The following is a 114884-nucleotide window of genomic DNA, read 5'->3' on the forward strand; positions in this document are numbered from 1 at the left end:
CGGACGACTCCCGTGGGCCGTCCGCGCGGCCGGTCACCAGTGGGCGACGAACATATTCGCAGCGGTTCCGGACGGCCGGGAACGCGCTGGCCGGTATATGTGTGAGACCCGGCGAGTTACGGGTGTAGATGACCAGCATCGATCCATCCAGACGGAAGCTGTTACGGGTCGCGGGCGTGGCTATCGCCGGCGGTGCGATCGCCGGCTGTTCGGCCGCACCGGGCGAGTCGTCGGACTCGGGCGGTGACGGCGGATCGGACGGCGGTGACGGGAGTTCCGACGGCGGGACGCCGGAACCCACGCAGTCCGGCGGCGGCAGTTCGAGCGGGGAGTGGACCGAGACGAGCACGGTCGAGATGACCGACGAGCTCGGGTTCGAGCCCAAGCAGATCCAGGTCGAGGCCGGGACGACGGTCACCTTCGAGAACGTCGGCAGCATCGGCCACACCGTCACGGCCTACGAGGACGAGATCCCGGACGGCGCGACGTACTTCGCGTCCGGCGAGTTCGACTCCCAGCAGGCCGCCTCGGAGGGCTACAGCAGCGAGCAGGCGGGGAACGTCCCCGCCGGCGAGTCCTACGAAGTCACGCTCGAGACGACCGGGACGTACGAGTACTACTGCATCCCCCACGAGATGAACGGGATGGTCGGCTCAATCAAGGTGGTCTAACTATGAGTGACGACAACACCGATGCGGACCGGTTCGTCGAAGAGCACGAGCGACAGATCAACGACCTGCTGCAGGAAGTCGAGGATCCGGCGGAAGCCGCGTCCGACGAGGAGGGGTTCTCGATGCAACTCGGTGGGCTCGAACTCGGTCGGCGCGACTTCGTGAAGGCTGGTGCCGCGACCGGTCTCGCGAGTGCCGCCGGTGCGCTCGCGGGCTGTCAGACGGCGCTGCCGGACAGCGCGACGCCGAGCGACAGCGGCGGGAGCGGCTCGCAGGGCTCGTCGGCCAGCCACAGTCACGTCGTCGCCCCGGGCGAGAAAGACGAGTACTACGGCTTCTGGTCCGGCGGGCACTCCGGGGAGATCCGCGTCATCGGCATCCCGTCGATGCGCGAACTCCAGCGCATCCCCGTGTTCAACACGGAGTGCGCCCGCGGGTACGGCTACGACGACCAGTCGACGGAGATGCTTGAGAACGAGGGCGGCGGCTACACCTGGGGCGACAACCACCACCCGAACCTCTCCGAGACGGACGGCGACTACGACGGCGAGTACCTCTACGTCAACGACAAGGCCAACGGTCGCATCGCGCGAGTCAACCTCAAGTACTTCGAGACGGACGCCATCGTGGACGTCCCGAACGTGCAGTCGGTCCACGGCTGTACAGTGCTTTCGCCGGACACGAAGTACGTCCTCGGGAACGGCGAGTTCCGGACGCCGCTGCCCAACGACGGCCGCCACGTCAACGACCCCGACAAGTACACCGCGCTGTTCTCGGCGGTCGACCCCGAGTCGATGGAGACGGTCTGGCAGGTGAAAGTCGACGGCAACCTCGACATCGTCGACACCGGCAAGGAGGGCCGCTGGGCCATCGCCTCCTGTTACAACAGCGAGGAGGCGGTCGAGATCCAGGGGATGACCCGCGACGACCGCGACTACGCGAAGGTCTTCGACATCCCGGCCATCGAGGACGCTGTCGAGAACGGCGAGTACGAGGAGGTCAACGGCGTCCCCATCGTCGACGGCACGCGCGAGAGCGACCTGAACCAGGGCGACGATCCGCTCGTGCGCTACGTCTCGACCCCGAAATCGCCCCACTGCGTCGAGGTCGGCCCCGACGGCAAGTACGCCTTCATCGCGGGCAAGCTCTCGCCGACGGTGACGATGCTCGACCTCGACAAGATCGGCGAGGTGGACGACCCGACGGACGCCGTCGCCGGCCGACCGAAGGTCGGTCTCGGGCCGCTGCACACCACCTTCGACGGCAACGGCCACGCGTACACGAGTCTGTTCATCGACTCGCAGGTCGCCAAGTGGGACATCGAGGAGGCGGCGAACGCTGAACTGGGCTCGTCGGACCCGGTCATCGAGAAACAGGACGTCCACTACAACCCCGGGCACATCCAGGCGCTGGAAGCGATGACGACGGACCCGGACGGCGAGTGGCTCGTCTCGCTGAACAAACTCTCGAAGGACCGGTTCCTCCCAGTGGGGCCGATCCACCCCGACAACGACCAGCTCATCCACATCGGCGACGGCGAGAAGGAGATGGAACTGGTCGCGGACCACCCGGCGTACCCCGAGCCCCACGACTGCATCTTCGCCCACAAGGACAAGATCGACCCCGCGACGACGTGGGACAAGGCCGACTACGAGGGCGAGAAGCCCTACATCGCCGAGGAGGACTCGGGCGTCGAGCGCACGGGCGAGCAGTCTGTCCACGTCAAGGCGTCCTCGAAGCGCTCGGAGTACGGCATGTTCGACTTCACCGTCAAGGAGGGCGACGAGGTCCGCCTGACGATGACCAACGTCGAAGGGGTCCGCGACATCATCCACGGCGTCGCCATCCCCGAACACGACGTGAACCTCGCCATCGCCCCGCAGGACACCCGCGAGGTGACGTTCGCGGCGGACGACCCCGGCGTCTACTGGATCTACTGCACGTACTTCTGCAGCGCGCTGCATCTGGAGATGCGCTCGCGGATGATCGTCGAACCGCGCGACTGACCGAGCGGCCCCGTCCAGCGACCCCCGAGCCGCGCGGGTTTCACCGCTCCGCGGCTTCTCGCGACAGGCGAATCGCACGCTGACCGCCCCCGACACGCCGAAGCCGACCCCCAGCATCGCGGTGACATCAATGCAATACGACCCACCTGACCTCGGCGAGTTCACGCAGCTCCGACGCGCCCTGCCGGTCGCAGCGGCGGCGCTGTTGCTCGTCGCCCCGATCCTGCCCATGTGGCACATCGTCGTCGACGCCGTGCAGTACCCGGACACGACGCTCCGACTGCATCTGCACGCCTACCCGTTCATCGGCGGCGACTACGAGGAGATGGCCTCGCTGAATCACTACATTGGGTTCTACTACCCGGACCCGGTGTTCTGGCAGCCCAACTACGAGCCCCACCCGAACGCGATCAAGGTGCCCGAGTGGTCGCTCGGACCGTTCGCGTTCGCGGCGCTCGCCCTCGCCGGCCTGTTCGTCGCGCTCGCCCCCGACGGCGACCGACTCAGGCGGGGACTCAAATACCAGTTCGTCGGCTCGGTCACCGTGCTGACGGTGATGCTGGCCGACATCCAGTTCCGCCTCTACCAGGCCGGCCACACGCTCGACCCCGACGCGCCGGTGATGGGCGTCGACGGGTTCACCCCACCGCTGTGGGGGAAATACGAGGTCGCCAACATCACCAGCTACTCCCGGATCGGTATCGGCGCGTACGTCACCGGCGTCGCCATCGGACTGCTCGCCGTGGCGTTCTACTACCGCGACTCGTCGGCGACGCTCGGCGACCTGCCCGACCGCGTCGGCGGCCGCATCGAGGACGCTCGCGAGTGGTTCGACGAGCACACCGTCGGCGACGACGAGTGGACTGAGGACCGCGAGTTGCACGAGGGCGACGACGACGGCGAGGGCGTCCGAGCCAGCGGCTCTGACCCCGACGCCCCGTCGAGATCCGACCGCAGCGGAGGTGACTGACCCTTGCGACGACCGTCCGTGGACGGCGTCTTCGCCGCGGTCGCCGCGGCGCTACTCGTCGCGTCCGTCGGAACGGTCGTCGCGGTACCGACGAGCGTGAGCCCGACCGGCGACGACGTCACGTTCGACGCAGGGGTCCCCGACTCGTTCCAGTTCGAAGCGACCGACGAGTCGGGCATCGCCACCGTCGACGGCGAGGACTACGCGTCGCTCGACGCTGCGGTCGACGCCGCCGACCCCGGCGAGACCGTCGCGCTCCGCGGGCGGTTCGACCCCGAGAGCGCCGTCGTCGTCGAGACGCCGAACGTGACGATCGAGCGCGCCGACGACGCCACCGCCGCCCGCCCGGTCGTCGACGGACCGGGGGAGGGCGACGTGCTCGTGCTCAACGCGACCGGCGTCACGGTCGACGGGCTGTGGGTCCGCAACTCGGGTTACGAGACCGAATCCAACGACGCCGCGGTCCGGGTCGCCGGCGAGGGCGTCTCGGTTCGCGACAGTCGAGTGACCGACGCCACGTTCGGGATCTGGGTCGACAGCGCCGCCGACGTGCGACTCGTCGGTAACACGGTCGTCGGTCGCGAGGAGGTCTACCCACGCACCGACCGCGGGAACGGCATCCAGCTCTACGAGGCGGTGGACGCCTACGTCGCCGACAACCGGATCACGGGCGCTCGCGACGGCATCTACTACTCGTGGGCTGAGGGCGTCGAGGCGCGCAACAACACGCTGTGGGACCTCCGGTACGGCGTCCACTACATGTATTCGAACGACTGCACGCTGGCGAACAACACCGCAGTCGACAACGACGCCGGGTACGCGCTGATGCTCTCGGAGGGGCTGTCGATCCTGAACAACACCGCGGTGAACAACACCGGACAGAGCGGTCACGGCATCATGGTCAAGGGCATCGACCACTCCGCGATCCGCGGGAACCACGTCGTCGGTAACGGCAACGGGCTGTTCGTGTACAACTCGCTGGACAACGAGATATCCCGGAACCTGGTCGCCGGCAACGACGTCGGCGTCCACGTCTCCGCGGGGAGCGTCCGCTCGGACGTCCACCACAACACGTTCGCGCGGAACCGGTTGCAGGTCCTCGCGGACGTCGGCCAGCAGGTCGTCTGGAACGAGTCGGTCGGCAACTACTGGGCGGGCGCCGGCGCCCACGACGTGAACGACGACGGCGTCAGCGAGACGCGATACCGGCCCGCGGGGATGGTCGAGCACCTGACCCGTGAACACCCGAAGGCGAACGTCTTCACGGGCAGTCCCGCGTTCGAGGTGGTCAGACTCGCCGAACGAACGCTCCCCGTGGTCGAGGCGCCCGGCGTCGTCGACCACAGACCGCTCGTCGACCCGCCCCACGACTGGAGAGAGTACTATGATCGAAGTCACTGACGTCACGAAACGGTACGGCGACGTCGCCGCGGTAGACGGCGTCTCGCTGTCCGTCCCCGACGGCGCATCGCTCGGAGTAGTCGGCACGAACGGCGCGGGCAAGACCACGCTGTTCCGCCTGCTCGTCGGCCACGAATCGCCCGATTCCGGTGCTGTGCGCGTCGCGGGCGTCGACCCCACCGCGGGCACCCGCGTCCGCGAGCGGGTCGGCTACTTGCCCGAACACGCCGGCTTCCAGCCCGCGCTGACCGGCACGGAAGTCCTCGGCTACTACGCCGACATGCGCGGCGTCGACGCCCCGCGGATCGACGGGCTGCTGGCCGTCGTCGGGCTCGAAGACGCCGCCGACCGCACGGTCGGCGGTTACTCGAACGGGATGAACCGCCGGCTCGGACTCGCGACCGCGCTGCTGGGCGACCCCGACGTGCTGCTACTCGACGAACCGACCGCAGGGCTCGACCCCAACGGCGTCGACGCGTTCAACCGCGTCGTCGAGCGAGTGCGCGAAGCGCGCGACGTGACCGTCGTCCTCTCCACGCACAACCTCGGCGAAGTCGAGGCGCTGTGCGACCGTGTCGCCGTGCTCGAAGCCGGCCAACTGCGGACGTTCGGTCCGGTCGACGAGGTGGTCCGCGCGGCCGGCGGCGAAGTCACGATCACCGTGCGATACGCCGACGGCGAGGAGGTGGCGGCCGCCACGGAGGCGATCCGGTCGGCGGCTCCCGACGCGACGCTGACCGTAGGGGCGACCGAAGTCGAACTCTCGGTCGATAGCGACAGTGTCACCGACGCGCTCGGCGCGGTCGTCGAAACCGACCCCGAGTCGGTGAGCGTCGACGAACCCGACCTGGAGACCGCGGTCCGCGAGTCCGTCGCCGGGGGTGAGTCGGCGTGAGCGAACCGGACTCGGAACCCGCCAACGGGACCCAGAACCCGGAACGAACGGACGGACGGAGCGAAGCCCGTCCGGACGGCGGCGCCACCGCCCACGCGGCGCCGACGGCCGCGGAGAGGCTCTCCGCCGACACAGCCCGCCAGGCCCTCGGCGTCGCCCGGCGAGAGTACCGCGTCCTCTCGCGCGCTCGGTGGACCGACGGGCTGGCGCTCCTGTTCGGCGCCTTCTCGCTGGCGGTCGTCGGGCTGACGGGCACTGCAACGGGCCCGACCAGCGTCGGCGCGTTGCTCGTGAGCCTGGCCGAACTGTCGGTCTACCTGATTCCGCTGGCCGCGCTCGCGCTCGGCTACGGGACGGTCGTCGGCGCTGACGAGCGGGGGACGCTGGAACTGTTACTGGCAGTCCCGCTCGGCCGCTCCGCGCTGCTGGCCGGGAAGTTCCTCGGCCGCGCGGCGGCGTTCGCGGTCGGGACGACGGTCGGGCTCGGCGTCGGTGGGATCGTCGTCGCGCTTCGCTTCGGGCCTGCGGTGCTCCCCGCCTACCTGCACTACACGCTGACCGCGGTGAGCGTCGGTGTGGCCTTCCTCTCTCTCGGCGTGTGCATCTCGGCCGCGGCGTCGGAGAAGGCCCGCGCGCTCGGCGGTGCCCTGCTCGCGTGGGTCCTGTTCGTCCTCGTCTACGACCTGGCGGCGCTGGGCGTCGTCGTCGCCCTCGACCCGCCGGGCTGGGTCCTGACCGCGCTCGCCGTCGCCAATCCCGCCGACGTGCTCAGACTGGTCGTCCTCTCGCTGGTGCCGACCGCCGGAGGCGGCGTCGGCGCCGCGCTCGCCACGACGACGGTTTCGACGCTCGCGCTGCTCGCGTCGCTTGCCCTCTGGGTCGTCGTCCCGCTCGCGGTCGGCGGCCGACTGCTGGGGCGGCGCGCCTGAGAATTCGTTCTGGTTCGCGTGCGATCGGGACGGCGCCGGAACAGCGGGGAAACGGACGTGTTGTCGGAATGGGATCAGATCCAATCTCCCGGCGCGTCTTCCCGGAGTTTCGCCTGCGGCGTCGATTCGAAACGGCCGACCGGTGCCACCGGAAGGGATTATCCCGCTCGCCCACCGAGAAGCGATATGCAGTGGTGCGACCAACCGACGATATCGTCCGAGAGCGACGACGTGAGGGCCTGGAGGCGAAGCCCGATGGGGAATGCGGCGTGACCCGCGACTCACTCCCGGTCGAGCACCTCTCGCCACTCGCCGCGCTCGTCGACGAGGTGCTCGTGGAGTTCGGCTACGAAATGGCGGCCGCCACCGACGCCATCGACGACGCTGTCCCCGGTTACGGTGGCCTCTTCGACCCCGGGACCACATCGACCGAGTTGCGTCGCGCACTCGAAGACCTGTTGGAGTCGGAACTCGCCCGGCCACCCGTCCCCGAACCGGCGAGCGACGCGTTCGTCCTCTACGTCGACGGCAGTTCACGCGGTAACCCCGGTCCCGCAGGTGCAGGCGCCGTTATCATGGACGCGACGGAGGAGCGACTCGCCCGTCTCGGCCGACCGGTCGGCTCCCGGACGGGGAACAACACCGCGGAGTACGTCGCCCTCCGGCTCGGACTGTCCGAACTGTTGGCTCGCTACGAGCCGCGCAGGCTGGAAGTGCGCATCGACTCGATGACGGTCATCCGAGACGTCTGGGGCGGCGACGAACCGACGGAACCGGGCGTCGAGACGTACAGCGAAGCCGTCAGGGCGGCGCTGTCGGACGTCCCGGAACACGACTACACGCATCTGGCCGACAGCGACCCGAACCCCGCCGACGCACTGGCGACAGTCGGCGCCGATATCGCCGCCCTGGGACCTGGCTAGTAGGATTTCGCCGCTCCGATTCGAAATCCGGACCTAACCGACGCTGGCCGACAGTTATCATGGAGGAGATAATTTCGGAGAGACCGGCGAGAACGGGGTTCTATGCCCGCACGGGCGGGGGACGTTCGTCGGTCAGGTCCGCGTCGTCGGTGAACTCCTTGACGATCTTCTCCTCGGCGCGGTGGAGCGTCTCGCTGCAGGTCGACTTGGCGATGTCGGCCTCGTCGGCGAGTTCCGTCAGCGTGCACTCGCGGGGCGTGTCGTAGTACCCCTCTTCGACCGCCGTCTGGACGAGTCGGTGCTGTTTCGGCGTCAGCAGCTGCTCGGTCTCCATTTCCTGGCGGACGGCGAGCACCTCGAAGTCGATGCCGAACTGCCGGAGCTGGTCGCCGAGCGTCGAGAGGCGGTCCCGCGGCGCCGTGACCTCCCACGTGACCGAGCCGTCGACGACGGTGAAGGGCAACTCCAGCGGCGTGCCGGCGTTGCGGACCGGCAAGAGGAGCACCGGATTGGACGTCTCGAACTGCACCAGCGCCGTCTCGTCGGTCCGCTGGAGGAAGTCCGTGTTCGTCACGGCGTCGTATTTGTCCATCTCGAGGACGACCTCCTCGACGGCGTCGGCGGTTATCTCCGTCAGCGCGACGCCGCCCTCCTCTTTCGGGAAGACGGTCAGGATCTCGAACTGTGCGTCCGGATGGTTCCGAGAGAGGTCGCCGATCCAGACCGAGTCCGGCACCGTGATCTCCAGTTTGGCCCGCGGCATAGCTAGTTCTACGAGCGCCGAGGGCTATCAGTGTTCCCGAACATGTTCGCATCTATCCGATTCGTCGGCTTCGAGAGCCGAACGATTTCGGCTCAACGGGCGGGCAACGGCGCTCGCGGTTTCGCGAGCCCGCAATTCGAAGGGTGATCCGGCCTACCGCGTCATGGTCGCCCACTGCTCGCGGGGGATCCGGTGTTCGAGCGCCTCGCCCGCCCACAATCGATCGACGTCGTCCAGCACGGCAGCAGTGAGCGGTGGGCGGATTTCGGACCCCCCGACGTGGGGCGTCACGAGGACGTTGTCCAGCGACCGGAGTTCGTGGTCGGCCGGGAGCGGCTCCTGATGATAGACGTCGAGCGCCGCGGAGATGCGGCCGGTGCGCAGTTCTTCGAGGAGCGGTTCCTCCTCGATCAGTTCCGCCCGGGCGGTGTTGACCAGCAGCGCGCCGTCGGGGATCTGCGACAGCCGCTCGGCGTCGATCATCCCGATCGTCTCCTCCGTTCGCGCCGCGTGGAGCGAGACGACGTCCGAGTCGAGCGCGTCGTCCAGGTCCGCCAGCGAGGCGAACGGCCACGCCGACAGGTCCTCGGGGTCGACGTAGGGGTCGTAGACCGACACCGACGGCTCGAACGCGGCGAAGTGGTCGAGCAGTTTCCGACCGATCGTGCCGAGCCCGACGAGACCGACGTCGGCGTCGTGCAGCGTTCGGATGTTCGTGTCCGAGGCGTCCCACGCGCCCTCGTCCATCGCCCGGTCGAGCTCCGGGACGGCGCGCAACTGGGCGAGCAGCAGCGTCAGCGCGTGCTCGGCGGTGTGGTCGGCCATCACGTCGTTGGCGCTGACGACGGGGATCTCCGCGTCGTACACCGCTTCGGAGACGAGCGACGCGACGCTCCCGCCGGTGTGTGCGACGAGCGCGAGGTCGTCGGCCGCCGATAGCACGTCGGCGGTGACTCGCGGACTCCCCCAGCCCGTCACGAGCGCGTCGACGCCGCCGATGCGCTCGCGGAGCTCGGCCTCCGAGAAGTCGTCCGACTTCGGGTTCCACTCGACGGTACCCATCGATTCCAACCGCTCACGCAGGGCGGATGGGAAGAAAGACTCCCGCATCTCCCCAGCTGGCATGGTGACGAGAACGTTCATACCGCGGGGTCCGGCACGTGGGCCCATAAAAGGGGGTCACCGGCGTCGCGACCGTCACCGGTCGGCCGGCTGAAATTCCCGGTCGACGGCGTCGTTGAGCAGTTCCCAGTAGCGGAGCAGGGTCGCCGCGTGCCCCTCGTCGGGACCCGCACGGCGAACGGTCGCCTTGTAGGCCTCGTGGACGACTGCGATCGTCGGGAGCGCGGTGTTGTTCTCTCGCCCCACCTCCCGGGCGTAGCCGAGGTCCTTGTGCCAGATTGCGAGTCCGCCCAGTCCCTCGATGTCCTGTTCGAACTCGCGGTCGAGGTACTGCTCCCAGACGTCCATGCCGAAGAAGTCCCGGAGGTGGGCCGGGTCGACGCCGTTGTCGCGCGTGAACTCGACGATTTCCGCGTCGAGGGCGTTCCGCCCCGCGTAGCGCATCTGGAGCGCGAGCTTGAGAACCGTCGCCGAACCGGCCTCGCCGACGTGAAGGTGGTCGTCGCTGAGAGTCTCGATCAGTGCCCTGGCGGACTCGTAGCTCTCGTCGGTCCCCCCGACCATCATGTGCGCGCCGTCTCGCGGGGCCGCACGGGTGATCGGCGCCTCGACGAACGACGCGCCGCGTTCGTCGCACCACCGCTCGCAGTCCCGCGAGGTGTCGGGGCGGGTCGTCGTCACGTCCACCACGGTCTGCCCGTCGGCGAGCACCGTCAGTACCCCGTCGTCGCTGTTCATCACCGCCTCGACTTCCGGCGTTCCGGGGAGCGCGAGGACGACGAACTCCGACCGGTGCGTCGCGTCCGCCGGACTCTCGGCGGGCGTCGCGCCCAGATCTTCCGCGGCGCCGGTCTGCGCCGGGTCCACGTCGTACGCGACGACGCCGTACTCGGTATCGGCGAGCCGGTCGAGGAACGTCTTCCCGATGTAGCCGACGCCGATCAATCCGACAGTGGGCATGTCACACTTCTCGCCCGGTGTGCGTATAAACGTTCGAGGCGGCGACGGGTCGTCCGGCTGCGTGGCCGCTACCGGCTATCTCGACCGTCCGGCTGCTGCGCGTCGACGGTCGCGACGGCGCCGAGGTTCACGATGTCGCTACCACCTTTTTCTCGTCGCCCTTCCTCGCGCAGCCGTGCGGCTGCGCTGCGGCGAGGGCTCCTCGAAAAACGTGGGCGAAAAAGGCCGGACGACTCGGTCGTGGTCCGAGAGAGCAAAGCTCTCTCGTCATCACGAAAGAGCGCGAAGCGCTCTTTCGAACGACTTTGCTCCCTCGCGTCCGGTGTCCACGGGAGTGAGCATCGCGAACGACCGGCGGGCTCGCCAGAGCGAAGCTCTGACCGTGAACCGCACCGCAGGCGCGCGGGCGCCCTCACTAGGAACCCTGCGCGTCGATGGTCGCGACGGCGCCGAGGTTCACGATGTCCTTGACCTCGTCGTCGCGCTGGAGCACGTGGACGGGTTCGTCCATGCCGGCTAGCATCGGGCCGACCGCGTCCGCGCCGCCGAGGCGCTGGAGGAGCTTGTAGACGATGTTCCCCGCTTCGAGGTTCGGCAGGACGAGCACGTTCGCCGGTTCGTCGATCTCGGCGAACTCGTAGTCGCCGACGAGCAGGTCCTCGACGACGGCCGTGTCGGCCTGCATCTCCCCGTCGACCGGGAAGTCGACGTTCGGGTTCTCACGGAGTAGCTCGGCCGCGCGGCGGGGCTTGCGAGTCCCCTCGTTGTCGACGCTCCCGAAGTCCGAGTACGACAGCAGCGCTGCGCGCGGTTCGACGTCGAACCGCCGGGCGACTCCGGCCGCGTGGCGGGTCACCTCCGCGAGCGTCTCGTCGTCGGGGTCCTGATTGACCGTCGCGTCGGCGACGAAGACGACCCGGTTCTTGAACGCGAGCATGTATACGCCGGCCGCGTGGTCGACGCCCTCCTCGGTGCCGATGACTTCCAGCGGCGGCCGCAGTGCGGAGGGGTAGTGGTGAGTCAACCCAGTCAGCATCGCGTCGGCGTCGCCGCGCTCGACCATCACCGACGCGAAGTAATCGCCGTCGCGGACGGTCTCCTCGGCCTCCTTGCGGGTGAGTCCTTTGCGCTGGCGGAGCTCGTAGAGGCGGTCGACGTACTCCTCGTAGTCGCCCCCGGCCGGGTCGACGACTTCGGGGTCGAACTCCAGCCCGAGCCCGTCGATCTTCCGGTCGATGGTCGTCCGGTTGCCGATCAGGACCGGCTCGGCGATCCCCTCCTCGTCGAGCTGGTAGGCGGCCCGGATGATCTTCTCGTTGGTCCCCTCGGCGAGAGCCAGCCGCTTCGGATCGGTCTGGGCCTTGTTGAGGACGATCCGCATCATCTCGCGGGACTTGCCGAGCCGGGCTTCGAGCCGTTCGACGTAGACGTCCGGGTCGAGTTCGTCGCGGGCGGCGCCGCTCTCCATCGCCGCCTCCGCGACGGCCGGCGCCACCTCGAAGAGGACGCGCGTGTCCAGCGGCTTCGGGATGATGTACTCCGGCCCGAACTGCAGCGGCTGGTCGCCGTACGCCTTGCGGACCGCGTCGGGCACGTCGCGCTTGGCCAGGTCCGCCAGCGCCTCGGCCGCCGCGACCTTCATCGCCTCGTTGATCTCCGTCGCACGCACGTCCAGCGCCCCGCGGAACAGGAACGGGAAGCCGAGCACGTTGTTGACCTGGTTGGGGTTGTCCGAGCGCCCGGTCGCCATGATGACCGTGTCGTCGCGGGCCGCCCTCGCCTCCTCGTAGCCGATCTCGGGATTCGGGTTCGCCATCGCGAAGATGATCGGGTCCGCCGCCATCGACCGAACCATCTCCTGGTCGACGATGCCACCCGCCGAGAGGCCGACGAGCATGTCCGCGCCCTCCATCGCGTGGGCCAGACCGCCTTCGGGCACGTCGCGAGCGAACTCGCGGTTGTACTCGTTGAGGTCACCTGCTTCCGCCCGCTCTGTCGTCAGGACCCCGTCGATGTCGACCATCGTGACGTTCTCGCGGCGGACGCCCAGCGAGAGGTAGAACCGCGCCGTCGCGATCGCCGCAGCGCCCGCGCCGGCGAAGGTGACTTCCAGATCGTCGAGGTCCTTCCCGCTGATCTCGACGGCGTTCAGCAGGGCGGCGCCGCTGATGATGGCGGTGCCGTGCTGGTCGTCGTGGAAGACCGGGATGTCCATCCGCTCGCGGAGGCGCTCCTCGATGACGAAGCACTTCGGCGCCGCGATGTCCTCCAGGTTGATCCCGCCGAACGTCGACTCCATCCCCGCGACGGCGTCGGCGAACTCCGCGGGGTCTGTGTGGTCGACCTCGATGTCGAACACGTCGATATCGGCGAAGCGCTTGAAGAGGACTCCCTTCCCTTCCATGACCGGCTTCGAGGCCTGCGGGCCGATGTCGCCCAGCCCGAGCACCGCGCTCCCGTCGGAGATAACGCCGACGAGGTTCCCCTTCGCCGTGTACTGGTAGGCGTTCTCGGGGTCCTCGTCGATAGCGCGACAGGGACCGGCCACCCCCGGCGAGTACGCGAGGCTCAGGTCGCGCTGCGTGCTCGTCGACTTCGTCGTCCGTATCTCGATCTTCCCGGGTGGGTCCTCCCGGTGATACTCCAGCGAGTCCTCTTCTAGCGTCATAGTCCGTGTACACGGGGGGCGCGGTAAAGATGTGGGATATATGGTCTGAATACTGTATAAGGCCGCCAGTGCGGGACAACTGCGTCATAGACCGGCGGCGTAAACCGGCGCCGTGGAACGGCGACGTAAACTGGCACCATGGAACAGCGGCGTAAACCGGCAGCGTGTCGCGACCGGCCGACGGTCTGGTTGCTCTCTCAGTCGAAGAGCCCGTCGAAGGTCCGATAGGAGAGATACGACAGGTCGCGGGCCGAGAGGTAGTCGGCTTCCTCGGGCCAGGTGAGACACTCCCGGTAGGTCGCCCAGTCGTCGAGCCAGGGGTAGTCCGACCCCAGTAGCAGTCGCTCCGGGCCGAACCACTCCAGCAGCGGCCTGACGTACTCGGCGACGTTCTCGTAGGGCCACGACTCCCCGGACGTCCGCGGTATCGAACTCACCTTCACGTACGCGTTGTCGCGCTCGGCCAGCGTCTCGAAGTCGGTCCACGGCGAGTCGCTCGGGGACGTCTCGGCGTCGGGAAATCCGAGGTGTTCCACGACGAACGGGACGTCGGGATGTCGGTCGGCCAGCGCGGCCAGCGCTGAGAGCTGGTCGGGCTTGGCGAGGACGAACGCCGCGGCGTCCCGGGCGGCTAGTTCGTCGTACAGCGGGTCGAGGTCCGCCGCGGCGAACCAGTCGGCGGTCGGGTCGAGGTCGCCCGGTGTCGGACCGTACTCGAAGCAGGCGTGGAACCGCAGGCCGAGCATCCGCTCGTGGCCGGTGGCGCGCCGGACGTTCTCGCGGAGGGCGGTCGCGTCGGCGTCGTACTCAGCCACCCCGACGCCCCAGAGCCGATCCGGGTGCGCTTCGACGGCGCGGAGCGTGTACTCGTTGGCTCGCTCGTCCCGGCCGTAGATCGACGTCGGCAGCAGCACGCCTTCGTCGACGGCCGCCTCGTCCATGTCGGCTACCAGCGTCTCGTGCGGATAGGGACCGGACCACTCCGGTGGCAGGTCGGCGCTGTACCACGGGAGGTCGTCCGTGTCGTGGCCCCAGGCGTGCGTGTGAGTGTCGACGAGTCGCATTATCGTCCGTGCGCGACTGTCGGCAATAAGAGTACTCCCGACCGAGCCCGCGGCCGCTCGCGGCGCGGTCCATCCCAGAATTTCACAGCGGAGGTCCGAACGAAGAGACGGCCGTCAGGCGTCGCCGTAGCGGACGCTCGAACGGAGCGGGTCCCGGAGCGCCCACGAGTCGGACTCGGGGTCGATCCGGTGGGGTTCGGCGCCGCGGTCGGCCAGGATTCCGGCGTGGTACAGCATCGCCTTCAACTGGAAGACGGTCGGGGAGTGGTAGACGTTCCCGTCTCCGAGTTCGTCGACTTGCAGGTCACCGTCCCCGTCGAGCACTCGACTGCGGGCGTCGTCGGTCCCGCGGAGGAACAGTTCGACGGTGAACGTGGGATGGTCGACGTGCAACCACTCGACCAAGTCGACGAGCGCGGGATCGGTGATCCCGTCGTCGTGCATCGTCTGCAGTTCCTCGACGAGGAGCTGCGTCGCGGGATACGACCACATGACTCGGCGCGCCATCGCACCCCACTGGGGCGCCAGGTCACGGAACCGCTTCGGCGACCCGCGCCACGTCGCGAACTCCTCCAGCGCGGCGTCGACCGACCCGTGACGGTCGAGCGCGAAGCGGACCACTTCCTCGCCGAGCGGGGTGAGATCCGGCCGGTTCGGCGCTTCGTTCACGAGGCCGAGAAATGCCGCGCCCGCCCGAGCGCTGTCGACGGCGCCGACGACGCGATCGGCGAGCACGCGCTCCGTCTCGTCTGGGTGATACAGCGCGAGCGGGAACGCGAGGTAGTTCTTCGGGTGGTTCAGCCCGAAGGACTTGTCCGCGACGCCCTGTGCCGTCGCCTGGAACCGGATCGCGGTCGCCTCGTCGGACGTCCGATTCCCCACGACCCGGGGGACCTCCACCGGGCTGACCGTCCCCTCGGCGTCGACGCCGAGGACGCCCACGTTGAGTTCGCGTGCGAGCGCCCGGGAGGACTGTGAGACGGCCTCGACCGGGGCCGCGACGTAGGCGGCGTTCGCCTCGTGGAGTCGGTCGTACGCCTGGACGACGCCGCGCTCGACGTCCACGCCTCCCGTTTCCCTGTACCCTTTCGCCTCGACCGCGACGAGCGGGGGCTGGTCACCGAACCGCTCGACCGCGAGGAACTCCGCGTCGAGCGACCGGACGCCGACCAGATCCGGATACCCCGATCCGACCCGGACGTGGTTGAACGGCGCGAGTCGCTCGCGAATCTCCGCGCGGATCTGCCGTCCCCGGAGCCATTCGTCCGTCGCGAACTGCGTGTCGGCGACCGCGTACGCGTTCGGCTCGTCGTCGTCGGGGAACAGACGCCGCTTGGTGTGCGCGAGCACCTGCGGTTCCGACAGCGACGCCGCGCTGGCCATGACAGGGGATACACGGCTCGCCACATGAAGTTTCGGAGAGCGACACGGAACAGCCGAGGACGTCTTCGCTATGGCTCGGCTACGCAATTGTGAGAAACGAAAACGACCGGCGGGAAGGGAACAGGAATGCTCCGTCAGGGATTCGAACTACGCCGAGACAGTCCTGCTCGGCCGCACTGCGACCTGCGCGGGCTGTGACTCGTCTACTTCGAATCCCTTCTTGCGCGTTTCACTCCCTCGCAAAACTCGGTCGCTGCAATGCTCCGTCAGGGATTCGAACCCTGGTCCTTGCCGTGAGAGGGCAAGATGATTGGCCGGACTACACCAACGGAGCGCACACGCCCTCTGAGCGTATTCAATCCTTGCGAGGAGACGGGTTTAACGGTTCCGCTTTGGCTCGCTTTCGTCACTCCGTCGCACGCTCATTCGTCGTCGAACGGAGAGCCCGCCGCCTCGGGTTCGTTGCCACTGAGGCTGATGATGTTCTCGCGGCCGACCCGCAGTTTGCTGATGTCGCCGTCGTCCTCCATCTCGGAGAGGAGCATGCTCACCTTCGACTTCGACCAGCCGGTCTCGTCGACGATCATCGCCTGTTTCATCCGCCCCTCGTTCGATTCGAGGATGTCGACGATGAGTTCCTGATCGGTCCGTTGAGCGGGTTCTGCACTCTCCCCACCCGCGTCCGTCTCGGGCGACTCCGGGGGTTCCGGCTCCGGGGGACTCTCGGTCGTCTGTGGACTCTCTGTCGCGGCACCGGAGGACTCGGAGTCGGCCGACCGGCTTCCGGCGAGCAGTGCGGGGACGTTGGAGTGCCAGACTGCGACGCCGCTGAGACCGAGGACAAGCAAGACGACGGCGGCCATGATCATCCCGCCGACGTCACCGGACGCCGGCGTCGCGAGGAGGGCGTGCAGTCGCTCGCCGGCGGTCGAGACGGACAGCCACGGGCCGCCCTCCGTGTTGCCTACGATCCCGACCCCGAGCGACTGCATACCCCCAACCGCGTCGGCGACCAACCACTGCTGCATCTATCGTAACATGCCGAGGTCGGTATAAAAACGCTGTGAATACCCGCGTTTCCGGCGCGCTGATCGCCGGAGGCGAACCGGACGGTTCAGGCGATTCCGACGGTGGGAACCGCGGTTTGCTGGAACACGCCAGCGATGTCGAGGAGGGCGATGAGCAGGGTCGTGGCGACGATGGACGCCGAGGGGGGATCGAAGTGCGTGTCGCCGTGCGCGTAGAAGACCCGCTGGGCGAGTTCGCCGAACAGGCCGCCGACGATGCCGAAGACGCCCCCGACCAGAATCGCGACGGTCGGGCCCACGTTCGGGAGCGCGAGCGCGGCGATACCGGCCGGCAGCGCCATGTGGTGGGTGACCGGGAACCGCTCGACGCCCGCGGCGAGGAACAGCATGCCCGTCGCGGTGATGCCGAACGCGAGGAAGTAGCTCCCGGTCGCGACGGCGAGGAAGCCGCCGAAGACGCCGACGACGAGGCCGAGGAGCGTGACCGTCGCCCACGCCGACTGGTAGGGGAGCCACGGCTCGACGACGTAGCGCCCGACGAGCGACTGGGCGCCCCCGCCGTCGCCGTCGGTCGCCATTCGGCGTTCGCCGTCGTCGTACGGCGTCATGTCGAGCACGTCCGCGCCCAGTCGACCCACGAGCGGGTAGCCGAAGACGGCCCGGTGGAGCAGCGCCGAGACGACGACGCTGGCGGCGACCGGGTCCCACGGGAGCGAGAGACGGAGCGACAGCTGGGCGATCCAGTACCCGAGGATGCCGAAGGCGCCGCCGACCGCGAGCGCCGCGGGGCGCGGGCCGAGCGGCGTCGACAGGTGTTTGGCCTCGTGGTAGGGGAAATCGGTGTCGAGGTGTCCCTTCCGACCGGCGAAGGCCGCGGCCGCCGCGGCGCCCGCGAAGGCCACGTGGGGACCGAACGCCGAACCGTAGCCGACGAGACCAGTCACGCCGGCCGCGCCGAGATCCGACGGCCCGGTCACCAGCGGCGTGCCGCCCGCACCGGTCGTGACCCGCGCGATCTCGCCGATCGTGACCGTCAGGCCCGCGAGCCCGTAGGCCGCGTAGCCGCCGACCGCCGCGCCGACGGCGCCTCCGGCGACGGCGACCAGCAACAGTTCGACCGCGAGCAGTCCGCCGTCAACTGCCATCGCCACCACCCCGCGACGTCGTCCGGTCGCGGTGGTCGGCGTCGTCGCTCCGACGTGTCATACGCGACGAGAGTCGGAGCCACAAGTTAGTACTGACGGATGGGCGCGGCCGACGGAGGCGGCCGTCGCTCCGCGTCGGGTCGGTACCGTGGAACGGTCGGCGTCTATCCGGAGAAACAGCGGGCGTCGGTGCCCGACTCAGTCCCGCATCGAGAGACCGAGCAGCGAGACGAGGCCGGCGCCGATCAGGGCGCCGAGCGTCGCGGGCGTGGCAGCCGAGGGCGCGACCAGCGCCGTCTGGTTCGATCCGCCGGTCGCGGTCGCGGTGCTCGATTCACTCGTCGGCGTCGCGGTCGGGGTCGCCGTGGAACCGTCGTCAGTCGGGGTGGCGGTCCCGGACGGCGCGTCGGTGGTCGTCTCGTCGCCCGACGTGCCGTCGCCGGCCGTCTCGTTGCCGCTCGTCCCGTTGTCGATCCTGTTGTACTCGATCGGCCGGACCCCTCCCTGCTCCAGGGTCACCGTCGCGGCGCTGTCGTCCTCGCCGACGACCTGCCCCTCGGTGACGTTGACGGTCCCGCCGTAGCGGTACATGTGTGACTCGTTGGTCTGCATGCCCGTCCGGAGCCGGTAGGCCCCGGTCGCCCGGACGCTCGGTTCCGAGTACCCCTCTTCGGTGCCCCACTCGTCGTAGCCCGTCGTGGAGTAGGGGACGGTCATCGTGAACGTCCCGTCGTCGCCGGTCTGGGCCTGCTGGCGGTAGACGAACGTGGTGTTCGTCGACGGGACCTCCATCTGTACGGCCGCGGTGACGTTCGCGTTCGCGGGCCCTTCGCCCTCGATGGTCGCGCCGGGCACGCGCTCGAAGGTCTTCACCCAGTTGCTCGACGAGGACTGGAGCGCGTTCGCGACTCCCGGGGTCCTGATCGAGGTCTGCAGCCCGCCGCGCGCGTCTTTCCGGAGTCCGAGCAGGTACTGCTGGGACTGCGTCGCGGTGGAGTTACTCCCGTCGACCATCCGGTAGTGCTCCAGGGCCGGGACGCGCTCCTCCGGGAACTGCCCGACGCCGCCGATCTGTGAGGTCGGGTCGTTCTCGACGTATTCGCGCGCCTCGTCCATCGTGTCGAACCGGATCGTCCCGTTACTCACGGGGACCTGGTTGCCCTGGATGCTCTCGATGTTCCAGTCCAGGACCACCGGGCTGGGTTCGACGGCGCTGCCGTGGAAGTTGTAGAGGCGGACGGCCGTCGAGTTGTAGTACGGCTGCTGGTGGCGCTGGAAGAAGCGGTACTGGAGTCGGCTCTGCTGGCCCGTCTCGTAGTAGAGCCGGTTGTAGTAGTTCCGCTCGGAGATGTTCCCGTCGTCGTAGAAGTTGAACGGCGCGAAGTACTTCCCGCCGAGCTGGAGCGCCTGCGCGCCCGGTCGCTGGTAGAACTGCGAGGTCTCGGTCATCTTCCAGTCGACGTTGACGAAGCGCGTCTCGGCGTCGTCCTCGCTGAGGTCGGTCATCACCTCGTTCGCGTGGGACTCGTTGCCCGACAGCAGGAAGTTCGCCGCCTGGTTGGCGCCCTGCTGGAACGGATTGGCGGTGGGCATCTGCTCGCCCATCACCGTGATCCAGTGCCCGTAGTCCCACCACGAGAGGGTGCCGTAGTGGCCCTCGGGGTAGTCGAAGTTCTCCGTCCGCTCGAAGGTGCCGTAGTAGGGGACGGCGTCCTCGTTGTTCGCGCCGCCGTAGGTCCCCTGGGCCGGCGCGTCCTCCTCCATCCAGCCGAGGGTCTGGTTCCAGGCCTGGGGCGCCTGGCCCGGTCCGTTCGGTGCGGACGTCATCTGCATGGCGAGCGGGAGCGGGTACACGAGCGGCGCGAACACGATGAGGACCACCGCGAGGATGGTCAACACCTGATACGTCTCGATGTCCGTGTCGGGCCTCGAGAGGCCGGAGATGTTCGCCAGCTGGCCGATGACCAGTCCGGTCAGCGAGGCGACGGCGACCGCGAAGTAGTAGTCGAACCGGCGCTGGGTCAGCGTGGCGAACAGCAGGAAGACCGTCCAGACGGCGACGAGCGTCAGCTCGGCGCGCGGGCGGTCGAAGAACTGCCGCCCGGCGATGTAGACGACGCCGAGCAGCGCGATGAGGACCGTGAATCGGTAGCGCGGGAACAGCCCGCTGAAGGGCATCGACTGCGCTTCGCCGATGGTCTGGGCGTTGTCGGAGACCGAGAGACCGACGACGCGGGTCGTCTGCGTGACGAAGAAGCTCCAGATCTCCGGGAGGAGCACCGCCGTCGCACCGGCGAGCAAGAGGAGGATACCGGCGACCGCGGCGGGGTACTGGACGTTCGGTAGCTCGCGGGTCTCCCACTCGCGGGCCAGCCAGGCGAGGAACGCACAGCCCGCGGCGACCGCGAAGGCGAGCATCGGCTGGACGAGGCTGTAACTCGTCGCGCCGATCCCGGCCTGTTCGATGACGGCGAGGCCCATGACGCCGGTCGTCGACAGCGTGATCACGCCGGCGATGGCGACGTGTTCGGGACTCTCGCCGTGGGCGTACTCCGAGCAGATCTCGACGAGGAAGAAGACGCCGAGGATACCGACGAGGAAGACGCCGGGCGCCCACGTCCACAGGTAGACGCCGATAGCGGCGCCGGCGACGATGGACCAGCCGACCGGGCGGCGCAGGGCGTCGACGTCGCGCGCCTGGAACAGCTCCCAGACGGGTTTCTCCTTCTCCGCGACGGAGACGGCGACCATCGTCGCGAGGACCGCGGTCGTCATGAACAGCGCCTCGGCGACGTGGTGGTCGTAGAATCCGACGGTCCCGCGCTGGGCGAACGTGCTCCCGGCGAACGCGAGCGTCGCGACCGCGACGACGCCGGCGAACCTCCCGGCCAGGCGCTTGGCCAGGAAGTAGGTGGGGACGGCGACCGCCGTGCCGAAGACGGCGGGCGCGAACAGGGCGACCAGCCGGACCGTGTGGTCGCTCGGGTTCCCGAGACCGACGACCAGGGCTGCGGTCGCGACCAGCTGGTCCATCACGGTCCCGAACTGGCTGGAGTGGGTCCCCGTGGGGAAGTTCGTCCAGGGGTCGAACGGACTCGTCTTCGGCCAGTTCTCGACCGTGTACTGGACCATCCGGTAGTGGTACCACGCGTCGTTCCCGCTGAAGTACACTGTCCCGTCTATCAGGAACTCTTTCCAATCGCGGACGCGACTCCACAGCATGAACCCGAGGAGGGCGACGATCGCCGGGATGTGGTAGTACTGCCCCACGGCGTCGGCGACGTCTCCGGGTTCTTCGATGTCTTCTATTCGGCCACGCCACTGACTCATTGGTCCGAACCAATCCCATCGCGCGCATAAGCCTTGTCATCTCCCGGTAAATCCGACCCCCGGGAGACGACGGATCCGCCTCAGGTCGGGCGATCGACAGCGGGATCCGGTTCGGCGGCGGTCGACCCAGAGCGGTCGGTGTCGTCCGCAGCGTACCCAACGCGAGGCGGCGTGCGGGACAGACGGAAAGCCTATCCCGGGTGCCCGTTCATGGGGGGACATGCGCGTCTCCGTCGTCCTCTGCGAGCACACGCTCGACCGCTACGACGCGGTCACCGAGGCCGCCCGGAGCGTCCTCGACCAGACCCACGAGGACGTCGAACTCGTCTTCGTCAGCGACGGGAACCGGGAGGTCCTCGACCGCTTCGAGGCCGACTTCGGCGACCGGGAGAACGTCGTCACGCACTGCAACGACGAGAACCGCGGCCTGCTCGTCAGCCGGAACAACGGCGCCGAAGTCGCCAACGGCGACGTGGTCGCGTTCATCGACGACGACGCCGTCGCCCATCCCGAGTGGATCGAGCGCCTCGTCGCCGCCTACGACGAGCACCACGCCATCGCCGCCGGCGGCCGGATGGACCCCATCTGGGTCGACGGCGAACCCCGCTTTCTCCCCGAGGAACACTGGTACCTGATCGGCGCTACGTACAAGGGATTCGGTGAGGGACGGGACACTCCCACGGAGGTCCGCAACACCAACGGCTCGAACATCTCCTTCCGCCGGGACGTGTTCCTCGATCTGGGCGGGTTCGACGACGAGATCGGGGGCCGCAAGGGCGACAAGAACCTTCAGGGCGGCGAGACGGAGCTGTGTGCCCGGATGCAGGCCGAGTACGGCCGCGGCGTCCGGTACGTCCCCGACGCCGAAGTCGGTCACAAGGTGTTCGCCTACCGCACGGAGCCGAAGTGGCTCCTCGACCGTGCGTTCTGGCAGGGCTACTCCAAGCGCGGCATGCAGCAGTTCGTCCCTGGCTCGGCCGAGGAGGAGGGCGACTTCCTCGGGAAGATCCTCGGTGAGTTCGTTCCGCAGCGGCTGTGGGGAATCGTCCGCGACCCCGACGCGACCGCCGCTAAACAGCTCGTCTGGCTCGTCCTCCTGACGGGCGTCGTCGGCCTGGGCTACCTCTACGGCATCGTCAAGTGGGGCTAAGCAGGCCGGCTCGGTCCCCGGCTCGCGTCGGAAGCAGCGCGTCGGTGCGGTCCCGGCAGGGTTAAGCGGCTGCCGGCGCCACGGCGCGGTAATGGCGGACCTGCCCGACGTGTGCGTCGTCACCCACCCGCTGGCTGCCGCCGGCGAGAACGCGACCCGGAGCCTGCTCGACGTCCTCTCGGCGGTCACCGGCGTCGCGCTCGTCACGGCGGATCTCCCCGCCGACTCCGAGATCCGCGACCGACACGAACTCGTCGAGCTCACCCGGAAGAGCGCCGGGGACTCGGTCCCCGTCGCCGCCGCTCGCTTCCTGCTGAACCAGCTCAGAATGTGCCGCGTCGTCGCCGGCAGGGACGAGGAGGTCGTCCTGTTCTACGGCGCCACCTCCTACCTGCTCCCGATCCTGTTCGCCCGGGCCATCGGCAAGACCGTCCTCGTCGAGCCGCGCGGCGACGTACCGCTCACGCTCCGCATCGCCTGGGAGGAGTCGCTACCGAGCCCGGTCGCGCGGACGCTCGCGGGACTCGTCCGCGCGCTCGAACGCGCGGGGTTCGCGGCCGCGCACGGCGTCGTCACCTACACGCCGGCGATGGCGAGCCAGCTCGATCTCGATCCGGACGCCCCCGACGTGTACCCGACGGGCGCGCGGTACGTCCGGACCGACGACTTCGACGTGCGGACGCCGCTCGAAGACCGCGAGCGCCGCGTCGGCTTCCTCGGCCGGCTGGACGAGGAGAAGAACGTCCGCGAACTCGCCGCGGTCGCGCGCGAGCTACCCGACGACGTGACGTTCACCTTCATCGGCGACGGCGGCCTGCGCGAGTGGCTGGAAGCGGAACTCGCCGCGGAGATCGAAGACGGACGGGTCGAGATGCGCGGCTGGGTCGACCACGGCGACGTGCCCGCCGAACTCGATCGGCTCCGTCTGGTCATCCTCCCCTCCGAACCCACGGAGGGGCTCCCGACCACGATCCTCGAAGCCCTCGCCTGCGGGACGCCGGTGTACGCAACGCCGGTCTCGGGCGTCCCAGACGTCGTCCGCGACGGCGAGACGGGGTTCCTGATGGAGAGTACGGAACCCGACGACATCCGGCGGGAACTCCTCTCGATCCTCGACCGCGAGGACCTTCCCGCAATCAGCGAGAACGGACGCGCGCTGATCGAGGACGAGTACAGCTTCGACGCTGCCACGCGCCGCTATCGCGACATCCTGCAGCGGGTTGGTCGACGGCGGCAACGGTAGACGACCGCGGGAGACGGAGGCAACGGTAGACGACCGCGGGAGGCGTCGGCGGCGGTGGACCCCTACTCGACTGAGCGACTCCCCGATGCGGCCACGTCGACGCCGGGGCTGTATCGGAAGACGGGCTCGCTCTCCGGCGTCGCGAAGCCGTTCGTCTCGAACACCCCGTTCTCGCCGACGTCGACGGCGGCCTCGTACAGCGGCCACGGTCGATGGCGAATCTGTGCGTATCGGAGTTCGCCCCCCGGCGTCTCCGTGTAGTACCGGTACCGTTCGGTCAGGAACTCGTCGAGCGAGCCCGGTTCGAAACGGAACCGGTCCCCGACCGGCCTGTATCGAGCGTCGAAGTCGCACGGCCGCGCGCCGGGGTGCCAGCGCTCGCTCTCGAAGGCGATCCGCGAACCGTCGGACCGCATCGACATGCTCGCGAAGTAGTACGGGAGGTGGTGAAACACCCGAGCGCCGGTCACGCCGAGGATCCCGTCGGCGTCGAGGCTGAAGAAGTAGACGCCGCGGTCGGCGGCCGGCGCGTCGTCGCGGGGGCCGGCGTCGCCGTCCGCGCGGGCGGCCGCCCCTTCGTGGGTGACGTAGGTCCGGAGGTTCAGTTCCGGAAGCCTGAACCCGGCCCACGCGGGCAGGCCGCGCGGACGGACGGCGACGTTGGTGAACGGGACGACGGAGAGCCACGCCCGCCCCTCGTAGGTGTCGACGGTGAGGGACTCGGGGAGGTGCGGGTCGACGACGGCGGGATCGACCGGCCAGTTCGCGAACAGGACGTGCCGCCAGCCCATGTCGATCGGGAGGTCGAGCAGCGAACGGAGAGACATCTGACACTCGTACCTACGGTCTGGTTGCCCATTACTTCGTGGACCCGTCGCTCACTCCATGTAGCCGAGTTCGGTCAGCCGGTCGGCGACCTCGTCGGACGGGCCTCCGGCGCGTGCTTCCTCGTGGTCGATTGGGTCCTGCGTTCCCACGTCGGGGTCGTCGACGAAGACGTCGAGCACCTCGCCGTCCACGTCGGTCGGCACGTCGACGCCGTGGTTCGCGAGGATCGTCGGCGCGATGTCGCGGATGTCGATCTCCGGGATCTCGCCGCGGTTCTCGAAGGCGGGGCCGTTCGCGACGAAGATGCCCGTCGGCGTGTTCTCGGCGGCCCAGCGGTCGGGCTTCGTCTGGATCTCGTCGCCGCCCATCCCGTCGTTGACGTGGACGCCCGGCCGCTGGTCGAGCACGACGTCCGGACCGATGTCGACGTACGGACCGTCGTAGACCTCTTCGGCGCGGTAGACGCCGGCGAACAGCGGTTCCCCGTTCTCGTCGGTGACGCCTTCCAGATCCGCGATGAGTCGCTCGCGCACCGACTCCACGTCGAAGCGCGGATTGATGTAGATCGGTCCCTGGCCGCTGGCGAGCGCCTTCGTCTCCGACGGGACGATGAGTTCCATCTTCCGCTCGCGCTTGGCGCCGGCGCTCTGGGGGACGAGCGCCTGGACGCTCTCGGGGACGGTCTTCGCGAGCACGTCCACGAGCCCGAACCGCTTGGCGACCCCGAGCGCGGTTTCGCGGGTGAGCCCCACTTTCTGGAAGTAGTCCTCGACTCCGCTCGCGCGGGTGAGGTAGCCGTTCTCCGCGAGCCACTCGTTGATGTAGAACTCGGTCGTGGTGGCGGCGGCGCCGTGGTCGGACATGATCACCAGATTCGTGTCCTCAAGCTCGGCGAGTTCGCCGAGCCAGTCGTCGACGAGTTGCCAGGCGCGCTTCGTCGGCTCGTCGTCCCAGAAGAAGTGGTGCAGGACGTTCAGGTAGAAGAGCGTGACGTGGGTGAACTCCAGGTCCTCCTCGACGAACAGGTCGCGGGCGACTTCGAGGCGGAGTTCGAGCAGGCGGAGGATCTCGTCGACCTCGGCGCCGCGCTCGTCGTTCGAGGACAGCAGCGGGTCCGGGTGGACCTGGTAGTCGTAGCGCTCGGCGAGTTCGGCTTCGAACTCGGGCGGGTGGGTGTAGCCGGTGTCGAGCGAGCGGTACTCGCCCTCGACTGCGTCCGGGCCCCCCGAGACGACGTAGCCGTCGATCTCGCGGGGCGGGTACATCGAGGGCATGTTGACGACGCCGGCGCGCTGGCCGTCGGCGTTGAGGTAGTCCCACAGCTCGGCGGTCTTGTAGTCGCTGCCGCTCATGATGTCGATGCGCTCGTCGGCGAGGTCGATGCGCTCCCACCAGAAGACGCTGTGTTTGCCGGGGTTCTTCCCCGACGCGTAGCACTTCCAGTTCGGGTAGGTCACCGGCGGGAGACAGCTCCGACTCGTCGCGTAGGTCCCGGACTCGCGGAGGGCGGCCAGGTTTGGGAGGAGCCCCTCGTCGATCCAGGGCTCGGTCAGGAGCCAACTGGCGCCGTCGAGGCCGACAACGAAGGTCCGCGTCATTGTCGAAAACCCCGCGAGGGCGCCGGAAATACGTTTCGCTCGTCCGAACGGTAGGCGCCGGTTACGGGGCCTGTCAGCGCCGGTTCCGCCGTGGTCACCCGTGGAACGGACGCGGTCGGCCGTCGGTCGACCGCTTCGCGATTCATCCCTCGTCGCCGCGGCGCGCGAGCACGTCGGCCATGTCGAGGTTCGCGGCAGGGAGCCACCCGAGCAGCGCGGGGAGGTAGACGCCGAGCGAGCGGTCGACGAGGATCACGACCGGCGCGAGTTCCGGGGTGACCCCGAGGCTGACGAACACGGCCGTCGCCGAGGCTTCCGCGACGCCGACGCCACCTGGGGTCAGGGGCAGGACGGTCACGCTGTAGGCGGTCACGAGGACGACCGGCAGGAGGACCGCCGGGGAGAACGAGCCGCCAAGCGCGGTGAGCACCAGCCAGACGCGCAGGGCGGGAAAGACCATCAGCGTCCCCGCCCAGCCCAGCGCGTAGGGGACGACGACCGATGGGCGGGTCGACAGCGCGCGGAAGACGCTCGCCGAGTCCGCGGTGAAGGAGGGGAGCGACCCGGCGACGCTTGCGAGTCTATCGCCGACGCGCGGGACGCGACCGAGGGCCCCCTCCAGCCGGCTCGCAAGCCGGCCGGCGACGTCCATGCGCCGGCCCGCGAGCAGGACCAGCGCCCCCGCGGCGAGGTAGACCCCCGTCGACAGGAGGATGACGAGGAGCCATCCGCTACCCAGGCGCGGGGCGAAGACGGCGAGGCCGGCCAGCGCCGTCAGCCCGTAGAGGGCGGCGTACAGCCCCGTGTTGAGGCCGGCGACGCTGACCGCCTCGGTCCAGTCCGCGTCGGTGTAGTACCGGAGGACCAGCGGCGCGACCGAGTGCCCCGAGGCCTTCGACGGGACGACGTGGTTGACGAACTTGATGACGAGGTCTATCCTGGCCGTCGTCCCGAGGCTCGTTCGCTCGCGGCCGTTGAGCAGCGCGTACCACATCGAGAAGCGCGACCCGAACTCCAGCGCCGTGACGGCCAGGACGCCGACGACGACGAGCGGGTCGAGTCCGAGGAGTTCCGCCGCCGTGGCGTCCCAGTCGACCTGCCGCGCCACGTACCAGAAGGCGCCGAGCGCGACCGCCCACTGGACGACGGTGATCGCGGTCTTCCGCCAGTTCCGGCGACCTGTTCCATCTCCCGCCCCGCTCACGGTCATTCACTCCCCGGTGGAGCGGTGTCCGTCGATTTCGAGGCGGTGGTGCCAGCCGGGGGCGATCCGACGCGAGCGGCGAGGTCGCCCGTCGTAACGAACTCGAACGGCTCGGCCAGTATCCGGCGGACGGCGCTGCGCATGTAGTCGCCGGTCCGGACGTACACCCGCCTGGGCACGCCCTCGACGGCGGGCAGGTCCACGAGTTCCCAGGGATGGACGTACAGCACCGGCGGGATACCGCTGCGCGCGAGCAGGCGCATCCCGAGGATCGTGTACCGGACGCCGAAAAACCGGATCCAGGTGCCCGTCAGCGGCAGTCGCAGGCCTGGCATCACCGAGACCGGGACCTCGGCGAAGCCCGCGGGCGCCGCGGGGTCGATCTCGGTCGCGGGCGATGGCAGTTCCGTCTCGTGTTCGCCTCCGTACCAGCCGGGGATCGACCGACAGGGGACGACGCTGGAGTCGTACTCGTACCCGCAGTCCGCGAGCGTCCCGAAGTGGTCCGGCCCAGTGTCGAACGAGGGCGCGCGGAAGCCGACGACCTCGCTGTCGGTCGCGGCTTCCAGGCGCGCTTTCGACGTTTCGATCTCTTCGCTGCGCTCGGACTCGGATATCTCCGAGAGGTGCCGGTGCGTCTGCGTGTGCGATCCGATCTCGTGACCGGCGTCGGCGATCCGCCGCAGCACTCGCGGATTCGCGTCCGCGATCTCACCGACGGTGAAGAACGTGCCTGTCGCGTCCGCCCGCTCGAAGGCGTCCAGCAGGCTCGTGACGCCGTCGAGGCCGACCGCCGGCAGGTCGGTCGTGCCGCGGGCGCCGCGGTAGGCCGGCAGGTGGGTGAAGTACTCGAAGTCGACGGAGAGTGCGGCCTGTGGGGATGACATCGACGGGTCGACCTGTCACCCGATACACGCCGGTCCTACTTGGTCGATGGGTTTTCGCGCGTCGGTCGGTCCGCGAGGCGGCCGCTCGGGCACCCGCGTCCGGTGGTCGTGGGGGCGGTCGAGGGCTGCTTGCGTCTGCCTCCGGCAGATACAAATTGCGCGCGTTTCTGGTCGGAGGTACACAGATGCCGCCGACCTCGCCAGCGTCACCGCTCGCCGTCCTCCCCGGGCTCAGCAACGAGGCGCTGACGCTGTTGTTCCTCGGGCTGGCCGTTCTGACGGCGCTGTGGGGCTTCGAGCGCTACCGGACCACGTTCTCGCGGTTCGAGTTCGGCCTCGCGGTCGCAGTCGCGCTGGGGCTGCTGACCGTCGCGTTCGCCCCCGGCCTCTACGGCACCATCGCCGGCCTGCTGAACCTCGAGAGCCGGTTCATCCTCATCCAGATCTTCGCGAACGTCTCGTTCCTCGTGTTGATCTTCTACCTCGTCTCGCGGCTCAACGCCAACAAGCGCGCCATCGGCGACCTCACCCGGAGCCTGACGGTCCAGCAGGCGAGCGCCGACGGCGGTTTCGACGAGCGGACGCTCTACGTCGTCATCCCCGCGTACAACGAGGCCGACACCATCGGAGACGTGCTCTCGGAACTGCCCGACCGGATCCACGACCACGTCGTCCACGCCGTCGTCGTCTCGGACGGGTCCGACGACGCGACCCGCCGGGCCGCCGAGCAGTACGAGGCTATGGTCGTCGAACACCCCATCAACCAGGGCCAGGGCGGCGCGCTCAAGACCGGGTTCGACATCGCGCGCCAGCACGGCGCCGACGTCGTCGTCACCATGGACGCCGACGGGCAACACCCGGTCGACCAGCTCAGCGAGCTCGTCCGACCGATCGTCGCGGACGAGGCCGACTACGTTCTGGGAACGCGCTATCGTGGCGAGGACAACTCCGGGAACTCCATCACGCGGCAGGGCGGCATCCGCACGTTCACGTGGCTCATCAACCGGCTGGCGAAGACCGACATCACCGACTGCACGAACGGCTTCCGCGCTATCCGCGGCTCGCACCTCGGCGACATGACGCTCACCGAGGAGCGCTTCTCGGCGCCGGAGCTCATCATCGAGGCGCGGAAAAAGGGGCTGCGCATCGTCGAGGTGCCGGTCACGATCCACGAGCGCGAGGCCGGCGAGACGAAGAAACCGAAGCTCGGCTACGCCGTCGGGCTCGCGCGGACCATTCTCGTCACCTGGATCCGGTAGGAGAGTACCCCGTCTGCGGCGGCGAATCAGCCGGCGTCCATGTACCCCAGATCCTGGAGCTGTTCTTCGAGTTTCTGGTCCACGTCGGCCCGCTCGACGTCGGCGCGGGTGTCGCCCTCTTCGAAGCTCACGTCGGCGTCGCGGGCGACGAACGTCTTCTCGTAGTCCCGCCAGGCAACGGTCGCGGTGTCGTGCCAGGGGGCGATCGTGACCGCGTACTCCGAGTCGGCTTCGAGCAGGTTCGTCCCGTGCCACGACGTGGGCGCGTCGACGCCGACCGATTCGACGAGCGTCGGCGGGATGTCGAGCAGGCTCATCGGGCCCTCGGCGTCGATCCCGTCGAAGAGGACAGGGACCTTCGTCTGGAAGTCGGCGACCGACCGCTTGTGGCCCTGGTGGAAGTAGAAGCCGTCCTCGCCGAACCCCTCGCCGTGGTCGGAGGTGAAGGCGAAGATCGGATCGCTGTCGATCTCGGCGAGCAGGTGCGCGACGTCGTCGTCGGCGCGGCGGACGGCGTCGCGGTACTTGCCCTCGATCGCGGCTTCCTCCTCGTCGGTGAGCTGCTCGGGCTTGAAGAAGGCCTTCTGGTCGAGTTCCTTCGACATGGCGTCGTCGCCGACGCCGTAGGGGCGGTGGGTCTCCATGAGGTGGACCCAGAGGAACCGCGGCGGCTCGGCGTCGTTGAACTCATCGATGGCCCGCTCGATCACCTCGCGGTCGCGGGGCCGGTTCTCGCTTTTCGCCTGCGGGGGGTAGATCTTGTAGTAGATCCACCGGAGGGCGTCGATGGAGCCGAGGTACTGCCGGAGCTTGCTCCCGCGGTTACCGGGCTCGACGAACGTCTCGAAGTCGTCGAAGCCCCTGTCGAAGCCGAAGCGAGCGTCGGTGTTGGGAGTCGGCGCGTACCCGAGACAGGTGTAGCCGGCCTCCGAGAGCACCTCCGCGATGGTGGGCGAGACCACCTCGGTGGTGATGGCACCGCGGTAGTTCGCCGAGAGGAGACTCGCCAAGCTGGGGCGGGTGTAGTGGCTGCCCGTGACACCGGTCTGGACCGGGAGATCCGAGAGGGACTCCAGCGCGTCCGCGTAGTCGCGCCGGACGGAGTCGGCGGTGACGAGAACGATGTCTTCCATTACCGGAGTATCCCCTGAAACGGGCAAGTATTTTCGGATCCGGATCCCCGTCGGTCGCGGGATCGCCGGATCAGGTCCCGACGAGCGTCAGCACCTTGGCGCGGATCTTCGTCGACAGGACCAGGATGATCGCGCCGTAGACGGCCGCGCCGAGGAACACGGCGGCGACCGTCGCGAAGACGTTCCGGGGGAGAAACGGGAGCGTCGACCGGACGACGGCCGCCATCGCGACGCTCGCGACGATCTCGTACCCGATCTCCACGAGGGGGACGTCGATCGCGCCGACCTCGCCCCGGAGTTCGTACCACGACACGGCCAGGTACACCGTCGTCGAGGCGAGCGTGGCGAAGGCTGCGCCGTACCAGCCGATCAGGTAGACGAGCAGGAAGTTCAGCGAGATGTTCGTCGCGAAGAAGGCCGCGTTGACGCGGAACGCGATCTCCGGGTAGTCGAGGCCGTTCAGCGTGTTGACGAACTGGCTGCCGAACGCGTGGACCGTCCGCGCGGCGATGAGGATGACGAGGACCGTCGCCCCGGCGGCGAACTCGCTGCTGTACACTTCGAGGATCCGGTCGCCGATGACCAGCGCGCCGAACGCGCCGGGGATCAGGAACACGCCCGCGAACAGGAGGCCGTCGCCGACCAGACTGCGGGCGCGGTCGTAGCGCTCGTCGGTCCCCAGGTCGCTCAGCTCCGGGAACAGCGTCGTGCCGATGGACTTGCTCGTCAGCGCGAGGAACGAGGCGAGCGTCCACGAGGCCTGATAGATCCCGACCTGACTGTCGCCGACGAACAGGCCGAGCACGAGGATGTCCATCCACGTCAGCGCCAGCCCCTGCAGGTTACCCAGCCACGAGTACTGCGCGTACCGGCGCAGGTCGTCGAAATCGCCCAGGTCGGGGATCGTCAGGTGCCGTCGCAACAGGACGAGTCCGATGAGGCCGAAGACGGTCAGCGAGGCGAGGTGGCCCGTGACCAGGCCGATAACCATCGCCCCGCCGAGTACGAACGCGAGCTGGCTCGCGAGTCGGAGGATCTGTTCGGCGGTTCCGAGCCAGCCCGACACCGCCACGCGTTTGCGGCCGACGAACCCGCTCTTGACGTGGTCGAACACCATGTTCGCGGCCAGCAGGAAGACGAGCAGGTGGGCGGCGTCGGCGTTCAGGTAGCTGTCGACGTACGACTCGAAGAGGAAGACGACGGCGCCGACGAGCAGGCCGTACCCGAGGGCGACGACGAGGCCGGCGCTGAAGTGACCGGTCACGTCCTCCGTCTCGGACATCCGCTTCGAGACGGCCGTCTTGATGCTGTTGCTGGGCAGCTTGAGCCAGAACAGCAGCGCGAGGACCTGGGAGTAGACACCGAGGCCCGCCGCGCCGAAGTAGCGGGCGGCGAGCAGCGTCGTCCCGAACCCCGCGAGCGACCGCGCTACCTGGGCGGCGAAGTGCAGTACGGCGGTTCGGTCGCGACGCATCGCTTTGGGTAGATTGCTGGCCGGCCAATAATAGGTGCGGTTCCTACCGCAGATAGCCGAGGTCGGCGAGCCGGTCCTCCACGTCGTCCTCGACGTCGCGACCGGCCGCGCTCCCGAGCCTGACGCCCTGGGGCTCCAGCGCGTCGAAGGCCTCCGCGACGACCCCGCCGTCGCTGTCGGCCCGTCGAACGGTCCGCTGGGCGTCCGGAACCCCGAGTTCGATCGCGTCGTCGCCGCGTCTCGCGTACTTCACGACGCCGTCCTCGGTCTCCCGGTAGACCGCCCGCCAGGGACCAAAGTACGGCTCGCGTTCGGGCTCCGGGAGCGAGAGTTCGTTTCCCGGTGGCTTGATGCGGAACGTCGAGCTGAGGACGTCGCCTTCCGGGACGAACGCGTCGGCCGGATCGTCGCCTTCGATGGTCGCGTCGACTACGTCGGGAAACCGCGTGAGCGACGCCGGTGCTTCGACGGTCCGTCCGCCGTCGCCTCCGGGCGACCTGACGAGCAGCGGGACGTGAGTGAGCACCTCGTCGATCCCCCAGCTGTGGTGGCGGAGCCGCACGTCCGTGTCGAGTTCCGTCCGCTCGCCGAACCCCTCGCCGTGGTCGCTCGTCACGACGACCGTCGTCTCGTCGAGGAGCCCGCGCTCGTCCATCGCTTCGACGAGTCGCTCGACGGCGGCGTCGGCCTGCCGAATCGTTCCGTCGTAGAGCGGTTCGAGCGCGGCGAGGTGGTCCCAGAACGCGTCGGTGAACGGCTCGGGAACCTCGTCGTCGTGGACCCGCTCGCGGGCGCGCTCGGCGGCGTCGTCGCTCCAGTTGTCGTACTCGGGGTCGGGCTCGAACGGCGTGTGCGAGTCCATGAGGTTGAGACAGGCAGCCCACGGACCGCTGCGCTCGTCGACCCACGAGAGGAACTCGTCGACGTACACGTCGCCGCCTTCGGACGTGGGGTCGTGCGAGCCGCCGCGCGATTCGAGTTTCTTGTAGACGCCGTTGAGCAGCGACCGGATCGGCTTGTCGTGGCCGAGCGCCTCCCTGGCGTACTCCTTCGGGGAGAGCCGGCCCTGCACGTCGAGCGGCGCGAGGGCGTCGTCGAACAGGCGGAACTTCGCCCGCTTCGGCCCGACGCAGGTGTCGAAGACGTCGGCCAGGTTCGAGGTCTGGGCGACGATGACGTTCGGCGTGAACAGCCCGGTCTCGTACCCGTGTTCCGCGGCGATCCGGTGCCAGACCGTCGTCTCCGGCCTGACGAACGACTTGTGCTCGGTGACGTCGTGTTCCTCGGTGTGATAACCCGTGAAGATGCTCGCGTGACTCGAGATGCTGTGGACGCTCGGCGCTCGGGCCTGTTCGAACGTGACCGCGTCGTCGGCGAACTCGGAGAGGAACGGCGTGGTCTCGTTGTCGTGGCCGTGGAGACTGCAGTTGCGCGCCCGGGCGCTGTCGAGAATCACGAGCAGTACGTTTGGCGGGTCCATCACTCGGAGAATGGGTTGACCGCAACGGAATTTATATTACGTGGTTCCTGGCCGGTCGGTTCTCCGTCGATCGGCGGGCGATAGTAGCGTCGATGGGCGGGCGATAGAAGGATAGAAGGTTAGTCGCGGCCCCGCGCCAGCTCCGCGTACACGTCGAGGTGCGTCTGGACCGCGTTGTCGAGCGACAGCGGCATCTCCTCCATCGTCTCGAGCCCGCGCTCGACCTGGGCCTGGTAGTACTCGGGGTCGCCGGTCAGTTCGCGGACGGTCTCCAGGACGGCCTCGGGCGTCCGGTCGGCCCAGACGTACGTCCCGCGGTCTTTGAACAGGTCGACGATGTGGCCCTGGGCGGTCGAGATCATCGGCGTGCCGCAGGCGATGGATTCGAGACCGACGTTGGAGGTCTTGTCGTTCCTGCGGGGCGCGACCGTCACGTCGGCCACGTTGTAGTACGCCGGCAGGTCCTTGTTGTCGACGAACCCCTCGAACTGCAGGTCGTCGCGGTCGCGGAAGACGTCGGCCATCTCGCCGTCGCCGGCGACGATGATGCGGATATCGTCCTCGTCGCGAGCGAGCCGCGCCATCTCGTCGACGAGCCCGGCGCCCTGCTCCTCGATGAGGGCGCCGACGTAGAGGACGACCGTTTCGTCCTCGTCGATGCCCCACTCGCGGCGTAGCTCCTGGACTCGGTCATCGTCGTACTGGTAGAACCGATCCGTGTCGATGGTGGCCGTGCAGACGGCCGTGTCGTAGCCGGAGTCGTCCCAGAGCTTGTTGTGTTCGAGGACCTTGATCTTCTTGTCGACGCGGAGCAGGCGGCCGAGATACCGGTGGAAGGCCGAGGGCTGTAGCCCGGGGCCGACCCCGCCGACGAGCGGGCCCCAGTAGACGAGGCGGACGAACAGCACCTGGTACATGTTGACCGGGACGTGGACGACGTCGGCGTCGGCGAACGCTCGCCGCGTCGTCGCGAGCGTGGAGAGGGGGTCGTCGAGGGAGATCGGGTGTACCGTCGCCGGCCCTCTGACGTTCTCGGGTTCGTTCGTCAGGACCACGACCTCGTGGTCCGACTGCCTCGCTACCGCTTCGATGATGTCGGCGGCCCGGGTCCGGGGACCGGTGCCCGAGAGACGATAGCAGAAGTAGCCGACCTTCATGCCAGAGTGGAGTCCTATCACGCTCAAAAGTGTTCTCATCGGGCGAGAGCGCACGCGACGGCGGATCGCGAGCCGTTCGGGGGCGGCGTGCGAGCGACGCACGACGGCACGCGAGCGATGCGCGGCAGCGATCCAGCCACAGCGGACGGATCCAAACGAATTTCTCTCTGGACCAAGAACCGCGGATCAATGACAGTCGTCGTGCTGGGCATCGACGCGCTGGACCCGGACCTCGTCGATCCGGACGCCCACCCGAACCTGACCCTCGCCACCCACCGCTCCATCGAGACCATCGAGAGCGTCGCGGGCGAGCCGAGCACGCACGAGCTCTGGCCGACGATAATCACCGGGCTCCGCCCCGAGGAACACGGCCTCACGCTCGACGACGACGGCGTCGCCTGGGGCAACCCGCTCCTCGAACTCGGCAGCACCGTCGCCGACTTCGTCCTGCCCGACGCCCTCCAGACCCGCATCGGCGCCTGGCTGCTGACCAACACCGGAGCCGACGCCTTCCGCACGCCGGCGACCTACTACGACGAGAACGGCATCGAGACCCTGTTCGACGGCCGCGAGGCGACGGCCATCGGCGTGCCCAACTACGTCGTCGACCCCGACAGCGAGGACCGCGAGCACAACCTCCGCCGGTCACTGGGCGACCTCTTCGAGCGGGACCCCGACGCGACCGGCGGCCACACCTCGGCCGACCCCTACGAGTTCTACGAGCAGTGCCTGGAGATGGCGATGGTCCGCATCGCCCGCGCCCGGCGGGGCCTCCGGGGCGGCCGTTACGAACTCGTCTTCGCCTACACGAGCGGGCTCGACCTGGTCGGCCACGTCACGTACGACCTGCCGGCCCTCCAGCGATCGGCCTACGACGAACTCGACGAGTTCGTCGGCGAGCTCCGCGACGACCTCGACGAGGGTGACGAACTCCTGCTCGTCAGCGACCACGGCCTGCAGGACGGCGTCCACACCGACGAGGCGATGGTGGCCGGCACCGACGAGGCGATGGTCGAGGCGATCGGCAGCGTCGTGGACGTGCGAGCGGCGATCGAGGCGGAACTGCGCGGTGGCGACCACCGAGGCGACCGCGAGGAAGGTACGTTCTCGGAGGCCGGCGCCGCGGAGGTCAAGGGACAGCTCGAAGATCTGGGGTACATGTAATGGCTCCGAACATCCTCTTCCTGGTTATCGACGCGCTGCGCATCGACCACTGCTCGACCTACGGTTACGAGCGCGAGACGACGCCGACGATGACGAGGCTGGCCGAGGAGGGGGTCCGCTACGACCACGCCTTCGCGCCGTCGATCTGGACGCCGACCGTCCACGGCGCGATCTTCACGGGCAAGTACCCCTCCCACACCGGCATCTACGGCAACTCGCTGGGGATCCCCGACGACCTGGAGACGCTGCCCGAGGCGCTCAAGCGGCAGGGCTACCGGACCTTCGCCGCCAGCGCCGGCGCGCACATCCGGAAGAGCCGCGGGTACGCCCGCGGCGTCGACGACTACGTCGAGACGCGCCGCATCGGTGCGGATCTGGACTTCGCACAGAAGGTCCTGGGCGACCGTTCGTTCGCCAAACAGGTCGGGTTCACGCTCACGCGGGGCCCCGACGACAAGACCCGCTACAAGTACGACCGCCTGGAGCGGTTCGTCGACGACGCCGCCGACGACGGCGACCCCTTCTTCGGGTTCATCAACGCCAAGACGGCCCATCAACCGTTCAACCCCCCGCGGCCGTACAAGCAGATGTTCACCGAAGGGCTTGAACGGCCGCGCTGGGAGTTCCTCGAACGCGCCATGGAGGCGCTCGGCAGACGGGCCCAGGACCTGCCCGGCCACGACATCGAGAAGCTCAGGCAGGTGTCCCACAGCGGCGGCGACGGCGTCTTCGCCGGCGAGGTCGAGATGAGCGAGGAGGAGTGGGCCGTCATCGAGGCGTGGTACGACGGCGCCGTCCGCTACCTCGACGACCTCGTCGGCGAGCTGATGGCGTTCCTGGAGTCGAAGGGCGTCTACGAGGACACGATGGTCGTCGTCACCTCGGACCACGGCGACAACTTCGGCGACCACGGCGGGCTCACGAGCCACATCTTCTCGCTGTACGACACGCTCCTGCACGTCCCGCTCGTGATCAAACCGCCGCGGTCCGGATCCGGATCTGGGTCCGTGGCTGGGGACAGCGCGGCCGGCGACGCCGCGCCCGCCGGGAAGCGTATCGACAACCAGGTGTCGCTGGTCGACCTGCACCCGACCTTCCTCGAAGCGGCCGGGGAGACGCCGCCCGACTACGACCTCACCGAGAGCCTGCTGGGCTTCGAGGACCGGCGTTACCACGACTACACGTTCGCCGAGTACGCGGGCTTCGACGGCCCCATCGAGCGGCTCCAGCGCAAGTACCCCGACTTCGACGCGACCCGCTTCGCCCGTCCGCTGCAGGCGGTCCGCGACGACGAGCACAAGCTCATCGTCACCGGCCCGCTGAACGGGGAGCACGACCGGGAACTGTACGCCTGGCGCGAGGACCCCGGCGAGGACCGCGACCTCCTCGGCGAGCGGACCGACGTCGCCGACGAGCTGCTGGGCGTCATGCGCGACACGCTCGAACCGCTGGACGACGCCGGCGAGTTCGAGGCGCCCGACGACGAGGAGCTCGAAGAACAGCTCAAAGACCTCGGCTACCTGTGATGTGGCCCGGCGTCACGCGGTTCTCGCTGGTCTGCCTGCGCTTCGACGACTACCACCAGGACGTCGACAACGAGACGTGGGTCGACGTGCTCTCGCGATACGACGACCGGGGCCTCCGCGGCGTCGTCGCCGTCTGCCCGAAGTTCGAGGGAGAGCGACTCAGCGCCGACGTGGTCGAGTTCCTGCACGAACTGGAGGCGAACGGCTGGGAACTCGCTCAGCACGGCTACGAGCACGAGGACGTCGGCGAGGGCCGCGGCGGCCCGCTCTACGACGACCGCAGCGAGTTCGCGGGCCTGGACTACGACGAGCAGAACAGGCGGATCGGCGCGGGACGTGACATCCTCGAATCCCACGGCATCGAGCCGACGACGTTCATCCCGCCGTGGCACGAGTACGACCGGACGACCGCCCGCGCGCTCGCGGCCAACGGCTTCGACTGCATCAACGAGGGCCGCTGGCCGGTCCCGCGCACGGTCGAGGGGGTCACCCTCGTTCCGACGCACGTCCCGGCGATAACGCCGTACATGGTCGGCGCCGGCGTCGTGACCATGGTCTCCCACCCGCAACTCGAGGACTACCCGATGAAGAACGCCGACGCCGTGGCGGGGTACGAAGACAGGATTCAGACGCCGTCAGAAGTCGTCGACTGGTGGAGAAACCGCTCGAAGACGGGTCGACTCGTCGACGCGGCGGAGCCGCTGTACTCGCTGTACTCGCACTGAGACGGCGACGACGCCGGCCGGCGCCGGCTCGGCTACCCGCTCACTCCACGTAGCCGAGCGCTTCGAGTTTCTCCTGTACGCCCTCGGCGGTGTCGTCGGCCTCGACGGGCGGCGCCTGCTCGAAGACGACCCACGGGACCTCGACGAGCGGGCGGACGTGGACGCGGTTGGGGTGGCCGTAGAGCTTCCAGTCGCGCCAGCGGCCGAACGTCTCGCCGTGGTCGGCGGTGACGACGACGGTCAGGTCGCGGTCGACCCACTCGCCGATCGTCGGGAGGATCGCCTCCCACGTCGCTTCGACGGACGCGTGGTAGCCGGCGATGGCCCGCTCCATGTCGACGTGACCCGAGGCCATCGCGACCTGCGGCGAGAGCTTGTCCTCGTCCTCGCGCCCGGGGTTGCGCCGCCACACGTCCACGTCGGGGAACGCGGGGATCCAGGTGTCGCCGACTTCGGCGACGTAGGGGGCGTGGGGCGGCAGGAGGTGCGCGACGACGGGGCGGTTGCCGTCGGCGAGGAAGTCGTCGGCGGCGTCGAGCACCGGTTCGGGCAGGACGTTGCCCAGTCGGTCGTTCCAGTGGTCCTCCCAGACGTGGTCGACCTCGGCGGCGCCGACGTCGAAGTTGGCGTAGTTGACGTTCCCGGTGGCGACGTAGCTGTCTTCGAGAACGCCGGAGCGCCCGCACTCTTCGAGCCAGTGGCCGGTGGCGCTGCCGGGGGAGCGACAGCGCTCGACCGGCCAGTGGGTCACCCGCTGGAGGGCGTCGTAGCGGCAGGCGTCGAGGACGACGAGCACGTCCCAGTCGGTATCGACGAGGCGGTCGTGCTGGTCGGGCCGCTTCGTCACCGACGATATCTGCTGGAGCGCCCACTTGCGCGCTCGATAGGCCAGCGGTTCCGCCGTCATGGCTCCGCGTTTTTCCGGCCCCTCGATAAACCGTTCGGTGTGCGACCGCCGTCGGCCCGGAGTCGCGACAGGTCCGCGAAGTGGAGCCGGCCGGAGTTCACGTCCGCTCGACGTGTTCCTCGTAGAGGTCGGCGAGCGCTTCGACCGTCCGCTCGGCCTGATACTCGGGCGCTCGCTCGACGGCGTTGCGGATGTACTCCTCGCGGCTGCGGTGGAACTGCTCGATGCCGCGGCGGACGCCCGACGGCGAGCGGTCGACGTAGATCGCGGTGTCGTCGCTGGCGTACTCGTTGATGCCGAGTTTGTCGGTGGCGACGACGGGCGTCCCGCAGGCCAGCGCCTCGACGATGGTGTTCGGGCCGTGTTCGTCGACGGAGGGCATCACGTAGCAGTCGGCCTGCTGGTAGTATCTGGGGAGCTCCGAGCGGGAGACGAACCCCTCGACGTCGACCCGATTGGCGAGTCCGGCGTTGGTGATGCGGTCGCGTTGGGCGTCGCCGGTCCCGACGACGGTCGCGTGGAAGTCGATGTCGTTGGGGATCTGCGAGAGCGCGTCGAGGAAGATATCGTACCCCTTGTACTCGGAGAGGTCGCCGAGATACAGCAGGTGAGTGGGCCGGTCCGGGTCGCGGTCTTCCGGGCGAGCGCGGCGGCCGGGCTGGAACGCCGATGAGACGCCCGGGGGGATCGTCTCGACGGTCCGCGCGCCCAGTTTCCGGACGTTGTCGGCGTGGTAGCGACTGAGCGCGACGACGGTCGGGTCCTTGGCGAGCGTGAGGAGGCCCCGCCGGAGGCGGTAGCGCAGCCGGTCTTTCCGGCCGGCAGCCCCGTCCTGGGTCCAGCGGTCGCCTTCGCGGCCGGGGAAGTACCCCTGCACGTCGGGCCCGAGGACGGGCGACCGCCTCGACATCGCGAGCGCGACGGGGTAGGCGACGGTGTCGAGCGTGAGCACGTGAACGATATCGGGGTCGGCCCGCCAGAGGTCGCGGAGGGCCCGCGGTGCGTTGAGGGCGAACTCAGCGGTATTGAGCGGCGATCCCCAGAGGTCGGTCGCGTCGCCGAGGGCGCCGTGGGGCGGCGAGGAGAGCGTCTCGTCGGCGTTGCTCGCCGTCAGCGCGACGACCTCGAAGTCGAAGGGAGGGTCGTCCATGTCCCGGAGCGTGTGGACCCAGTCGTGGAAGCGCCCGAACCGCCCGTCGACCGCGCCATTATAATACGTCGTCAGGTACGCGACCTTCACGCGGCCACCTATCCCGCCGGTGGTATTAGTAGTTGACCGCTCGCGGCCGGCGCGAGAACAGTGTCGGGCCGGCTCGACCCGGTGGGTCCGCTCGGTCAGGCGTCGTCCGGGTACGCCTCGCGGGTCTCGTGCTCCCAGATCAGGTCGAAGTAGCGCATGAGTCCCGCGACGAAGGCCCCGTTGTCGGTGATCGCAGCCTGGCGCATGTGGTTGGGCACGTCTTCCTCCTCGACGAGCAGGATGGCCGAGCCCGTCTCGTAGTCGAGGCTCGGGTCGGCGACGTTGCCGCGGAACGGGAGCTTCCCGGTCGAGAAGCGGATCTCGACGGAGGGGTAGTCGGTCCGGATGCGCTCGACGATCCCGCGCTGGATCGCCGGTTCGTCGCGCGGTTCGGTCGAGAGGAACTCGGGGACGAGCATCAGGATGGAGATCTCGACACCGCGGTCCAGCGCGTCGGCGAACGCCGGTTCGACGGAGTCGAAGTACTCGAAGCTCTTGGTGACGACGCAGACGCGCTCGTCGGCCTCGTGGTAGAGCCGGCGCGTCTCGCGCTCGCTCGGTTCGCCGACGTCGACGACGTGGAACAGCTCTTCGGTGGGGGTGATGTCCTCGCTGGCCTGCTCGTAGCGCGGTCGGAACTCCGCGAGGAAGTCCTCGCGGAAATCGTCGACGATGGCGGCGAACTGCTCGTAGTCCTGGCGGCTGTTCTCGACGGCGCGATCGAGGATCGTCTCCGGCGGCTTCGGCTGGTACTCCTTCGGCCGGCCGGGGATGATCTTGATGAACCCGCGGTCCGAGAGCGATTCGAGGACGCCGTATATCCGCGCTTTCGGGATGTCGGTCGCCTCGGCGAGGTTGGGCGCCGTCGTCGGACCGAGGGTCAGCAGCTCCCGAAGCGCCGTCGCCTCGTACTCGGTCAGCCCCAGCGTGTCGAACCACCCGGTGTCCTCGCCGCTCATGTCTCCCTCCTTGCGCCGCCGCCTCAAAAGGGCGCCGAAAGGTTATTAACCGATGGGCGTGTGGTTACTCACTAACTGAGTAACTATGGCCGAACTAAACCGCGCGGACGGCGACCACGTCGACGAGGGTGACGACGAGGCCGAGGTCGAACGATCGGAGACCGAACACCTCGAAAACGTCGAGGACGGCTGTGGTTGCACGGAGATCTGGGAGCACCTGAGCGACCAGCGCGCCGAGGACTGACCGGCCGTCGCGTCCGCGGGGGCGGCCCGCCACCGGCCAGCGCGAAAACCGCTGGACCACGTGCTCGGCGGGCCGAACGGGGAACCTTTTTCTCCGGCAACGTCGAAGCGGGGACGATGGTCGAGTACGACGACGTCTGCGTGCTGGTGCCCACGCTCAACGAGTCCGAGACGATCGGACCAGTCGTCGAGTCGTTCAGCGCAGAGGGGTTCGAGAACATCCTCGTGATCGACGGCGGCTCCACCGACGGCACCCAGTCGATCGCCGAGGAGAAGGGGGCGAGAGTCGTCCAGCAGCGCGGTTCCGAGGGGAAAGGCGAGGCGCTGCAGGAAGGCTTCGAGCTCACCGACGCGCCCGTCGTTCTGATGCTTGACGGCGACCAGACGTACCGCGCGGAAGACGCGCGGGCGATGCTGGAACCCATCTTCGAGGGGAGAGCCGACCACGTCATCGGCGATCGCTTCGCCGACATGGAGGCCGGCGCGATGACCCGGCTCAACCAGTTCGGCAACCGCGTCATCAACTGGGCGTTCAGCGTCATCCACGGGCGGGACTACCAGGACATCCTCAGCGGGTACCGGGCGCTCACTCGCGAGTCGATCGACCGCATCTCGCTGACGGAGGACCACTTCGGCATCGAGACGGAGATGGCCGTCGAGTGCGTCAAGCACAACGTCCGGACGGAAGTCGTTCCGATCCGGTACCTGGCCCGTCCGGACGAGTCCGAGACGAACCTCCGGCCGTTCCGCGACGGCGCCGACATCATCCTCACGCTGTACAAGATGGCGAAGACGAACAACCCGCTCTTCTACTTCGGGAGCGTCGGCGTCGTCAGCACCGTCGTCGGCCTCGTCCTCGGCGCCTACGTCGCCTACGAGTGGATCACCGTCCCCAAGACGTCGCACGAAGTGCTCGCGTTCCTCGGCGCGTCGGCGATCCTCTTCGGCGTGCAGTTGCTGATGTTCGGCGTCCTCTCGGACATGATCGTCACGGTCAACCGCGAGCAGACCCGGCAGCTCGAAGACCTCGCCCAGCGGCTGACCGACGACGGCGAACTCGGGACGGTCGGCGGTGTCACGAGCGGGAGTTCGACGCCGAAAAGCGAGACGACCGCGGCGGACGCCGAACGGAGTGGCGCATCAGGGGCAGGCCCGGAGCCGACCGACGCGTCCGGGACGGACCCGAAGTCGACGGACCGCTCCCGAACGGGAGAGCCCTCGCAGCCGGAACAGGGGTAGCCGGGCGGTCGCGGCCCGGGGTTTTCAGAAGGGGACGAGCCCGCGGAGCTGTCTGAGCAGGCTCGTCGAGGCCGCCTGGCGCTTGCGCTCGAAGACGGGATGCAGCGCGTTGAGCAGGTCCGCCTCGGAGTCGAACGACTCGCGGTCCGCCTCGGCGAGCGCCTCGCCGAACGACAGCTCGTTCCCGGCCGCGTCGTACGGGACCCTCGTGTCCCCGAACTGCGCTTCGAGTTCGTTCGCCGAGACGGGAAAGTCGACGTCCGCGTCCGCGACCCGCGCGTCGAGAGCCGCGATCCCGAACTCGACGACGTCCGGTTCCTCGTCCACGTCGTTCGACGGTGGCCGCACTCCCATTGGCGGCCACAACGGCGTCGGGAACCGAAAATCCTGTGCTTACCCGGACCGGTCTGCCGGTCACGGATTCGCTCTCCGAGTCGGCCAGCGTCGACCGAACCACGGGACGGCCGGGTTGAGACGCCACCAAGGATAACTTACCGGCCCACTTTGTGGCGGGTATGTTGCAGTCGCCGTCGACGTCGGTCTCTCGCTGGATTCTCGGGCTGCTTCCCTGGCAACAGATATTCCTCGTGGTCGCGGTCGTCGGGTCGCTGGCGGTGGCTCGATACCTCGCGCCCGGGGACCGCCGGTGGGGCGACCGCTTCCGGCGACGGTGGGTGCTCGGCGTCCCCTGGGGCACGCTTCTGACGGTTCTCTGCGTTCTGCTCGTCTACTGGGTCGTCCAGGGCGGGTGGGCCCACCCGCGAAATCCGATGGTCATCCCTTTCCGGTCGTGGTCGTACTTCTACCCGCTCGGGACGCTCGTGGCCGGGTTCGCGCACAACGGCGTCGGACACATCACCGGCAACCTGACGGGGACGCTCCTGTTCGCGCCGATCGTCGAGTACTACGTGGGCCACTACCCAGACGAGCGCGGCTCGGAGTCGTTCGCGACGCCGCTGTCCAACCCGTTCGTCCGCTTGCTGGCCGTCCCGGTCGGGTCGTTCTTCGCGGGGATCTTCACCGGGCTCTTCTCGATGGGACCGGTGATCGGCTTCTCCGGGGTCGTCTACGCCTACATCGGCTTCGCGATGGTCACTCGGCCGCTGCTCACGGTGCTCGTCCTCGTCGCCGAACGGGTCGTCGACCTGGTGTACGCCGGACTGCGGAACCCGATGGTCTCCCGGGAACCGCGGCCGGGGTTCATCTCGCCGTGGTGGGCGGACATCGCGATCCAGGGGCACGCGGTCGGCATCCTGCTGGGGGTCGTCGTCGGGATCGCGCTGCTCGCGCGCCGAGACGACTACCCGAACGCGCTGTACCTCTGGTTCGCCGCGCTGGTCCTCGGCATTCGCCAGTCGCTGTGGGCGATATTCACGCCGGTCGGCGCGAACAGGTACGTTCTCTTCCGGGCGGTCGGTGTGGGGATCGTCTTCCTGTTCGCCGCGCTGATCGCGACCGGCGTGTCCGCGTCGAACCGCTCGCTGCGGCCCCAGCTGAGCGAGTCCGGTTCGGGTCGACTGACCCGCGGCACGGCAGTTCGCGCCCTCGTCGTCGCGCTCGTCGTGCTCAGCGCCGTCGCGGTCCCGTTCGGACTGACGGCCATCTCCGGCGACCTCCCCGCGGACGCCGAGACCGTCGAGGTCCGTGATTACACCGTCACGTACGTCGAGGGCGTCCCCAACCAGTACGTCTCGCTGGTCAACGAGTTCCTCTTCGATGAGTCCCAGGCGATCCGGTCGAGCGGGATCGTCGTCTTCAGCGAGGAACGCCGGGTGTGGATCGAGGCCGTCTCGAAGGGGCAACTCGCACACAGCGGCGGCGCGACGGTCAGAGTGGGCGGACTCGGCTGGCGGCGAGCGGTGTACGCGAACAGACAGGGGTGGTCGCTCGTCGGCAACGGGTCGGCCTACAAGGTCGAACTCCGGGAGGAAGGCGAACAGGGCACACTCGCGTACACGACCGATCGGGTCCGCGCCGCCCCGACGATCGCGGGACGGAACGTCTCTATCGCACCCGGTCCGGATGGGTTCGAAGTCGTCGTCACCGAGAACCAGACCGTGCACGGGCGGGCGCCGATCCCGGTGCAGTCGAACGGAACGAGCGTCGGCGGCCTGACCGTCGAACGAAAGGGCAGGGACCTGTTCGCCGTCCACAACCGGACCAGAGTGCAGGTGGCACAGAAGGCGATTCCGCGCGCGCAGCAGAACTGATCGCGGACCGCAGACGCAACCGGTCGGCGGTCGAGCGCGACCCCCGGCGCTTCAGTCGTCCCAGGCGACCCTGAAGACTTCCACGTCGATCGTCTGGGAGGCCGAGTCGTGGAACTCGAACTGGTGGGGGAGGTCGAGTTCGGCGGCGAACGCGTGGGTGACAGTCCCGCCGTTGTCGGCCGCGAACGACTCCACGAAGTCCTGGCTGCCGGCGTTGTGGATCGAGTAGGAGACGTCGCTGATCTCGGCCGCGGTGGCGAGAAAACCGCGGTCGGCGTGTTCGTTCCCGGACTGGGCGCCGAACGGCGGGTTCATCACGACCGTCGTCGGGCCGTCGGGCGCGAGCGGGACGTTCGTCGCGTCCCCGCGGACCCACTCGACGTCGGCGGCGGCCGCGACCCGGCGCTCGTTGGCACGCGCGGTCGCGAGCGGATCGGGATCGAGGTCGAGGCCCACGACCGTTTCCGGCCCCCGGAGGACCGCCCCCAGCGCGAGCATCCCGGTCCCCGTCCCGAGGTCGACGACGATTCGGTCTTCGATGTCGCCCTGTAGGTCGGCGGTGTGGATCAGGTGCGCCGCGACGTCGGGCGGCGTCCTGTACTGTTCGAGGTCGACCCGCGGGTCCTCGAAGCCCGCAACGACCGCCAGCTGCTGGGCGAGCCGCGTCTTCGTGCTCATGATCCCCTCCGGCGTCGGCGTCCCCTCGCTGCCGTGACAGTCATCGCCTCCTAATTTCTCCCGCGTATCCAAAAACGTTGTTGAATGCCTAATAGTAATTTCCGCGGCGCAGCGCGCGCCGTTCCTTCCTCACCATTTATGTGTTCGGTCGTGTTTGCGACGAGTCATGAGTCTCTTCGTCCCGGTGGTGGGGGCCTTCGCGGTCGCGCTCGTGGCCTGGAGCGCCCTCCGGTACGCCAAGCGCGCCCACGACCACCTCGTCGACGCCCGGGAGAACTGCGAGGCGGCCTGGAGTAACGTGGAGGTGCTGCTCCAGCGGCGCCACGACGAGGTCGGGAACCTCGTGGAACTGGCGGGGGAGTATATGTCCATGGAGCGGGACGTGCTCGCGGGGATCGTCGAGGCCCGCGACAGCGCCATCGAGGCGAACTCCCCCGAGGAGGCGGCACTCGCGGAGGCGGAGATCCGCGATTCGATCCAGGAGTTCTACTCGATCGCCGACGAGTACCCCGAGCTGCGGACCGACGAGAAGTTCGAGGACGTCCGCGACGCCCTGCAAAACGTAGAGCAGCGCCTGGAGAACCGCCGCGAGTACTACAACGACGCCGTCAGACGGTACAACGCCCTGCTGGAGAAGGTGCCCGAGCGCTACGTGGCCGCTCGCCGCGGGTACGAGCCCCGCGAGCCCTTCGAGGCCACTGAGGCCGCCAGAGGCGAGTTCTCCGTCCGCGAGCGTCTCGAAGCCGAATAGATGGTCCTCGGGGTCGTCCTCTACGCGGGGCTCGTCATCGGATCCGGCTTGGGCGTCCTCTGGGGTATCGGCTCGCTCCTGATGGGGTTCGACCGCTACCGCGAGGGGTCCGTCATCCGGGATACGCCTATCTCCGCTCTCGATTCAGTCGCGGCCGGACCCGTCGCCGTTCGCGGGGAGATCGAACCCGTCGGCGATCCCGAGACGCGCATGTACGACTGCCCGGAGTGCGTCGCCTACGAACTGTCAGTCCGGGACTTCGGCAGTGGCGACTCGCGGACGCACGCCGACCGCACTCGGGTGATTCCCTTCGACATCGCGACCGAGGGCGGCTCGATCCGTGTCGACGACGACACGTTCGAGTTTCTCGTCTCCGACGAGCGCGAGTGGAAGCGCGAACGCGAGAGTTACGAGTCGCCCGAGGAGGACCTGTGGCGCTTCGAGCGGTCGTGGGATATCGACGAGCTTCGGACGGGCGACGAGCGGGTCTACGAGGCGACGTACCTCTGTCCCGGGGACGAGGTGTACGCCTACGGCACCGCGGAGATCGACGAGCGGCGGGTGGACGAGACGGACAAACCCCTGGCGCTCACCGACCGCGACGGCACCTTCTTCGTCTCGGACCGGGAACCGGACGCGCTGCTCCGTGAGCGTCGCTTCGCGCTGGCGAAGGAGGTGACAGTGGGCGTCGTGGCCGCGACCGTCTCGCTCACGGCCTTCCTCTGGCTCACCGGCATCGCACAGGTGTTCCTCGGCGCCTGAACGCGTCCGGGTTGGCAACCGGCGCAGATAGCCGCCAACGGACGGCTACTCGCCGGCCGCCGATCGGACCCGGCCGACCGCGCTGCGGCCGAGGAAGACGACGAGTCGCTTGCCGGTCTTGTAGAGGTACCACGCGAGAACGAGCGACGCGGCGATCACGGCCCAGGCCACCTGGTCGGACTGGGAGTCCCAGGGGCCGAGGAAGAACTCGACGACCGGGACGAGGACCAGCACCGCGACGAAGAAGGAGACCGCGAACCCGGCGAGGAAGGCGACGAACCGGCCCGTGTTCGCGGCGTCGTGCAGCAGGCTCTGCCAGAGGTAGTCGGCCTTGCTCTGCTCTCCGGGCGGTTCGTCCCCGCGTTCAGTGGCCTTTCCGTCGTCGCCTGCGGTCGAACCGCTCCCGGCCGACCCGCTCCCCGCCACCGCGCCCTCGACATCCGGCGGCCAGTCGGCGCCGTCGAGCGCCGCGCGGCAGTCGGCGCAGGGCGATTCGTCCGTCAGGTCGAGTTCGCGCACGGTGGGAACGTCCGTGAAGACGCAGCTCCTGTCGTCGCACTGGTCTGCGCCGAGGAGTCTTCCGGCCTGTTTGACAGCCTGCTTGCGGACGCGCGCTTCCGAGAGCGCAGCCTCCGTCTCGCCGTCGGCCAGTCGGGCAGTCGAAAACGCGGCGAATTCGCCCCCGAACTCGCCGACGCCGAAGACGTAGTTGCGCCGTCGCTCGAAGAGGTCGACGTCGGTCACGGCGAGGACGGGGGCGGTTCCGACGAACTCCCGGGCGCCCCGAGCGACGGCGCTCGCCCGGTACTGCTCCCGCGATTCGTCGTCGGCGTCGCTCCGGACGGCCGAAAGCGGGACCGACCCCGGCGCGGTGGTCGCGTCGAAGGCCAGGTGCTCGTCGACGGCGGCCGCCACCTCCGAGACGACCGCCTCGTCGACGTCGCCGACCGCGACGACAGAAAGCTCGGGTGAGTCGCCCGACCTCGCGGGGTGGCGGAGACGGACCCGGCAGTCGTCGGGCAACAGCGGCGAATCGCGGCCTTCGAGTTCCGCGCGGCACTCCTCGCACGGGTCGGGACCGATGCGGTCGAAGTCCGCGGGGTCGTCGGCAACTTCGAACAGGTACCCGTCGCTGCAGGCGCCCATCCCGACGAGGTAGCCGACGTGCTGGGAGGAGACGGTTCGCAGTCGATCGACGAACGACGATTCGCCCAGGCGCGCCGTCGAGACGATCCCGACCGAGCCGCGGCGCATCGCGAGCCCGAACGCCGGTTCGCCGCGGGGCTTCCCGATGTCGGCGTCGGTGACCGCGAGAACGGCGTCACGGCCGCTTTCGCGGCGCGCGTGCCGCGCGAGGTCGAGCCCGTGGTACAGGTCGTCGACCGTCTCGTCGAAATCGGACAGCGACACCCGTCCCGAGTGGATACGCGCGTCGACGGGGATCGTCTGCGTCGCTCCGTCGGCGACGGTTTCGAGCGTCTCACGGTCGACGTCGCCGACCCCGACGATCCACAGCGGCTCCCGGTCCGTCGTGTCACTCCCCCCGAACATCGCTTTCCAGCGAGTTTTCGGGGGCTGATAATAACGCTCCCGGTTCTCCCGACGGGAAGTGGCTTACCAGGTGTCGTGGAAGGTGTCGAACTCCAGGGCCTCCAGCGGTTCGTCGCCGACGGCGATGCGGTACTCCTGGGGGGTGAGCATCGGCTGTTTGAACTGCGGGCCGTCGTCGGTCGTGATTCGCGGACAGCCGGTGTTGACGTAGGCGTCGAGCCCGAAGTTGGTCAGACGGTCGGGCGTCACCTCGTCCATCGTGATGAGGTAGGCGTCGTCGTTGTCCTCGACGATCTCCTGGGCGGTCTCCCAGCGGCCCTGGCCGATCTTGGTGCAGAAGATGACGCCCCACTCGTCGGCGTCCATCGCGCGGTGGACGGCGCCGTAGCGCTGCTTCATGAACTTCTCTGTGTCGGCGACGGAGACGGCGTTGTTGACGGGGTCGGCGATGACGACGTGCTTGTCGGGGTGTTCCATCGCGAGGCCCAGCGGGTGGAACTTGCCGCCGCCGACGTACAGCATCTGGTCGGCGTCGACGTCCGCGCTGGCGTAGTTGCACCCGAGCACCTGCCCCTCGTGGGTGAGCCGCTCGTCGCCCTTGCGGGTGTGGACGGTGTAGCCGCGCTCTTCGAGCCACGAGCGCATCTCGTCGAACTTGTTCATGTGCTGGGCGGTCGTCACGAGTCCCACGTCCGGATCTTCGTCGGGGTCAGCGAGCTGTTCGTCGACCGCGCGCTCCATAATCGGGAAGACGTCGACGTTCGAGAAGAGGGGGACGTAGATGATCTTGTCCGACTCCTTCATCGGGCTGTGACCGAAGTGGACGAACACGTCCGTGCGACGCATGAGATAGGTGTCGAGGTCACAGGCGCCGTAGCAGGGCTGCCCGGATATCATGACGCTCACGCCGTCGGGCAGTTCCGAGCGGAGGTCGTCGGCGACGCGCGGGCCGCGGCGCTTGAGTCCTTCGGGGAACTGCAGGCCGACGGTCTCGGCGTCTCGCTCCTCGACGGCCTCGACGATGCGGTCGAGTTCGTAGTCCCACTCGCGGTCGTGACGGAGCGACATCCCCGTCTTCGTGAGGTCTCCCTCGGTTCGTTCCGGCGATTCCTGGCTCATTGGGCCCTCGTACCGGCTGGCGGGGTAAAACCCCCGCGGTCCGCAGTTACCGCTGTGACGGCGTGACACCGCAGGCGCTCTGGAACAGTGAAAACAGCGAGTGCCCGTCCCGTCGAATACGGGTCTCGGATCAGGGGTCGTCGATTGAGAGCGTGTCGTCGCCGCTGCCCGACCGGGTCAGCGCGGAGACGATGTGGTCCTGGAATCGGAGAAAACCGAACACCAGCACGGCGAGCAACCCACCGACCACGAGTTCTGACACCATACCCGTTCGTTCGGGACCCGGTCGGAAAAGCCCTCGGACACCAGCGAACCGCGCCGGTCTCGCCGGCTCGAACGGGCGGGATTCCGGGCCGAGACAGTTCGGCCGCGTCACACTTATTCGCCCGGGTCGGGTAGTGTCAGCCGATGGTCATCCCCGTCGCAGCGCTCCTCCGGATGGCAGTCGTCCTCACCGTCTCGGCCGCGTTCGCGGTCGGGTGCGCGGTCGCGGTCACTAGGCTCGCCGTTCGCACCCGCTTTTTCTCGATGCACGAGCGGATACCGGACACCTGGCACGGGAGGCGAGTGAACCACGACGACCGCGAGGACGACGGGCTCAATCCCGCGCCCCTGGCCTTGGTGGCCTTCTGGGTCTCGTTCGCAATCGTGATGACCGCGTTGGAGGGCCTGCTCGGGGCGTAACGCCGGTCGCGTCGCCGTCGTATCGCGACGGGAGGCACGCTCCCCGTCGTCGTGCGAGCGGTCAGGCGTCGGAGCTATGCCGTTCGGGCCCGCAGCGGCAGGCGTGACTATCCGCTCGTGGGCGACGGCGACAGTCGACTTCCTCCTCGCGGCGCTAGGGCTGTATCTCGCGCTCGCCCCAGCGTTCACGGTCGTCTACGCGCTGGTCGCCGACGCGACGCTGTTCGCCGGTCCGCCCCAGACGGCCGCGGCAGTCGTCGCCGTCGGCGGGAGCTACCCGTTCGTCGCCGGCGACTGGTCGTATCGTCGCCTCCTCGTCTTCGTCGTCGCGCTCTACGTCGCCAGCGGCGCCGCGGGACTCGCTGGGCTCGCCGTTCTCCGCACGCTGGACGTCTCGCTCCCGTCGGCGGTCGTCGCCCGCGCGGGTGCGCTCGCCGCGGCGTACCCGGTCGCCCTCGCGGCAGCGTTCCGCGACCGCGTGCGCGAGCGATTGGGGCTCCGGCCGGTCGACGCGGCCGACTCGCAGTGGCGGTGAGGCGGTTGCTCCGGTCGGAGTCGCCCGGAGTCGGCACCTTGAAAACCGCGACGCACCAAACGGGAGTACAATGAGCATCGAGACCGACGCTGCGCGATCTGATGCGGGCGAGGACGTGGACGCGCTGGCCCGCGAACTCGGCGAGCAGATCGCCGAGATGCCCCTCTACGAGCGCTATCAGGAGGCCAAGCAGAAGGTCGAGGCCGACGAGGAACTTCAGGAGGAGATCCGGGAGTTCGAGCAGATCCGCGAGGAGTTCATGCTCGCGCGCCAGACCGGCGAGGCCACCCGCGAGGACCTCCGGACCCTCCAGGACGCCCAGGAGGAACTCCACGAGAAGCCGAAGATGTCCGAGTACCTCGAAGTGCAGAACGAACTGGAACTGCGGCTGCAGGAACTCAACGAGATCATCTCCGACCCTCTCACGGTGGACTTCGGCGGCAAGGCTGGCGGCTGCTGCGAAGACTGAAATCGGCGACGACCGTTTTTTGCGACGTAATTCGGCGTCGGGAACCTCGTCCCGACAGTTCTCCTCGCCCGACAGCCGCGGCCCCGAGTGACCCGTTCGTAAAGGCTTAATCGCGGCCGTTCGCAGGGTGGCGTATGACAACGGATCCCGACTGGGGACAGACCTCGGACAGCGACTGGGGCGACTGGCTGCCGCGGGCGATCGAGGACGCGTCGCCGGACACCGTCGCCGTCTGGTACCTGGGCTGTAACGGCTTCGTCCTGAAGGCGAGCGACGGGACGACGGTGCTCATCGACCCGTACGTCGGCACCGGGCGACCCCCGCGGACGATCCGGATGATCCCGGTCCCGTTCGATCCGGAAGACATCGCGGACGCCGACGCCATCTTCGGGACGCACGAACACGTCGATCACGTCCACGGCCCGAGCCAGGGGCCGGTCCTCGCGAACACGGGCGCCGAGTACTACACGACCGACTCGGGCCACGACGTGATCGCCGACGAAGACTGGACCTCCCACTGGGACGTGAGCGACGACCAGCTGAACGAGATCAGTGAGGGCGACACGATCGAGGTCGGCGCGTTCACCGTCCACGTAGAGCCGGCCAACGACCCCGACGCCGAACACCCGGTGTCGCTGGTGTTCGAGCACGAGGCGGGGACGTTCTTCCACGGCGGGGACGCTCGACCGGGCGAGTTCGAACAGGTCGGCACGGACTACGACATCGACGTGGGCGCGCTCGCGTTCGGCGCGATCGGGAACATCCCGGACAAGGAAACGGGCGAACCCGTGCGGACGCAGTGGTACAACACCGAGAACATGATCGTCGAGGCGGCCAACGACCTGCGACTGGACACGCTGGTCCCGACCCACTGGGACATGTGGAAGGGGATGCGGACGGAGCCGACCGTCCTGCACAACCACGCCGCGAGTTTCGACTACCCCGAAACGCTCGAGATCGTCGAGATCGGCGATCGGTTCGACCTCTAGGCGCCCGAGTGACGCCGCTGGGAACCCCTGCCGACTGTTCTGTTATCGCCGGAAATCCCGCTCGCGCTCCACTCTCGCCTGAAATGACGGAACCCGGACAATAAGTATCATTAAGTTGGTCGCTAAACGAGGGAGAACACATGAGCGACTCACAACAATACGAGAAGGTCTCGGTCTCAGCTCACGGGGTGACGGTGGACAAGCGGTTCGAGGAAGACGAGTTCCCGGTGCCGGCGATCGCCTTCGAGATCCAGTCGGCGCGTTCGGAGACGGTGACCGTGACGCTGGTCGACGACGTGCCGGAGGACGTCGCGGTGGAGGACCTGGGCTTCCACCCGGAGTACGGTAGCGAGTACTGGACCATCGATGAGGACCAGATCACCTTCGAGCGCGAACTCGAAGCCGGCGCGGAGTACACGACGGTCTACGGGATCCGGGCGACCGGAACGGACAACGTCGAGCAGTTCCTCACGCAGCCGCGGATCGAGCAGGTCGACCCGCCGCTGGAGGACGGCGGAAGCGGCTCGGTCGTCGACGAACAGGGGAGCGACGTCGTCCGCGACGTCATCTCCGGCGACAGCGACGCCGTCCCGGGCCTCGACGACGGGGATGACGGCGACGGGGGCGAGGACGTGGAGACCCTGGACCTGAAAGACCCGAACGAGCCCGCCGACAGCGGCGGCAGTTCCGGGTCCAGCGGGTCGTCGAGCGACTCCTCGGGGAGCGGTTCCTCGGGCGGCGGCGTCGCGCTCGACGACGCGGATGTCGACACGCTCGTGGGCGCGCTCGCGACGGAAATCCGTAACCAGAACGTCGACGCCGAGGACGTGAAACTGCTCCGGAAGGCGTTCGACCTGGCGGACGACTCCGGCGGCAGCGTCGACGCGCGCATCCAGCACCTCCAGACCGAGGTGTCCGACCTGCTGGCGTACACGGGCGCGCTGGAGGAGTTCCTCGACGAGAACGGCACTGGCGACGAACTCATCGACGAGTTCCGCGAGCAGGTCGAGTCCTTCGAGTCCGAACTGGAGGAGGTCCGCGAGATGACGTCGGGTCACGACGAGTCGCTGTCGAGCGTCGAGAGCACCGTCGAGGACGTCGAGTCCTCGATGGACGCGCTCCAGTCGGACATGGACGAGGTGCTGTCGGAGGTCGAGGCCGTCCAGAGCGACGTCGAGGACGTCGAGGAGTCGGTCGGCGACGTCGAGGGCGACATCGACGACCTCGAAGGGCAGATCGGCGACATCGACGTCGAGGACGTCAAGTCCGACATCGAGGACATCAACGACGAGATCGAGGAGCTCAAAGAGTGGCGCGAACAGCTCTCCTCGGTCATCGGTGGGAGCTAACCGCACGGACGGCCTGAAGCCGGTGGAACCGGCGGAGATCGGACTCGTTTTACGGCCCGCTCGTGTGACGAGTACCAATGACGACCGTCAGCGTCGCCGTGCCGCGGAAGGGACGACCGCTCGAAGCCGTTCTCGACCGACTGGCCGACGAGGCGGGCGTCGCCGGGCTCGCCGACGACGTGATCTCGACGCTCAGATACGAGAAAGCGGTCACGAAGGGCGAGCAGTCCGCGACCGGCGACGTCTACGATCGGCTGGCGACCTACAGCGACGACGGCGACCCGCACGCGCCGGAGTACACGCTCGTTCGGGACGACCGCCAGGGGATGCCTCGGCGCATCGTCTTCGACAGCGTCGCCGTCCCGGTCGACGACGACCTGACTCTCCGGCTCGTCGGTCGCGAAGAGCCGTTCCGGGCGCTCCGGAAACACGAGATGCCGCTCGGGTTCGATAGCGCCGATCTGTTCCTCGAAGAAGTCGTCGAACTCCGCGAGGAGCCGCTGGCGGAACTCGGCGACGTGAACGAACGCGTCGACCCGCGGGACACGGACGTCCGCCTCGTCGCCGGACTGGGCGACACCGTCTGGCACTCGCTGCTGGCCAGGCCGGAGGTGGCCGGCGCGCAGGAGGCGGACCTGACGCGCGAATTCGTCGACGGGTACGAGGGCGAGCTCTGTATCTCACCCAGGTACGAACGCCTGGTCGAGGGCGTGCTGGGTACGGGCGCGACGGAGAACGTCGACTTCTGCTACCCGAAGGACGGCGAAGAGGAGGAGGCGGCCATCGCGGAGACGGGTATCGGCGTCTATCTCACCGTCTCGGGGTCGACGGCGAGAGACCACGGGCTCGAAGTCGGCGAACACCTGTTCCCGAGCGAAACCGTGCTGCTGAGAAGCGAACCCGAGGTCACGGACGCGGTCGACCGCGTGGCCGACCTGCTGGTCACCGCCGAGACGGGGACCCGACTGGTCACGAAGTGACGATCCCGAGATCTACGCGTCTTATTCGTCTTCGTCGTCGCTTTCGGTCTGTTCGACCGCGATGACGTCGAGCGGAACGTCGCGCAGGGCGCCTCCCACGTCGCTCTTGGCGATGCGCTCGGCGTGCTCCTCGCTCTCGGCGTTGAACACGTCCATCTCCAGGACGAGGCCGACCAGCGCCGTGTCGGCCGCGATGTACGCCGAGTCGAACGGCTCCCCGCAGGCGGGGCAGTTCGTCGCGCCGACCCCGACCTCGACGTAGTCCATGTCTTTCTGGTTGAGCCGCTTGCCGGCCTCGCTGATGGCGACGCCGATGGCGTCGTCGATGTTCTCGACGTCGTGAACCAACCAGGCGGCTTCCATCACTACGATGTAGTTCATACACCCCACTCGGCGTTTCTCCGTAATCCTGTTTTTGATCCGAGGTCGACAGCAACGCCGAGCGTCTCCCGTCGGGCGCCACCGCGAATTCCGCCGTTCGGCCGGTGCGCACGTGATTGAAATCATGCCCATAACTTATGGCGATAGCCGTCCGTACCAAGCCACCCGTTACCCCGTTCGGGGGGCCGAAGCCGATTCGACTCGGTCGATCGCGGACTATCGCTAATCGCATGACTGCGGCGGGGTATTCTATCACGATCGATTATCAACTGGCCGTCGCCGGGGGGAAAGCTTATGTACCGGGACCGCCGGAGGAAAGTCACACCACGATGCGTTCCACTCTGAACCGTGCAATCGTGTTCGCACTGTACCAGTTGACCCTGTTCGCCGGAATCCTGCTGCTGCCGCTGGCGCTCGCAATGCAGAAGGTCGGGCTCACGCTCCCCGCCCATCGCGCCGTCAGCCGTATCAACGAGAAGTACGAGGAGATGGACACCCGAACGGCCTGATCGACTGATACGTCCCTTTTCCGCCGCAGTTTCGCCCGCTCGGAGCGGCGGGGTTCGCGGGACGACGACGACCGTGGCCGACCGAAAAGATGGTTTTATCAGCACAGGACTGATAGCGGACAACCATGCGCGACCCATCCGCCGGTTCGGAGTTCTCGCAAAATCTGCAGCGCCACGACGCCGGGATCCCCGACCCGACCGAGCCCGAGATCGGTTCGTTCCCCGACGAGTCACCCCAGGGCGACCAGAGCAAGGTCGCCGAGACGGGAACGACCACCATCGGCATCACGGCCGAGGACGGCGTCATCATCGCGACGGACATGCGCGCCTCGCTCGGCGGTCGCTTCGTCTCCAACAAGACGGTCCAGAAGGTCGAGCAGATCCACCCGACGGCCGCGCTGACGCTCGTCGGCTCCGTCGGCGGCGCCCAGTCGTTCATCCGCTCGCTGCGCGCCGAGGTCGATCTCAACGAGGCCCGTCGCGGTGAACACATGAGCATGACCGCCCTCTCGACGCTCGCGGGTAACTTCGCCCGCGGCGGTCCGTTCTTCGCCATCAATCCGATCCTCGGCGGCGTCGACGAGGAGGGCAGTCACGTCTACTCCATCGACCCCGCCGGCGGCGTCATGGAAGACGACTACACGATCACCGGTTCCGGGCTCACCGTCGCGTACGGGACGCTCGAAGACCGCTACGAGGACGGCATGAGCATGGAGGAGGCGCGAAGCGCCGCCGTCGCCGGCGTCCGCGCGGCCGCCGAGCGCGACACCGGCTCCGGCAACGGCGTCTACATCGCCGAAGTCACCGGCGACGGCGTCGAGATCGAGGGCTACCCGAACTTCGACGGCGTCGAGTAACGCACCGCCATTTTCTCGTTTTCACGTCGAACAGCGACTGCCCAGACCGTCGATACCGGCCCGGCTCCGGCCGCGCATTCTCGCCACTCGACGGCGAACGTGACCGGCAGCCACTACGATTAATGGGGGCCGCGCCGTGGGACGGATATGGATCTCTTCGGGACCGCGGGTATCCGCGGTGACGCGCAGTCGAAGGTCACGCCGGAACTCGCCCTCGCCGTTGGACGGGCGGTGGGCGGCGACGGCGACTCGTTCGTCGTCGGTCGCGACGGCCGCACCACGGGCGAAGGGCTGGCGGCAGCCGTCGAAGCGGGGCTGTTGAGCGCCGGGGCGGACGTGACCCGGATCGGACAGGTGCCGACGCCCGCGCTCGCCTACGCCGCCCAACACCGCCGGGGCGTGATGCTGACCGCGAGCCACAACCCGCCCGAGGACAACGGGATCAAACTCTTCGCCGACGGGCAGGAGTACGACGACACCGGCGAGGCGCGGGTCGAACGCCGCGTCGACGAGGGGGCGTCCCCGGTCGAGTGGGACGAGTGGGGAGCAACCGAGCGGGCCGACGTCCTCGGCGCCTACCGGGACGCTGTCGCCGAGTTCGCCCGCGAGTACGGCGAGCCGCTGGACGGCCTAGGCGTGGCCGTCGACTGCGGGAACGGGGTGGCGAGCGTCGCCACGCCGCAGGTGCTCCGGGCGCTCGGCGCCGACGTGACGGCCATCAACGCCAACGTCGACGGCCACTTCCCCGGCCGCGAGAGCAAACCGACCGCGGAGAGCCTGCGGGACCTGCGGTCGTACGTCGCCGAGGGGGGCGCCGAGCTGGGACTCGGCCACGACGGCGACGGCGACCGCATCGTCGTCGTCGACGCGAGCGGCGAGGTGGTCCACGAGGACACGATCGTCGCCATCCTCGCGGAGCACTACGTCGCCGAGAGCGAGGCCGACGACCCGGTCGTCGTCACCACGCCGAACGCCTCGGCGCGGATCGACGAGCGCGTCCGCGGCGCGGGCGGCCGCGTCGAGCGCGTGCGACTCGGTGCGCTCCACGAGGGCATCGCCGACGTGCGCGAGGCGGGCACCGACGACACCGAGGTCGTCTTCGCTGCCGAGCCGTGGAAGCACATCCACACCGCCTTCGGCGGGTGGATCGACGGCGTCGCCAGCGCGGCCGTCCTGGCGCGACTCGTGGCCGGCCCCGGCCTCGCCGTACTACGCGACCCCGTCACCGAGCGCCCCTACCGGAAGACGAACGTCGACTGCCCCGACGACCGCAAGGGCGCGGCGATGGACCTGGTCGCCGAGCGCCTGCCCGCCGAGTTCCCCGACGCTACCGTCAACACGGAGTACGGCGTCAGACTGGAACTCCCCGACGGGTCGTGGACGCTCGTCCGCCCCAGCGGCACGGAGCCGTACCTCCGCGTCTACGCCGAGAGCGAGGACATCACTGCGCTCGTGGAGACCGTCGCCGGCGTCGTTCGCGGCGCGGTCGACGACGCGTGAGCCAAAGCGAGTAACCAGGGCGATCTATCGCGGCCGGGCCGAGGCGCCGCGGCCGCTGCCTATTAGTCCCGACCGACCGTCTCCCCGGCCATGAGCGAGTTACTCGACGCGGCCCGCGACGCGGTCGACGCGGCGTTCGCGCCGTACTCGGACTACGCCGTCGGTGCGGCGCTCCGGACGGCCGACGGGAGCGTCTACACCGGCTGTAACATCGAGATCGCCAACTACAGCAACAGCCTCCACGCCGAGGAAGTGGCCCTGGGCTCGGCGGTCCGCGACGGCCACCGCGAGTTCGACCGGCTCGCCGTCTCGTCGGCCGCGGAGGACGGCGTGACGCCCTGCGGGATGTGCCGCCAGTCGCTCGCGGAGTTCTGCGACGAGTCGTTCGTCGTCGTCTGCGAGGGCGAGGACGGTCCCGTCGAGTACGAGCTCGGCGAGTTGCTGCCCGAGACGATCACCCGGGAGATGGTGGAGCGATGAGCGGAGACGACGGGGACGCGTTCGAGGTAAACTCCGGCGAGGGCGCCGGGAACGACGTTCCCGACAGCGAGGACCCGAACGAGGAGGAGCAGTACCACCTCGAAGTCGGTCCCGGCGACGTGGCCGAGAGCGTGCTCCTGCCGGGCAATCCCGAGCGCGTCGAGAAGATCACCGACGACTGGGACGACCACGAGGTCGTCGCCGAACACCGCGAGTACCGCACGGCGACGGGCACCTACGACGAGACGCCCATCTCGGTCACCTCGACGGGCATCGGGTCGCCGTCGGCGGCCATCGCCGTCGAGGAACTCGCTCGCGTCGGCGCGGACACGCTCCTCCGCGTGGGTTCCTGCGGCGCGATCCACGAGGAGGCCTCGGTGGGTGACCTGGTCATCACGACCGGTGCGGTCCGCCAGGAGGGAACCAGCAAGGAGTACGTCCGCGAGGACTACCCCGCGAGCGCGGACGACCGGGTCGTCGGCGCGCTCGTCGCCGCCGCGGAGCGGTTAGACTACGACTACCACCTCGGCGTCACCGCTACGACCGACAGCTTCTACGCCGGGCAGGGCCGCCCGGGTTTCGAGGGATTCGAAGCCGCCGGCAGCGACGAACTCGTCGAGAGCCTCCGCGAGGCGGGCGTCCTCAACTTCGAGATGGAGGCCGCCTCCGTCCTGACGCTCGCGAATCTCTACGGCTTGCGGGCCGGCGCGGTCTGTACGGTCTACGCCAACCGCGTCACCGGCGAGTTCCGCACCGAAGGAGAGCGCAAGGCCGCGAACGTCGCCAGCGAAGCCGTGTCGATCCTCGCAGACATGGACGGTGCAGCGGAGGCGGCCGGCGCCGACCGCTGGCATCCGGGCCTGGGACTCGACGGGGAGTGACCGCGCCGTTCGCTCCTCCGAACAGGCGTCTTACTCGGCTTCGTCTTCAGCCGTAGGGGAATCGTGACCGTCGGTCTCGGGTTCCTCGTCGGGAGCCGTCTCACGCGCCTCGACGCTGTCGATCCGGGCGCCGTCGACTGCTTCGACGGTGAACTGGTAGCCGTCGAGGGCCACCTGGTCACCGACCTCCGGCGCACGGCCTAACTTGTCCAGGACGTACCCACCGACCGTGCCGACGTCGACGGAGTCGAACTCGACGTCGAGCGCTTCTTCGACCTCGGAGAGGACGACGCCCCCGTCGATGCTGTAGGTGCCGTCGGCCTGGCGGTCGAGCGACGGTTCGCGCTCGTCGACGTCGAACTCGTCGCGGATGTCGCCGACGACCTGCTCGACGACGTCCTCGACGGTCGCGACCCCCTCGAAGGAGCCCCACTCGTCGATGACGCCGGCCATCTGGCTCTGTTCGGTCTGGAACTCGGTCAGGAGGTCGTCGACGGCCCCGGTCTCGGGGATCAGCGGCATGTCCCGAGTGAGGTCGCCCGCGGTGATCGCGGCGTCGGAATCAGCGGTCTCGATCGCTCGCAGAACGTCCTTCACGTCGAGGAAGCCGACCACCTGATCCTGGTCGTCCGCGTCGAGGACGGGATACCGCGTGTGCCCTTCCTCGACGATCTGCGTGCGGAGTTCCGACAGCGGCATGTCCGAGGGGACGCTGACCACGTCGGGCCGCGGGACCATGACCTCGCGGACGGAGATGTCGTCGAGTTCGAACACGCGCTCGATCATCTCCACCTCGTTCGCGTCGACGTGGCCCTTGCTACCCGAGCGGGTGAGGACGGTCAGAATCTCTTCTTCGGAGAGGGTCTCCTCGGTCTCGGAGGCGGGCGGAATCCCGATGAGGCGCGTGAAGTAGTTCGCCGTCCCGTTGAGGACGACCAGTCCGGGGATGAAGATGTAGTAGAAAAACCGCATCGGCGGGGAGACGAACAGGGCGATCTGCTCGGCCCGCGCGATGGCGATGGTCTTCGGCGCCAGTTCGCCGAAGACGACGTGCAAGAACGTGATGATCGAGAACCCGATGGCGACCGCGACGAGGTGGATCAGGTTCTCGGGGAGGACGGCGCCGAGGATCGGTTCGATCAGCGCCGCGATCGCCGGTTCGCCGATCCAGCCGAGGCTCAGCGAGGCGAGCGTGATCCCGAGCTGGGTCACCGCCAGGTAGTCGTCGAGGTTGTCGAGGGCGCCCCGCAACAGCTCGGCGCCGCTCCGGCCCTCTGCGACCATCTGGTCGACGGCGCTGGACCGGACTCGGACGTAGGCGAACTCCGACGCGACGAAGAACCCGTTCAGCGCGACCAGGAACAGCGCGGCGAACAACCGCCCCATCGAGAACAAGATGTCTACCATCGGTGCCTCCGCGTCAGGGCTCTCGGGCGTCGCGCGTCGTACATGCCACCTCGTAGGAAGGGGGTACCGTTAACGGTGGTGGCTTCAACGGCTCGGAGAAGACGATGGATCGCCGTCCGTTCAGTTCGTCGTGCGAACTGACCGCTGGCATTCGCGCGAGCGGAGCGAGCGCTATTCACTGAATCCGAGCGAAGTCGTTCGAAAGACGGCTGCGCCGTCTTTCGTGATGACGAGAGAGCGTCGCTCTCTCGAACCACGAGGATTCAGCCTTTTTCACCCATGTTTTTCGAGGAGTGGTGCCCGCAGGGAGTGCGAGGCCGAGTGAAGCGAGGCCTCGAAGGCGAGCGGGGAACGCAGTGACCCGCGAGCGAGCGAGGACACCCGACGATGAAAAAGATGGCTGTACTGAGCATCCGCCTAGCGAATCGAGGCGGTTCACCGGTCGCGACCGCAGGGAGCGACCGGCCTGTCTCGTGAGCGGAGCGAACGAGACCTCGTCAGAGCTTCGCTCTGACGGTGTTTTCACCCATGTTTTTGGCGGAGGGGTCCCCGCAGGAGTGCGAGGCCGAGTGAAGCGAGGCCTCGAAGGCGAGCGGGGAACGCAGTGACCCGCGAGCGAGCGAAGCGACTGAGGAGACCCCTCCGAGAAAAAGATGAGCTCACATGTCGGGCCAGGCGTCGAGCGCGTTGCCGACGCCGGAGACGTCGGCGATCCAGCGGGCGGCGATACCCTTCTTGAGCATCTTTGCGGGTCGGCCGCCGAACGTCGAGAGCGGGAAGTATTTCACGTCGTGGGCGACGGCCTCCTCGCCGACGGAGACGACGGTCCCCTTGTCGTCGAAGGTCCACTCGGTGAGCGGCTGGCCCTTGACGCGGCGCGCGAGGTTCTCGCCGGCGACTTCGGCGGCCTGCCAGGCGGCCTGGGCGGTCGGCGGCGCGGGGTCGTCGCCGGGCTGGTCGACGATGGCTGCGTCGCCGATGGCGAACACGCGGTCGTCGTCGGTTTCGAAGGTCATCTCGGAGAAGATGCGGTTGCTGCGCTCGTCCTTGTCGACGTCGGCGTCGGCGACGGCCTCGCGGCCGGTGATGCCGCCGGTCCAGATCAGGACGTCGTAGTCCATCTCGGTGTCGTCGCCGATGTAGACGGTGTCCTCGTCGACCTCGCCGATGAACTCGCCGGTGTGGATGTTCACGTCGGCCGCTTCGAGGCGCTTGCGGAGCGCGCCCTGGAGCTGCGGGTCGCTGTTGGGCAGGATACGGTCGAGCCCCTCGACGAGTTCGATTTCGACGTTCGCGCCGTAGTCGTCGCGGTACTCGGCGATCTCGCCGGCGGTCTGGATACCGGAGAGGCCGGCGCCGCCGACGACGATCGTCGCCGGCTCGTCGCGGGTCGCGGCCGCCGCGGCCTCGGAGACGGCGTCGTGGATCGACAGCGCGTCGTCGAGGCTCTTGAGCGTGTGCGCGTACTCTCGCAGGCCCTCGATGCCGAAGAAGGCGGTGCGCGAGCCGATGCCGACCAGCAGGTAGTCGTAGTCGACGTTCTCGCTGTCTTCGAGTTCGACGACCTGGTCCTCCGTGTCGACGCCCTCGACGGTCGCCTGCAGGAACGTGGTTGAGGGGTCTTTGATCTCACCGACGGGGATGGTGATCTTCTCGCGCACGCTGGGGTCGCGGATGCAGCGGTGGGACTCGTGGAGGACGAGGTGGTAGTCCACGTCCGATATCCACGTGACGTTGGCCCGCCCGTCGAGGTGTGACTCGAGGCTCTTGACCGCACCCGCGCCCGCGTATCCGGACCCGAGCACGACGACGTTTTCGTTCATACCGCCGACTCTGTAGCCGGGTGATACAAAGGCTTTGAAACCGTCCCGGATACCGCCCGATTTCGGCCGATCTATAACGAATATACGGGATCGACGGTCGTCGAATGGTCGCTGTGAGAGAACGTTCGGGGGTCGAGCGGAGAATCGCGGACGCGGGGACTGTCCCGCGTGTCAGTGTTCGGGGTCGCCGGCCGGCGCGCGCATGTCGTCGATGGTCAGGATGAGCTTGTTGTTGGTGTCGTCTTTCCCTTCGAGCGAGCCGATGATCTGGAGCTTCGAGAGCGGGGTCGGGCCGACGGTGATGGTGTCTCCCTCGTGGAAGTCGGCGATCGATCCCTGGAGCTTGATCTCCGCGCGGCACAGCTCGGGGTGGTGGACGCTGGTGAGGTCGATCTCCTCGACGTTCGCGTCGGGGATGTCCTCGCCGTTGTGGGCCAGCGGGACGTCCGCGGCCTTGTCCATGTCCTGGATCTGGAGGGCGTCGTAGGCGGTGGCCGTCGGCTTGTAGCCGCCCTTCGGACCGGGGACACCTTCGACGAGCTGTAGGGCCTTCAGACTCTGCATCTGGTTGCGGATAGTGCCGGGGTTACGGTCCACTTTCTCCGCGATATCCTCCCCTTTCACTGCGTTCTCTGACTCCCGATAGAGATTGACGAGCTCCTGCAGGATGTTTTTCTGGCTGGGCGTCAACTCGATTGATGACATACTCTCGATTTGGTCATTGATTTTATTAAAGCCGGCGGTGGGCCGCCGTGACGGCGGGAAATTTCGCCGTCTTCTCGGAGCTTCCGCACACTGTTGGGCGCTTTACCCGCCCGTAAAACGTCTCGGTCCAGACATTAGACAGCGGCTATTTAATACGCTCCGGATGACACCGGCGAATATGCAAGGACAACGCGTTCTGGTCACAGGCGGCGCCGGGTTCATCGGCTCGAACCTCGCGAACTCCCTCGCCGAGGACAACGAGGTCCTCGCGCTCGACGACTGCTACCTCGGGACGCCCGAGAACCTCGACGACGGCGTCGAGTTCGTCCAGGGGAGCGTCCTCGAAGACGATCTCCCCACGGACGTGGACGTCGTCTTCCACCTCGCGGCGCTCTCGTCGTACGCGATGCACGAGGAGGACCCGACCCGCGGCGCGCGCGTCAACGTCGAGGGCTTCGTCAACACCGTCGACCAGGCCCGCCAGGACGGCTGCGACACCGTCGTCTACGCGTCGACGTCGTCGATCTACGGCGACCGCACCGAACCCTCGCCGGAGGACATGGACGTGGCGGTCAACACCGGCTACGAGGCCTCGAAGCTCGCGCGCGAGCGCTACGCCGAGTACTTCGGCAACCACTACGACATGTCGATGGCGGGGATGCGCTTCTTCTCGGTCTACCAGGGCATGGAGGACGGCGCCGAGGAACACAAGGGCGAGTACGCCAACCTCATCGCGCAGTTCGCCGACGACATCGCCAACGGCCGCCGCCCCGAGATCTGGGGCGACGGGTCACAGACCCGCGACTTCACGCACGTCGACGACATCGTCAGCGGGCTGGAACTCGCCGCCGACCACGAGCTGACCGGCGTCTACAACCTCGGCACCGGCGAGCAGTACAGCTTCGACCACCTCGTCGCCGTCCTCAACGAGGAACTCGGTACCGACGTCGAACCCGTGTACGAAGACAACCCCATCCCCGAGGAGGTCTACGTCCACGACACCATGGCGGACGCGACGAAGATGCGCGAGGCGACCGGCTGGGAACCGGAGATCTCCTTCGAAGAGGGCGTCGAACGCGTCTGCCGACAGTACGAGTAACGACCGTGTAACGCCGTCTCGCCCGCTCTCCGACCGTCCACCGCCGATCGGGTCAGCCCGGATCCGGTTGACCCCGATCCGCCGCCCTCCACAGGCCGTCGCGGCGGGAGCGGCGAGCCCCCGACCGTTTTCCCGGTCGCTCTCGAACTCCGCGTATGGACCGACCAGTGCGCGTGTTCGGCGCTCCGATGGACCTCGGTGCGGACAGACGCGGCGTCGACATGGGCCCGTCGGCGATCCGCTACGCCGGCCTGACCGACGAACTCGACTCGCTCGGGATCGATCCCGACGACGGCGGCAACGTCGCGGTCCCCAGTCCGTCCCACACCGACCCCGAGTCCGGTCACCCCCCGGAGGGCCGCGCGAAGTACCTCGACGCGACGGAAGCAGTCTGCCGGCGGCTCGCCGACGACGTCGCGGAGGCAGTCGCCGACGGCCACGTTCCGCTCGTCCTCGGCGGCGACCACTCCATCGCCATCGGCACGGTCAACGGCGTCGCGCGCGACCGCGACCTCGGCGTCGTCTGGTTCGACGCCCACGCCGACTTCAACACGCCCGCGACGACCCCGAGCGGGAACGTCCACGGCATGTCCGTCGCGGCGATACTCGGCCGCGGCTCGTTCGCCGGCAGCGACTGGGCGCACGCCCCGTCGGTCGACCCCGAAAACGTCGTCATCATCGGGCTCCGCGACGTCGACGACGAGGAAGGCGCCGCCCTCCGCGAGAGCGACGTGACTGCGTTCACGATGACGGACGTGGACCAGCGCGGGCTCCCGGCGGTGACCCGCGACGCGATCGAGACCGCCTCCGACGGGACGGACGGCGTCCACGTCAGCCTCGACATGGACTTCCTCGACCCGACCGAGGCCCCCGGCGTCGGGACGCCGGTCCGCGGAGGTGCGTCCTACCGCGAGGGGCACACGGCCATGGAGATCGCCTCGCGAAAACTGGGGGGCGACCTCGCGTCGATGGAGATCGTCGAGGTCAACCCCATCCTCGACGACCACAACCGGACCGCCGAACTCGCCGTCGAACTCGCGGCGAGCGCCCTCGGAAAACGGATCCTCTGAGTCGGCGCCGACGTTTCTCCGCTGACGAACGCCGATTAGGACCGCCGGACCAGCGCCGCGAGGGCCAGCACGAGGCCGGCGACGAGCACGGCGACCGGGCCGAACCCGGGACCGAGCCCCTCGGTGGAGCCGTCGATGGTGCCGCCCGCCGTCGTCCCGTTCGGCCCGACGGTGCCGTTCACGGTGGCGGTCGCGGCGGTCGTTCCGTTCGGCGCGACAGTAGCGGACCCGTCAGGGGTCGCCGTCGGCGTCTCATCGCCGCGCAGCGTCGGCGGCGGGAGTTCCGTCGTTCCGACGGGGTCGGGGGTCGCCGTGGGCGTCGGCGTCATGGTCGGGGTGTCGGTCGGCGTGGCGGTCGGGACCGGTGTTCCGTCGATGTCCTCGGCGGACCGCAGGTCGACGGTGAGATACTCGGGGTCCCGTGGCGGGTTCGAACTGTCCCCCGAAAGCAGGACTCGCCCGGCCGTGTGGACCGCGTCGCCGTCGATCCGGTAGGGGCTGTCGTCGGCCGGGTAGTCGAACCGGCTGTCGCCGTCGTCGTCGCGGTGGATCGCGAGGACGACGGTCTGGCTGTCGGTCACTCGCCGGTCGAGCGAGACGTACGTGTGGTGGACGCCCGGTTCTAGGTAGTCTGAGCGGCCGATCAGGTTCTCGTGGGTGACCTGTTCGTCCGGCGGAACGGCGTAAGCTGCGACGAATCCGCCGTCTTCGAGCGCCGCGGTCACGCCGTCGATCTCTATCGCTTCGTCGGTGTTCTGGCTCTCGTACTCCTGGAACCAGATCGCCGTCTCCGGCGCGTCGCCGGTCGTCAAGAGCGTCTTCGAGCCGTCTATCTCGGCGGTCGATAGTGTTAACCGCGCGTCCTCGGGCGCCTCGGAGAGGTTGACGGTGGTGGCGAACGTCCCGTCCCCGTCGACCTCGGCCTCCACCTGGGCGTCGAAGTCGTCGCCGATGGCGGCGACGTCGAACGTGAGTCGGCTGTGGGGCGCCAGCGACGTCTCACCGGCGATGGTCTGCCTGGACGCGGCCTCGCGACGGATCGCCTCGCCGGCGGGGTCGTACGTGACGTGGCGCTCTAGAACCGCGAAGTCGACGCCGCTGATCGCGTTCGAGTCGACGAGGTGCGAGCCGTCGAACACGGACACGCTGGCTCGACCGAACTCCCGATCGCCCCATCCGTCGGCGCTCTCGTAGGCCGCCCGTCGCAGGTCGACGGTGAGGTAGAGCGTCTCGCTGGTGGCGTCGGGGATCACCTGCATCGAACCGTCGTCGAGGCTGGCCGGCACGTCCATGACGGGGGCGTGCCCGTCGCGGCCGTCGATCGTCAGGTCCAGCACCTTTCCGCTCGCACCGTCGCCCTCGATGGCGCGGAAGTTATCCTCAGCGGTTTCGCCGCCCTGTGCGGCCAGCAGGCCGTAGAGCCCGCTCGCGTTGAGGCGATAGACCATCGTGTCCCCGAGCGCGGGCGCGGGACCGTCGCCGGTCGCCAGCGGGTCCGAGACGACGCCGGACTCGAGGCCCTCGGTGATGTCTCGATCGGTGCTGAGGTTCTCGAAGCGGTCGCCGGGCGCGCGGAGGAGCGTCAACTCACCCACGGACGGGTCGTCGATGGTGAGGCGCTTCGTGACCGTCTCCGACTCGCGCTCGATGGTCACGTCGTAGGCGCCGACCGGCATCGGCGCGCCGGCGACGGCGTCGCGACTGTCGACGACCACGCGGTCGCTGTCGCCGGCGGTGTAGGCCAGACCGGCGACCGCGGACTCGTTGCCGGCGAGGTACGTGTTCAGATACAGCGTCGCCGGCTTCCGGCCGTCGTTGTTCGCGAACGTCAGCGTCACGTCGAACTCGCCGTCGACCGATTCGATCCGGACTGTCCCGGTCCGACTCCGCGCGATGCCGGTCTCGATCGCCGCGATGTCGCCGCGGGCGACGTCCATGTGCGGTGCGTCCGGATAGCTGTCCCTGGAGTGGCCGCTCTGTGCCGCCGCGCCCGCTCCCGTTGCGTCTGCGTCAGCGGCCGATCCGTCCGACCCGAACGCCGCCGCGGACGGGAAGGTAGCGCGGTCCTCGACGGGGGCCGCTCCAGCGTTCGCGTCCGCTGGTCCGGACGGACCGGCCGCGAACGCCGGTGCCCCTGCCGATCCGACGACAGCGACCGCGAGCACCAACAGTACGCCGTAGGTCGACACTGTGAGCCTCCCGAACGTCGTGGCTTCCGACGGGTCCCCCATGACTGGGTGTGACTGCACGCGACTCTCTCAAATGTCTTGTGACCTTTCACCGACGGAGACGGTTCTCTCCGGTGAAACCTCCGGAAACGGAAGTCGCCGTTCGTCCGACCGCGTGGGTCGCGAGACGACGGGTGGTTCGCGCGACTACGCTTCGTCTTCGTCGGCGTCCGCGTCCGCGTCAACCTCCTCGACGGACGCCGGGATCACGTCGACCGTCGCGACCTGGTCGCCGTCTTCGACGCGCATCACGACCACACCTTTCGTGTTCCGGCCGACCTCGCTCACGTCGCCGGCGCGGATCCGCATGATCTGGCCGGCCTCGCTCATGATGAGGAGGTGGTCGTCGTCGGCGACGGCCTTGACCGTGCTGACCGGGCCGTTGCGCTCGTCGGTCTTGATGTCGATGAGGCCCTTCCCGTATCGGGACTGACGGCGGTACTCCGAGAGGGGCGTCCGCTTGCCGTACCCGTTGCGGGTGACGGTCAGCAGGCACCGGTCGTCGTCCTCGTCGGCCGCGACCATGCCGGCGACGCGGTCGTCGCCCTGCAGTTCGATCCCGCCGACGCCGCGGGCGTTGCGGCCCATCTCGCGGGCCTCGCTCTCGTCGAAGCGGATCGTCATCCCCTGTTCCGTGGCGATGATCAGGTCCTTCGTCCTGTCGGTGACCTCCACGTCGACGAGTTCGTCGCCCTCCTCGAGGTCTGCGGCGATGATGCCCGTCGAGAGGATGTTCTCGAAGTCCTCCGCGTTGGTGCGCTTGACGTAGCCGTTGCGGGTCACCATCGCGATGGACTCCTCGGGCTCGAACTCGTCGGTGTTGACGACGGCGGTGATCTCCTCGCCGTCGTCGAAGTCGATGAGGTTGACGGCCGACTTCCCGCGGGCCGTCCGGCTCATCTCCGGGATCTCGTATGTCTTCAGTTTGTAGACCTGGCCCTGATTGGTGAAACAGAGCAGGTAGTCGTGGGTGTTGGCCCGGAAGACCTTCGAGACCCGATCCCCTTCCTTGGGGTCGGCGCCGATGATGCCCTTGCCGCCGCGACCCTGCGGGTCGAAGCGGTCGATGGGCATCCGCTTGATGTAGTCGTCCTCGGTGATGACGACGGCGACGTCCTCCTCGGGGATGAGGTCCTCGTTGGTGATCTCGTCGCTCTGGACGAAGTTCGTCCGGCGCTCGTCGTCGTACTCGTCTTTGATCGCCTGGAGCTCCTCTTTGATGACCGCCAGGAGCTCTGACTCGTCTTCGAGGATCGTGTTCAGGCGCTCGATCTCGTCCTGGAGGTCCTCGTACTCGCTCTCGATCTCGGCGGACTCCATCGAGGTGAGCGAACCGAGCTGCATCCGGACGATGTGGTCGGCCTGGTCGCCCGAGAAGTCGAAGGCCGTCTGGGCGTCGAGGTGCTCGAACTCGGCGTCCAGCTCGCCGAGATCGACTTCGCCGCGGAGCGCGGCTTTGGCCTGGTCGCGGTCCTCGCTGTTGCGGATGAGGTCGACGACCGCGTCGACCTGGTCGAGGGCCTTCAGCCGGCCTTCGAGGATGTGTGCGCGGTCCTCGGCCTCGGCGAGTTCGTACTCCGAGCGCCGTCGGACGACCTCCTTGCGGTGGTCGAGGTACTCCTCCAGGGTCTCCTTGAGCGTCAGGACCCGGGGCTGACCGTCCACGAGCGCGAGGTTGATGACGCCGAAGGTCGATTCGAGGTGGTGTTTGGTCAGCTGGTTCTCGACCAGGTCGATGTTGGCGCCGCGCTTGAGGTCGATGACGACGCGGACGCCGTTCCGGTCGGACTCGTCGCGCAGGTCCGAGACGCCCTCGATCTTCCCCTCGTTGACGTCCTCGGCGATGCGCTCGACCATCCGCGCCTTGTTCTCCTGGAAGGGGATCTCCGTGACGACGATCCGTCCCTCGTCGCGCTGGAGTTCGTACTTCGCGCGGACGGTGACGCGACCGCGGCCGGTCGCGTACGCGGAGTAGACGGCCTCGCGACCGACGATGGTGCCGCCGGTCGGGAAGTCCGGCCCCTTGATCGGGCCGGCGGTGCCGTTGCCGCGCTCGTCGCGGGTGTCGACGAGGTCGTCCACGTCGCAGCCGGGGTTGTCGATGAGGTGGACGACGGCGTCGACCACCTCGCCGAGGTTGTGCGGCGGGATGTTGGTCGACATCCCGACGGCGATGCCCGACGAGCCGTTCACGAGGAGGTTGGGGACCTTCGCGGGCAGGACCTCGGGCTCGGTCAGGCGGTCGTCGTAGTTGGACTGGAAGTCGACGGTGTCCTTCTCGATGTCCGCGAGCATCTCCTCGGCGATGTCGGCCATCCGGGCCTCGGTGTACCGCATGGCGGCCGCGGGGTCGCCGTCCATCGAGCCGAAGTTGCCCTGCCCGTCGACCAGCGGGTAGCGCATCGAGAAGTCCTGTGCCATCCGGACGAGCGTGTCGTAGATCGGGCTGTCCCCGTGCGGATGGTAGTCACCCATCGTCTCGCCGACGATCGAGGAACACTTCCGGTGGGAGGTGTTGCTCGTGACGCCCATCTCGTGCATCGCGTAGAGGATGCGCCGGTGGACGGGTTTGAGCCCGTCGCGGACGTCGGGGAGGGCGCGACCGGCGATGACGCTCATCGCGTAGTCGATGTAGCTCTGCTCCATCTCGTTCTCGACGCGGACGCGGTCGACTTCCGCGGCCGGCGTCACGTCGTCTGTATCGGGTACGTCTGAACTCATTGTGTCACCGTGGTGTTTTCTCCGGTGGTGTCAGTCGGGGTCGGCACGCGACCCGGGCGGTCCCGGCGGGATGTCATCAGATGTCCACCCATTCCGCCTCGGGCGCGTGGTCCTTGATGAACTGCTTGCGCGGTTCGACGGCGTCGCCCATCAGCACGGAGAACATCTTGTCCGCCGCGGCGGCGTCCTCGATGGTCATCTGCTTCAAGATTCGCTGTTCGGGGTCCATCGTCGTGTCCCACAGCTGCTGTGGGTTCATCTCGCCCAGGCCCTTGAACCGCTGGACCTGGGTCGGGTTGCCGTTGCACTTCTCCTCGACGATCCGGTCGCGTTCGGCCTCGGTCATCGCGTCGTACGTGTTGCCGTTGTACCGGACGCGGTACAGCGGCGGTTGCGCGGCGTAGACGTAGCCGGCTTCCAGCAGCGGCCGCATGTGCCGGTAGAAGAACGTCAGCAGCAGCGTCCGGATGTGCGCGCCGTCGACGTCGGCGTCGGTCATCAGGATGATCTTCTCGTAGCGGGCGTCTTCGATGTCGAACTCGTCGCCGATGCCCGTCCCGATTGCCGTGATCATCGCCCGGATCTCGTTGTTCTCCAGGATGCGGTCGAGGCGGTGTTTCTCGACGTTCAGGATCTTCCCGCGGATGGGAAGGATGGCCTGGAACTCGGGGTTGCGACCCTGTTTCGCGCTGCCGCCCGCGGAGTCGCCCTCCGTGATGAACAGTTCGGCGTCCTCGGGGTCGCGCGTCTGGCAGTCCGAGAGCTTCCCGGGCAGCGCCGTCGAATCGAGCGCGGACTTCCGGCGGGTCAGTTCCTTGGCCTTCTTGGCGGCTTTACGGGCCTTGGCGGCCTCGACGGCCTTCTGGACGATGACCTCGGCCGTCTGGGGATTCTCCTCGAAGTAAGTCCCGAGCCCCTCGTGGACGGTCGACTCGACGATCCCGCGGACCTCGCTGTTGCCGAGTTTCGTCTTCGTCTGGCCCTCGAACTGCGGGTCGGGGTGTTTGACCGAGATGACGGCGGTCAGCCCCTCGCGGATGTCGTCGCCCTTGAGGGTGCCGTCGATCTCGCCGAGCAGGCTGTTCTCCTCGGCGTAATCGTTGACGATGCGGGTCAGCGCGGTCTTGAACCCCGTCAGGTGGGTTCCGCCCTCGCGTGTGTTGATGTTGTTGGCGAAGGCGTGGATGGACCCCTGTAGCTCGTTGGTGCCCTGCATCGCCACCTCGACGTGGATGTCCTGCTCCTCGTCCTCGAAGTAGATGGTGTCCGCGTGGAGGGGCTCTTTGGTCTCGTTGAGGTACTCGACGAACTCCCGGATCCCGCCGTCGTAGCGGAACGTGTCGGCCGTTCCGTCTCGGTCGTCGGCGAGGGTTATCTCCACGCCGGAGTTGAGGAAGGCCAGTTCGCGCAGGCGCGACTCCAGCGTCGAGTAATCGTACTCGTCGGCCTCGAAGATGCCGCTGTCCGGCCAGAAGCGGATCGTCGTGCCCGTCTCCTCGTCGTCGTCCATGTCGCGGACGCGTTCGAGGCCCCCGCCCATGGGCTGGCCTTTCTCGAAGGACTCGCGCCAGACGGCGCCGTCGCGCTTGACCTCGACCTCCAGCGACTCGGAGAGGGCGTTGACGACGGAGACGCCGACCCCGTGCAGGCCGCCCGAGACCTGGTAGGACTTGTTGTCGAACTTACCGCCGGCGTGGAGAATGGTCATCACGACCTCGACGGCCGGTTTGTCGTACTTCTCGTGGGTGTCGACCGGGATGCCCCGGCCGTCGTCGGAGACGGAGACCGACCCGTCGTCGTGGATAGTGACGGAGATACTGTCGCAGTATCCCGCGAGCGCTTCGTCGATCGAGTTGTCCACGACCTCGTAGACGAGGTGGTGGAGCCCCCTGTCGTCCGTAGACCCGATGTACATCGCCGGGCGTTTGCGCACGGCCTCCAGCCCTTCCAGGGCCTGGATCTGCTGTGCGCCGTACTCGTCAGACTCCCGTGACATATAATCTGTATACCGGTAGTAGACCACCGTCCTTAAAGCTCTCGCACGCGCGCGAGCGCGAGACCGACGGACGAGAGACGATCTAAACGGTGAAATCGCTCGGTTCCGATCGTCGGTCCGAGACGCCCGGCCTGTCTCGGACGGCCCACTGGGGCCGCCTGTCTCGCGGTCACATCCCGCAAGGGGACGCCGGGGTGGCCCGGTTTCACTTTCACTCTGCCGGCGAACGCCTTTTAAGCTGTCCGGCAGTAGGGGGTCCCACGGATGACATCGTATCAGTCGCAACTCGGCGAGGGTGAGGGGATCGCCGAGGAGCTGGCCGAGAGCCAGCGGTCGATCTCCATCGCCGAGTTCTTCGAGAAGAACAAGCACATGCTCGGGTTCGACAGCGGAGCCCGAGGACTCGTCACCGCCGTGAAAGAGGCGGTCGACAACGCACTGGACGCCTGCGAGGAGGCCGGCATCGCCCCCGACATCTACGTCGAGATCCAGGAGGCGGGCGACTACTACCGCCTCATCGTTGAGGACAACGGCCCCGGTATCACCAAAGAGCAGATCCCCAAGGTCTTCGGGAAGCTGCTCTACGGGTCGCGCTTCCACAAGCGCGAGCAGAACCGCGGGCAGCAGGGGATCGGTATCTCCGCGGCGGTGCTGTACTCACAGCTCACCTCCGGCAAGCCCGCGAAGATCACCTCCCGGACCAAGGGCGGCGTCGACGCCGAGTACTTCGAGCTCATCATCGATACGGACACGAACGAGCCGGAGATCGACGTCGAGGAGACGACCACCTGGGAGCGCCCGCACGGCACGCGCATCGAACTGGAGATGGAGGCGAACATGCGCGCCCGCAACCAGCTCCACGACTACATCAAACACACAGCGGTCGTCAACCCCCACGCCCGCATCGAGCTGCGCGAGCCGAGCGAGCACATGAAGTACGAGCGGGTGACCGACCAGCTCCCCGAGGAGACCGAGGAGATCCGACCCCACCCTCACGGGGTCGAACTCGGGACGCTCATCAAGATGCTCGACGCCACCGAATCCTACTCGGTGTCGGGCTTCCTGCAGAGCGAGTTCACCCGCGTCGGCGGCAAGACCTCCGACTCGGTGATCGACAACTTCCGCGACCGTCACTTCGGTCGCGAGATGGCGTGGCGACCGCCCGAGTCTCACGAGGACGCGGACGTGGCCCGCGCCCTCGACGCCGCCGTGGCCAACAAGGGCGCCGACGCCACCGCGGAGTTCGCCGACCGCGTCTCCGACGCGCTGGACGGTTACGAACGGGTCTCCCACCACGAACTCTCGGCCCTCGTCGACGACGTGGCCGACGACATCGAGGCGAAACACGAGGTGACCTTCGGCTCGACCGTCCGCGAGAACGCCGTCGAGGCCGGCTGGGACGCCGTTGTCGGCGTCGGCGACGCTGACGGCGGGGAGTACGACCACCTCCGGTCGGACCTCTACGGCCTGATCGACGAGGTGACGACCACGCAGAAGGACGATGCGACGATCCAGGGCCTGGCCGACAGGCTCGCCCCGAAGTTCGGCGACGCCGACGACCGGCGTCACCGCTTCACCCGCGACGAGATCCGGGAGTTCGTCCGGCGCGCCGCGGACGCGACCGAGGAGTACGACGACGCGACCTTCGGCGAGACGGCCCGCGAAAACGTCGTCGAGATCGTCTGGGAGTCCGCCGAACGGGTCCCCGACGACCCGCCGAACGTGACGGAGATCGCCGACGACCGCGACACGTCGAGCCAACTTCTGGAGGCGATGCGCGAGACGGACATCATCGCGCCGCCGACGGACTGTCTCGCGCCCATCAACGCCGATCTCATCGAGGAGGGCCTGCGCAAGGAGTACGACGCTGACTTCTACTCGGCGTCGACCCGCGACGCGTCCGTTCACGGCGGCGACCCGTTCATCGTCGAGGCCGGCCTGGCCTACGGCGGCGACGTCGAGGCCGAGGGCAAGGCAGAGGTGATGCGCTTCGCCAACCGCGTCCCGCTGGTCTACCAGCGGGGCGCCTGCGCGACGACTGACGTCGTGAAGAACATCAACTGGCGCAACTACAACCTCGACCAGCCCGGCGGCTCGGGCATCCCGAACGGCCCGGTCGTCATCATGATCCACATCGCCTCGACGAACGTGCCCTTCACCAGCGAGTCGAAGGACGCCGTCGCGAACGTCCCGGAACTCGAATCCGAGATCGAACTGGCGATGCGCGAGGCCGCCCGCGAACTGAAGTCGTTCCTGAAGAAGCGCCGCTCGATGCAACAGCGTCGCGAGAAGCAGGACAAGCTCGCGACCATCCTGCCGGAAATGGCCGAGAAGCTCACGCAGGTGACCGGTAGCGACGAGCTCGACATCGACGACACGCTCGCGCGGATCATGAACAACGTCCTCGTCGAGCGCGAACGCGACGGCGACACGGTCCGGCTCACCATCGAGAACAACTCGGACCGCGCGGCGGACGTGGATATCACCGACATCGTCGCGGGGAGCGAGCCCGCGCTGGCCAACGGCGACGCGAGCGTCGTCGAGATGGACGGCGAGTGGTTCGTCAAGTGGTCGGCGTCGGTGTCGAGCGGCGACGAGGCCACGCTGGAGTACGAGGTCGGCGACGACGCCGAGTTCGAGATATCGGTCGAGGGTCTAGAAGAAGAGCGACTCACTATCGACGCATAACAATGAGCACAGACACAGACGCGGACGCGAGAGAACAGCTGATCGACCTGGCCGAGGAGTTCTACGACCAGTTCGAGGAGGGCGACGTGCCGAAGATGCGGATCCCCACCCGGACGAAGTCCAACATCGAGTACGACGAGGACAAGAACGTCTGGGTGTACGGCGACCGCGAGAGCACGCGTACGGCCAAGACGATCTCCGGCGCCGAGAAACTGCTCAAGGCGACCTACACCATCGACTTCCTCGCCGACCAGCTCGACGAGGATCGCTCGTCCACCCTGCGTGAGCTCTACTACCTGAGCGAGTCCTGGGACCTCGACGAGGCCCAGTTCAACACGCAGGACGAGTCGAACAACCTCATCGAGGACCTGGAGATCGTCTCCGAGGTCAAGCGCGAGGACTTCCACATGCGCCCGGAGGAGTCGGGTGCGAAGATAATGGGGCCGCTGCTCCTCCGCGAGCAGACCAACCGCGGCGACCGGGAGATCCACTGTCAGGACGACGTCGGCCAGGGCGGCTACCAGATCCCGAACAACCCCGACACCATCGAGTTCCTCGACAACGACGCGGAGTTCGTCCTCTGCGTGGAGACCGGTGGTATGCGCGACCGACTCGTCGAGAACGGCTTCGACGACGAGTACGACGCGCTGGTCGTCCACCTCGGCGGCCAGCCCGCGCGGGCGACCCGGCGGATCACGAAGCGACTCCACGACGAACTCGACCTGCCGGTCACGGTCTTCGCCGACGGTGACCCGTGGTCGTACCGCATCTACGGATCGGTCTCCTACGGCTCCATCAAGAGCGCGCACCTCTCGGAGTACCTCGCGACGCCGGAGGCCCAGTACATCGGCATCCAGCCCGAGGACATCGTCGAGTACGACCTGCCGACCGATCCGCTCAGCGACTCTGACGTCAACGCGCTGGAGAGCGAACTGGAGGACCCCCGCTTCCAGACCGACTACTGGGAAGAGCAGATCGAGCTCCAGCTCGAGATCGGGAAGAAGTCCGAACAGCAGAGCCTGGCCTCCTACGGTCTGGACTTCGTGACCGAAACCTACCTGCCGGAACGCCTCGAAGAGATGGGCATCCTCTGATCGGGCTCGCCCTCCCCGTCAGCGGTCGTTCTGCTACGTAATTTTTATTAGGTGGGCCCCCACCCCTCGTGTCATGTCGGATGAAGGTGACGACGACGGACACAATCTGGTACTGATAGTCGCGGTCGTGGGGATCGGGCTGGTAGTCCTCGGCGCCGTGGTGGTCATCGGGGCGGCGGTCGTCGGGTCGTTCGTCCTGGGACTGGGCGCGGAACAGGGGGCAGTGGAGCCTGCCGCTTCGTTCGGCGTCGATGCGACGGCTGACGGAGCGACGGTCACTCACGAAGCTGGCGACAGTATCGACTCGTCGAATCTCGTCATCCTCGTCGACGGCGAGGAGCGAGGGACGTGGGCGGACCTCACTGAATCATCGGACCCAGTGACCACCGGCGACGAGATCGAAATCTCAGACGTGCAATCGGGAGACGAAATCGCGGTCGAGTGGCGGGACGGAGACGAGACGGCTGTGTTGATCAGGACCCAGGTCGGCGCGGCGTGAATCGCCGGTGATTCGGGGACTATCGCTCGTCCAGCACGACGGGCACGCCCCGTTTGGCGACGTCCTCGGCGAACGCTCCGCTGTCGCCCTCTAACGCCTCGAAGGTGTTGTAGTGGATCGGGAGAACGAGATCGGGATCCATCGCCTCGGCGAGGTCGGCGGCGTCGTGGCGGTCCATCGTGTACGACTGGGAGATCGAGGGCACGAACAGGGAAGCGTCGAGTTCCTCGTGGCCGTCGAGCGCGTCCGAGTCGCCGGTCCAGAAGACGTTCGTCTCGTCGACGGAGGCGACGAAGCCGCAGCCGATTCCCTCGGGGTGGATCGGCGTGCCGTCCGGGTTCACGTTCTTCCCGTCGGGGTCGTTGTAAGCGGGCACCGTCATGATCGGGACGCCGTCGACGACGAGTTCGTCCTCCATGCCGACCTCGACGACCTCGTAGGGGAGTTCGTCTATCGGCGTCAGGTCGCGGTCGCTGTCGGTCACGTCGATGCCTTCGAAGGCGACGACCGTCGCGTCGTCCTTGGCGACGCGCTCGACGCCGTCGCTGTCGTAGTGGTGGATGTGGGTGACGCAGACGACGTCGCCGTCCCGTGCGTCGTAGTCCTGTGCGGGCGGGTGACCGACGCCGGGCGTGTCGGGTTCCCACTCGCCAGTCAGCGTGCCGTATCGGCCGGGGTCGAAGTAGACGACGGTGTCGTCGCCCTCGATGCGCAGGGTCGCGTAGCCGAGCCAGTCGACCGTCAGGCCGTCGTGTCGGACTGTCATACTACGCAGTTCCGGTGTGACGGCGAAAAGGCTTCGCCTCTGGGTACTCGCTTCCGATACCGTCGATCGCTGCCGGTCGGCCAGCAGTCCGCCGCTGCTGTCGATCCGCCGCTCGGTTACTACTGCTCGGTCACTGCCGCTCAGTCACTGCCGCTCGGCCAGTCGCTCGACGCGCTCCAGCGGGTCCGCGTCGCCGGGGTCCTTGTCCTCGCGGACGCCCAGGAATCGCGGGAATCGGAGAGCGTACCCGGAGGAGTAGGTGGGCGAGGCCTGGATCTCTTCGTAGCCGACCTCGAAGACGACGGCAGGGTCGATGTCCACGTCGGTGCCGTTCTCGGACAGGACGTGCGGCTCCAGCAGTTCCGTCAGGGCTTCGAGTTCCTCGTCGGTGATCCCGGTCGCGACCTTGCCGAGCGTCTCGAACCCGTCGTCGGTCCGCGCCGAGAGCAGGAAGGTCCCGAGCAGTTCCGCGCGCCGGCCCTCGCCCCACTCGGCGCCGGTGACCGCGAGATCGAGCGTCTCGACGTCGGGCTTTCGCTTCAGCCAGTTCTTCCCGCGGCGACCGGGCGTGTAGGTCGACCCGGGGTTCTTGAGCATGATCCCCTCGTGGCCGGCGCCGAGCGACTCGGCCTCGATGTCGGCGATCTCGTCCGGGTCGTCCGACAGTACGAGTGCGGAGAGGGCCTCGGCGCCGTCCTCGCCGAGGACGGCTTCGAGTCGGTCGTGGCGGTCGACGAGGGGTTCGTCGAGCAGGTCGTCGCCCTCGGCGTGCAGACAGTCGAACGCCCTGAACTCGACAGTCACGTCCTCACGGGCCTTCGCCACGTCGTGTTTCCGGCGGAAGCGCCGCAGGACTTCCTGGAACGGCAGCGGTGAGCCGTCGTCGGCGACGGCGACGACCTCCCCGTCAAGGATCGCCGGGACGTCCACGGCGTCGTCGACGAACTCGACGACCTCCGGGAGCGGGTCGGTCACGTTCTCCATGTTCCGGGAGAACAGCCGGGTGACCGGTTCGCCGCCTCCGGTGTCCGCTTCCGCGGGGTTGTGGTGCACCTGAACGCGCGCCCCGTCGTACTTCCACTCGACGGCGGCTTCGTCCCACTCGTCCAGCGCCTCGGTGACGGTCCCGGCCTGGGCGAGCATCGCGCCGACCGGCCTGCCGATTTCAAGTCCGAGCGCGTCGAGGCCGTCGACGCCCTCGTCGCGGGCGACGACCGCGACTTCGCCGTAGTCGTTGGTGACCTGCAACGCGCGCTCGACCGCGTCGACCGGGACGTCGAACGCCGCCGCGACCGCGTCGCGGACGGTTCCCTCGCCGACGCCGATCCGCATCTCGGCGAGCACGAGGCGCGCGAGATAGCGTGCCTCGTCCCCGTCGGCACGGTTGAACAGCCCGAAGAGGATGTCGCGTTTCGTATCCTGGCTCCCGGCGCCCTCGGTCGCGGCGAGGTCACGGAGTTCGTCGTCGACCTCGGCCACGGTCAGTCCGGCCGATCCCTCGCCCGAACTCCCGCCGTCACCGCAACTGCCCGCACCGAACGCGCCGAGCCCCTGCTGGCCGCCGAAGTCGTAGCTTGCAGCCACCTCGCCCACGTCGCCCATCTCGGCGACGCGGCCTTCCACGTCGTCGGCGGAGACGTTTCGCCCGGCGGCCTTCGCGATGGCCTCGTAGCACAGCGCGGGGCCGATGTCGAGTTTCGTCGAGACGTGGGCGGGGAACACCCGGCCCTGCACGTACCGGGCGACGACGGGCAGGTCCGCGCCCGCCGCCTCGAACAGGTCGGTCACGCGCTCGCGGACCGCGCTGTCGGCGCTCTCGGCTTCGATCGCTCGGGCCCGCTCGGCGAAGGCGGCCAGTTCCATCGCCGCGTCGGTAGGTCGGCCATCCGCCTAAAACCCGACGGACCGCCGCCGCACGGAACCGACGCTTCCCCGCTTGCTGTCGCTCTGCTCGACCTGCGCCACGTCGTAGATACGGGTGCGCTCGGTCGGATACGTGCGGTCGACGGACCCGCCGGTGTACCCGAACCGCTCGTCCCCGTCGGTGTCGAGGTGCGGGACCGCGTACAGTTCCATCTCGTCGCTGTACGTCGATTCGAGACGTATCCGGACGTCGCGGTCGTCGCCGGGCGCGATGTACTCGCTGTGGCCGACGATTTCCCCGTCGGCTGTCTTCGATCGGATCGTGACGTATCCCCCCTCGGACAGCGAAACGGAGTCTATCGTGACGGCGTCGCCCGTCATCGTCTGGTCGGAGAAGGTCACCTGCGCGACGGGCGAGGAGAGGAGCACGAACGCGCCGTAGGCGACGGCGAGCATGACCGCGGCGTGTTTCGCCCCGTCCTTGAGCGACCCCTCGCCCAGCTGTCCGGCGACGAACCCGGAGAGGACCGCCTGGACGATAGCGGTGTGGAAGAAGACGAGCGTGTAGGCGGCCTTGTTCACCTGTCCGAAGCGGGCGAACGCCTCGACATCGATGGCCATGCGGTTCGTGTTCTCCGGCGTCGGGACGTTGTTCGGGAGACTCGGGACGAGCACTTCCTGGACGGCGACGATGATGACCAGGAACACCACGAACGAGACGTAGATGACGACGAGGTAGGTGAACATCTGCTGGCGCCGCTTGCGCCGGAGTTTCAGCTCCGCCGCCGCCTGCTGGCCGGCGATCCGGAGGACCGGGCCGAGGTTCCCGCTCGCCCGGAGCGCGTTCGTCAGCAGCGTGACGACCCGCGTCGTCGCCGTGGTCCGAACGCGCAGGCCGAACCGCCGCAGCGCGTCGTCGACGTTCGCGCCGTAGGTGATGTCCCTGTGGATCCGGTCGACCTCGACGGAGAGGACGCCCAGGTCGCTCTCGCGGACGCGTTCGAGCCCCTCGACGACGGACATGCCCGCCTCGTTGAGGCTCGCGAGCCGGTCGAGCAGTTCGGGCAGCGCCGTCTCCATCCGCCTGATCCGTCGGGAGTAGTACTCCCAGACGACCGCGAACGAGCCGACGACCACCAGCAGCGCCTGGATCAGGACGTCGTCGAGCGCGCGGACCTGTACGTCGCCGACCAGCAGTCCCGGCGCGCGCAGGACGACGGACAGCAGCGCGAGCGGGACAGTCACGTAGAGGATTGCGGTCGGCCGCCCGAGCAGGGTCCGCATCGGTCTGTCGACGAAGACGCGGACCCGTTCGAGGGCGTCGTATGCGGCGAGTTGCCGCCGGTCGGTCGCCGCCGTCGCGTACCCGCCGTCGGTCGCCTGTCGGTCGGTGCCTCGCTTCGCGTCGCGGTCGCCGTCCGACTTCGCGTCGCGGCCGTCGTCCCACTTCGACGTCTGGTCGGGAAGCCCCGAGTGGCCGCGGATCGACTCGGCGAGCCCGGCGGTTTTGGCCCCGCCGCCGACGCCGAGGAGGTCGAGCTTCCCCGAAAGGTAGACCACGAACAGCAGGTTCGCCAGCGGGATCATCACGTACGCGAGCAGCCGTAGGAAGTTGATCGTCTGGGTCGTCGTCAGCCCGAAGACGAGCAGGATCGTCATCAAGAAGAGCGTCCCGGCGACGAGGACGGTGACGTACGCCTCGGCGATGGTCGCCAGCAGTTCGAGTACGTCCTCCTGGCGGTCGACGGCCTCCTCCTGGTAGCGGTCGTACTGCTCGCGCAGGAACCCGGGCAGATTCTGCCCGCTCTGGAGGACGCTCGCGAGGTTCTCGCCGAACGTCTTGAACTCCTCGCTGGGCGTCCGCTTCGTGACGTGTCGGACGGCCGTGATGATGTCGCGACCGAAGAGATCCATCTGCCGGACGGCGACCGAAATCTCGTCGGCGCCGTGGCCGTAGACGGCGCGATTGCGCGCCAGCGTCCGCATCACCTCGGGCATCGCCATCCCGCCCCGTGAGAGCGCGTAGACGAACGCGACCGTCCGCGGGAGCCCCTCGTTGATTCCGCGCCGGCGCACCTCGGCGTGGCTGCGCGGGCGCTCCCATCGGTACCAGTACGCCGAGGCCGCGGCGCCGAGCCCCGTCAGCGCGCCGCCGCCGGTCAGGACCGCGAGCACCTGCTTCGGCGTGAGTTCCGGTTCGAGTGCCGGTCGCCCGAGGGCGTTCGCCATCGCGTTCGGGAGCTGGTTGATGAACTCACCGACCGCTGGCAGTATCAACAGCGCCCCGCCGGTGAGGTAGACCCCGACGACGGCGCCGGCCACGGCCGAAACCGCGGTGACGAGGTACGTCTCGGCGGCGTACGTGCGATACGTCTGGTCGACGTAGGCCTCCCTGAGCCTGCGGCGTCGGTCCGGCGCCTCCTCGGTGACGTATCGGGCGAAGTACCGGCGCGCGACTCGTGCCGACAGCGCTCGCAGCCCCCGATGCAACGGAACGAGCGGAACGAGCGCGACGAGCCCGAGGCCGAAAAGCAGCGGCACGAGGCCGACGAGCGCCCTCATGAGTCGCCGACGGACACCGCGGCGTCGTCTATCATGTCGACGACCTCGCCGGGGTCCGCGTAGTACTTGTTGACCATCGCGGTGAACCGCCGGAAATCGGAGATGCCGCTGTCCTGCAGGTACGCGAGGAAACGCCGGCGGTTCCGGAACTCGCGCATCAGTTCGGCGCGCGTCCAGCCCTGTTCCTGTCGGATCTCCTCTAGGAGTTCGCTGTTGTTCCGCGTGAACGTGTCGGAGGTGCCGTCCCACGAGTAGGTGTTGGAGTAGTCGAGTTCGCCCGTCCGCTGGTCGATGCCCTCGATCTCGGAGACAGTCTTGGCGCGGCGGACCCGCTGGTCGCCGGAGCGGGTCAACACCTGGACGCTCAGGACGTCGAGCGACTGGACCATCGGCCGCGGGACGTTGATCGGCTCGTTCTCGAGGCGGTTGATGACCGTCTGGACGGAGTCGGCGTGCAGCGTCGAGAACGTCGTGTGCCCGGTGTTCATCGCCTGGAAGAGGGTGATCGCCTCCTCGCCGCGGACCTCGCCGACGACGATGTACTCCGGGCGATGGCGCAGCGACGACCGCAGCAGGTCGTACATCGTGATGTCGCCGTCGCCCATGCGCTCGCGGGTGACCGACGACAGCCAGTTCTCGTGGTACAGGGACAGCTCGCGAGTGTCCTCGATGGTGATCACCTTCGAGCGCGGCGGGATGAACATCGAGACGGCGTTCATCGAGGTGGTCTTCCCGGCGGCCGTCCCGCCGGCGAAGATGAGGCTCTTGTTGTTCTCGATGCACAGCCAGAGGAAGGCGAGCATCCGGTCGTCGTAGGTACCGTAGTCCATGAGGTCCACCGGCGTCATCGGCTCGTCGGCGTACTTCCGGACGGTGAACGCCGACCCGCGCGGCGTCACCTCGTCGCCCAGCGCGAGTTCGATCCGCGAGCCGTCCGGCAGCGTCGTCGAGACGACCGGGTCGCTGACGCTGACGTGCCGGCCCGAGCGCTGGGCGAGCTGGACGACGAAGTCGTCCAACGCGTCCCTGTCGAAGACGACGTTCGTCTCGACGTCAGTGTACTCCTCGTGATAGACGAACACCGGCAGCGACGCGCCGTCGCAGGAGATGTCCTCGACGCGCGAGTCGTGCATGATCGGGTCGAGCTTGCCGTAGCCGAGAAACGACCGGTGGAGGTAGTAGAACAGCCGGTAGAACGTCTCCGTCGCCACGTCGACGCCGTACTCTTCGAGGCGCCGGCGCAGTTCCTCGCGGAGCGCCTCGGCCGGGTCGGCGCTCACCTCGTCGCGGTATATCAGCGGGTCGCGGACGTCCTCGAAGACCCGTTCCAGCAGGTCGAGTTCGGTCTCGTCGAGCGACGGTTCGACGACCCGATAGCGGTGTTCGTTCTCCTCGTCGTCGTAGCTGATCGTCGCGTAGGCGAAGGGCGCGTTGAGCCAGTAGCGTTCGATCTCCCGCTCGCCGGTGGCCGTGGGGTCGGCAACGAGTCGCCCGTGGCGTGCGGGGTCGTAGTTCGGGACGTGGATGCGGGTGCCGGTGAGGGCCGTGGCCGCCCGGGTGAGCCACTGCTGGAAGGCGTCGAGGCGACCGCCGCCCGCTCCCGTCCCGTCGCTGGCTTCGCGTGACATGAGAGGTCCGTGACCGCGTGTTACCCGAGGTATCCCGGCGACTCACTTAAACTCGAACCCCCAGTAATCACGGATGAAACTGGCGAAGCGACTGATCGCCGATCCCGCCTCCGGGCCGCGGCTCCGCGGCCGTTACACCGTGAACAGATGGCCCTCTTCGGGCACGTCGAACAGGCCGATGCGCGCGCCGGCGTCGAGCCAGGCGTGGCCGTAGGAGAACGAGGCGAGGGCGTTCACGGGGTCGCCGTCGTCGCGGAAGTGGCGGCCGTCTTCGAGGTACGAGCGGGCCATCTCCTCGCACTCGGCGGCGGCATCGGCCATGGGCGTCCCCTCCGGCGGTGCGACCTCGGCGGCGTCCAGCGCCTCGGCGAGCAACCCCTCGTAGCGGTCGGTCTTCTCTTCCAGGTCGGCGGGCATGTTCGGAGTGGAGTGGGGGCGCGCTCCTAAGCGTTCTGTCGTCGGTCTGCGGCGGTCGGTTGCGCGTCGGTCCCGCACGGCGAATCGACCGGCTTCGGGGTACTGGCCGGTTGGTCACGTTCTCTGCGGGTGTATTGGTCGTCGAGGACGAACGGGAGGCATGGACGAGGATCTCAGCGACAGCCGACTCGACCGCGGCGACGAGGAGTTCGCTGCGGACATCGCCGGCGACAGCGACGCGCTTCTCGAGATACTCCCGCACTTCTACCGGGGCGAGGTGAGTCAGGCCAACAGCGCCCAGGACCGGATCGACCGCACGACGAACTGGGCGATAACCCTCCTGGCGGCGCTGTTGTCGCTCGTGTTCTCCGCACCGGCGATGCCGGCGTACCTGTTGCTCATCGCCGTCGGGGCGCTCGCCGCCTTCCTCTCCTACGAGGTGCGCCGCTACCGCTTCTACGACATGTACCGGTCGCGGGTCCGGATCGTCCAGGAGAACGTCTTCGCCAACGCGCTCTCGCCGGAGGGCGCGGAACACTCCAAGTGGCGCGAGGAGCTGGGCCGGGACCTCCGCTACCCGACGTTCAAGGTCTCCCTCCTCGAAGCGCTCTCGCGACGGCTCCGTCGGATCTACGGCCTGCTGTTCGTCGTCGTCGGCGTCGCGTGGGTCGCGAAGGTCACGCTATTCACGCCGGAGCGCCAGTGGACCGAGGCGGCCGAACTCCCGGGCGTCCCCGGTGTCGTCGTCGCGGGCGTACTCGGGGTGGTCTATCTCGCGATCGTCGCTCTCGCGGTCTGGCCGACCGAACGCCAGGCCAAAGGCGAAATTTACGGCGAGCGAGTGGGCGAGTGGAAAGAGGACTGATCGGGGGGCGCGGGGACGAGCGCGGCGGTGAACGAGCACGCGTCGCAGCGGATCGGGCGCGTCCGGCGACGTACCCGCCCGTCCCGACCGGTCGCCGCGACAGCGCAATCTACATACGGGATACTCCATTACCGTATAGCAATGACTTCCGAGCCGGCCGACCACCGACGGCTGATCATCGCGGGTTCGGGCATCGCAGGGTTGACAGCCGCCATCTACGCGGCGCGGTCGAACCTCAAGCCGCTCGTCCTCGAAGGGGACGAGCCGGGCGGACAGCTCACGCTGACGACCGACGTCGAGAACTACCCCGGCTTCCCCGACGGCGTCGGGGGGACCGAACTGGTGAACAACATGAAAGAGCAGGCCAAACAGTTCGGCGCGGAGATCACCCACGGCATCGTCGAGGACGTCGACGACGACGTTCGGCCCTTCGAGGTGGAACTCAACACCGGCGACACGTACACGACCGACGCCTTCATCGCCGCGAGCGGTGCGAGCGCGCGCACCCTCGGCGTCCCCGGGGAGGACGACCTCATGGGCTTCGGCGTCTCGACGTGCGCCACGTGCGACGGCGCGTTCTTCCGCGGCGAGGATATGCTCGTCGTCGGTGGTGGCGACGCCGCCTTCGAGGAGGCCGACTTCCTCACGCGCTTCGCTGACACGGTCTACCTGGCCCACCGTCGCGAGGAGTTCCGCGCCGAGGACTACTGGATCGACCGCCTGATGGACAAGGTCGAGGACGGCGACGTGGAGATCATGCGCAACACCGAGCTGCTGGAAGTCCACGGCTCCCAGGAGGGCGGCGTCGACCACGTCACGCTCGCGCGCAACGAGTCGGGCTACCCCAAGGACACCCTCGACGACCCCGAGACCGAGGAGTTCGACTTCGACGTGGGTGCCGTCTTCGTCGCCATCGGTCACACGCCCAACACCGACTACCTCCAGGACACCGGCGTCGACCTGGACCCGGAGGGCTACGTGATGACCCAGGGCAGCCGCGGCGGCGGTGAGGGCGCGAATCAGACCGCGACCGGCGTCGAGGGGCTGTTCGCCGCCGGCGACGTGGTCGACCACCACTACCAGCAGGCGATCACCGCCGGCGGCATGGGCTGCAAGGCCGCCATGGACGCCGACGACTACCTCGAACGCGAGGCGCCCGCCGAGGGCGAAGCGGAAGCCGCGGCGGAAGCGGACGACTGACGCTCCACCGCCTTCTCCGGATTTCACTCGCCGTCGCTCGCACACGCATCCACCAGACCCATATGGGGGCTGTCCCTACGGAGACCATGGCAGACGCCGAGACGGTGACGCTGACGCTCGAATCGGAAGACGGTGCGACGGACGAACTCGTCGTCCCGACCGAACTGCTCGACCTCCTCGCCGAGGGCGACGAGACGGCGCCGGAGGTCGTCGGCGACATCGCGATGTTCGGTCTCGCACAGCGCATCCACGGCGCCGTCCACCACAGCGAGGGCGACGTCGACGACAAGATCGCCGACACCGAGGAACTGACGCTCGACCTGTTCGAGGAGCGCTTCGGCCGCTCGTTCGCGGAACTCACCGGCCACTCTCACTGACGTAGCCGCACCAGTACAGGCAGTTTCGCGGTTTCTCGACGCCGGGCCCGCTCGACAGCGTTCGGACCGCCGCCGGTACCGTCAACAGACGTCCCAGCGGATCAGGACGCCGTCGTCGATGCCCTCGACGTCGCGGAGCGAGAGTTCGGGGAAGTCGTCGACGAACCCGTCGCCGTCGGCCAGCGTCGGCGCCTTCCAGCCGCCGATGACGGTCGGGCCGACGTACACAGAGAGTTCGTCGACCAGCTCCGCCTCGAACAGCGAGAAGATGATCTCGCCGCCGCCTTCGACCATCAGCCGGTCGATCCCCCGCGACTCCAGTTCCGCCAGCGCGGCGGGGAGGTCCACCCGCTGGTCGCCGGTCGAGATAACCTCGGCGCCGGCGTCGGTGATCTCGGCGACGAAGTCCTGCGGGGCGGCCTCGCTGGTCAGGAGGTACGTCTCCGCCCGGTCGTCGAGGACTCGGGCGTCCGTCGGCGTTCGGATCCGGGAGTCGGCGACGATGCGGGCCGGGTTCTCGGGCTTGCCGCCCTCCCGACGGCGCTCCCGCCGGGCGTCGTCGTCGACGGTCAGCGACGGGTCGTCGGCCAGTACTGTCCCGACGCCGACCATGACGGCGTCGCTCTCGGCGCGGAGGGCGTCGACGCGGTCGAAGTCGGCGGGACCGCTGATCGCGACCTGTTCCCGTTCACGCGTCGAGAGTTTCCCGTCGGCGCTCATCGCGGCGTTGACGACGACGTGCATAGGGGGGAGAAGCGCGCTCCGCGGAATACCGCTTTCGGTCCCCGGTCTCACCCCGGGCCTCGGTCCGAGGGTCTCACTCCGGCGGCTCGGTGAGTTTGCGCGTGTCGAGTCGCTTCGCGCCGTCGATCGCCGCCGCCCGGAACACGAACGAGCGCCCATCGAGCCACAGCTCCTCGACGTCGAAGACGTACTCCTCGGTCCAGGTCTTGAGGCGGGCCTGTCCCTTGCCGTCGATCTCCAGGAACGTTCGCGGTGTCTCCTGGGTCTCGATCTCCCACTCGTCGTCGCCGAGGCCGAACGACTCGCTCTCCTCGTCGGCCCAGGCGAACACCGTCCGGTACTGCTCTCGCGGCTCCTCGGCGCGACCGTGGTCGACGCGCTTGTCGGTCTCGAAGTCGAACCCGTGGGCCGAACACCAGGCGCGCAGTTCCTGCTCGTCGAAGCGCTTCGGGACCGTCTCCTCGGCGCCGGACCGCCGCCAGACGACGTGGCTCTCCGACGGCTTGCCCCTGAACGACGGGGGTTCCATGCGACGCACATCGAACGTGGACGACCAAAAGCCTGCCTCGACCGGGTTCCCAACTGACACGACGGTGCCCGCGTCCGACGACTGCCGGTCCGCCGTTCCGTGCCCGAGTGCTCGCCGTCGACCGACGGGAACGATTTTTACCGACCCCAGCCGAACGTCTCGGTGATGAGCTTAGACGACCATGCCGAGGAACTCGCCTCCAGCCTCGGTGTCGACAAAACGGAGGTCAAACGCGACCTGGAGAACCTCGTCGAGTACAGCGTCCCCGTCGAGGAAGCGAAGGACAGTCTCCGCCGGAAGTACGGTGACGGGTCGAGCGACAGCGGCGGCCCGACGACCAAAGACATCGCCGACGTCTCGACGGGCGACTCCTCGGTCACCGTCACCGGCACGGTGCTGACGGTCGGCAAGCGGTCGATCCGCTACCAGGGGTCGGACCACGTCATCTTCGAGGGGGAGATCGCCGACGAGAGCGGGAAGATATCCTACACCGCGTGGGACGATTTCGGCCTCGAAGCCGGGCAGACGATCACCGCCGGCAACGCCGGCGTCCGCGAGTGGGAAGGCGACCCCGAACTCAACCTCGGCGAGAGCACGACCATCCAGCTCGCCGACGAAGACCTCGCCGTCGACTACCCGGTGGGCGGCGACGCGACGCTCGCCGAACTCGAACCCGGCGACCGCGGGATCGACGTCGAGGTAACAGTACTGGAGGTCGAGACGAAGACCATCGACGGCCGCGACGGCGAGACGGACATCCTGAGCGGCATCTTCGCCGACGAGACGACCCGGCTCCCCTTTACCGACTGGGAGCCCCACGAGGCGATCACCGAAGGCGCCTCTCTCCGCCTCGAAGACGTGTTCGTCCGCGAGTTCCGCGGCGCCCCGTCGGTCAACGTCTCGGAGTTCACGACCGTCGCCGAACTCGACCGGTCGGTCGAGCCCACCGAGGATGCGCCCGCACTGGCCGTCAGAGACGCTATCGAATCGGGCGGCCTGTTCGACGTGGAGATCGTCGGGAACGTCATCGCGGTCCGCGACGGCTCCGGCCTCATCGAGCGCTGCCCAGAGTGCGGCCGCGTGGTACAGAACGGCCAGTGCCGGACCCACGGCGCCGTCGACGGCGTCGACGACCTGCGCGTGAAGGCCATCCTCGACGACGGCACCGGGACCGTGACCGCCATCCTCGACGACGGGCTCACCGAGGAGATCTACGGCGGCGGCCTCGAGGACGCGAAGGAGCACGCCCGCGAGGAGATGGACCAGGAGGCCGTCGCCGACGCCATCCGCGAGGAGATCGTCGGCCGCGAGTTCCGCGTGCGCGGCTCGCTGTCGGTCGACGAGTACGGCGCCAACCTCAACGCTCGCACCTTCGAGGAGACGGAGGACGACCCCGCAGCGCGTGCCAGTGACCTGCTGGCGGAGGTCCGGCAATGAGCGGGTCGGAGGACCAGGGCGGCGCGGGCCGTCGCGAGGTCGCCTACCGCCTGTTCGCCGCGGAGTTCGAGGACGCCGACTTCTCGTACTCCGAGAGCGACGAGGAGCGCGCCCCGAACTACGTGGTCACGCCGACGGGCGGGCGCGTCAACCGCCTGTTCGTCGTCGGCGTCCTCACCGAGGTCGAAAACGCCAGCGAAGACGTGCTCCGCGCCAGGGTGGTCGACCCCACGGGCGCGTTCGTCGTCTACGCCGGGCAGTACCAGCCCGACGCGCAGGCCTTCTTCGAGCGCGCCCAGCCGCCGATGTTCGTCGCCGTCACCGGGAAGGCCCGGACGTTCCAGCCCGACGACTCCGACGTGACCTACACCTCGATCCGCCCGGAGAACGTCAACGAGGTCGACGCGGAGACCCGCGACCGCTGGACCGTCGGGACGGCCCGCCAGACCCTCGACCGCGTGCGGACGATGGCCCGCGCGCTCCAGATGGACGAACGCGGCGACGAGTTGCGGGCCGCGCTGGAATCCGAGGGCGTCGACACCGGACTGGCAGCGGGCATCCCGCTCGCCATCGACCACTACGGCACGACGCCCGCGTACCTGGACGTGGTCCGGAACACCGCCGTCCAGGCTCTCGAAGTCGTCGCCGACGAGCGAGACGAGGTCGACGGACACACCGCCTCCCCCGACGCGCCGGGCGAGGCGGACCTCGCGTCGCTCGCCGCGATGGACATCGCCCCCAACGTCGGCGGTGAGAGCACGGACCTCGGCGGCGCGCTCGGCGACGAGTCGACCGCGGCGACCGCCAGCAGCACCGAGTCCGCCGACGCGGCCTCGGCGACGACTTCCGACGAGACGAGCACCGGCGCGGAATCCGGAGAGCCCGCGACCGCTGCGGGCACGACCGCAGACACGGAGACGACCACCGACGCGGAGACCGCCACTGACACGGAGACGTCTGCCGACACGGGCGGAACCGAGACCGAGTCAGCGCCGGAGACCGAACCGGCGAGCGCGTCCGAACCGGCCGAGGACTCCCCGTCGGAGCCCGCCGACGAGCCGGTCGGATCGGCGGCGGAGGCCGGCGGATCGACGACCGCCGTCACCGAGTCCACCGAAACCGCTGTCGACGAGTCCAGCGAGACGGACCCGGCCGTCGAATCGGCGCCCGAGGAATCCGACGCCGCCGCCGACACCGGTGCCGCGGACGGGGACGACCTCGACGACTTCGACCCCGGCGAGTTCGACCTCGACGAGGACGAGCGCGAGGAGATCGAGGAGGAGTTCGGGACGGAGTTCCAGAGCGGCAGCGAAGTCGGCGAGCCCGGCGAGGCCGGCATCGAGACGCCGGACCCCGACGAACTCGCCGAGGGCGACGCCGCGAGCGAGGAACCCGCGGCGGGCGGAGCTACCGACGCCTCCGCGCCAGCGGAGCCCGCGGAGTCCCAGACGGACGACGCCGAGGCCGCCGAGTCCGACGCGACGGAGGCGGCCGACGCGGAACCGGAAGCCGCCGAGGAGTCGACCGAGTCGACGGCCGACGCCGAGCAGGCGGCCGACGCCGAGCCGGCCGAAGACGTCGACGTCGAGGACGCGGTGATGGACGCGATGCGCGACATCGACGAGGGCGACGGCGCCCACGCGGACGACATCGTCGACGCCGTGACGAGCCGGATCGGCGCGCCCGCAGACGAGGTGCGCGACGCCATCCAGGACGCCCTGATGGACGGCCGCTGCTACGAGCCGGACGACGACGTGTACAAGCCGATCTGATGGGCGTCGAACCGCTCCCGGGGGAACCGGCCGCCATCGCGGCGACTGCCGACCAGCGGCTGCTCGTCGTCGCCGACTACCACGCCGGCATCGAGGCCGGGCTCCGGCGGGACGGCGTCGAACTCCCCGACCACGGGCCAGAGCGCCGCGAGTCGCTCCTCGCGCTCGTCGACGCCGAACAACCGGACCGGCTGGTCGTCCTCGGCGACCTCGCGAACGCCATCGGCGACCCCAGCCGCGCCGAGCGCGAGGAAATCATCGCACTCTTCGAGGGTCTCCCCGTCGACCTCCCGGTCACGCTCGTCAAGGGCAACCACGACGGCGACGCGGCGTCGCTCCTCGAACGGGTCGACCAGTCGGTCGAGATCACGCCCGGCCACGGCGTCCGCGTCGACGACGTCGGCTTCGCACACGGCCACACCTGGCCGAGCCCGGACGTCCTCACCGCCGACGTGGTCTGCGTCGCCCACGAGCACCCCGTCGTCCGCCTCGAAGACGAGGTCGGTGGCGCCCGCGTCGAACGCGCGTGGCTCCGCGGCGACCTGAACCCCATCCCCTTCCGCGAGTTCCACGACGTCGACATCGACATCGGTCCCGACGCCGAGCTGGTCGTGTTCCCGGCGTTCAACGATCTGTCCGGCGGCACCTGGGTCAACGTCGACGGGCAGGACTTTCTCGCCCCGTTCCTGCCCGACGGGCTGGTCGACGGCCAGGCGTACCTCCTCGACGGCACCCGCCTCGGCGATTACCGGCGAGTCTGAACCGGCCGACCGGGCGTTGCCGCCGACTGTCGCGTCTCCTCGCTCAGGTCGACCGAGGGCCCGACCGTCTCGGGTTCGTTCGCTTCCGGGAACGGCCCGACGCGCTCGACCTCGGCCACCCGTCTCCGCGCGTCGAACGGACTCGCGGGGACGTCCGATCGGCCCCGTCGGCGCCGGGTATCGATTGCTCCCGCGGGAGTGTTCCAGGATCGCCGAGCCCGCCGTACCGGACCCGACCGCCTCCGTGTGACTGTATCACATTCGACGTTTGTAATGCGAAACAGTCACAAACGCACCGAGAGAGGGCACAGACGGCCGATCGGACGTATCCGATTAGAAACCCTTTAGCCGCGCGTCTGGATACAGGGGGCAATGAGTTACCGTATCGGACTCGTCGGTAAGCCCTCGGTGGGCAAGTCGACCCTGTTCAACGCCGCGACGATGAACGACGTGCCCGAGGGCGCGTATCCGTTCACGACGATCGACCCGAGCGTCGGCGAGGCGTACGTCCGCGTCGACTGCGCCGCGCCGGAGTTCGACCACTCCTGCACGCCGAACACCGGCTACTGCGAAGAGGGGGTCCGCTTCGTCCCGTCGAAACTCGTCGACGTCGCCGGCCTCGTCCCCGGCGCACACGAGGGCCGCGGCCTGGGCAACCAGTTCCTCTCCGACCTCAACGAGACGGACGTGCTCGTCCACGTCGTCGACTTCTCCGGCGAGACCGACATCGAGGGCGAGGCGACCGAGGACCACGACCCGCGCGAGGACATCGACTTCCTCGAGGAGGAACTGGACATGTGGTACCTCGACATCCTGGAGAAGGGCATCGAGCGCTTCCGCTCGGGCTATCAGGGCGAGGACCGCGACATCGAGGTCGACCTGGCCGAGCAGATGAGCGCCTTCGGGACGAACGAGGACGAGATTAAGCAGGTGCTCCTCTCGCTTGGCCTCGGACTCGACCCCGACGAGTGGGACGAGGCGGACCGCGAGTCGCTCGCCCGCGAGATCCGACTGCGGACGAAGCCGATGGTCGTCGCCGCGAACAAGATGGACAAGCCGGCCGCCCAGGAGAACTTCGCCGAGATCACCGCGGAAGACGAGTACGACCACCTCACATTCGTCCCCGTCTCGGCCCACGCCGAGAAGGCCCTGAAATCCGCCGACGAACAGGGCGTCGTCGACTACCGACCCGGCGATCCCGAGTTCGAGATCGTCGGCGACGTGAGCGACGAGCAGGAGGCGGGCCTCGAAGCCATCCGCGAGTTCGTCACCGAATACGAGGGGACCGGCGTCCAGCGCGCTCTCGAGACCGCTCTCTTCGACGTCCTCGACGCCATCGCGGTGTTCCCCGGCGCGGAGAAGCCCCAGGAGGACGGCACCTTCCTGCAGGACTGTTTCGTCCTGCCGGGCGGTTCGACGGCCGAGGAGTTCGCGTACTTCCTGCACACCGACATCGGCGAGGGGTTCCTGCACGCGATGGACATCCGCTCGGGTCGGCAGGTCGGCGCAGACACGGAACTCGACCACCGCGACGTCGTCGAGATCACGACGACGAATTGAGAGCGAGGCCGCCGAACGGGGGAACCGCCGCCCGTCTTCCGCGAGCGAGCGATTCAAGAGACCGCACGACCTTGTCGGGGGTATCGTGACGGCGCCGGCGTACGACGAGATATCGACCCACGACGACCTCGTCGCGTGGTCGCGCGACTACTGCAAGGACGTCCGCCGCGAGTGGCTGGTCGACGTCCGCTTCGACCTCGTCGAGTGGGAGGTCTCGACGCGCGCCAAGCGCCGAGCGGCCGCACTCAAACGCCCGAAGATCCCGGAAGCGGAAGTCGGCACCCCGATCGACTGGGAGTCGGCGGTCGCAGCGGGTGGCCGGCGGGCCGGCGGCCGTCCGTTCCCGGCCACGCTGTCGCTGACGTGGGACGCCTTCGACGCCTTCGACCGCGAGGAGTGGGAGTCGACCCTTCGCCACGAACTCGTCCACCTCGAACAGTACCAGCACTGCGGCACCACCGACCACGGATCCGCGTTCAAAGCTCGCGCCCGCGAACTCGACACCGAGGTCCACTGCGAGACGTTCTCCGACCCGAAGTACGTCCTCCGCTGTGCGGAGTGCGACGCGCTCGTCGCTCGGCGCTACAGGGACTGCAAGCTCGTCCGCCGGGCCGACGAGTACCGGTCGTCGTGCTGTCAGGCGGCGCTCGCGGTCGAGTAGCGGACCCGAACCGTCTCGGGTCGTCGCCCTGTCGTCCGATCAGGTCATCGCACAGTCGTCCGCTCAGGTCACCGCACAGTCGTCCGCTCAGGTCATCGCCCCCGCGCCCTCGTCGAGATGTTCGCGGGCGTACGCGACCAGGACGTCCGCGTACGACGAGAACAGCGGACACCGCACGGCCGTCTCGGCAAGCGCTTCGCGGGCGTTCTCGTCCGTGTACGTCGTCGGCTGCGAGAGGTACGGGAGCGCAGCGGGTTCGATCCCCAGTTCGTCAGCGATCCCCGGGACGCGTTCGGTCGCGACGCGGGCGAGCCTGGTCGTCCCCCTGAGGGGGAGGACCCGTCGCCCGGCGGCCCGCCCGAGTGTCTCCACGAGTCGGCGGATCGTCGGCGGGTGCGGGTTACAGAGCTGATAGACCTCGCCGGCCGAGTCGTCGCGCGCCGATATCGCGGCCATCGCGTCGACGACGAAGTCCCGCGGGACGACGTTCAGCCGGGTCGCGGACGGCCTGAGCGGGACTGGCACTGCGGCGACGGGCCACTGCCGGAGGATCAGTTTGAGCAGGTAGTACGGCCCGTCGAACTTCTGGGTCTTGCCCGTGCGGCTGTCTCCCACCGCGATCGCCGGCCGGTACACCGTCGCCGGGAACCCCTCCTTCATCCGGGCCTGGACGAGCCGCTCCGCTTCGAACTTGGTCGCCTCGTAGTGGTTGTGGAACGACTGGCCGACGTCGAGGTCTTCGTGCGTGAAGGTCCCGTCGTACCGGCCGCTGACGAAACACGTGCTGACGTAGTGGAACCGGTCGACGTCCGCACCGACCGCGAAGTCGAGCACGTTCCGGGTGCCGTCGACGTTCACCCGGTCGGCCAGCGGTCGCGCGACGCCGAGGTCGTACACCGCTGCGAGGTGATAGACCACGCGCGCATCTCGCCGGAGTCCGTCGTAGTCGTCGACCGCGAGTCGTGGGTCGGTGATGTCGCCCTCGACGAGCCGAACCCGGTCGCGGTCGACCCCGGCCTCGTCGGTCAGCGTCGCGGCCCGCTCGTCCGCCCGCTCCCGATAGTGTGACTGGACGAGGCAGACGAGCCGCTCGTCGGTACGCGAGAGCAGCCGCGACAGCAGCGCCGACCCGAGGAATCCGGGGAACCCGGTGAGCAACTGCATCGTCACTCACCCAGCGGCGAACGCTCGCGAAGCCAGCGGAGCGCGCGGACGCCCGCCGTCGCGCCCGCTGCGGTGAAACGGTCGGGAACGGCGTCCGGGAACGCCAGCGGGTGACCGCGCTGAGTCGTGACTGTCTGTGACTCCGTGTACTCGCGGATCCCCTCGCGCCCGTGGCGGCGGCCGATCCCCGAGTCGCCGACGCCGCCCATCGGCGCGTCCGTCGACAGCCACATGGCCCGGTAGCCGTCGTTGATCGAGACGGTCCCGGTTTCCAGCCGGCGGGCGACGCGCTCGCCGCGGTCGGCGTCGCCGGTCCAGACGCTCGCGTGGAGGCCGTAGTCGGTGTCGTTGGCCCGCTCGACGGCCTCGTCGACGCCGTCGACCGGCACGACCGAGACGACCGGACCGAACGTCTCCTGGCTCGCGGCCGTCGCTTCTGCCGGCAGGTCTGTGAGGACAGTCGGTTCGTACACCCACGGACCCACGTCTTCACGCCGCTGGCCGCCCGTCTCGACCGTCGCACCGCGCTCGCGGGCGTCCTCGACGTGCGATTCGACCGTTTCCAACTGTTCGGCGCTGATCAGCGACCCGACGTCGGGGCCGTAGTCGAACCCCACGCCGAGGTCCTGTCGTTCGGTCGCGTCGACGAACCGCTCGCGGAGTTCGTCGTACACCGGCCGCTCGACGTAGACGCGCTCGGTCGCGATGCAGAGCTGGCCGGCGTTCGCGTAACAGCCGTTGATCAGGCCGCGGACGGTCGTCTCGACGTCGGCGTCGTCGAGCACGAGCGCGGCGTTCTTCCCGCCGAGTTCCAGCGAGGCGTCGACGAGGTGTTCGCCCGCGAGGGCGGCGACTTCGCGGCCGACCGCGGTGCTCCCGGTGAACCGCAGGTGGTCGACTCGCGAGATCAGCGGCTCGCCCAGTCGCTCGCCGTCGCCGGTCACGACCTGGAAGAGGTCGGCGGGCAGCCCGGCGGATTCGAGCAGGTCGACCGCGACCAGCGCGGAAAACGGCGTCTGCTCGGCGGGCTTCAGGACGGCACCGTTGCCGGCGAGGAGTGCGGGCAACAGGTCCGAGACGGCGAGCGTGAACGGGTAGTTCCACGGCGAGATACAACCGACGACGCCGACGGGATCCGCGTGCTCGACCGTTCGTGTGAGCCCCGGGATCGCGCCGGAACGGCGTGCGGATTCGAGGTGCCCGGGGCCGCGTCGGGCGTAGTACTCGGCGGTGGCGACGACGTCGAGCACTTCTTCGAGGGCGTCGAAGCGCGCTTTGCCGGTCTCTAACTGGACGACGTCGAGCAGGTCGCTCCGGTTCGCGGTCACCGCGTCGGCGAACCGGCGGAGCACGTCGGCCCGCTCGGAGACCGGTCGAGCGGCCCACTCGGCCTGGGCGGCCCGCGCTCGCTCGACCGCGGCGGCCGCGTCGTCGGGTGTGCAGTCCGGAACCGACCCGAACCGCTCGCCGGTCAGCGGTGTCCTGACCGGCGACGACTCCCTGTCGCCGACGGTCGTGACGCCCCTGCAGAGGCGCTCCCGGTCGCGTTTCGACAGCGCGGAATCCGCGCGAGACGGTGCCATGCGCACTGTCAGGGAACCTGGCTATTTCGGTGTTTCCCGTCGCCGGGGCCCGCCGCCGGGTTCGGGGCGAACCGCGGGCTTGAAGCGCGCGGGCGGCCGACGAGCGAGCAATGAGCGACGAGACGCCACGCGAGACGTTCGAACACGACCCGATCGGCCACGCAGAGGCCCGCGCGGGCATGACCGTCGGCGAACTGGCCGACGAGTACGGGAACGCCGGCATCGGTGCCAGCGCCCTCCACGAGGCGGTCGACGTCTACGCCGAGATGCTCGACGACGACGTGACCAACTTCTTCGGCCTCGCCGGCGCGATGGTCCCGACCGGGATGCGACGCATCGTCGCCGACCTGATCCGGGACGGGCACATCGACGCGCTCGTAACTACCGGCGCGAACCTCACCCACGACGCGATCGAGGCCATCGGCGGCAAACACCACCACGGGCAGGTCCACGAAGAGGGCAAGACCGAGCGCGAGCACGACGAGCGCCTGCGCGACGAGGGCGTCGACCGCATCTACAACGTCTACCTCCCGCAGGAGCACTTCGCGCTGTTCGAGAGCCATCTCCGCGACGAGGTGTTCCCGACGCTCGAAGCGGAGTGCGAGGAGTCGGGCGCGGTCAGCATCCAGCGGTTCACCGAGGAACTCGGCCGCGCGAACGCCGCGGTGAACGACGAGGGCGACATCGACGAGGGCGCGGGCGTCGCGGCCGCCGCGTACGAACACGACGTCCCGATATACTGCCCGGCCGTGCAGGACTCCGTGCTGGGCCTCCAGGCGTGGATGTACTCGCAGACGAGCGAGTTCACGCTCGACGCACTGGCGGACATGACGACGATCACCGACCAGGCCTTCGAGGCGGAGGAGGCGGGCGCGATGGTCGTCGGTGGCGGCGTCCCGAAGAACTACACGCTCCAGACGATGCTGGTGGCGCCGGACGCCTACGACTACGCGGTCCAGTTGACGATGGATACCCCGGAGACGGGCGGCCTCTCCGGTGCGACGCTGGACGAGGCCCGATCGTGGGGCAAACTGGAGAAGGCGGCTCGGAACGCCTCCGTCTACGCCGACGCGACGATCACCCTCCCGTTAGTCGTCGCCGCCGCCCGCGAGCGGGTCGAGAACCGCGACTGAGCAGCCCCTGCCGGAAAGACGTAGGACCCGCCCAACGATTTACTCGCGTTTTAAAAATTAATTCTATGGCAGCAATTATCAAACGATCGGTTGCCAAACTACCTTTATCACGGTCGGATGTGAACGAATGGGTACGATGTCACAATACGGGACACCGATAGAGTCCCCGGCCGCGGCGCTCGCAGATCCCCGGACAGCGGACAACGTCGTGTACGACCCGACGCTCTCGGAGCTGCGCGAGTTCGCGCGGGAGAAGGAGACGACGACGGAGTACGGGTCGCCGTCGTACGTGAGCGAACACCAGTCGCGCAACGCCGACCTGACGGAGAACGCGCTCGACGCCGACTTCGGCGCCGGCGACTACGAGCACGTCGAGACGGTCCTCGACGCCGCTGCGGACCGCGAGATGGTCTGTCTGGACCGCCAGCTCGGCCGCCACCCCGAGAACAGCTACGTCTGCCGCTACTACGTCCCGAAGGAGTTCAGCCGGATCGCGCTGTCGTGGGCCAACCTCCTCAAACCCGCGTCCGAGGGGGCCGAGCCCGACTTCACGACCGTCCAGCTTCCGGACGCCGACGAGGTGGCCATCCGCGTACTCCCCGACGAGGGGTTCACCGCCGTCCTCGGGACCGACTACTCCGGCGAGGCCAAGAAGTCGTTCCTGCGGCTGTTCATGCTCGACGCCAAGCGCCAGGGCGGCCTCGGCCTCCACGCCGGCACCAAGCGCGTCCGCCTCCAAACCGGGGACCGCGACGGTGACGGCGAAGACGACCTGGAGACGGTCGGACAGGTCTTCCTCGGCCTCTCGGGCACCGGCAAGTCGACGCTCACCGCCCACGGTCTGGGACTCGAAGCCCCGGAAGATGCGACGATGCTCCAGGACGACGTCTGCGCCCTGCGCGAGGACGGCACGGTCGCCGGGAGCGAGGGCGATGGGCTATACATCAAGACCATCGGACTCGGTCCCGACGAACAGCCGGCTATGTACGAGGCCGCGACCCACGAGTCGGCGGTGCTGGAGAACGTCGACGTCGCCGACGACGGGACGGTCGACTTCGACAGCGACGCCCACACCGCCAACGCCCGCGCCATCGTCCGGCGCGAGCACCTCCCCTCGGCGGACGAGGACATCGACCTCCCCGCCGTCGACCAGGTGTTCTTCATCACGCGCAACCCCGCGATGCCGCCCATCGCGAAGCTCTCGCCCGAGGAGGCCGCCGTCGCGTTCATGCTCGGCGAGTCCGTCCAGACCAGCGCCGGCGACCCCGACAGCGCGGGCGAGGCCATCCGCGTCGTCGGGACCAACCCCTTCATCATCGGCTCGGAGGGCGAGGAGGGCAACCGCTTCCGCGACCTCGTCGCCGACCTCGACGTGGAGGCGTACCTCCTGAACACCGGGACCGTCGGCGACCGCGACGTCGGCGTCGACGACACCGTGACGCTGCTCCGCGAGGTCAGCCGCGGCCGCGTCGAGTGGACCGACGACCCGACGACGGGGCTGACCGTCCCCGACGCCGTTCCGGAACTGGACGTGAGCCGCTTCGACGTCGGTGACGCGCTGGCGGACGCCGACGAACAGATCGCCGACCTGCGCGAGGAGCGCCGCGAGTACCTCGACGAGTTCGAGGATCTGGACGAAGCGATTCAAACGGCCGTCTACTGACGGATTCGAGCGCTGCGGAGCGGCCGTCGTCTCGGGCGTTCTCTGGCCGCTCTCGACACTTCGCAGATCAGAAGTCCGCGTCCTCGAGGTGCGCGTTCCGGTATCCCGGTCTCAGGCGTCTCCGCGCGCCCTGTCGACGAATTCGTCCGGCAGGTCGTCTATCTCGCCGGCCTGGACCGCCCAGAGGTTCGCGTATAGCCCGTCCACTTCGAGCAGTTCCTGATGCGTGCCGCGTTCGGCGACGCGCCCGTCTTCCAGCACCAGGATCGAGTCGGCGTCGGTCACCGTCGAGAGGCGGTGGGCGATGACGAAGGTAGTCCGGTCGGCGGCCAGGCGGTCGAGCGAGCGCTGGATGAGCACCTCCGTCTCCGTGTCGACGGCCGAGGTCGCCTCGTCGAGGATCAGAATGTCCGGATCCTGCAGGACGGTGCGGGCGATCGAGATGCGCTGGCGCTGGCCGCCCGAGAGCCGCGCGCCGCGTTCGCCGACCTGGGTGTCGTAGCCGTCAGCGAGTTCCTGGATGAACTCGTGAGCCTCCGCGGCCTTGGCGGCCTCGATGATCTCCTCGCGGGAGGCGTCGAACTCCCCGTAGCGGATGTTCTCGGCGACGGTCCCGTCGAAGAGGTACGTCTCCTGGCTGACGTAGCCGATCGACTCCCGGAGGCTCCCGACGGTCACGTCGCGCACGTCGTGGCCGTCGACGCGGATGGCGCCGTCGTCCACGTCGTAGAGTCGCATCAGGAGCTTGACCGCCGTCGACTTGCCAGCGCCGGTCGGCCCGACGAACGCCACCGTGTCGCCCGCCTCGGCGTCGAAGCTCACGTCTTCGATGATCGTCTCCTCGTCGTAGCCGAAGGTCACGTCGTCGTACTCGACCGCCCCTTCGACGGGGTCGAGTTCGATCGCGTCGGGGCCGTCCTCGATGCGGACGGGCGTGTCCATGAGGCCGAAGATGCGCTTGCCGCTGGCGCGGGCGTTCTCGAACCAGTCGATGATGTTCGAGATCTGCGCCAGCGGGTCGATAAAGCGCTGAGTCAGGAAGATGAAGACGACGAACTCCCCGACGGAGAGCTCGCCGGAGAAGAAAAGCGGCGGGCCCGAGAACAGCCATAGCCCGCCGACGACGAACGTGGCGACGAACGAGAGGCCCGCGAGCAGGCGCATCCCCGGCCGGTAGAGGAAGGCGAGTTTCAGCACGTCCATGTTCGTCGTGTAGAAGTTCCACGACGCCCGCTCGACACGCTCGGTCTCGAAGTCCTCCGTGTTCGAGGTCTTGACGAGCTGCATCCCGCCGATGGAGTTCTCCAGTTGGGTGTTGAGGTCGCCGACGCTGGAGCGGACGGCGTCGTACCGCGGCGCGACCTTGCGGCTGAACCAGATCGTAAAGAGCGTCATCAGCGGCACGCCGACGAGCGTCACCAGTGCGAGCTGCCAGTTCATCGAGATGAGCAGGGCGCCGATGGCCAGCACCATGATGACGAGCCGGAAGCCGTTCTTCAGCGCTTGGTCGAGAAAGCGCTCCAGGTTGGTCGCGTCCTGGTTGAGGATGGACATGGCCTCGCCGGTCTGCTGCTCGTCGAAGAAGGCCATGTCGAGCTCCTGCATCTTCCGGAAGGTGTCGACGCGGACCGCGTGCAGCGAACGGTGGGCGAACACGTCGCTCGTGATCCCCTGTGCCCACGTGCAGGCCGCCGTGACCACGAACGCGCCGACGATGAGCGCCACGGAGAACCAGAACTGCGCCTTCGGCTCCGCGGGGAGCCACGCGTTCGGTACGAGCGGGAGCGAGTAGTCGCTCGACCCGTTGAACACGGCGTCGATGGCCGTCCCGAGCACCAGCGGCGGGACGAGACTGGAGAGCCGCGCGACGAGGTTCATCGCCACGGCGACGACGAACCAGTGGACCCGCGGCAGCCCGTACTCCCGGAACACCCGACGCAGCGGGGCCTCGACCTCGTCGACTCGGTCCGCGACCGCGACTGTCGTGCCTTCGGACATTCGATCGTGTCCGGCCAGTCGATAGTCCCGCAAAAGGGTTTGCATTCTCCGCTGCCGACAGGTCAGTTACCGGAGAGACGTTCCGCGACCGGTGTGTCGATCAGCGGGCGTCGAGCACGACCCCAGCGGAAAACCTGTCAGTTACCGATCAGCGACGAGCGCCGGCGCCCGGCCGGACTCGTCGACGGTCACCTCGCGGCCGAAGGCGGCGAGGAGGTCGCGGTTCGAGGACACGTGGTTGGTGACTCGCGGTATCGATAGCCGACCGCCCGCGAGCGCGAGGAAGACCAGCAACTGGTCGGCGAGGTGGGCGTCGACGGCCGCCCCGGATTCCCGCCATCGACGGATCGCGTCGGACGCCTCACGCGCCACGTCCTCGGCCGGCTTCGCGGGCGCTCCGTACGCGTCGAACCCGACCGGCGAACCGCCGGCGTCGACGCGGACCGTCACGACCGAGCCCGAGCTCTCGGCGGCCGCGTACGCCGTGCGGTGGTGGACCACTTGGACACCGAGCCCAGCGATCGCGTCGGTCGCGGCGTCGGCCTGCCGCTCGGCGACGTCCCCGTCTGCGAGGTCAGCTGACGCTTTCGAGTAGACGCGCGCCGCGGTCGGCCGTCCCGGCTCGACGAGGTCGAGCGGCGAGAGCGTCGACGGCCAGAGGCGTAACGTCGCGCGACCGCCGCCAGCCGGATAGAACCCCGTCCGTTCGCAGTCGACGGTCGCGGCGATCCCCAGGCGACGGAGGAGCGGAATCTTGACCTCGCGGTAGTAGTCGAGCGGCGGCGACCACTTCACGTCGGTCCCGCCCGTCGCAGTGAGCGTCAGCGGTTCGTCGATCCGGGTCGCCAGCGGCAGTAACGTGTCGAACAGCAGCGTCAGGCTACCGGCGGTCCCGATATCGACCTCGTAGCGGCCGCCGGACGGCGTCCCCGGCTCGAACCGGACGGTCTCGGACCCCTGTTCGGCGCCCTCGACCGTGGCGTCACAGACCGCCGCCGCTGTCTCGACGGCCGCGAGGTGCTGCGGTTTGAGACCGGGCGTCGATCGCGTCCCCCGCACGTCCGTTATCTCGACGGGTTCCCCGTCGAGCATCGCGAGCGAAAGGGCGGTCCGAACCAGCTGGCCCCCGCCGTCCCCCCCGTCGACCTCCAACATAGCCGGCGCTTGCTCGCGGACTGGTATATGTTTCCCGGTGGGCGTCTCGAACTGGACAAAACGACACTCTCGGGCTGTCGAAGCAGGTCTGTTCCGGTCGTAGCGGCGGCTCTCGGATGGGGACAGCATGTGGAACTATCCGCCGAGAGGCGTCGAACGGGTCTGTCCGCTCGACATCCGGCGTGCTATCGCGACCGCGAGGAAAGGAGGACGGACGGTCTCGCCGCTCTCACTCGGACCGGCTCTGGACCATCCGCTCGACGCGGCCGACCAGCGTGTCGCGGCCGGTCGCGCGCTTGACCATGTCGCTCATCTTCGTCTGTTCGAAGTAGCTGGCGAACGCGAGGATCGTCGGCGGCCACAGACCCACGAATATCCCCTGTTCTTTGTCACCTTTGGCGTAGAAGAAAAACCAGGACAGCGCAACTGACCCGGCCGCCAGGATCACCGCGGGGTCCGTACCTGTCTCCTCGGCCGCTCGCATCGCCTCTTGCTGTTGACCTTGTGATTCCATGCAGCCGCTCTTGGGCCGGACCGGGTTTAGTTAGCCGCTCGGTAGGTGAGACAACCCCAGGTTACCGGCCGGCGAGAGTGAACATCCCGAACTTACGAACGGAAACCATCGGTTACTCGCCGGCCGACGGACCCGGCGGGACCGTCTCCGGAGCCCGGCGGCGGGATGTGGAAACCGACTTGCCGACCGACGGCGTAGCGTCGACCGGCCGATGACGATCCGCGTCTCCGAGCCGGCCTGACGACCCGGCCGTGACGACCCCTATGAGTTCCGAGGCCACCGACGTTCCGACGAGCCGCGGGACGCGGGTACATCGGACCGGTCCGCTCTGACACCGCGAATTACCGTCCAGGAGTCGCTGAATCCACCGAATACGCCCACCCAGTAGATCGTCGATGAGCGGTTCGCTTGCCGTCGAAAACGAGGACGAAGAAGATGAGTTATGAGTCTGGAACGCACGCGGCAACATAGCGACCGCGAACGCACAACAATGTCTGGCAAATACGACCTCGTCATCGTCGGCGGCGGCATCAGTGGCGCATCGCTCCTGTACACGACCGCGAAGTTCACCGACATCGGCTCCATCGCGCTGATCGAGAAGGAGCCGGAGATCGCGGCGATCAACTCCCATCGGACGAACAACTCCCAGACCCTCCACTTCGGGGACATCGAGACGAACTACACGCTCGAGAAGGCCGAGGAAGTCAAGGAAGGCGCGGAGTTGCTCGCGGGTTACCTGGAGCACTACGACTCCGAACGGGAGATGCACGCGAAGCGGAGCAAGATGGTACTCGGCGTCGGCGACGAGGAAGTCAGGTCGCTCGAACGACGCTACGACGAGGAGGGCTTCGGCGACCTATTCCCGAAGCTCCGTCCGATCGAGCGCGACGAGATCGCCGACGTCGAACCCAAGGTGGTGGAGGGTCGTGACCCTCACGTGGACATGCTCGCGCTCCAGACGCCCGACGGCTACGTCGTCGACTACGGGCAAACCACCAAGTCGTTCGTCGAGCGGGCGGCCGAGGAGTCGAACGTCGACGTCTACACCGGCACCGAGGTCACGGACATCACGCCGACGCTCGACGGCTACACCATCGAGACGACCGAGGGTCGCTTCGACTGCGACGCCACCGTCGTCGCCGCCGGTTCCCACAGCCTCCAGATCGCGAAGGAGCTCGGCTACGGCGAGGACAAGGTGTTACTCCCCGTCGCCGGGAGCTTCTTCCTCGCCGACGACCTGCTGAACGGGAAGGTGTACACGCTCCAGATGAAGAAACTGCCGTTCGCTGCGGTCCACGGCGACGCCGACGTCCACGACCCCTCTATCACGCGGTTCGGTCCGACCGCGAAACTCGTCCCGACGCTCGAACGCGGCCGCATCTCGACGGTCGAGGACTTCCTCGACGTGTTCGGGCTGAACGCGGCGGCGTTCCTCAGCTACGCGAACATCCTCTCGGATAAGGTCCTGCTCCCGTACGTTCTCCGAAATCTCCTCTACGACGTCCCGGAGGTCGGTCCGAAACAGTTCCTCCCGCACGTCCAGAAGGTCGTCCCGAGCGTCGAACTCGACGACATCGAGCGCGCGAAGGGCTATGGCGGCGTCCGCCCGCAGATCGTCGACACGAAGAACAAGTCGCTGGACATGGGCGAGGCGAAGATCGTCGGCGACGACATCATCTTCAACATCACGCCGTCGCCCGGCGCCTCCACCTGTCTGAAGAACGCGATGCGGGACACGCGGACGCTCATCGACTTCCTCGGCGACGACTACGAGTTCGACGAGTCCGCGTTCCGCGCGGACACCATCGACAACTTCCCGCGCGAGGCCGACGGGTCAGTCGACATGGAGACGGCCGGCGGGTCCGACCCAGCGAACGCGGCCGACACGGCTACCGACGACTGACGACGCCTTTCAGCGAGCGCGAAACGCCCGAATCGTGTCGCGCTTCCCGTCACGCCGGTCGACCTGCTCGAAGCCGAGACCGGTGAAGATCTCCCCCCAGTCCCGGTAGTAGAGCGGGAACTCGTCGCGGACGTAGTTCACGTCGGGGTCGTCCTCGTTTTCGACGCGCTCGGCGTCCGCCGCCTCCTCCTCGATCTCCACGGTGACGAGCAGGTCGTCCGTGACCCGGGCGATCTCCTCGAACACCCACGCCGCGTCGGGGTGGATGTGCTGGAGCGTCTGGACGGAGTAGACGGCGTCGAACTGGCCGTCCGCGAAGCCGCCGATCACGTCCTCGATGGCGTCGGCGTAGAAGGTGCCCGACTCGCGGAGTTCGGGGTACTGATCGGCCATCACGTCGAAGGCGCCCTCGTTGAGTTCGACGCCGGAGAGATCGTCGAGCCCGCCGTCGAGGAGGTGCGCGAGGTGACGCCCGGAGCTACAGCCCAGTTCCAGCACCGACGCGTCCCGCGCGACGTGCTGGGTCAACAGATCGAGGACCGTCTCGCTCGTCTCGTCGGGACCGTAGTAGGCGTAGTACTCCGGCGAGTACTCGCCCGAACGGTCCTCCCACTGGTTCCGGACGTCGTTAGAATCCACACTCAAACGCCGCGCGGGAGACGTATAGTCTCGTCGGCCGACGCCACCGCCGGTTACCCACGCCGTCACGTGCCATACCGCCCGAAACTGCTGATCCGGACGGATCGCCCGGTCGTTGTGACGGATCGAGCGTTCCATCGACCATCTCCCCGACGTACCCAATCAAATACTCATAAACCGCCCCTTTCAGAATACATTGTTTCGATATTTTCCGAATTATCGGACAGATGCGGAATGCTTATACATACCTCCGGCGTTCGTTACATTGTAATGGCAAACGGTAAGGTTGACTTCTTCAACGACACAGGCGGTTACGGTTTCATCGACACCGAGGATGCTGACGACGACGTATTCTTCCACATGGAGGACGTTGGCGGCGAGGATCTGACGGAAGGGACCGAGATCGAATTCGAGATCGAAGACGCCCCCAAGGGCCCGCGCGCGACGAACGTCGTCCGCACGTAACCGAGGTTCGCACTGTCGCCTGACGGCGACCGAACGCACCTTGTTCTACTGCACGTTTCTCCGACGAGCGACTGCGCCCTCCGCGGCGTCGCGGACGGCGTAGTCGAGACTCGTTGGATTCTATAACGCGGCACCCCCGAACGGTGTATGGGCAGTTCGCCGTCGACGCCGATGGAAGCACTCCGCGAGCGTGTCCGGTTCTACCTGCTGGATCACCGAACGCCCGCCGGCAAGGTAATCGACGTCGCGTTGCTCGTCCTCAACCTGGTGTTCGTCGCGGTCTTCGTCGCCCAGACCTACGCCGTCGACCCGGCAACGGAGGCGCGCCTGTGGACGGTCGAGGTACTCATCGCCGGCGTCTTCGCCGTCGAGTACGTGCTCCGTCTCTACGGCGCGCGGAATCGACTGACGGAGTTCGCGAATCCCTACACGATGGTCGACCTGCTGTCGGTGCTCCCGACGGTCGCCGTGCTCGTCGCCCCGGTCTCGGCCGCCCTGCTGAACGTGGGGTTCCTGCGCGTCCTGCGAGTGGTCCGCGTCCTGCGATTCTACCGGTTCACGGAGGACGAGGAGTTCTTCTTCGGGACGGTGTCAGCGGGCGCCCTGCGGGCGATGAAACTCCTGCTGACGGTGCTGGTCGTCCTGTTCGTCTCGGCGGGGCTCTTCTACAGCGTCGAGCACCGGGCGAACCCCGGCGTCTCGAACTTCGGCGACGCGTTCTACTACGTGGTGATCACTCTGACGACAACTGGGTTCGGCGACATCGTCCCCGTGACCCGGGCGGGACGGTGGGTCACCGTGGCGAGCATTCTCGGCGCGATCATTCTCATCCCCTGGCAGGCCGGGAAGATCGTTCGGGCCTGGACCAGCGACGACGAGATTCAGATCACCTGTCCCCAGTCCGGGCTCACCGGTCACGACCCGGACGCCTCTCACTGCAAGGCGTGTGGGCACGTCATCTACCAGGAGTACGACTCGCCGGAGTGACAGTCTCGCTCAGTCGTCCGCGCGTTCGTGGGCCGCTCGCACGTGCTCGCGGGCTTCCTCGGGCGTCATGCCGCGGACGCCACAAGAGCACGAGCGCAGTTCGGGCTCAGTCAGCTCGTCCACCTGTTCGACGCGGTCGCGTTCGAGCCGGTCGGTTTCGGGGTCGTACGCGAAGTACACCCGGTGGTTGACCTGCGCTACGCCCTCGATCCGGTGGTCCTCGTCGGGGTCCGGGTTGGCGATCGCTTCCTCGTGTTCGGCCTGCATCGCGTCTTTCCACTCCTCTAGCCCGGCCTCCGGGTCGCGTTCGTCGGTCACGTCACTACGGATCCCCGCCCGAGAGAAAAATCCAGCGGGCCGCCGGTCGAGCCGGACGGTGATCTCATATAGAATCCGAACTGTACCGGATAGTGACGGAATTCAATAACATACAGGTCCTCCGTAATCGGCCAATCGTGTCATATCACGCTTCGATATCCAGGTGCCGATTTATGCCCATCTAAGCACCTACGAGGCAAGAATGAGATGACACAGCTGCAACAACGGAGCACGGTCGCCGATATGGCGCGCCCCGGCTAAAGTCGGAATATTCGCCATAATTGTGCCCTAAAGATGTTGATTTATGTGATCCATGAACGTGATCGCGATTCAGACTCCCCAGAAACAGAGGTAAGAATAGTAAATATTCGTAATTGTATTTTAATCAGTCATACGTGCGGCGCAGACACGGAAAGCGGCGGGCGGTCGGACCCGTCCCCAGAGCGGTTCCGGCAGGATCGCGACGGCGACATCCCTGGAACTCGCGAAGACGGGTTCGGCCGCTCACGCGACGGCGCTACTCCCCGGCCTCGACCTCACGGGCCTTCGCCCGGAGCCACGCTCGGGTCCCGCCGTTCGGGACGTCCAGTTTCCGGGCGTTGACTTCGAGGTCGGGGTAGCCGCCGACCGCTTCCTGGCTGTCGATGTTGTACCTGACTCCGTCGCTGACGTTCTGCAGGATCCGCTCGTCCGTCGGGGTCCGATCGGCGGGGCGAGCGCCGACGTTCGCAAGGTTGTGGTCGACGGTGTCGTCGCTCGGCATCGCTTCGAGGCCGTCGGGCCACAGCGGCCGTTCGTCGACGACCGTCACGTCGTCGTCGACCATCGGCACGTCGCCGTTGGTGTAGTTGTCCGCGAGGTGAGCGATCGCGGTCTCGACGCCGTCCTCGGCGAAGACGTTCGCTTCGTCCGTGTTCGGGTCGAGATAGGCGTTCCCCTCGATGCTGGCGTCCGTGTCGGGGTCCATCCAGGTGCCGTCCTCGAAGTCGTGGACCACGTTGTTGACGACGACGCTCTCGGTCCCCTCCTTGAGACGCGGGTGGCGATCGGTGTTGAACGCCCAGACGTTCCCCAGCAGAGCGACGTTCTCCGCGTTGTTGCCGATCAGGGAGCCGTAGCCGTGCGGCCCCTTCGGGTGGACCGAGTCGTTCAACGCCTCGGCGACGAGGCAGTTCGACACCGTCGTGTTCTCCGTCCGGTACCCGACGGAGAGACACTCGTCGACGCTCCACGACGCCGACACGTGGTCGATGACGTTGTTCTCCGTCTCGTCGGCCGTGTTGACGGCGTCGAGCGCCCAGTCTTCCGTGGGTTCGTCGTAGCCGGCGTCGCCGAGGCGGACCCGGAGGTGCTGGACGACGCAGTCGTTCGCGCTGACGTTCAGTCGGCCCTTGACGAGCGTGATCCCCGGCGACGGCGCCGTCTGGCCCGCGATGTAGCACTTGTCGAAGGGGATCTGCAGGTCGCGCACGCCCAGGTCGACGGTGCCGCTGGTCTCGAACACCACCAGCCGCTCGCCGTCGACTCTGACCGCCCGCTGGAGTTGCGCGCGCGACGGCTCTCTGATCTTGATGAGCGGCGTGTCGTTGTCGAGCCACGGCGCCGCCTCGGCGAAGCCGTCGCCGGGTCCGAACTGCGACGCGCTGTCCGGACCGGCGTGGTCGGGGCTCCGTCCGTTTGCCGGGTTGCCCGTGCTGAACAGCGCGGTCAGCCCGCGCGCGGTGTCGCCGTCGCTGGTGTCGGCCACCGCCCGCACTTCGTAGTAGCGCCGCCCGGTCAGGTCGTCGGCCTCGAACGTGAACGAGCCCGGCGAGGAGAGCGTCGTCGACTCGGTGGTCTCCCACTCCTCGGTCGGGACCTCGCGGTACTCGAAGTAACACTCCGCCGAGTCGGCCCCGCCGAGGTCGGTCAGCTCGCCGGTAACCGTCGGCGCGGCGCTCCCGTCGTCGGTTACCTCGCCCGTGGAGACGAGGGGGACTCCGGTCTCGACCGTGGTCGAACCGGCGACCTGAACGTCCCCGATGTCCTCGCTCGTGTCCGGCGAGACGCCGGAGAGGTTCTGGAACGACGCGGTGCAGAGCGTTCCGGTGTCGTGGCTCGTGACCGCCAGACCGAGGTAGACGCTGTCTCCCAGCGCCACGTCGCTCGCGCCGAGTTCCTCGACGAGCGTCCAGTTCCCGTTCTCCGTCGAGTGGTAGGTCTCGATAGTGTCGCCGCTGCGGACGAGTCGCAACCAGTCGGCGGGCGTCCCGCCGACGCTCGTCGTATCGGCCCCGTCCGAGGGCCGGTACTGCATCGACGCCTCGCCGTTGGGCCGGCGGCGGACCATCACGTTCGCCGCCGCCGGATCGAGCGAGTCCCTGACCATCGGACCGCCTTTCGCCCAGGAGTCGGTGTCTTCGACCCCGACGTTCTGCACGACGACGTCGAAGTCGCCGGTGACCTCCGTGTAGTAGTAGTGGAACGCGTCCGCGGTCCCCCAGATGTCGTCGCCGCCGCCGACCATCGTGACGACCGTCGCAGCTACCGAACTGCCCGCGAAAAGTCCCGTCGCGGCCGCGCCGATGCTTCCGGCTCCGATCGTTCTGAGAAACGTTCGTCTGTTTGTTCTCATTTGGGTTCCCCCGCCGGCATTTACTCCGCAACTATAATAAAAATTAATGGAAGAGGAGAGAACGTGTTCTTCTTACAGTTCGAGTAGCGATAGTTAATTTTTAGTTGATACTTTTCACACCCGATTACAGTGAAGATACGACGAACGGAGACGCGATCGCGAACAGAATTCGACCGATAGAGGTCGGTCGACCGGTTACTCGAAGGCGGGAATGACTTCCTCGCCGAAGAGGCGGATCTGGTCTTCGACGAGGTCTTTGGGCATGCCGGAGTGGTGGAATCGCAGGGCGAGCTGGTTGAGTTCGAAGCGGTCCTGCATGGCTTCGATCTGCTCGACGATCTGGTCGGGGGTACCGTAGATGAAGCGGTCGTCGGCCAGTTCCTCGAAGTCTTCGACGGAATCGGCGTTCATCAGCGGGTGGGAGAACTCCCCACCGTATTCGTCGACGTAGGTGGTGTGGAGGTACTCCTTGCGCTCCATGACTTCTTCTTCGGTCTCGGCGATGACCGCTTCGCGCATCAGCGGGTGGTCCATCGACTCCCAGTCCTGGTCGGTCTCCTCGACGTGTTCGCGCTGCTGGTTCTTGCGATCCTCGACGATGCCGAGGTCCGCGACCACGCCGGGCACCCACGCGTCGGAGAACTGCACCGAGCGGCGGATCTGCTTGGGCCCCCAGCCGCCGATCCACAGGTTCGGTCGGGGCTCTTGGATCGTCTTGGGCAGCGGCTGCCAGTCTTCGACCTCGAAGAACGGACACTCGTAGCTGATCGGCTCCTCGCTGGAGAGGAACTCGTCGATGAACTGGATGCCCTCGATCATCCGGCCCGCGCGCTCGTCCATCGGCACGCCGAAGGCCTCGAACTCTTCCTCCACGTAGCCCAGGCCGACCCCCAGGGTGAGGCGGCCGTCGGAGATGTTGTCGAGCATCGCCGCGCGCTGGGCGACGTGCAGCGGGTGGTACAGCGGCAGGATCAGCACGGAGGTGACGAGTTCGAGTTCTTCCGTGCCCTGTGCGATGCTGGTGAGACGCGTCAGCGGCGACGGCCAGTAGTTGTCGCCTTCGGTGGCCTGGTGGTCGTTGACCCAGCAGGTTTCGAAGCCGACGTCCTCGGCGACCTGACACTGCTCGACGACACCCTCCCAGGTGTCACCGCCCTCTATCGGGAAAATACCGAATTTCATCGTGATTCGTTCCCACCTGGGGTTGGCCCCTACATACTTCTTACGAGAGGTCGCCGCGCGGGTGGCCGAAATCGGGGGTCAGAGGTGCTGGGCGACGAACGGCCAGACGCCGTCGGCGTAGTACCGGTGCCCGCCGGGACCGACGACGAGTTCGCAGCGGTCCAGCGCGCCCGCGGCCTCGTAAATCTCCGAGAGGTGGTCGAACGCGCGGAAGACGCCCTCGATCGGGAAGATGTTGTCGTCCCGGCCGGCAACGGCGACGAAGGGCCGCGGCGCGATGAGACCGGCCACGTCCCACTGTTCGCCGAGACCGATCACGCCGGGCAGGTAGTTACACTCGCAGTGGTCGATCGACGCGATGGAGTCCTCGAACGTGCAGAAGTACGACGACGGCGCGGCGATGTCGATGCGCTCGTCGACCGCCGCTGCGAACAGGGTGACCGCCCCGCCCCCCGAGTGTCCAGTCAGCCCGATTCGGCCGGCGTCGAGGTCGCCGCGCTCTTCGACGAAGTCGATCAGGCGCGTCACGTCCCAGACGCGGTCGCCGACGAGCGAGCGACCGAACAGCTGGGCGTGCAACTGCATCGTGTGACAGGTTCGATAGCCCATCTCCTCGTCGGCGGGGTTCGTCAGCTCGCCCATGCCGCGCATGTCGGGGGCGATCGCCGCGTATCCGCGTTCGACCGCCTGTACGGCGATGTCGCGCTCGTCCTCCTCGATCTGGCGGCGCTGTTCGTCGGTCTCGGCGCGGCCGACGGCGACTTCCTTCGCGCCGTCGCCGTGGCCGTGCGCGACGAGAACGGTCGGATACGGCGGGTCGGGATCGTCCGGCAGGAGGAGATAGAAGGGGAGGCGCAGGTCCGTCTCGGTCTGTATCGTCCACCGCTGGCGCTCGTAGCCGTCGAGCGACTCGCTGTCGGTCCGGGCCGGCGCGAGCGGCGGGACGCCGACGTCCGCGATCGCGTCGTGGCCGAGCACCGAGCGCAACTCTCCCCGGAACGCGGCCTGCCAGGAGCGGAGCGCGTCGCCGGACTCCCCGTCGTAGGCGTACCGACGCTCGTGGTCGCGGAAGAGCCGCGCCGTCCACGCGTCCGGGTCGAACTGGGAGTCGTCCATCTTGTGTCTCCGGTGGGACGGGGAGCGAGATAAAACCCGCTCTCCGCCGGCGGATCCGTCCCGGTCGCGGACGTGTCGTCCTGCGGCGCGCTCGCGGTCGGTAGGGCCGGAGCCAGTACATTGATGCCACAGGGCGTCGGGGTCGAACTATGCACGTAGACGGTATGCAGTTCCACAACGTGGGCGAGCTCCGCCCGGCAGAGAGCGGCGACGGACGGCTCATCCAGCGCGTCCCCGAAGCGGTCAGAACTGGCCTCAACGAGGGCGCCCAGTCGCGGATGCGCCACCCCGCCGGCGTCGAGCTTCGATTCGTCCCCGAGGACGGCGAAACCGTCGAGCTGACGCTCTCCGTCGAGCCGGGCGGCAGCGCCGAGACCGGGACTGTCCGCGTGTTCTGGGGCCCGATACAGGGGTACGACGAGTTCGAGATCGGCCCGGAACCGACGACCGTCGAGGTATCGATGCCCGAGAAACTGACTCGACTGACGGAGTCCGCGACCGAGGACCTGGCTTTCGACCCGCAGGTCTGTCGCGTCTGTCTCCCGGGGGAGCACCGCGGCGGGTACACCGTCTACCACGGCGCCGACGGCGAGCGCCGCCCGCCCGCCGAGGACGAACTCCCCGACCGCCGGTACCTCGCCTACGGGACGTCCATCACGGAGGGCGAGGCCGTCCTCGGCGAGCACCTGACGTACGTGAGCCAGACGGCTCGGCGACTCGACGCGGACCTGATCAACCTGGGCTCGTGCGGCACCGCCTACTGCGACGAAGCGATGGCCGACCACATCGCACAGCGGGACGACTGGGACGTCGCGAGCCTGTCGCTCTCGGTGAACATGGTCGGGACGTTCTCCGCCGAGACGTTCCGCGAGCGCGCCGAGCACTTCGTCGACACTGTCGCGGCCGCCAATCCGGACAAACCGGTCGCCTGCATCACCATTTTCCGGAACTCCCTCGACGTGGTCGAGGGCGAGGACGAGGCCGGCGAGTGTGAGCGATTCCGCGAGGAACTCCGCGAGGTCGTCGCCGAGTCGCCACACGACAACGTCCACCTGCTCGAAGGCCCCGAGTTGCTTCCCGCTATCGACGGCCTGACGACGGACCTCGTCCACCCCGGCGACGGCGCCATGACGACGATGGCCGAGCGGCTGGCCGCCGAACTCGACCCGCTGCTCGCCGACCGGTAAACGGTTCCCCAGAGGCGAACAGTTTAAGTCCCTCGTCGTTCCTATGTGATACCATGACAAATGCGGCGCACAACGACCGGGGACGCACCATCCGCTCGGTGGAGATAGCGTTCAACATCATCGACGTCCTCCAGGAGAAAGGCGGCGCGGGTGTGACCGAACTCGCGGACGAACTCGACCACTCGAAGAGCACGATCCACAGCCACCTGCGGACGCTCGAAGACCGCGAGATCCTCGTCCGCGAGGGCGACGGCTACCGGCTGAGCCTCCGCATCCTCGACATGGCGACGCACGTCCGCGACCAGGTGGGCAACTACGACGTGATCCGCAGCGAGGTCGACACGCTCGCCGAGGAGACCGGTGAGATCGCCCAGTTCGGGATCGAAGAGCACGGCAAGGTGTCGTACCTCTACAAGACGACCGGCGAGCGCGGCGTCGAGACGGCCTCGCGCGTCGGCACCCAGCAGCCGATGTACTCCACGTCGCTCGGCAAGACGATCCTCGCGTACCTCCCGGAGGACCGAACCGAGGAGATCGTCCAGGCCCAGGCCTACGAGGCGCTGACACCGATGACGATCACGAGCCCCGAGGAGCTGTACGAGGACCTCGAAGCGATACGCGAACGCGGGTACGGCATCGACGACGAGGAGAACTTCGAGGGGCTCCGCTGCGTCTCGGCGCCGGTCAAGAACGAGGAGACCGTCCTCGGCGCGGTGAGCATCACCGGTCCCTCCAGCCGGTTCACCGTCGACCGCATCCACGACGAACTCTCCGACCAGGTCCAGCGCGCGGCGAACGTCATCGAACTCAACACGAAGTTCGCCTGAGCAGCCGTCTCTCTAGTTTTCCGCCCGGTCCCACGGGAACGCGTACGTCGGGTCGTCGACGAACCGATCCATCTCGGCCGATATCGAGACGCGCGTCCCGCTCGGTAGCGAAACGCGCAGCGCGTCCGTTCCCGCTTCGCGCGCTTCGCCGTCGTACTCGACACCGGTGAACTCGTGCTCGGCGTAGGCGCCGGCCTGCGTGACGACCTCGCGGTCCCGACTGCCGCCGTTGACGAGCGTGAGGTCGATGCCCGCCGAGTCGATCGACTCGACGAGCGCGCTGACGCCCTCCGGGAGTCCCGGACGCTCGCGCTCGGGGTCGAAGTGGCGGACCTGCGCCATGACCATCCCGCCGTAGTAGACGGGCTGGGGGGCACCCATCGTCAGATTGAGCAGGCCGCGGTGGAAGACGGGGTTGCGGTCGCGGAGGTAGTCCTCGTTGAGCACGTCGGGTTCGCGGCCCTCCTCGGCCATCCAATCGAGGTGCTCCTGGGTGTGGTTGCGGTTCGCTTCGAGGACGCGCTCGGGGAACTCGGGGAACTCCCCCTCCAGGTAGGCGAGCCAGGGCCACTCGTTGCCGGCACCGTGTTTCGAGGAGGGGCGCA

The 114884-nt window shown here is 68.1% G+C and carries 98 protein-coding genes, 1 tRNA gene and 1 pseudogene (1 of these 100 running past the window's edge); 49 read left to right on the forward strand and 51 right to left on the reverse strand.

Features of this window, described 5'->3' with window-relative positions:
- The first annotated feature begins 128 nt into the window (after nt 1-128).
- From ACMGFH_RS06500 to ACMGFH_RS06530, 7 genes are all read left to right on the forward strand, one after another.
- A complete protein-coding gene (locus ACMGFH_RS06500) occupies nt 129-671 on the forward strand; it encodes a plastocyanin/azurin family copper-binding protein (protein WP_415382040.1) in 543 nt (180 codons plus the stop codon).
- A 2-nt stretch (nt 672-673) separates the two neighbouring features.
- Nucleotides 674-2677: a TAT-dependent nitrous-oxide reductase gene (gene nosZ, locus ACMGFH_RS06505; protein WP_415382041.1), complete on the forward strand. Its 2004-nt coding sequence runs from the start codon at nt 674-676 to the stop codon at nt 2675-2677.
- 130 nt (nt 2678-2807) lie between these two features.
- On the forward strand, nt 2808-3647 hold the full coding sequence (locus tag ACMGFH_RS06510) for a hypothetical protein (protein ID WP_415382042.1): 840 nt from the start codon (nt 2808-2810) through the stop codon (nt 3645-3647).
- Between the two features lie 3 nt (nt 3648-3650).
- Nucleotides 3651-5048, forward strand: coding sequence for a nitrous oxide reductase family maturation protein NosD (gene nosD / locus ACMGFH_RS06515; RefSeq protein ID WP_415382044.1), 1398 nt, complete (start codon nt 3651-3653; stop codon nt 5046-5048).
- Entirely contained in the window at nt 5032-5943 is a 912-nt protein-coding gene (locus ACMGFH_RS06520) for an ABC transporter ATP-binding protein (protein WP_415382045.1), read from the forward strand. Before nosD ends, ACMGFH_RS06520 begins: the two co-directional genes overlap by 17 nt.
- Complete coding sequence (locus ACMGFH_RS06525) at nt 5940-6872, forward strand: ABC transporter permease (RefSeq protein WP_415382046.1); 933 nt, start codon at nt 5940-5942, stop codon at nt 6870-6872. The genes ACMGFH_RS06520 and ACMGFH_RS06525 overlap by 4 nt, the downstream gene beginning before the upstream one ends.
- 269 nt (nt 6873-7141) lie before the next feature.
- Nucleotides 7142-7795, forward strand: a complete 654-nt coding sequence (locus ACMGFH_RS06530) for a ribonuclease HI family protein (RefSeq protein WP_415383212.1) — start codon at nt 7142-7144, stop codon at nt 7793-7795.
- 100 nt (nt 7796-7895) lie between these two features.
- Here ACMGFH_RS06530 and ACMGFH_RS06535 read toward each other — a convergent pair whose 3' ends face one another.
- The 10 genes and pseudogenes from ACMGFH_RS06535 to ACMGFH_RS06580 all read right to left on the reverse strand — a co-directional run bounded on the left by ACMGFH_RS06535 (nt 7896) and on the right by ACMGFH_RS06580 (nt 21258).
- Nucleotides 7896-8558, reverse strand: coding sequence for a helix-turn-helix domain-containing protein (locus ACMGFH_RS06535; RefSeq protein ID WP_415382047.1), 663 nt, complete (start codon nt 8556-8558; stop codon nt 7896-7898).
- Between the two features lie 153 nt (nt 8559-8711).
- Entirely contained in the window at nt 8712-9701 is a 990-nt protein-coding gene (locus ACMGFH_RS06540; protein WP_415382048.1) for a hydroxyacid dehydrogenase, read from the reverse strand.
- A gap of 54 nt (nt 9702-9755) precedes the next feature.
- Nucleotides 9756-10667, reverse strand: coding sequence for an NAD(P)-dependent oxidoreductase (locus ACMGFH_RS06545; RefSeq protein WP_415383213.1), 912 nt, complete (start codon nt 10665-10667; stop codon nt 9756-9758).
- A gap of 388 nt (nt 10668-11055) precedes the next feature.
- Nucleotides 11056-13308 carry an NADP-dependent malic enzyme gene (locus ACMGFH_RS06550; protein ID WP_415382049.1) on the reverse strand — a complete coding sequence of 751 codons (2253 nt, stop codon included), beginning with the start codon at nt 13306-13308 and terminating at the stop codon, nt 11056-11058.
- Between the two features lie 197 nt (nt 13309-13505).
- Nucleotides 13506-14372, reverse strand: coding sequence for an amidohydrolase family protein (locus ACMGFH_RS06555; protein ID WP_415382051.1), 867 nt, complete (start codon nt 14370-14372; stop codon nt 13506-13508).
- Between the two features lie 114 nt (nt 14373-14486).
- On the reverse strand, nt 14487-15755 hold the full coding sequence (locus ACMGFH_RS06560; protein ID WP_415382052.1) for a hypothetical protein: 1269 nt from the start codon (nt 15753-15755) through the stop codon (nt 14487-14489).
- Between the two features lie 259 nt (nt 15756-16014).
- A tRNA-Glu gene (locus ACMGFH_RS06565) sits at nt 16015-16089 on the reverse strand.
- An 88-nt stretch (nt 16090-16177) separates the two neighbouring features.
- Nucleotides 16178-16366 (reverse strand): annotated as a pseudogene (locus tag ACMGFH_RS06570) (helix-turn-helix transcriptional regulator); the annotation flags it as partial.
- Nucleotides 16367-16869: 503 nt separating this feature from the next.
- Nucleotides 16870-17928 (reverse strand): hypothetical protein, encoded by a 1059-nt coding sequence (locus tag ACMGFH_RS06575; protein ID WP_415382053.1) that lies wholly within the window; start codon nt 17926-17928, stop codon nt 16870-16872.
- Nucleotides 17929-18126: 198 nt separating this feature from the next.
- A complete protein-coding gene (locus ACMGFH_RS06580; protein WP_415382055.1) occupies nt 18127-21258 on the reverse strand; it encodes an oligosaccharyl transferase, archaeosortase A system-associated in 3132 nt (1043 codons plus the stop codon).
- A gap of 220 nt (nt 21259-21478) precedes the next feature.
- Here ACMGFH_RS06580 and aglG point away from each other — a divergent pair, with 220 nt between their 5' ends.
- Both aglG and ACMGFH_RS06590 read left to right on the forward strand, forming a co-directional pair.
- Nucleotides 21479-22408, forward strand: a complete 930-nt coding sequence (gene aglG / locus ACMGFH_RS06585) for a glucosyl-dolichyl phosphate glucuronosyltransferase (RefSeq protein ID WP_415382057.1) — start codon at nt 21479-21481, stop codon at nt 22406-22408.
- Nucleotides 22409-22499: 91 nt separating this feature from the next.
- On the forward strand, nt 22500-23651 hold the full coding sequence (locus ACMGFH_RS06590; protein ID WP_415382059.1) for a glycosyltransferase family 4 protein: 1152 nt from the start codon (nt 22500-22502) through the stop codon (nt 23649-23651).
- 62 nt (nt 23652-23713) lie between these two features.
- On the opposite strand, the gene ACMGFH_RS06595 is transcribed toward ACMGFH_RS06590, so the two are convergent.
- The 4 genes from ACMGFH_RS06595 to ACMGFH_RS06610 all read right to left on the reverse strand — a co-directional run bounded on the left by ACMGFH_RS06595 (nt 23714) and on the right by ACMGFH_RS06610 (nt 28168).
- A complete protein-coding gene (locus tag ACMGFH_RS06595) occupies nt 23714-24478 on the reverse strand; it encodes a YqjF family protein (protein WP_415382061.1) in 765 nt (254 codons plus the stop codon).
- A 51-nt stretch (nt 24479-24529) separates the two neighbouring features.
- A complete protein-coding gene (locus tag ACMGFH_RS06600) occupies nt 24530-26077 on the reverse strand; it encodes an alkaline phosphatase family protein (RefSeq protein WP_415382063.1) in 1548 nt (515 codons plus the stop codon).
- A gap of 142 nt (nt 26078-26219) precedes the next feature.
- Nucleotides 26220-27281: a lysylphosphatidylglycerol synthase transmembrane domain-containing protein gene (locus tag ACMGFH_RS06605; RefSeq protein WP_415382064.1), complete on the reverse strand. Its 1062-nt coding sequence runs from the start codon at nt 27279-27281 to the stop codon at nt 26220-26222.
- A gap of 2 nt (nt 27282-27283) precedes the next feature.
- Complete coding sequence (locus tag ACMGFH_RS06610) at nt 27284-28168, reverse strand: polysaccharide deacetylase family protein (RefSeq protein ID WP_415382066.1); 885 nt, start codon at nt 28166-28168, stop codon at nt 27284-27286.
- 185 nt (nt 28169-28353) lie between these two features.
- On the opposite strand from ACMGFH_RS06610, the gene ACMGFH_RS06615 reads away from it, so the two are divergent.
- Complete coding sequence (locus ACMGFH_RS06615) at nt 28354-29427, forward strand: DUF2304 family protein (protein ID WP_415382068.1); 1074 nt, start codon at nt 28354-28356, stop codon at nt 29425-29427.
- A 26-nt stretch (nt 29428-29453) separates the two neighbouring features.
- Here the strand turns inward: ACMGFH_RS06615 and ACMGFH_RS06620 are convergent, their stop codons facing one another.
- From ACMGFH_RS06620 to ACMGFH_RS06635, 4 genes are all read right to left on the reverse strand, one after another.
- Nucleotides 29454-30560, reverse strand: a complete 1107-nt coding sequence (locus ACMGFH_RS06620) for a sulfatase-like hydrolase/transferase (protein ID WP_415382069.1) — start codon at nt 30558-30560, stop codon at nt 29454-29456.
- Nucleotides 30561-30630: 70 nt separating this feature from the next.
- Complete coding sequence (locus ACMGFH_RS06625) at nt 30631-32034, reverse strand: polysaccharide biosynthesis C-terminal domain-containing protein (RefSeq protein ID WP_415382071.1); 1404 nt, start codon at nt 32032-32034, stop codon at nt 30631-30633.
- 43 nt (nt 32035-32077) lie between these two features.
- Nucleotides 32078-33514, reverse strand: coding sequence for a sulfatase-like hydrolase/transferase (locus ACMGFH_RS06630; RefSeq protein ID WP_415382073.1), 1437 nt, complete (start codon nt 33512-33514; stop codon nt 32078-32080).
- A 119-nt stretch (nt 33515-33633) separates the two neighbouring features.
- The gene (locus ACMGFH_RS06635; protein ID WP_415382075.1) at nt 33634-34671 is read right to left on the reverse strand and encodes a glycosyltransferase family 4 protein; all 1038 of its coding nucleotides are present in this window, start codon (nt 34669-34671) and stop codon (nt 33634-33636) included.
- Nucleotides 34672-34860: 189 nt separating this feature from the next.
- Here ACMGFH_RS06635 and ACMGFH_RS06640 point away from each other — a divergent pair, with 189 nt between their 5' ends.
- The 3 genes from ACMGFH_RS06640 to ACMGFH_RS06650 are packed head-to-tail and all read left to right on the forward strand — an operon-like array spanning nt 34861 to nt 38086.
- The gene (locus ACMGFH_RS06640) at nt 34861-35835 is read left to right on the forward strand and encodes an alkaline phosphatase family protein (RefSeq protein WP_415382077.1); all 975 of its coding nucleotides are present in this window, start codon (nt 34861-34863) and stop codon (nt 35833-35835) included.
- Nucleotides 35835-37361 carry a sulfatase gene (locus tag ACMGFH_RS06645; protein WP_415382078.1) on the forward strand — a complete coding sequence of 509 codons (1527 nt, stop codon included), beginning with the start codon at nt 35835-35837 and terminating at the stop codon, nt 37359-37361. Before ACMGFH_RS06640 ends, ACMGFH_RS06645 begins: the two co-directional genes overlap by 1 nt.
- Nucleotides 37361-38086 (forward strand): DUF2334 domain-containing protein, encoded by a 726-nt coding sequence (locus tag ACMGFH_RS06650; RefSeq protein WP_415382080.1) that lies wholly within the window; start codon nt 37361-37363, stop codon nt 38084-38086. Before ACMGFH_RS06645 ends, ACMGFH_RS06650 begins: the two co-directional genes overlap by 1 nt.
- 40 nt (nt 38087-38126) lie before the next feature.
- Here ACMGFH_RS06650 and ACMGFH_RS06655 read toward each other — a convergent pair whose 3' ends face one another.
- From ACMGFH_RS06655 to ACMGFH_RS06665, 3 genes are all read right to left on the reverse strand, one after another.
- Nucleotides 38127-38993, reverse strand: coding sequence for a hypothetical protein (locus ACMGFH_RS06655; RefSeq protein ID WP_415382081.1), 867 nt, complete (start codon nt 38991-38993; stop codon nt 38127-38129).
- A 97-nt stretch (nt 38994-39090) separates the two neighbouring features.
- Nucleotides 39091-40233, reverse strand: coding sequence for a glycosyltransferase family 4 protein (locus ACMGFH_RS06660; protein WP_415382083.1), 1143 nt, complete (start codon nt 40231-40233; stop codon nt 39091-39093).
- A 95-nt stretch (nt 40234-40328) separates the two neighbouring features.
- Nucleotides 40329-41192, reverse strand: coding sequence for a TrmB family transcriptional regulator (locus ACMGFH_RS06665; protein ID WP_415382085.1), 864 nt, complete (start codon nt 41190-41192; stop codon nt 40329-40331).
- A gap of 85 nt (nt 41193-41277) precedes the next feature.
- On the opposite strand from ACMGFH_RS06665, the gene ACMGFH_RS06670 reads away from it, so the two are divergent.
- Together ACMGFH_RS06670 and aglJ are read left to right on the forward strand one after the other, a co-directional pair.
- Nucleotides 41278-41436, forward strand: a complete 159-nt coding sequence (locus ACMGFH_RS06670; protein WP_415382087.1) for a hypothetical protein — start codon at nt 41278-41280, stop codon at nt 41434-41436.
- Nucleotides 41437-41552: 116 nt separating this feature from the next.
- Nucleotides 41553-42674 carry an S-layer glycoprotein N-glycosyltransferase AglJ gene (gene aglJ / locus ACMGFH_RS06675; RefSeq protein ID WP_415382089.1) on the forward strand — a complete coding sequence of 374 codons (1122 nt, stop codon included), beginning with the start codon at nt 41553-41555 and terminating at the stop codon, nt 42672-42674.
- 24 nt (nt 42675-42698) lie between these two features.
- Here aglJ and ACMGFH_RS06680 read toward each other — a convergent pair whose 3' ends face one another.
- Entirely contained in the window at nt 42699-43028 is a 330-nt protein-coding gene (locus ACMGFH_RS06680; protein ID WP_415382091.1) for a hypothetical protein, read from the reverse strand.
- A 161-nt stretch (nt 43029-43189) separates the two neighbouring features.
- Between ACMGFH_RS06680 and ACMGFH_RS06685 the strand changes: the two genes are divergently transcribed.
- A complete protein-coding gene (locus ACMGFH_RS06685; protein WP_415382093.1) occupies nt 43190-44884 on the forward strand; it encodes a rhomboid family intramembrane serine protease in 1695 nt (564 codons plus the stop codon).
- A 51-nt stretch (nt 44885-44935) separates the two neighbouring features.
- Here the strand turns inward: ACMGFH_RS06685 and ACMGFH_RS06690 are convergent, their stop codons facing one another.
- Nucleotides 44936-45562, reverse strand: a complete 627-nt coding sequence (locus tag ACMGFH_RS06690; RefSeq protein ID WP_415382095.1) for an METTL5 family protein — start codon at nt 45560-45562, stop codon at nt 44936-44938.
- Nucleotides 45563-45728: 166 nt separating this feature from the next.
- On the opposite strand from ACMGFH_RS06690, the gene ACMGFH_RS06695 reads away from it, so the two are divergent.
- Complete coding sequence (locus ACMGFH_RS06695; RefSeq protein WP_415382097.1) at nt 45729-46313, forward strand: LemA family protein; 585 nt, start codon at nt 45729-45731, stop codon at nt 46311-46313.
- Complete coding sequence (locus ACMGFH_RS06700; protein ID WP_415382098.1) at nt 46314-47075, forward strand: hypothetical protein; 762 nt, start codon at nt 46314-46316, stop codon at nt 47073-47075.
- 45 nt (nt 47076-47120) lie between these two features.
- On the opposite strand, the gene ACMGFH_RS06705 is transcribed toward ACMGFH_RS06700, so the two are convergent.
- The 3 genes from ACMGFH_RS06705 to ACMGFH_RS06715 form a co-directional block, all read right to left on the reverse strand.
- Nucleotides 47121-48626 (reverse strand): hypothetical protein, encoded by a 1506-nt coding sequence (locus ACMGFH_RS06705; protein WP_415382099.1) that lies wholly within the window; start codon nt 48624-48626, stop codon nt 47121-47123.
- Nucleotides 48627-48689: 63 nt separating this feature from the next.
- Nucleotides 48690-49745, reverse strand: a complete 1056-nt coding sequence (gene dph2, locus ACMGFH_RS06710; RefSeq protein ID WP_415382100.1) for a diphthamide biosynthesis enzyme Dph2 — start codon at nt 49743-49745, stop codon at nt 48690-48692.
- A 130-nt stretch (nt 49746-49875) separates the two neighbouring features.
- A complete protein-coding gene (locus ACMGFH_RS06715) occupies nt 49876-50010 on the reverse strand; it encodes a hypothetical protein (RefSeq protein WP_415382102.1) in 135 nt (44 codons plus the stop codon).
- A gap of 143 nt (nt 50011-50153) precedes the next feature.
- On the opposite strand from ACMGFH_RS06715, the gene ACMGFH_RS06720 reads away from it, so the two are divergent.
- The 6 genes from ACMGFH_RS06720 to ACMGFH_RS06745 all read left to right on the forward strand — a co-directional run bounded on the left by ACMGFH_RS06720 (nt 50154) and on the right by ACMGFH_RS06745 (nt 54751).
- Entirely contained in the window at nt 50154-50429 is a 276-nt protein-coding gene (locus tag ACMGFH_RS06720) for a hypothetical protein (RefSeq protein WP_415382103.1), read from the forward strand.
- 103 nt (nt 50430-50532) lie between these two features.
- On the forward strand, nt 50533-50964 hold the full coding sequence (locus tag ACMGFH_RS06725) for a hypothetical protein (protein ID WP_415382105.1): 432 nt from the start codon (nt 50533-50535) through the stop codon (nt 50962-50964).
- 70 nt (nt 50965-51034) lie between these two features.
- A complete protein-coding gene (locus tag ACMGFH_RS06730; protein WP_415382107.1) occupies nt 51035-51433 on the forward strand; it encodes a YlbF family regulator in 399 nt (132 codons plus the stop codon).
- Nucleotides 51434-51567: 134 nt separating this feature from the next.
- A complete protein-coding gene (locus ACMGFH_RS06735) occupies nt 51568-52422 on the forward strand; it encodes an MBL fold metallo-hydrolase (protein WP_415382108.1) in 855 nt (284 codons plus the stop codon).
- A gap of 140 nt (nt 52423-52562) precedes the next feature.
- The gene (locus ACMGFH_RS06740; protein WP_415382109.1) at nt 52563-53771 is read left to right on the forward strand and encodes a hypothetical protein; all 1209 of its coding nucleotides are present in this window, start codon (nt 52563-52565) and stop codon (nt 53769-53771) included.
- 77 nt (nt 53772-53848) lie between these two features.
- Nucleotides 53849-54751 carry a hypothetical protein gene (locus tag ACMGFH_RS06745; RefSeq protein ID WP_415382110.1) on the forward strand — a complete coding sequence of 301 codons (903 nt, stop codon included), beginning with the start codon at nt 53849-53851 and terminating at the stop codon, nt 54749-54751.
- A 21-nt stretch (nt 54752-54772) separates the two neighbouring features.
- Here ACMGFH_RS06745 and ACMGFH_RS06750 read toward each other — a convergent pair whose 3' ends face one another.
- Nucleotides 54773-55132 carry a DUF555 domain-containing protein gene (locus ACMGFH_RS06750; RefSeq protein WP_415382112.1) on the reverse strand — a complete coding sequence of 120 codons (360 nt, stop codon included), beginning with the start codon at nt 55130-55132 and terminating at the stop codon, nt 54773-54775.
- A 329-nt stretch (nt 55133-55461) separates the two neighbouring features.
- Between ACMGFH_RS06750 and ACMGFH_RS06755 the strand changes: the two genes are divergently transcribed.
- The 5 genes from ACMGFH_RS06755 to ACMGFH_RS06775 all read left to right on the forward strand — a co-directional run bounded on the left by ACMGFH_RS06755 (nt 55462) and on the right by ACMGFH_RS06775 (nt 59359).
- Nucleotides 55462-55641, forward strand: coding sequence for a hypothetical protein (locus ACMGFH_RS06755; protein ID WP_415382113.1), 180 nt, complete (start codon nt 55462-55464; stop codon nt 55639-55641).
- A gap of 125 nt (nt 55642-55766) precedes the next feature.
- Nucleotides 55767-56498, forward strand: a complete 732-nt coding sequence (gene psmB / locus ACMGFH_RS06760) for an archaeal proteasome endopeptidase complex subunit beta (RefSeq protein ID WP_415382114.1) — start codon at nt 55767-55769, stop codon at nt 56496-56498.
- Nucleotides 56499-56645: 147 nt separating this feature from the next.
- Nucleotides 56646-57998, forward strand: a complete 1353-nt coding sequence (locus ACMGFH_RS06765) for a phosphopentomutase/phosphoglucosamine mutase (protein ID WP_415382115.1) — start codon at nt 56646-56648, stop codon at nt 57996-57998.
- Between the two features lie 90 nt (nt 57999-58088).
- A complete protein-coding gene (gene cdd, locus ACMGFH_RS06770; RefSeq protein ID WP_415382117.1) occupies nt 58089-58478 on the forward strand; it encodes a cytidine deaminase in 390 nt (129 codons plus the stop codon).
- Complete coding sequence (locus tag ACMGFH_RS06775; RefSeq protein ID WP_415382118.1) at nt 58475-59359, forward strand: nucleoside phosphorylase; 885 nt, start codon at nt 58475-58477, stop codon at nt 59357-59359. Before cdd ends, ACMGFH_RS06775 begins: the two co-directional genes overlap by 4 nt.
- 30 nt (nt 59360-59389) lie before the next feature.
- On the opposite strand, the gene ACMGFH_RS06780 is transcribed toward ACMGFH_RS06775, so the two are convergent.
- From ACMGFH_RS06780 to ACMGFH_RS06790, 3 genes are all read right to left on the reverse strand, one after another.
- Entirely contained in the window at nt 59390-60766 is a 1377-nt protein-coding gene (locus ACMGFH_RS06780) for a hemolysin family protein (RefSeq protein ID WP_415382119.1), read from the reverse strand.
- A gap of 659 nt (nt 60767-61425) precedes the next feature.
- Entirely contained in the window at nt 61426-62589 is a 1164-nt protein-coding gene (locus tag ACMGFH_RS06785; RefSeq protein ID WP_415382121.1) for an NAD(P)/FAD-dependent oxidoreductase, read from the reverse strand.
- Nucleotides 62590-62760: 171 nt separating this feature from the next.
- Nucleotides 62761-63294 carry an HTH domain-containing protein gene (locus tag ACMGFH_RS06790; protein WP_415382123.1) on the reverse strand — a complete coding sequence of 178 codons (534 nt, stop codon included), beginning with the start codon at nt 63292-63294 and terminating at the stop codon, nt 62761-62763.
- A 178-nt stretch (nt 63295-63472) separates the two neighbouring features.
- Between ACMGFH_RS06790 and ACMGFH_RS06795 the strand changes: the two genes are divergently transcribed.
- Together ACMGFH_RS06795 and rocF are read left to right on the forward strand one after the other, a co-directional pair.
- Entirely contained in the window at nt 63473-64393 is a 921-nt protein-coding gene (locus ACMGFH_RS06795) for an NAD-dependent epimerase/dehydratase family protein (protein WP_415382124.1), read from the forward strand.
- A gap of 155 nt (nt 64394-64548) precedes the next feature.
- A complete protein-coding gene (gene rocF / locus ACMGFH_RS06800) occupies nt 64549-65463 on the forward strand; it encodes an arginase (RefSeq protein WP_415382125.1) in 915 nt (304 codons plus the stop codon).
- Between the two features lie 35 nt (nt 65464-65498).
- On the opposite strand, the gene ACMGFH_RS06805 is transcribed toward rocF, so the two are convergent.
- From ACMGFH_RS06805 to gyrB, 3 genes are all read right to left on the reverse strand, one after another.
- Nucleotides 65499-67694 carry a BGTF surface domain-containing protein gene (locus ACMGFH_RS06805; protein WP_415382127.1) on the reverse strand — a complete coding sequence of 732 codons (2196 nt, stop codon included), beginning with the start codon at nt 67692-67694 and terminating at the stop codon, nt 65499-65501.
- A gap of 144 nt (nt 67695-67838) precedes the next feature.
- The gene (gene gyrA, locus ACMGFH_RS06810; RefSeq protein ID WP_415382128.1) at nt 67839-70412 is read right to left on the reverse strand and encodes a DNA gyrase subunit A; all 2574 of its coding nucleotides are present in this window, start codon (nt 70410-70412) and stop codon (nt 67839-67841) included.
- Between the two features lie 76 nt (nt 70413-70488).
- On the reverse strand, nt 70489-72408 hold the full coding sequence (gene gyrB / locus ACMGFH_RS06815; RefSeq protein ID WP_415382130.1) for a DNA topoisomerase (ATP-hydrolyzing) subunit B: 1920 nt from the start codon (nt 72406-72408) through the stop codon (nt 70489-70491).
- Between the two features lie 264 nt (nt 72409-72672).
- Between gyrB and ACMGFH_RS06820 the strand changes: the two genes are divergently transcribed.
- The 3 genes from ACMGFH_RS06820 (at nt 72673) to ACMGFH_RS06830 (ending at nt 76689) form a co-directional block, all read left to right on the forward strand.
- Complete coding sequence (locus tag ACMGFH_RS06820) at nt 72673-75096, forward strand: DNA topoisomerase VI subunit B (RefSeq protein WP_415382132.1); 2424 nt, start codon at nt 72673-72675, stop codon at nt 75094-75096.
- A 2-nt stretch (nt 75097-75098) separates the two neighbouring features.
- Entirely contained in the window at nt 75099-76190 is a 1092-nt protein-coding gene (locus ACMGFH_RS06825) for a DNA topoisomerase IV subunit A (protein WP_415382133.1), read from the forward strand.
- Between the two features lie 73 nt (nt 76191-76263).
- Nucleotides 76264-76689: a type IV pilin gene (locus ACMGFH_RS06830; RefSeq protein WP_415382134.1), complete on the forward strand. Its 426-nt coding sequence runs from the start codon at nt 76264-76266 to the stop codon at nt 76687-76689.
- A gap of 19 nt (nt 76690-76708) precedes the next feature.
- On the opposite strand, the gene ACMGFH_RS06835 is transcribed toward ACMGFH_RS06830, so the two are convergent.
- The 5 genes from ACMGFH_RS06835 to ACMGFH_RS06855 all read right to left on the reverse strand — a co-directional run bounded on the left by ACMGFH_RS06835 (nt 76709) and on the right by ACMGFH_RS06855 (nt 83925).
- Nucleotides 76709-77455, reverse strand: coding sequence for an MBL fold metallo-hydrolase (locus tag ACMGFH_RS06835; RefSeq protein WP_415382136.1), 747 nt, complete (start codon nt 77453-77455; stop codon nt 76709-76711).
- A gap of 144 nt (nt 77456-77599) precedes the next feature.
- A complete protein-coding gene (gene ligA, locus ACMGFH_RS06840) occupies nt 77600-79318 on the reverse strand; it encodes an ATP-dependent DNA ligase LigA (RefSeq protein WP_415382137.1) in 1719 nt (572 codons plus the stop codon).
- Nucleotides 79319-79345: 27 nt separating this feature from the next.
- On the reverse strand, nt 79346-81880 hold the full coding sequence (locus ACMGFH_RS06845) for a type II secretion system F family protein (protein WP_415382139.1): 2535 nt from the start codon (nt 81878-81880) through the stop codon (nt 79346-79348).
- The gene (locus ACMGFH_RS06850) at nt 81877-83508 is read right to left on the reverse strand and encodes a type II/IV secretion system ATPase subunit (protein WP_415382141.1); all 1632 of its coding nucleotides are present in this window, start codon (nt 83506-83508) and stop codon (nt 81877-81879) included. The genes ACMGFH_RS06845 and ACMGFH_RS06850 overlap by 4 nt, the downstream gene beginning before the upstream one ends.
- A gap of 132 nt (nt 83509-83640) precedes the next feature.
- Nucleotides 83641-83925 (reverse strand): DUF357 domain-containing protein, encoded by a 285-nt coding sequence (locus ACMGFH_RS06855; RefSeq protein ID WP_415382142.1) that lies wholly within the window; start codon nt 83923-83925, stop codon nt 83641-83643.
- 160 nt (nt 83926-84085) lie between these two features.
- Between ACMGFH_RS06855 and ACMGFH_RS06860 the strand changes: the two genes are divergently transcribed.
- The 3 genes from ACMGFH_RS06860 (at nt 84086) to ACMGFH_RS06870 (ending at nt 86367) form a co-directional block, all read left to right on the forward strand.
- The gene (locus tag ACMGFH_RS06860) at nt 84086-84790 is read left to right on the forward strand and encodes a DUF2270 domain-containing protein (RefSeq protein WP_415382143.1); all 705 of its coding nucleotides are present in this window, start codon (nt 84086-84088) and stop codon (nt 84788-84790) included.
- A 141-nt stretch (nt 84791-84931) separates the two neighbouring features.
- The gene (locus ACMGFH_RS06865) at nt 84932-85990 is read left to right on the forward strand and encodes an NAD(P)/FAD-dependent oxidoreductase (RefSeq protein WP_415382144.1); all 1059 of its coding nucleotides are present in this window, start codon (nt 84932-84934) and stop codon (nt 85988-85990) included.
- A gap of 86 nt (nt 85991-86076) precedes the next feature.
- Nucleotides 86077-86367: a hypothetical protein gene (locus tag ACMGFH_RS06870; RefSeq protein WP_415382145.1), complete on the forward strand. Its 291-nt coding sequence runs from the start codon at nt 86077-86079 to the stop codon at nt 86365-86367.
- Between the two features lie 81 nt (nt 86368-86448).
- On the opposite strand, the gene ACMGFH_RS06875 is transcribed toward ACMGFH_RS06870, so the two are convergent.
- Nucleotides 86449-87111, reverse strand: coding sequence for a 2,5-diamino-6-(ribosylamino)-4(3H)-pyrimidinone 5'-phosphate reductase (locus tag ACMGFH_RS06875; RefSeq protein WP_415382147.1), 663 nt, complete (start codon nt 87109-87111; stop codon nt 86449-86451).
- Nucleotides 87112-87184: 73 nt separating this feature from the next.
- Nucleotides 87185-87640, reverse strand: coding sequence for a hypothetical protein (locus tag ACMGFH_RS06880; protein WP_415382149.1), 456 nt, complete (start codon nt 87638-87640; stop codon nt 87185-87187).
- A 165-nt stretch (nt 87641-87805) separates the two neighbouring features.
- On the opposite strand from ACMGFH_RS06880, the gene ACMGFH_RS06885 reads away from it, so the two are divergent.
- From ACMGFH_RS06885 to ACMGFH_RS06905, 5 genes are all read left to right on the forward strand, one after another.
- Entirely contained in the window at nt 87806-89077 is a 1272-nt protein-coding gene (locus ACMGFH_RS06885) for a Single-stranded DNA binding protein (RefSeq protein ID WP_415382151.1), read from the forward strand.
- Nucleotides 89074-90849 carry a hypothetical protein gene (locus ACMGFH_RS06890; protein WP_415382153.1) on the forward strand — a complete coding sequence of 592 codons (1776 nt, stop codon included), beginning with the start codon at nt 89074-89076 and terminating at the stop codon, nt 90847-90849. Before ACMGFH_RS06885 ends, ACMGFH_RS06890 begins: the two co-directional genes overlap by 4 nt.
- On the forward strand, nt 90849-91610 hold the full coding sequence (locus tag ACMGFH_RS06895) for a metallophosphoesterase (RefSeq protein ID WP_415382155.1): 762 nt from the start codon (nt 90849-90851) through the stop codon (nt 91608-91610). Before ACMGFH_RS06890 ends, ACMGFH_RS06895 begins: the two co-directional genes overlap by 1 nt.
- A gap of 372 nt (nt 91611-91982) precedes the next feature.
- Nucleotides 91983-93170: a redox-regulated ATPase YchF gene (locus ACMGFH_RS06900; RefSeq protein WP_415382156.1), complete on the forward strand. Its 1188-nt coding sequence runs from the start codon at nt 91983-91985 to the stop codon at nt 93168-93170.
- A gap of 85 nt (nt 93171-93255) precedes the next feature.
- Complete coding sequence (locus ACMGFH_RS06905; RefSeq protein WP_415382158.1) at nt 93256-93831, forward strand: SprT-like domain-containing protein; 576 nt, start codon at nt 93256-93258, stop codon at nt 93829-93831.
- An 87-nt stretch (nt 93832-93918) separates the two neighbouring features.
- Here the strand turns inward: ACMGFH_RS06905 and ACMGFH_RS06910 are convergent, their stop codons facing one another.
- Both ACMGFH_RS06910 and ACMGFH_RS06915 read right to left on the reverse strand, forming a co-directional pair.
- Entirely contained in the window at nt 93919-94995 is a 1077-nt protein-coding gene (locus ACMGFH_RS06910) for an SDR family oxidoreductase (RefSeq protein WP_415382160.1), read from the reverse strand.
- Nucleotides 94996-94997: 2 nt separating this feature from the next.
- Entirely contained in the window at nt 94998-96578 is a 1581-nt protein-coding gene (locus ACMGFH_RS06915) for a succinic semialdehyde dehydrogenase (protein ID WP_415382161.1), read from the reverse strand.
- Between the two features lie 110 nt (nt 96579-96688).
- Here ACMGFH_RS06915 and ACMGFH_RS06920 point away from each other — a divergent pair, with 110 nt between their 5' ends.
- Complete coding sequence (locus ACMGFH_RS06920; RefSeq protein WP_415382163.1) at nt 96689-97711, forward strand: deoxyhypusine synthase; 1023 nt, start codon at nt 96689-96691, stop codon at nt 97709-97711.
- Nucleotides 97712-97847: 136 nt separating this feature from the next.
- Entirely contained in the window at nt 97848-99374 is a 1527-nt protein-coding gene (locus tag ACMGFH_RS06925) for a phosphoenolpyruvate carboxykinase (ATP) (RefSeq protein WP_415382164.1), read from the forward strand.
- Nucleotides 99375-99485: 111 nt separating this feature from the next.
- On the opposite strand, the gene ACMGFH_RS06930 is transcribed toward ACMGFH_RS06925, so the two are convergent.
- The 3 genes from ACMGFH_RS06930 to ACMGFH_RS06940 all read right to left on the reverse strand — a co-directional run bounded on the left by ACMGFH_RS06930 (nt 99486) and on the right by ACMGFH_RS06940 (nt 103041).
- Nucleotides 99486-101372, reverse strand: a complete 1887-nt coding sequence (locus ACMGFH_RS06930; protein WP_415382165.1) for an ABC transporter ATP-binding protein — start codon at nt 101370-101372, stop codon at nt 99486-99488.
- Between the two features lie 141 nt (nt 101373-101513).
- Entirely contained in the window at nt 101514-102527 is a 1014-nt protein-coding gene (gene rtcA / locus ACMGFH_RS06935; RefSeq protein ID WP_415382166.1) for an RNA 3'-terminal phosphate cyclase, read from the reverse strand.
- A 229-nt stretch (nt 102528-102756) separates the two neighbouring features.
- Nucleotides 102757-103041: a hypothetical protein gene (locus ACMGFH_RS06940; protein WP_415382167.1), complete on the reverse strand. Its 285-nt coding sequence runs from the start codon at nt 103039-103041 to the stop codon at nt 102757-102759.
- Between the two features lie 490 nt (nt 103042-103531).
- Here ACMGFH_RS06940 and ACMGFH_RS06945 point away from each other — a divergent pair, with 490 nt between their 5' ends.
- A complete protein-coding gene (locus ACMGFH_RS06945; protein ID WP_415382168.1) occupies nt 103532-104944 on the forward strand; it encodes an FAD-dependent oxidoreductase in 1413 nt (470 codons plus the stop codon).
- Nucleotides 104945-104953: 9 nt separating this feature from the next.
- On the opposite strand, the gene ACMGFH_RS06950 is transcribed toward ACMGFH_RS06945, so the two are convergent.
- Nucleotides 104954-105583: a class I SAM-dependent methyltransferase gene (locus tag ACMGFH_RS06950; protein ID WP_415382170.1), complete on the reverse strand. Its 630-nt coding sequence runs from the start codon at nt 105581-105583 to the stop codon at nt 104954-104956.
- A 270-nt stretch (nt 105584-105853) separates the two neighbouring features.
- On the opposite strand from ACMGFH_RS06950, the gene ACMGFH_RS06955 reads away from it, so the two are divergent.
- The gene (locus ACMGFH_RS06955; RefSeq protein WP_274322949.1) at nt 105854-106048 is read left to right on the forward strand and encodes a cold-shock protein; all 195 of its coding nucleotides are present in this window, start codon (nt 105854-105856) and stop codon (nt 106046-106048) included.
- A gap of 147 nt (nt 106049-106195) precedes the next feature.
- Nucleotides 106196-107035: a potassium channel family protein gene (locus ACMGFH_RS06960; protein WP_415382173.1), complete on the forward strand. Its 840-nt coding sequence runs from the start codon at nt 106196-106198 to the stop codon at nt 107033-107035.
- Between the two features lie 9 nt (nt 107036-107044).
- Here ACMGFH_RS06960 and ACMGFH_RS06965 read toward each other — a convergent pair whose 3' ends face one another.
- The 4 genes from ACMGFH_RS06965 to ACMGFH_RS06980 all read right to left on the reverse strand — a co-directional run bounded on the left by ACMGFH_RS06965 (nt 107045) and on the right by ACMGFH_RS06980 (nt 112265).
- A complete protein-coding gene (locus ACMGFH_RS06965; protein WP_415382175.1) occupies nt 107045-107353 on the reverse strand; it encodes a hypothetical protein in 309 nt (102 codons plus the stop codon).
- A gap of 517 nt (nt 107354-107870) precedes the next feature.
- On the reverse strand, nt 107871-109967 hold the full coding sequence (locus ACMGFH_RS06970) for a pectate lyase (RefSeq protein WP_415382176.1): 2097 nt from the start codon (nt 109965-109967) through the stop codon (nt 107871-107873).
- A gap of 195 nt (nt 109968-110162) precedes the next feature.
- The gene (locus ACMGFH_RS06975) at nt 110163-111149 is read right to left on the reverse strand and encodes an LLM class flavin-dependent oxidoreductase (protein ID WP_415382177.1); all 987 of its coding nucleotides are present in this window, start codon (nt 111147-111149) and stop codon (nt 110163-110165) included.
- A 78-nt stretch (nt 111150-111227) separates the two neighbouring features.
- A complete protein-coding gene (locus ACMGFH_RS06980) occupies nt 111228-112265 on the reverse strand; it encodes an alpha/beta hydrolase family protein (RefSeq protein ID WP_415382178.1) in 1038 nt (345 codons plus the stop codon).
- Nucleotides 112266-112414: 149 nt separating this feature from the next.
- Here ACMGFH_RS06980 and ACMGFH_RS06985 point away from each other — a divergent pair, with 149 nt between their 5' ends.
- Both ACMGFH_RS06985 and ACMGFH_RS06990 read left to right on the forward strand, forming a co-directional pair.
- Nucleotides 112415-113452, forward strand: coding sequence for an SGNH/GDSL hydrolase family protein (locus tag ACMGFH_RS06985; RefSeq protein WP_415382179.1), 1038 nt, complete (start codon nt 112415-112417; stop codon nt 113450-113452).
- Nucleotides 113453-113505: 53 nt separating this feature from the next.
- Nucleotides 113506-114279 (forward strand): IclR family transcriptional regulator, encoded by a 774-nt coding sequence (locus tag ACMGFH_RS06990; RefSeq protein ID WP_415382180.1) that lies wholly within the window; start codon nt 113506-113508, stop codon nt 114277-114279.
- 12 nt (nt 114280-114291) lie between these two features.
- Here ACMGFH_RS06990 and ACMGFH_RS06995 read toward each other — a convergent pair whose 3' ends face one another.
- Nucleotides 114292-114884: the 3' portion of a hypothetical protein gene (locus ACMGFH_RS06995; protein WP_415382182.1), read on the reverse strand. It continues 1303 nt past the right edge of the window; the window shows 593 of its 1896 coding nt (coding positions 1304-1896); the start codon falls outside the window, past its right edge; the stop codon is at nt 114292-114294.

Origin of the sequence: Halosimplex rarum (genome assembly GCF_047715405.1) — an archaeon.
Classification (GTDB): domain Archaea; phylum Halobacteriota; class Halobacteria; order Halobacteriales; family Haloarculaceae; genus Halosimplex; species Halosimplex rarum.

Coding starts and splice junctions, on each gene's coding strand:
- ACMGFH_RS06500 (WP_415382040.1), top strand. CDS start 129: ATGACCAGCATCGATCCATCCAGACGGAAGCTGTTACGGGTCGCGGGC.
- nosZ (WP_415382041.1), top strand. CDS start 674: ATGAGTGACGACAACACCGATGCGGACCGGTTCGTCGAAGAGCACGAG.
- ACMGFH_RS06510 (WP_415382042.1), top strand. CDS start 2,808: ATGCAATACGACCCACCTGACCTCGGCGAGTTCACGCAGCTCCGACGC.
- ACMGFH_RS06520 (WP_415382045.1), top strand. CDS start 5,032: ATGATCGAAGTCACTGACGTCACGAAACGGTACGGCGACGTCGCCGCG.
- ACMGFH_RS06535 (WP_415382047.1), bottom strand. CDS start 8,558: ATGCCGCGGGCCAAACTGGAGATCACGGTGCCGGACTCGGTCTGGATC.
- ACMGFH_RS06540 (WP_415382048.1), bottom strand. CDS start 9,701: ATGAACGTTCTCGTCACCATGCCAGCTGGGGAGATGCGGGAGTCTTTC.
- ACMGFH_RS06550 (WP_415382049.1), bottom strand. CDS start 13,308: ATGACGCTAGAAGAGGACTCGCTGGAGTATCACCGGGAGGACCCACCC.
- ACMGFH_RS06555 (WP_415382051.1), bottom strand. CDS start 14,372: ATGCGACTCGTCGACACTCACACGCACGCCTGGGGCCACGACACGGAC.
- ACMGFH_RS06560 (WP_415382052.1), bottom strand. CDS start 15,755: ATGGCCAGCGCGGCGTCGCTGTCGGAACCGCAGGTGCTCGCGCACACC.
- ACMGFH_RS06575 (WP_415382053.1), bottom strand. CDS start 17,928: ATGGCAGTTGACGGCGGACTGCTCGCGGTCGAACTGTTGCTGGTCGCC.
- ACMGFH_RS06580 (WP_415382055.1), bottom strand. CDS start 21,258: ATGAGTCAGTGGCGTGGCCGAATAGAAGACATCGAAGAACCCGGAGAC.
- aglG (WP_415382057.1), top strand. CDS start 21,479: ATGCGCGTCTCCGTCGTCCTCTGCGAGCACACGCTCGACCGCTACGAC.
- ACMGFH_RS06590 (WP_415382059.1), top strand. CDS start 22,500: ATGGCGGACCTGCCCGACGTGTGCGTCGTCACCCACCCGCTGGCTGCC.
- ACMGFH_RS06595 (WP_415382061.1), bottom strand. CDS start 24,478: ATGTCTCTCCGTTCGCTGCTCGACCTCCCGATCGACATGGGCTGGCGG.
- ACMGFH_RS06600 (WP_415382063.1), bottom strand. CDS start 26,077: ATGACGCGGACCTTCGTTGTCGGCCTCGACGGCGCCAGTTGGCTCCTG.
- ACMGFH_RS06610 (WP_415382066.1), bottom strand. CDS start 28,168: ATGTCATCCCCACAGGCCGCACTCTCCGTCGACTTCGAGTACTTCACC.
- ACMGFH_RS06615 (WP_415382068.1), top strand. CDS start 28,354: ATGCCGCCGACCTCGCCAGCGTCACCGCTCGCCGTCCTCCCCGGGCTC.
- ACMGFH_RS06620 (WP_415382069.1), bottom strand. CDS start 30,560: ATGGAAGACATCGTTCTCGTCACCGCCGACTCCGTCCGGCGCGACTAC.
- ACMGFH_RS06625 (WP_415382071.1), bottom strand. CDS start 32,034: ATGCGTCGCGACCGAACCGCCGTACTGCACTTCGCCGCCCAGGTAGCG.
- ACMGFH_RS06630 (WP_415382073.1), bottom strand. CDS start 33,514: ATGGACCCGCCAAACGTACTGCTCGTGATTCTCGACAGCGCCCGGGCG.
- ACMGFH_RS06635 (WP_415382075.1), bottom strand. CDS start 34,671: ATGAAGGTCGGCTACTTCTGCTATCGTCTCTCGGGCACCGGTCCCCGG.
- ACMGFH_RS06640 (WP_415382077.1), top strand. CDS start 34,861: ATGACAGTCGTCGTGCTGGGCATCGACGCGCTGGACCCGGACCTCGTC.
- ACMGFH_RS06645 (WP_415382078.1), top strand. CDS start 35,835: ATGGCTCCGAACATCCTCTTCCTGGTTATCGACGCGCTGCGCATCGAC.
- ACMGFH_RS06650 (WP_415382080.1), top strand. CDS start 37,361: ATGTGGCCCGGCGTCACGCGGTTCTCGCTGGTCTGCCTGCGCTTCGAC.
- ACMGFH_RS06655 (WP_415382081.1), bottom strand. CDS start 38,993: ATGACGGCGGAACCGCTGGCCTATCGAGCGCGCAAGTGGGCGCTCCAG.
- ACMGFH_RS06665 (WP_415382085.1), bottom strand. CDS start 41,192: ATGAGCGGCGAGGACACCGGGTGGTTCGACACGCTGGGGCTGACCGAG.
- ACMGFH_RS06670 (WP_415382087.1), top strand. CDS start 41,278: ATGGCCGAACTAAACCGCGCGGACGGCGACCACGTCGACGAGGGTGAC.
- aglJ (WP_415382089.1), top strand. CDS start 41,553: ATGGTCGAGTACGACGACGTCTGCGTGCTGGTGCCCACGCTCAACGAG.
- ACMGFH_RS06680 (WP_415382091.1), bottom strand. CDS start 43,028: ATGGGAGTGCGGCCACCGTCGAACGACGTGGACGAGGAACCGGACGTC.
- ACMGFH_RS06685 (WP_415382093.1), top strand. CDS start 43,190: ATGTTGCAGTCGCCGTCGACGTCGGTCTCTCGCTGGATTCTCGGGCTG.
- ACMGFH_RS06690 (WP_415382095.1), bottom strand. CDS start 45,562: ATGAGCACGAAGACGCGGCTCGCCCAGCAGCTGGCGGTCGTTGCGGGC.
- ACMGFH_RS06695 (WP_415382097.1), top strand. CDS start 45,729: ATGAGTCTCTTCGTCCCGGTGGTGGGGGCCTTCGCGGTCGCGCTCGTG.
- ACMGFH_RS06700 (WP_415382098.1), top strand. CDS start 46,314: ATGGTCCTCGGGGTCGTCCTCTACGCGGGGCTCGTCATCGGATCCGGC.
- ACMGFH_RS06705 (WP_415382099.1), bottom strand. CDS start 48,626: ATGTTCGGGGGGAGTGACACGACGGACCGGGAGCCGCTGTGGATCGTC.
- dph2 (WP_415382100.1), bottom strand. CDS start 49,745: ATGAGCCAGGAATCGCCGGAACGAACCGAGGGAGACCTCACGAAGACG.
- ACMGFH_RS06715 (WP_415382102.1), bottom strand. CDS start 50,010: ATGGTGTCAGAACTCGTGGTCGGTGGGTTGCTCGCCGTGCTGGTGTTC.
- ACMGFH_RS06720 (WP_415382103.1), top strand. CDS start 50,154: ATGGTCATCCCCGTCGCAGCGCTCCTCCGGATGGCAGTCGTCCTCACC.
- ACMGFH_RS06730 (WP_415382107.1), top strand. CDS start 51,035: ATGAGCATCGAGACCGACGCTGCGCGATCTGATGCGGGCGAGGACGTG.
- ACMGFH_RS06735 (WP_415382108.1), top strand. CDS start 51,568: ATGACAACGGATCCCGACTGGGGACAGACCTCGGACAGCGACTGGGGC.
- ACMGFH_RS06740 (WP_415382109.1), top strand. CDS start 52,563: ATGAGCGACTCACAACAATACGAGAAGGTCTCGGTCTCAGCTCACGGG.
- ACMGFH_RS06745 (WP_415382110.1), top strand. CDS start 53,849: ATGACGACCGTCAGCGTCGCCGTGCCGCGGAAGGGACGACCGCTCGAA.
- ACMGFH_RS06750 (WP_415382112.1), bottom strand. CDS start 55,132: ATGAACTACATCGTAGTGATGGAAGCCGCCTGGTTGGTTCACGACGTC.
- ACMGFH_RS06755 (WP_415382113.1), top strand. CDS start 55,462: ATGCGTTCCACTCTGAACCGTGCAATCGTGTTCGCACTGTACCAGTTG.
- psmB (WP_415382114.1), top strand. CDS start 55,767: ATGCGCGACCCATCCGCCGGTTCGGAGTTCTCGCAAAATCTGCAGCGC.
- ACMGFH_RS06765 (WP_415382115.1), top strand. CDS start 56,646: ATGGATCTCTTCGGGACCGCGGGTATCCGCGGTGACGCGCAGTCGAAG.
- cdd (WP_415382117.1), top strand. CDS start 58,089: ATGAGCGAGTTACTCGACGCGGCCCGCGACGCGGTCGACGCGGCGTTC.
- ACMGFH_RS06775 (WP_415382118.1), top strand. CDS start 58,475: ATGAGCGGAGACGACGGGGACGCGTTCGAGGTAAACTCCGGCGAGGGC.
- ACMGFH_RS06780 (WP_415382119.1), bottom strand. CDS start 60,766: ATGGTAGACATCTTGTTCTCGATGGGGCGGTTGTTCGCCGCGCTGTTC.
- ACMGFH_RS06785 (WP_415382121.1), bottom strand. CDS start 62,589: ATGAACGAAAACGTCGTCGTGCTCGGGTCCGGATACGCGGGCGCGGGT.
- ACMGFH_RS06790 (WP_415382123.1), bottom strand. CDS start 63,294: ATGTCATCAATCGAGTTGACGCCCAGCCAGAAAAACATCCTGCAGGAG.
- ACMGFH_RS06795 (WP_415382124.1), top strand. CDS start 63,473: ATGCAAGGACAACGCGTTCTGGTCACAGGCGGCGCCGGGTTCATCGGC.
- rocF (WP_415382125.1), top strand. CDS start 64,549: ATGGACCGACCAGTGCGCGTGTTCGGCGCTCCGATGGACCTCGGTGCG.
- ACMGFH_RS06805 (WP_415382127.1), bottom strand. CDS start 67,694: ATGGGGGACCCGTCGGAAGCCACGACGTTCGGGAGGCTCACAGTGTCG.
- gyrA (WP_415382128.1), bottom strand. CDS start 70,412: ATGAGTTCAGACGTACCCGATACAGACGACGTGACGCCGGCCGCGGAA.
- gyrB (WP_415382130.1), bottom strand. CDS start 72,408: ATGTCACGGGAGTCTGACGAGTACGGCGCACAGCAGATCCAGGCCCTG.
- ACMGFH_RS06820 (WP_415382132.1), top strand. CDS start 72,673: ATGACATCGTATCAGTCGCAACTCGGCGAGGGTGAGGGGATCGCCGAG.
- ACMGFH_RS06825 (WP_415382133.1), top strand. CDS start 75,099: ATGAGCACAGACACAGACGCGGACGCGAGAGAACAGCTGATCGACCTG.
- ACMGFH_RS06830 (WP_415382134.1), top strand. CDS start 76,264: ATGTCGGATGAAGGTGACGACGACGGACACAATCTGGTACTGATAGTC.
- ACMGFH_RS06835 (WP_415382136.1), bottom strand. CDS start 77,455: ATGACAGTCCGACACGACGGCCTGACGGTCGACTGGCTCGGCTACGCG.
- ligA (WP_415382137.1), bottom strand. CDS start 79,318: ATGGAACTGGCCGCCTTCGCCGAGCGGGCCCGAGCGATCGAAGCCGAG.
- ACMGFH_RS06845 (WP_415382139.1), bottom strand. CDS start 81,880: ATGAGGGCGCTCGTCGGCCTCGTGCCGCTGCTTTTCGGCCTCGGGCTC.
- ACMGFH_RS06850 (WP_415382141.1), bottom strand. CDS start 83,508: ATGTCACGCGAAGCCAGCGACGGGACGGGAGCGGGCGGCGGTCGCCTC.
- ACMGFH_RS06855 (WP_415382142.1), bottom strand. CDS start 83,925: ATGCCCGCCGACCTGGAAGAGAAGACCGACCGCTACGAGGGGTTGCTC.
- ACMGFH_RS06860 (WP_415382143.1), top strand. CDS start 84,086: ATGGACGAGGATCTCAGCGACAGCCGACTCGACCGCGGCGACGAGGAG.
- ACMGFH_RS06865 (WP_415382144.1), top strand. CDS start 84,932: ATGACTTCCGAGCCGGCCGACCACCGACGGCTGATCATCGCGGGTTCG.
- ACMGFH_RS06870 (WP_415382145.1), top strand. CDS start 86,077: ATGGCAGACGCCGAGACGGTGACGCTGACGCTCGAATCGGAAGACGGT.
- ACMGFH_RS06875 (WP_415382147.1), bottom strand. CDS start 87,111: ATGCACGTCGTCGTCAACGCCGCGATGAGCGCCGACGGGAAACTCTCG.
- ACMGFH_RS06880 (WP_415382149.1), bottom strand. CDS start 87,640: ATGGAACCCCCGTCGTTCAGGGGCAAGCCGTCGGAGAGCCACGTCGTC.
- ACMGFH_RS06885 (WP_415382151.1), top strand. CDS start 87,806: ATGAGCTTAGACGACCATGCCGAGGAACTCGCCTCCAGCCTCGGTGTC.
- ACMGFH_RS06890 (WP_415382153.1), top strand. CDS start 89,074: ATGAGCGGGTCGGAGGACCAGGGCGGCGCGGGCCGTCGCGAGGTCGCC.
- ACMGFH_RS06895 (WP_415382155.1), top strand. CDS start 90,849: ATGGGCGTCGAACCGCTCCCGGGGGAACCGGCCGCCATCGCGGCGACT.
- ACMGFH_RS06900 (WP_415382156.1), top strand. CDS start 91,983: ATGAGTTACCGTATCGGACTCGTCGGTAAGCCCTCGGTGGGCAAGTCG.
- ACMGFH_RS06910 (WP_415382160.1), bottom strand. CDS start 94,995: ATGCAGTTGCTCACCGGGTTCCCCGGATTCCTCGGGTCGGCGCTGCTG.
- ACMGFH_RS06915 (WP_415382161.1), bottom strand. CDS start 96,578: ATGGCACCGTCTCGCGCGGATTCCGCGCTGTCGAAACGCGACCGGGAG.
- ACMGFH_RS06920 (WP_415382163.1), top strand. CDS start 96,689: ATGAGCGACGAGACGCCACGCGAGACGTTCGAACACGACCCGATCGGC.
- ACMGFH_RS06925 (WP_415382164.1), top strand. CDS start 97,848: ATGTCACAATACGGGACACCGATAGAGTCCCCGGCCGCGGCGCTCGCA.
- ACMGFH_RS06930 (WP_415382165.1), bottom strand. CDS start 101,372: ATGTCCGAAGGCACGACAGTCGCGGTCGCGGACCGAGTCGACGAGGTC.
- rtcA (WP_415382166.1), bottom strand. CDS start 102,527: ATGTTGGAGGTCGACGGGGGGGACGGCGGGGGCCAGCTGGTTCGGACC.
- ACMGFH_RS06940 (WP_415382167.1), bottom strand. CDS start 103,041: ATGGAATCACAAGGTCAACAGCAAGAGGCGATGCGAGCGGCCGAGGAG.
- ACMGFH_RS06945 (WP_415382168.1), top strand. CDS start 103,532: ATGTCTGGCAAATACGACCTCGTCATCGTCGGCGGCGGCATCAGTGGC.
- ACMGFH_RS06955 (WP_274322949.1), top strand. CDS start 105,854: ATGGCAAACGGTAAGGTTGACTTCTTCAACGACACAGGCGGTTACGGT.
- ACMGFH_RS06960 (WP_415382173.1), top strand. CDS start 106,196: ATGGGCAGTTCGCCGTCGACGCCGATGGAAGCACTCCGCGAGCGTGTC.
- ACMGFH_RS06970 (WP_415382176.1), bottom strand. CDS start 109,967: ATGAGAACAAACAGACGAACGTTTCTCAGAACGATCGGAGCCGGAAGC.
- ACMGFH_RS06975 (WP_415382177.1), bottom strand. CDS start 111,149: ATGAAATTCGGTATTTTCCCGATAGAGGGCGGTGACACCTGGGAGGGT.
- ACMGFH_RS06980 (WP_415382178.1), bottom strand. CDS start 112,265: ATGGACGACTCCCAGTTCGACCCGGACGCGTGGACGGCGCGGCTCTTC.
- ACMGFH_RS06985 (WP_415382179.1), top strand. CDS start 112,415: ATGCACGTAGACGGTATGCAGTTCCACAACGTGGGCGAGCTCCGCCCG.
- ACMGFH_RS06990 (WP_415382180.1), top strand. CDS start 113,506: ATGACAAATGCGGCGCACAACGACCGGGGACGCACCATCCGCTCGGTG.